General features: G+C 66.9%; 109 protein-coding genes (1 of these 109 only partly in view). 62 read left to right on the top strand and 47 right to left on the bottom strand.

Annotated features, from left to right (window positions below):
* Window positions 1-95 carry the 5' end (the start) of a cystathionine gamma-synthase gene (locus tag MUN73_RS07775; protein WP_250139889.1) on the bottom strand. The gene continues 1,072 nt to the left of window position 1, outside the view, so 95 of the gene's 1,167 nt are visible here — the first part of the coding sequence; its start codon is at window positions 93-95; its stop codon lies off the left edge, out of view.
* 177 nt (window positions 96-272) lie between these two features.
* Here MUN73_RS07775 and MUN73_RS07780 point away from each other — a divergent pair, with 177 nt between their 5' ends.
* From MUN73_RS07780 to MUN73_RS07825, 10 genes are all read left to right on the top strand, one after another.
* Window positions 273-1,664 (top strand): selenium-binding family protein, encoded by a 1,392-nt coding sequence (locus MUN73_RS07780; protein WP_250139890.1) that lies wholly within the window; start codon window positions 273-275, stop codon window positions 1,662-1,664.
* Between the two features lies 1 nt (window position 1,665).
* Entirely contained in the window at window positions 1,666-2,520 is an 855-nt protein-coding gene (locus tag MUN73_RS07785) for a ZIP family metal transporter (RefSeq protein ID WP_250139891.1), read from the top strand.
* Window positions 2,521-2,646: 126 nt separating this feature from the next.
* Window positions 2,647-2,955 (top strand): 50S ribosomal protein L21e, encoded by a 309-nt coding sequence (locus tag MUN73_RS07790; protein WP_250139892.1) that lies wholly within the window; start codon window positions 2,647-2,649, stop codon window positions 2,953-2,955.
* 10 nt (window positions 2,956-2,965) lie between these two features.
* On the top strand, window positions 2,966-3,322 hold the full coding sequence (locus MUN73_RS07795; protein WP_250139893.1) for an RNA polymerase Rpb4 family protein: 357 nt from the start codon (window positions 2,966-2,968) through the stop codon (window positions 3,320-3,322).
* A 124-nt stretch (window positions 3,323-3,446) separates the two neighbouring features.
* Window positions 3,447-4,043 carry a DUF655 domain-containing protein gene (locus tag MUN73_RS07800; RefSeq protein ID WP_250139894.1) on the top strand — a complete coding sequence of 199 codons (597 nt, stop codon included), beginning with the start codon at window positions 3,447-3,449 and terminating at the stop codon, window positions 4,041-4,043.
* 96 nt (window positions 4,044-4,139) lie between these two features.
* Window positions 4,140-4,532 (top strand): VOC family protein, encoded by a 393-nt coding sequence (locus MUN73_RS07805; RefSeq protein ID WP_250139895.1) that lies wholly within the window; start codon window positions 4,140-4,142, stop codon window positions 4,530-4,532.
* Window positions 4,533-4,611: 79 nt separating this feature from the next.
* Window positions 4,612-5,502, top strand: coding sequence for a 16S ribosomal RNA methyltransferase A (locus tag MUN73_RS07810; RefSeq protein WP_250139896.1), 891 nt, complete (start codon window positions 4,612-4,614; stop codon window positions 5,500-5,502).
* 91 nt (window positions 5,503-5,593) lie between these two features.
* A complete protein-coding gene (locus MUN73_RS07815) occupies window positions 5,594-6,805 on the top strand; it encodes a mechanosensitive ion channel family protein (RefSeq protein WP_250139897.1) in 1,212 nt (403 codons plus the stop codon).
* The gene (locus MUN73_RS07820; protein ID WP_250139898.1) at window positions 6,806-7,378 is read left to right on the top strand and encodes a HemK2/MTQ2 family protein methyltransferase; all 573 of its coding nucleotides are present in this window, start codon (window positions 6,806-6,808) and stop codon (window positions 7,376-7,378) included. It begins immediately after the preceding gene.
* A 45-nt stretch (window positions 7,379-7,423) separates the two neighbouring features.
* A complete protein-coding gene (locus MUN73_RS07825) occupies window positions 7,424-8,650 on the top strand; it encodes an outer membrane protein assembly factor BamB family protein (protein ID WP_250139899.1) in 1,227 nt (408 codons plus the stop codon).
* A gap of 52 nt (window positions 8,651-8,702) precedes the next feature.
* Here MUN73_RS07825 and MUN73_RS07830 read toward each other — a convergent pair whose 3' ends face one another.
* Window positions 8,703-9,533 (bottom strand): VOC family protein, encoded by an 831-nt coding sequence (locus MUN73_RS07830; RefSeq protein ID WP_250139900.1) that lies wholly within the window; start codon window positions 9,531-9,533, stop codon window positions 8,703-8,705.
* 198 nt (window positions 9,534-9,731) lie between these two features.
* On the opposite strand from MUN73_RS07830, the gene MUN73_RS07835 reads away from it, so the two are divergent.
* Entirely contained in the window at window positions 9,732-10,736 is a 1,005-nt protein-coding gene (locus MUN73_RS07835; RefSeq protein ID WP_250139901.1) for a 5-methyltetrahydropteroyltriglutamate--homocysteine methyltransferase, read from the top strand.
* The gene (locus MUN73_RS07840) at window positions 10,733-11,809 is read left to right on the top strand and encodes a methionine synthase (RefSeq protein ID WP_250139902.1); all 1,077 of its coding nucleotides are present in this window, start codon (window positions 10,733-10,735) and stop codon (window positions 11,807-11,809) included. The genes MUN73_RS07835 and MUN73_RS07840 overlap by 4 nt, the downstream gene beginning before the upstream one ends.
* Before the next feature lie 39 nt (window positions 11,810-11,848).
* On the opposite strand, the gene MUN73_RS07845 is transcribed toward MUN73_RS07840, so the two are convergent.
* Complete coding sequence (locus MUN73_RS07845) at window positions 11,849-12,445, bottom strand: hypothetical protein (RefSeq protein WP_250139903.1); 597 nt, start codon at window positions 12,443-12,445, stop codon at window positions 11,849-11,851.
* Window positions 12,446-12,619: 174 nt separating this feature from the next.
* Between MUN73_RS07845 and MUN73_RS07850 the strand changes: the two genes are divergently transcribed.
* A complete protein-coding gene (locus MUN73_RS07850; RefSeq protein WP_250139904.1) occupies window positions 12,620-13,585 on the top strand; it encodes a carbohydrate kinase family protein in 966 nt (321 codons plus the stop codon).
* 18 nt (window positions 13,586-13,603) lie between these two features.
* On the opposite strand, the gene MUN73_RS07855 is transcribed toward MUN73_RS07850, so the two are convergent.
* Window positions 13,604-14,443, bottom strand: coding sequence for a DUF8054 domain-containing protein (locus MUN73_RS07855; RefSeq protein ID WP_250139905.1), 840 nt, complete (start codon window positions 14,441-14,443; stop codon window positions 13,604-13,606).
* A gap of 202 nt (window positions 14,444-14,645) precedes the next feature.
* Here MUN73_RS07855 and MUN73_RS07860 point away from each other — a divergent pair, with 202 nt between their 5' ends.
* The 10 genes from MUN73_RS07860 (at window position 14,646) to MUN73_RS07905 (ending at window position 25,637) form a co-directional block, all read left to right on the top strand.
* Window positions 14,646-15,722, top strand: coding sequence for a TrmB family transcriptional regulator (locus tag MUN73_RS07860; protein ID WP_250139906.1), 1,077 nt, complete (start codon window positions 14,646-14,648; stop codon window positions 15,720-15,722).
* 255 nt (window positions 15,723-15,977) lie between these two features.
* Window positions 15,978-17,453: an extracellular solute-binding protein gene (locus MUN73_RS07865; RefSeq protein ID WP_250139907.1), complete on the top strand. Its 1,476-nt coding sequence runs from the start codon at window positions 15,978-15,980 to the stop codon at window positions 17,451-17,453.
* Complete coding sequence (locus MUN73_RS07870) at window positions 17,453-18,472, top strand: carbohydrate ABC transporter permease (protein WP_250139908.1); 1,020 nt, start codon at window positions 17,453-17,455, stop codon at window positions 18,470-18,472. The genes MUN73_RS07865 and MUN73_RS07870 overlap by 1 nt, the downstream gene beginning before the upstream one ends.
* A 1-nt stretch (window position 18,473) precedes the next feature.
* Window positions 18,474-19,472 carry a carbohydrate ABC transporter permease gene (locus MUN73_RS07875; RefSeq protein WP_250139909.1) on the top strand — a complete coding sequence of 333 codons (999 nt, stop codon included), beginning with the start codon at window positions 18,474-18,476 and terminating at the stop codon, window positions 19,470-19,472.
* Window positions 19,473-19,491: 19 nt separating this feature from the next.
* Window positions 19,492-20,703: an ABC transporter ATP-binding protein gene (locus tag MUN73_RS07880; protein WP_250139910.1), complete on the top strand. Its 1,212-nt coding sequence runs from the start codon at window positions 19,492-19,494 to the stop codon at window positions 20,701-20,703.
* The gene (locus MUN73_RS07885; protein ID WP_250139911.1) at window positions 20,696-20,899 is read left to right on the top strand and encodes a DUF8005 family protein; all 204 of its coding nucleotides are present in this window, start codon (window positions 20,696-20,698) and stop codon (window positions 20,897-20,899) included. The genes MUN73_RS07880 and MUN73_RS07885 overlap by 8 nt, the downstream gene beginning before the upstream one ends.
* Window positions 20,900-21,019: 120 nt before the next feature.
* Window positions 21,020-22,102 carry a Gfo/Idh/MocA family protein gene (locus tag MUN73_RS07890; protein ID WP_250139912.1) on the top strand — a complete coding sequence of 361 codons (1,083 nt, stop codon included), beginning with the start codon at window positions 21,020-21,022 and terminating at the stop codon, window positions 22,100-22,102.
* 214 nt (window positions 22,103-22,316) lie between these two features.
* The gene (locus MUN73_RS07895) at window positions 22,317-23,285 is read left to right on the top strand and encodes a sugar phosphate isomerase/epimerase family protein (RefSeq protein ID WP_250139913.1); all 969 of its coding nucleotides are present in this window, start codon (window positions 22,317-22,319) and stop codon (window positions 23,283-23,285) included.
* Between the two features lie 266 nt (window positions 23,286-23,551).
* A complete protein-coding gene (locus MUN73_RS07900; RefSeq protein ID WP_250139914.1) occupies window positions 23,552-24,385 on the top strand; it encodes a hypothetical protein in 834 nt (277 codons plus the stop codon).
* Between the two features lie 133 nt (window positions 24,386-24,518).
* Window positions 24,519-25,637: a Gfo/Idh/MocA family protein gene (locus tag MUN73_RS07905; protein WP_250139915.1), complete on the top strand. Its 1,119-nt coding sequence runs from the start codon at window positions 24,519-24,521 to the stop codon at window positions 25,635-25,637.
* 42 nt (window positions 25,638-25,679) lie between these two features.
* Here the strand turns inward: MUN73_RS07905 and MUN73_RS07910 are convergent, their stop codons facing one another.
* Window positions 25,680-25,928, bottom strand: coding sequence for a hypothetical protein (locus MUN73_RS07910; protein ID WP_250139916.1), 249 nt, complete (start codon window positions 25,926-25,928; stop codon window positions 25,680-25,682).
* Window positions 25,929-26,017: 89 nt separating this feature from the next.
* Between MUN73_RS07910 and MUN73_RS07915 the strand changes: the two genes are divergently transcribed.
* The 3 genes from MUN73_RS07915 to MUN73_RS07925 all read left to right on the top strand — a co-directional run bounded on the left by MUN73_RS07915 (window position 26,018) and on the right by MUN73_RS07925 (window position 28,993).
* On the top strand, window positions 26,018-27,250 hold the full coding sequence (locus tag MUN73_RS07915; protein WP_250139917.1) for an HD domain-containing protein: 1,233 nt from the start codon (window positions 26,018-26,020) through the stop codon (window positions 27,248-27,250).
* A 148-nt stretch (window positions 27,251-27,398) separates the two neighbouring features.
* The gene (locus tag MUN73_RS07920; protein ID WP_250139918.1) at window positions 27,399-28,421 is read left to right on the top strand and encodes an amidohydrolase family protein; all 1,023 of its coding nucleotides are present in this window, start codon (window positions 27,399-27,401) and stop codon (window positions 28,419-28,421) included.
* A 92-nt stretch (window positions 28,422-28,513) separates the two neighbouring features.
* Complete coding sequence (locus MUN73_RS07925; protein WP_250140815.1) at window positions 28,514-28,993, top strand: universal stress protein; 480 nt, start codon at window positions 28,514-28,516, stop codon at window positions 28,991-28,993.
* A 114-nt stretch (window positions 28,994-29,107) separates the two neighbouring features.
* Here MUN73_RS07925 and MUN73_RS07930 read toward each other — a convergent pair whose 3' ends face one another.
* The gene (locus tag MUN73_RS07930; protein ID WP_250139919.1) at window positions 29,108-29,278 is read right to left on the bottom strand and encodes a DUF1059 domain-containing protein; all 171 of its coding nucleotides are present in this window, start codon (window positions 29,276-29,278) and stop codon (window positions 29,108-29,110) included.
* A gap of 106 nt (window positions 29,279-29,384) precedes the next feature.
* Here MUN73_RS07930 and MUN73_RS07935 point away from each other — a divergent pair, with 106 nt between their 5' ends.
* Entirely contained in the window at window positions 29,385-30,158 is a 774-nt protein-coding gene (locus tag MUN73_RS07935; protein ID WP_250139920.1) for a hypothetical protein, read from the top strand.
* Window positions 30,159-30,198: 40 nt separating this feature from the next.
* Here the strand turns inward: MUN73_RS07935 and MUN73_RS07940 are convergent, their stop codons facing one another.
* Window positions 30,199-31,134: a biotin--[acetyl-CoA-carboxylase] ligase gene (locus tag MUN73_RS07940; protein WP_250139921.1), complete on the bottom strand. Its 936-nt coding sequence runs from the start codon at window positions 31,132-31,134 to the stop codon at window positions 30,199-30,201.
* Between the two features lie 213 nt (window positions 31,135-31,347).
* Between MUN73_RS07940 and MUN73_RS07945 the strand changes: the two genes are divergently transcribed.
* Window positions 31,348-32,172, top strand: coding sequence for a DUF7504 family protein (locus MUN73_RS07945; RefSeq protein WP_250139922.1), 825 nt, complete (start codon window positions 31,348-31,350; stop codon window positions 32,170-32,172).
* A 24-nt stretch (window positions 32,173-32,196) separates the two neighbouring features.
* Here MUN73_RS07945 and MUN73_RS07950 read toward each other — a convergent pair whose 3' ends face one another.
* Both MUN73_RS07950 and MUN73_RS07955 read right to left on the bottom strand, forming a co-directional pair.
* Entirely contained in the window at window positions 32,197-33,177 is a 981-nt protein-coding gene (locus MUN73_RS07950; RefSeq protein WP_250139923.1) for a tyrosine--tRNA ligase, read from the bottom strand.
* A 156-nt stretch (window positions 33,178-33,333) separates the two neighbouring features.
* Window positions 33,334-33,618 carry a HalOD1 output domain-containing protein gene (locus MUN73_RS07955; RefSeq protein WP_250139924.1) on the bottom strand — a complete coding sequence of 95 codons (285 nt, stop codon included), beginning with the start codon at window positions 33,616-33,618 and terminating at the stop codon, window positions 33,334-33,336.
* Window positions 33,619-33,742: 124 nt separating this feature from the next.
* On the opposite strand from MUN73_RS07955, the gene MUN73_RS07960 reads away from it, so the two are divergent.
* Entirely contained in the window at window positions 33,743-34,396 is a 654-nt protein-coding gene (locus tag MUN73_RS07960; RefSeq protein WP_250139925.1) for a hypothetical protein, read from the top strand.
* Window positions 34,397-34,522: 126 nt separating this feature from the next.
* The gene (locus tag MUN73_RS07965; protein WP_250139926.1) at window positions 34,523-34,846 is read left to right on the top strand and encodes a hypothetical protein; all 324 of its coding nucleotides are present in this window, start codon (window positions 34,523-34,525) and stop codon (window positions 34,844-34,846) included.
* 21 nt (window positions 34,847-34,867) lie between these two features.
* Here the strand turns inward: MUN73_RS07965 and MUN73_RS07970 are convergent, their stop codons facing one another.
* Window positions 34,868-35,644, bottom strand: a complete 777-nt coding sequence (locus MUN73_RS07970) for a 4-phosphopantoate--beta-alanine ligase (RefSeq protein ID WP_250139927.1) — start codon at window positions 35,642-35,644, stop codon at window positions 34,868-34,870.
* A 131-nt stretch (window positions 35,645-35,775) separates the two neighbouring features.
* Here MUN73_RS07970 and MUN73_RS07975 point away from each other — a divergent pair, with 131 nt between their 5' ends.
* Complete coding sequence (locus tag MUN73_RS07975) at window positions 35,776-36,516, top strand: class I SAM-dependent methyltransferase (protein WP_250139928.1); 741 nt, start codon at window positions 35,776-35,778, stop codon at window positions 36,514-36,516.
* Window positions 36,517-36,528: 12 nt separating this feature from the next.
* Here the strand turns inward: MUN73_RS07975 and MUN73_RS07980 are convergent, their stop codons facing one another.
* The 3 genes from MUN73_RS07980 to MUN73_RS07990 form a co-directional block, all read right to left on the bottom strand.
* Window positions 36,529-37,176: a helix-turn-helix domain-containing protein gene (locus MUN73_RS07980; RefSeq protein ID WP_250139929.1), complete on the bottom strand. Its 648-nt coding sequence runs from the start codon at window positions 37,174-37,176 to the stop codon at window positions 36,529-36,531.
* Window positions 37,177-37,355: 179 nt separating this feature from the next.
* Complete coding sequence (locus MUN73_RS07985) at window positions 37,356-40,250, bottom strand: YegP family protein (protein WP_250139930.1); 2,895 nt, start codon at window positions 40,248-40,250, stop codon at window positions 37,356-37,358.
* Window positions 40,251-40,517: 267 nt separating this feature from the next.
* Entirely contained in the window at window positions 40,518-41,351 is an 834-nt protein-coding gene (locus MUN73_RS07990) for a pantoate kinase (protein WP_250139931.1), read from the bottom strand.
* A 110-nt stretch (window positions 41,352-41,461) separates the two neighbouring features.
* On the opposite strand from MUN73_RS07990, the gene MUN73_RS07995 reads away from it, so the two are divergent.
* Window positions 41,462-42,832, top strand: coding sequence for a WD40/YVTN/BNR-like repeat-containing protein (locus MUN73_RS07995; protein WP_250139932.1), 1,371 nt, complete (start codon window positions 41,462-41,464; stop codon window positions 42,830-42,832).
* A gap of 31 nt (window positions 42,833-42,863) precedes the next feature.
* On the opposite strand, the gene MUN73_RS08000 is transcribed toward MUN73_RS07995, so the two are convergent.
* The 3 genes from MUN73_RS08000 to MUN73_RS08010 all read right to left on the bottom strand — a co-directional run bounded on the left by MUN73_RS08000 (window position 42,864) and on the right by MUN73_RS08010 (window position 46,518).
* Window positions 42,864-43,649, bottom strand: coding sequence for a hypothetical protein (locus MUN73_RS08000; protein WP_250139933.1), 786 nt, complete (start codon window positions 43,647-43,649; stop codon window positions 42,864-42,866).
* Window positions 43,650-43,791: 142 nt separating this feature from the next.
* Window positions 43,792-45,096 (bottom strand): aspartate--tRNA(Asn) ligase, encoded by a 1,305-nt coding sequence (aspS, locus tag MUN73_RS08005; protein WP_250139934.1) that lies wholly within the window; start codon window positions 45,094-45,096, stop codon window positions 43,792-43,794.
* A 75-nt stretch (window positions 45,097-45,171) separates the two neighbouring features.
* Window positions 45,172-46,518 carry a cytochrome P450 gene (locus MUN73_RS08010; RefSeq protein ID WP_250139935.1) on the bottom strand — a complete coding sequence of 449 codons (1,347 nt, stop codon included), beginning with the start codon at window positions 46,516-46,518 and terminating at the stop codon, window positions 45,172-45,174.
* Between the two features lie 150 nt (window positions 46,519-46,668).
* Between MUN73_RS08010 and MUN73_RS08015 the strand changes: the two genes are divergently transcribed.
* Window positions 46,669-47,337: a helix-turn-helix domain-containing protein gene (locus MUN73_RS08015; RefSeq protein WP_250139936.1), complete on the top strand. Its 669-nt coding sequence runs from the start codon at window positions 46,669-46,671 to the stop codon at window positions 47,335-47,337.
* 85 nt (window positions 47,338-47,422) lie between these two features.
* Window positions 47,423-48,214 carry an SIR2 family NAD-dependent protein deacylase gene (locus tag MUN73_RS08020; protein ID WP_250139937.1) on the top strand — a complete coding sequence of 264 codons (792 nt, stop codon included), beginning with the start codon at window positions 47,423-47,425 and terminating at the stop codon, window positions 48,212-48,214.
* A gap of 90 nt (window positions 48,215-48,304) precedes the next feature.
* On the opposite strand, the gene MUN73_RS08025 is transcribed toward MUN73_RS08020, so the two are convergent.
* From MUN73_RS08025 to MUN73_RS08055, 7 genes are all read right to left on the bottom strand, one after another.
* Window positions 48,305-48,511 carry a hypothetical protein gene (locus MUN73_RS08025; RefSeq protein ID WP_250139938.1) on the bottom strand — a complete coding sequence of 69 codons (207 nt, stop codon included), beginning with the start codon at window positions 48,509-48,511 and terminating at the stop codon, window positions 48,305-48,307.
* A gap of 121 nt (window positions 48,512-48,632) precedes the next feature.
* A complete protein-coding gene (locus MUN73_RS08030) occupies window positions 48,633-49,304 on the bottom strand; it encodes a helix-turn-helix domain-containing protein (RefSeq protein WP_250139939.1) in 672 nt (223 codons plus the stop codon).
* Window positions 49,305-49,467: 163 nt separating this feature from the next.
* Window positions 49,468-50,169, bottom strand: coding sequence for a phosphoglycerol geranylgeranyltransferase (locus tag MUN73_RS08035; RefSeq protein WP_250139940.1), 702 nt, complete (start codon window positions 50,167-50,169; stop codon window positions 49,468-49,470).
* 93 nt (window positions 50,170-50,262) lie between these two features.
* On the bottom strand, window positions 50,263-51,009 hold the full coding sequence (locus MUN73_RS08040) for a class I SAM-dependent methyltransferase (protein ID WP_250139941.1): 747 nt from the start codon (window positions 51,007-51,009) through the stop codon (window positions 50,263-50,265).
* 72 nt (window positions 51,010-51,081) lie between these two features.
* Window positions 51,082-52,275: a threonine synthase gene (locus tag MUN73_RS08045; RefSeq protein ID WP_250139942.1), complete on the bottom strand. Its 1,194-nt coding sequence runs from the start codon at window positions 52,273-52,275 to the stop codon at window positions 51,082-51,084.
* 184 nt (window positions 52,276-52,459) lie between these two features.
* Window positions 52,460-52,636, bottom strand: a complete 177-nt coding sequence (locus MUN73_RS08050; protein ID WP_250139943.1) for a 50S ribosomal protein L37e — start codon at window positions 52,634-52,636, stop codon at window positions 52,460-52,462.
* On the bottom strand, window positions 52,633-52,860 hold the full coding sequence (locus MUN73_RS08055) for an LSM domain-containing protein (protein WP_250139944.1): 228 nt from the start codon (window positions 52,858-52,860) through the stop codon (window positions 52,633-52,635). The genes MUN73_RS08050 and MUN73_RS08055 overlap by 4 nt, the downstream gene beginning before the upstream one ends.
* A 108-nt stretch (window positions 52,861-52,968) precedes the next feature.
* On the opposite strand from MUN73_RS08055, the gene MUN73_RS08060 reads away from it, so the two are divergent.
* Both MUN73_RS08060 and MUN73_RS08065 read left to right on the top strand, forming a co-directional pair.
* On the top strand, window positions 52,969-53,271 hold the full coding sequence (locus MUN73_RS08060; protein WP_250139945.1) for a hypothetical protein: 303 nt from the start codon (window positions 52,969-52,971) through the stop codon (window positions 53,269-53,271).
* A 135-nt stretch (window positions 53,272-53,406) separates the two neighbouring features.
* Window positions 53,407-54,363: a zinc-dependent metalloprotease gene (locus MUN73_RS08065; protein ID WP_250139946.1), complete on the top strand. Its 957-nt coding sequence runs from the start codon at window positions 53,407-53,409 to the stop codon at window positions 54,361-54,363.
* A gap of 48 nt (window positions 54,364-54,411) precedes the next feature.
* Here MUN73_RS08065 and MUN73_RS08070 read toward each other — a convergent pair whose 3' ends face one another.
* The 4 genes from MUN73_RS08070 to MUN73_RS08085 form a co-directional block, all read right to left on the bottom strand.
* Window positions 54,412-54,627, bottom strand: coding sequence for a hypothetical protein (locus tag MUN73_RS08070; RefSeq protein ID WP_250139947.1), 216 nt, complete (start codon window positions 54,625-54,627; stop codon window positions 54,412-54,414).
* On the bottom strand, window positions 54,624-55,088 hold the full coding sequence (locus MUN73_RS08075; protein ID WP_250139948.1) for a nuclear transport factor 2 family protein: 465 nt from the start codon (window positions 55,086-55,088) through the stop codon (window positions 54,624-54,626). The genes MUN73_RS08070 and MUN73_RS08075 overlap by 4 nt, the downstream gene beginning before the upstream one ends.
* 63 nt (window positions 55,089-55,151) lie before the next feature.
* Window positions 55,152-55,703, bottom strand: coding sequence for a hypothetical protein (locus tag MUN73_RS08080; RefSeq protein WP_250139949.1), 552 nt, complete (start codon window positions 55,701-55,703; stop codon window positions 55,152-55,154).
* Between the two features lie 126 nt (window positions 55,704-55,829).
* On the bottom strand, window positions 55,830-59,057 hold the full coding sequence (locus MUN73_RS08085; RefSeq protein WP_250139950.1) for a DUF7289 family protein: 3,228 nt from the start codon (window positions 59,055-59,057) through the stop codon (window positions 55,830-55,832).
* Window positions 59,058-59,317: 260 nt separating this feature from the next.
* On the opposite strand from MUN73_RS08085, the gene MUN73_RS08090 reads away from it, so the two are divergent.
* A complete protein-coding gene (locus MUN73_RS08090; protein WP_250139951.1) occupies window positions 59,318-59,569 on the top strand; it encodes a hypothetical protein in 252 nt (83 codons plus the stop codon).
* A 10-nt stretch (window positions 59,570-59,579) separates the two neighbouring features.
* Here the strand turns inward: MUN73_RS08090 and MUN73_RS08095 are convergent, their stop codons facing one another.
* On the bottom strand, window positions 59,580-60,125 hold the full coding sequence (locus MUN73_RS08095; RefSeq protein WP_250139952.1) for an SPW repeat protein: 546 nt from the start codon (window positions 60,123-60,125) through the stop codon (window positions 59,580-59,582).
* A gap of 164 nt (window positions 60,126-60,289) precedes the next feature.
* On the opposite strand from MUN73_RS08095, the gene MUN73_RS08100 reads away from it, so the two are divergent.
* From MUN73_RS08100 to MUN73_RS08110, 3 genes are all read left to right on the top strand, one after another.
* Window positions 60,290-63,010 carry an AAA domain-containing protein gene (locus MUN73_RS08100; protein WP_250139953.1) on the top strand — a complete coding sequence of 907 codons (2,721 nt, stop codon included), beginning with the start codon at window positions 60,290-60,292 and terminating at the stop codon, window positions 63,008-63,010.
* Window positions 63,011-63,097: 87 nt separating this feature from the next.
* Entirely contained in the window at window positions 63,098-63,952 is an 855-nt protein-coding gene (locus MUN73_RS08105; protein WP_250139954.1) for a phosphatase PAP2 family protein, read from the top strand.
* A 44-nt stretch (window positions 63,953-63,996) separates the two neighbouring features.
* Window positions 63,997-65,229 (top strand): lactate racemase domain-containing protein, encoded by a 1,233-nt coding sequence (locus MUN73_RS08110; RefSeq protein WP_250139955.1) that lies wholly within the window; start codon window positions 63,997-63,999, stop codon window positions 65,227-65,229.
* 85 nt (window positions 65,230-65,314) lie between these two features.
* Here MUN73_RS08110 and MUN73_RS08115 read toward each other — a convergent pair whose 3' ends face one another.
* On the bottom strand, window positions 65,315-65,512 hold the full coding sequence (locus tag MUN73_RS08115; protein WP_250139956.1) for a hypothetical protein: 198 nt from the start codon (window positions 65,510-65,512) through the stop codon (window positions 65,315-65,317).
* Window positions 65,513-65,665: 153 nt separating this feature from the next.
* Between MUN73_RS08115 and MUN73_RS08120 the strand changes: the two genes are divergently transcribed.
* Both MUN73_RS08120 and MUN73_RS08125 read left to right on the top strand, forming a co-directional pair.
* On the top strand, window positions 65,666-66,472 hold the full coding sequence (locus MUN73_RS08120; protein WP_250139957.1) for a crotonase/enoyl-CoA hydratase family protein: 807 nt from the start codon (window positions 65,666-65,668) through the stop codon (window positions 66,470-66,472).
* Between the two features lie 51 nt (window positions 66,473-66,523).
* Window positions 66,524-67,660: an NAD-binding protein gene (locus MUN73_RS08125; protein WP_250139958.1), complete on the top strand. Its 1,137-nt coding sequence runs from the start codon at window positions 66,524-66,526 to the stop codon at window positions 67,658-67,660.
* On the opposite strand, the gene MUN73_RS08130 is transcribed toward MUN73_RS08125, so the two are convergent.
* The 3 genes from MUN73_RS08130 to MUN73_RS08140 all read right to left on the bottom strand — a co-directional run bounded on the left by MUN73_RS08130 (window position 67,624) and on the right by MUN73_RS08140 (window position 70,464).
* Entirely contained in the window at window positions 67,624-68,613 is a 990-nt protein-coding gene (locus MUN73_RS08130) for an AIR synthase family protein (RefSeq protein ID WP_250139959.1), read from the bottom strand. The two genes, MUN73_RS08125 and MUN73_RS08130, sit on opposite strands and share 37 nt — an antisense overlap.
* Before the next feature lie 73 nt (window positions 68,614-68,686).
* Complete coding sequence (locus MUN73_RS08135) at window positions 68,687-69,691, bottom strand: TIGR04024 family LLM class F420-dependent oxidoreductase (RefSeq protein WP_250139960.1); 1,005 nt, start codon at window positions 69,689-69,691, stop codon at window positions 68,687-68,689.
* Window positions 69,688-70,464: an SDR family NAD(P)-dependent oxidoreductase gene (locus MUN73_RS08140; RefSeq protein WP_250139961.1), complete on the bottom strand. Its 777-nt coding sequence runs from the start codon at window positions 70,462-70,464 to the stop codon at window positions 69,688-69,690. Before MUN73_RS08140 ends, MUN73_RS08135 begins: the two co-directional genes overlap by 4 nt.
* A 189-nt stretch (window positions 70,465-70,653) precedes the next feature.
* Here MUN73_RS08140 and MUN73_RS08145 point away from each other — a divergent pair, with 189 nt between their 5' ends.
* Window positions 70,654-71,838, top strand: a complete 1,185-nt coding sequence (locus MUN73_RS08145; RefSeq protein WP_250139962.1) for a lactate 2-monooxygenase — start codon at window positions 70,654-70,656, stop codon at window positions 71,836-71,838.
* Window positions 71,838-72,590: an HAD family hydrolase gene (locus MUN73_RS08150; protein WP_250139963.1), complete on the top strand. Its 753-nt coding sequence runs from the start codon at window positions 71,838-71,840 to the stop codon at window positions 72,588-72,590. Before MUN73_RS08145 ends, MUN73_RS08150 begins: the two co-directional genes overlap by 1 nt.
* Window positions 72,591-72,593: 3 nt before the next feature.
* Here the strand turns inward: MUN73_RS08150 and MUN73_RS08155 are convergent, their stop codons facing one another.
* Window positions 72,594-72,758 carry a hypothetical protein gene (locus MUN73_RS08155; RefSeq protein WP_250139964.1) on the bottom strand — a complete coding sequence of 55 codons (165 nt, stop codon included), beginning with the start codon at window positions 72,756-72,758 and terminating at the stop codon, window positions 72,594-72,596.
* Window positions 72,759-73,014: 256 nt separating this feature from the next.
* A complete protein-coding gene (locus MUN73_RS08160) occupies window positions 73,015-74,229 on the bottom strand; it encodes an acyl-CoA dehydrogenase family protein (RefSeq protein WP_250139965.1) in 1,215 nt (404 codons plus the stop codon).
* Window positions 74,230-74,389: 160 nt separating this feature from the next.
* On the opposite strand from MUN73_RS08160, the gene MUN73_RS08165 reads away from it, so the two are divergent.
* The 3 genes from MUN73_RS08165 (at window position 74,390) to MUN73_RS08175 (ending at window position 78,056) form a co-directional block, all read left to right on the top strand.
* On the top strand, window positions 74,390-75,451 hold the full coding sequence (locus MUN73_RS08165) for a phosphotransferase family protein (RefSeq protein ID WP_250139966.1): 1,062 nt from the start codon (window positions 74,390-74,392) through the stop codon (window positions 75,449-75,451).
* A 165-nt stretch (window positions 75,452-75,616) separates the two neighbouring features.
* Window positions 75,617-77,605 (top strand): 3-hydroxyacyl-CoA dehydrogenase/enoyl-CoA hydratase family protein, encoded by a 1,989-nt coding sequence (locus tag MUN73_RS08170; protein ID WP_250139967.1) that lies wholly within the window; start codon window positions 75,617-75,619, stop codon window positions 77,603-77,605.
* A 1-nt stretch (window position 77,606) separates the two neighbouring features.
* The gene (locus MUN73_RS08175; RefSeq protein ID WP_250139968.1) at window positions 77,607-78,056 is read left to right on the top strand and encodes a MaoC/PaaZ C-terminal domain-containing protein; all 450 of its coding nucleotides are present in this window, start codon (window positions 77,607-77,609) and stop codon (window positions 78,054-78,056) included.
* A 44-nt stretch (window positions 78,057-78,100) separates the two neighbouring features.
* Here the strand turns inward: MUN73_RS08175 and MUN73_RS08180 are convergent, their stop codons facing one another.
* The 5 genes from MUN73_RS08180 to MUN73_RS08200 form a co-directional block, all read right to left on the bottom strand.
* Window positions 78,101-78,628 (bottom strand): Lrp/AsnC family transcriptional regulator, encoded by a 528-nt coding sequence (locus tag MUN73_RS08180; RefSeq protein ID WP_250139969.1) that lies wholly within the window; start codon window positions 78,626-78,628, stop codon window positions 78,101-78,103.
* Between the two features lie 27 nt (window positions 78,629-78,655).
* The gene (locus MUN73_RS08185; RefSeq protein ID WP_250139970.1) at window positions 78,656-79,546 is read right to left on the bottom strand and encodes an alpha/beta fold hydrolase; all 891 of its coding nucleotides are present in this window, start codon (window positions 79,544-79,546) and stop codon (window positions 78,656-78,658) included.
* Window positions 79,543-80,682, bottom strand: coding sequence for an acyl-CoA dehydrogenase family protein (locus MUN73_RS08190; protein ID WP_250139971.1), 1,140 nt, complete (start codon window positions 80,680-80,682; stop codon window positions 79,543-79,545). Before MUN73_RS08190 ends, MUN73_RS08185 begins: the two co-directional genes overlap by 4 nt.
* Window positions 80,683-80,818: 136 nt before the next feature.
* Window positions 80,819-83,695, bottom strand: a complete 2,877-nt coding sequence (locus tag MUN73_RS08195) for an ATP-dependent helicase (protein WP_250139972.1) — start codon at window positions 83,693-83,695, stop codon at window positions 80,819-80,821.
* Between the two features lie 59 nt (window positions 83,696-83,754).
* Window positions 83,755-84,816, bottom strand: coding sequence for a zinc-dependent alcohol dehydrogenase family protein (locus MUN73_RS08200; RefSeq protein WP_250139973.1), 1,062 nt, complete (start codon window positions 84,814-84,816; stop codon window positions 83,755-83,757).
* 109 nt (window positions 84,817-84,925) lie between these two features.
* Here MUN73_RS08200 and MUN73_RS08205 point away from each other — a divergent pair, with 109 nt between their 5' ends.
* From MUN73_RS08205 to MUN73_RS08215, 3 genes are all read left to right on the top strand, one after another.
* Entirely contained in the window at window positions 84,926-85,660 is a 735-nt protein-coding gene (locus tag MUN73_RS08205) for an MBL fold metallo-hydrolase (RefSeq protein ID WP_250139974.1), read from the top strand.
* Between the two features lie 167 nt (window positions 85,661-85,827).
* A complete protein-coding gene (locus tag MUN73_RS08210; RefSeq protein WP_250139975.1) occupies window positions 85,828-89,115 on the top strand; it encodes an MMPL family transporter in 3,288 nt (1,095 codons plus the stop codon).
* On the top strand, window positions 89,112-89,873 hold the full coding sequence (locus MUN73_RS08215) for a TrmB family transcriptional regulator (protein ID WP_250139976.1): 762 nt from the start codon (window positions 89,112-89,114) through the stop codon (window positions 89,871-89,873). Before MUN73_RS08210 ends, MUN73_RS08215 begins: the two co-directional genes overlap by 4 nt.
* A 173-nt stretch (window positions 89,874-90,046) precedes the next feature.
* Here the strand turns inward: MUN73_RS08215 and MUN73_RS08220 are convergent, their stop codons facing one another.
* Window positions 90,047-91,114: an mRNA surveillance protein pelota gene (locus MUN73_RS08220; RefSeq protein ID WP_250139977.1), complete on the bottom strand. Its 1,068-nt coding sequence runs from the start codon at window positions 91,112-91,114 to the stop codon at window positions 90,047-90,049.
* A 184-nt stretch (window positions 91,115-91,298) separates the two neighbouring features.
* On the opposite strand from MUN73_RS08220, the gene MUN73_RS08225 reads away from it, so the two are divergent.
* The gene (locus MUN73_RS08225) at window positions 91,299-91,841 is read left to right on the top strand and encodes a hypothetical protein (RefSeq protein WP_250139978.1); all 543 of its coding nucleotides are present in this window, start codon (window positions 91,299-91,301) and stop codon (window positions 91,839-91,841) included.
* A 115-nt stretch (window positions 91,842-91,956) separates the two neighbouring features.
* Here MUN73_RS08225 and rqcH read toward each other — a convergent pair whose 3' ends face one another.
* The gene (gene rqcH, locus MUN73_RS08230; RefSeq protein WP_250139979.1) at window positions 91,957-94,113 is read right to left on the bottom strand and encodes a ribosome rescue protein RqcH; all 2,157 of its coding nucleotides are present in this window, start codon (window positions 94,111-94,113) and stop codon (window positions 91,957-91,959) included.
* Between the two features lie 199 nt (window positions 94,114-94,312).
* Here rqcH and MUN73_RS08235 point away from each other — a divergent pair, with 199 nt between their 5' ends.
* Window positions 94,313-94,969, top strand: a complete 657-nt coding sequence (locus tag MUN73_RS08235; RefSeq protein ID WP_250139980.1) for a hypothetical protein — start codon at window positions 94,313-94,315, stop codon at window positions 94,967-94,969.
* Between the two features lie 30 nt (window positions 94,970-94,999).
* Here MUN73_RS08235 and tenA read toward each other — a convergent pair whose 3' ends face one another.
* Window positions 95,000-95,659, bottom strand: coding sequence for a thiaminase II (gene tenA, locus MUN73_RS08240; protein WP_250139981.1), 660 nt, complete (start codon window positions 95,657-95,659; stop codon window positions 95,000-95,002).
* Window positions 95,660-96,119: 460 nt separating this feature from the next.
* Entirely contained in the window at window positions 96,120-97,829 is a 1,710-nt protein-coding gene (locus MUN73_RS08245) for a tRNA uridine(34) 5-carboxymethylaminomethyl modification radical SAM/GNAT enzyme Elp3 (protein WP_250139982.1), read from the bottom strand.
* Between the two features lie 181 nt (window positions 97,830-98,010).
* On the opposite strand from MUN73_RS08245, the gene mbhE reads away from it, so the two are divergent.
* Genes mbhE through mnhG form a run of 7 tightly spaced genes read left to right on the top strand, consistent with a single transcriptional unit; the run spans window position 98,011 to window position 104,231 of the window.
* A complete protein-coding gene (gene mbhE, locus MUN73_RS08250) occupies window positions 98,011-100,476 on the top strand; it encodes a hydrogen gas-evolving membrane-bound hydrogenase subunit E (protein ID WP_250139983.1) in 2,466 nt (821 codons plus the stop codon).
* Entirely contained in the window at window positions 100,473-100,940 is a 468-nt protein-coding gene (locus MUN73_RS08255) for an MnhB domain-containing protein (protein ID WP_250139984.1), read from the top strand. Before mbhE ends, MUN73_RS08255 begins: the two co-directional genes overlap by 4 nt.
* Window positions 100,937-101,290, top strand: a complete 354-nt coding sequence (locus MUN73_RS08260; protein WP_250139985.1) for a sodium:proton antiporter — start codon at window positions 100,937-100,939, stop codon at window positions 101,288-101,290. The genes MUN73_RS08255 and MUN73_RS08260 overlap by 4 nt, the downstream gene beginning before the upstream one ends.
* Entirely contained in the window at window positions 101,287-102,984 is a 1,698-nt protein-coding gene (locus MUN73_RS08265; protein WP_250139986.1) for a complex I subunit 5 family protein, read from the top strand. The genes MUN73_RS08260 and MUN73_RS08265 overlap by 4 nt, the downstream gene beginning before the upstream one ends.
* The gene (locus MUN73_RS08270) at window positions 102,981-103,580 is read left to right on the top strand and encodes a Na+/H+ antiporter subunit E (RefSeq protein ID WP_250139987.1); all 600 of its coding nucleotides are present in this window, start codon (window positions 102,981-102,983) and stop codon (window positions 103,578-103,580) included. Before MUN73_RS08265 ends, MUN73_RS08270 begins: the two co-directional genes overlap by 4 nt.
* On the top strand, window positions 103,573-103,866 hold the full coding sequence (locus MUN73_RS08275; protein ID WP_250139988.1) for an MrpF/PhaF family protein: 294 nt from the start codon (window positions 103,573-103,575) through the stop codon (window positions 103,864-103,866). Before MUN73_RS08270 ends, MUN73_RS08275 begins: the two co-directional genes overlap by 8 nt.
* Window positions 103,863-104,231, top strand: coding sequence for a monovalent cation/H(+) antiporter subunit G (mnhG, locus tag MUN73_RS08280; protein ID WP_250139989.1), 369 nt, complete (start codon window positions 103,863-103,865; stop codon window positions 104,229-104,231). Before MUN73_RS08275 ends, mnhG begins: the two co-directional genes overlap by 4 nt.
* 9 nt (window positions 104,232-104,240) lie before the next feature.
* On the opposite strand, the gene MUN73_RS08285 is transcribed toward mnhG, so the two are convergent.
* Window positions 104,241-105,572 (bottom strand): MFS transporter, encoded by a 1,332-nt coding sequence (locus tag MUN73_RS08285; RefSeq protein WP_250139990.1) that lies wholly within the window; start codon window positions 105,570-105,572, stop codon window positions 104,241-104,243.
* On the bottom strand, window positions 105,569-106,663 hold the full coding sequence (locus MUN73_RS08290) for an SAM-dependent methyltransferase (RefSeq protein WP_250139991.1): 1,095 nt from the start codon (window positions 106,661-106,663) through the stop codon (window positions 105,569-105,571). The genes MUN73_RS08285 and MUN73_RS08290 overlap by 4 nt, the downstream gene beginning before the upstream one ends.
* Before the next feature lie 141 nt (window positions 106,664-106,804).
* On the opposite strand from MUN73_RS08290, the gene MUN73_RS08295 reads away from it, so the two are divergent.
* Window positions 106,805-107,647 carry a helix-turn-helix transcriptional regulator gene (locus MUN73_RS08295; protein WP_250139992.1) on the top strand — a complete coding sequence of 281 codons (843 nt, stop codon included), beginning with the start codon at window positions 106,805-106,807 and terminating at the stop codon, window positions 107,645-107,647.
* Window positions 107,648-107,752: 105 nt separating this feature from the next.
* Here the strand turns inward: MUN73_RS08295 and MUN73_RS08300 are convergent, their stop codons facing one another.
* Together MUN73_RS08300 and MUN73_RS08305 are read right to left on the bottom strand one after the other, a co-directional pair.
* Window positions 107,753-109,915 carry a DHH family phosphoesterase gene (locus MUN73_RS08300; RefSeq protein WP_250139993.1) on the bottom strand — a complete coding sequence of 721 codons (2,163 nt, stop codon included), beginning with the start codon at window positions 109,913-109,915 and terminating at the stop codon, window positions 107,753-107,755.
* Between the two features lie 92 nt (window positions 109,916-110,007).
* Complete coding sequence (locus tag MUN73_RS08305; RefSeq protein WP_250139994.1) at window positions 110,008-110,271, bottom strand: hypothetical protein; 264 nt, start codon at window positions 110,269-110,271, stop codon at window positions 110,008-110,010.
* A 389-nt stretch (window positions 110,272-110,660) separates the two neighbouring features.
* On the opposite strand from MUN73_RS08305, the gene MUN73_RS08310 reads away from it, so the two are divergent.
* Together MUN73_RS08310 and MUN73_RS08315 are read left to right on the top strand one after the other, a co-directional pair.
* Complete coding sequence (locus MUN73_RS08310; RefSeq protein WP_250139995.1) at window positions 110,661-111,386, top strand: metal-dependent hydrolase; 726 nt, start codon at window positions 110,661-110,663, stop codon at window positions 111,384-111,386.
* Between the two features lie 178 nt (window positions 111,387-111,564).
* A complete protein-coding gene (locus tag MUN73_RS08315) occupies window positions 111,565-111,960 on the top strand; it encodes an OsmC family protein (RefSeq protein WP_250139996.1) in 396 nt (131 codons plus the stop codon).
* The last annotated feature ends 74 nt before the right edge of the window (window positions 111,961-112,034 follow it).

Consider the following 112,034-nt stretch of genomic DNA (forward strand, 5'->3'; position numbering starts at 1 on the left):
GCGAAGATCGGGGTCATCAGCGCCCCCGTCTCCGCGTCGGGTTCCTGGCCGGCGTGGATCGATCGCGTCTCGATCCGGAACTGGTCGTCGTCCATACGCGGGCCGACGCGGCGGAGGTAAGTTATACTGACGACTCCGCCGTCGGGGCCGATCTCCGAGTATCGACCCCGCTCTATGCTCCGGGGGACGGGTCCGTAGAAACACAGGACCGAAGGTTTGCAAATATCTTTCTATAATATTTATTTATGTAGTCTAGACGCGTATCATACTGTATGGGCTCTAGCTCAGAACACCACAGCCACGCCCACGGCGAACACGAGCATCATGCCAGCGACGTGGGCTATGCAACGCCGCAGGCCGCCATCGAGCAGGCGGCCCGCGAGACCATCGGGTACGTACCGGCCCTCTACGTCGGGACGGACGTCGACGCCCCCGACATGCTGACGGTGGTCGACCTCGACCCCGACTCGGAGACGTACTGCGAGATTATCGATCGGATCGAGATGCCGGTCGAGGGCGACGAACTCCACCACTTCGGCTGGAACGCCTGTTCCTCGTCCTGCCACGTCGAGGGCGCACAGCGGCGCTACCTCGTCGTTCCTGGCAACCGATCGTCCCGGATTCACATCGTCGACACCGACGACCGCGAGAACCCCGAACTCGTGAAGGTGATCGAACCCGAGGAGGTGTTCGAACACGACCTCTCGGCGCCGCACACCGTCCACTGCATCCCGGACGAGAAGATCATGATCAGCATGCTCGGGAACGCCGACGGCGACCTCCCGGGCGGCTTCCTCCTCCTCGATTCGGACTTCGAGGTCGAGGGTCGGTGGGACGCGCCCGGCGACATCGAGATGAACTACGACTTCTGGTACCAGCCACGCCGGAACGTGATGGTTTCGAGCGAGTGGGCCGCTCCCGCGACCTACCAGCCCGGGTTCGACCTCGAGGACGTCGAAGCCGGAAAGTACGGCCAGAAACTCCACTTCTGGAACTGGGAGGATCGGACGGTCGAGCAGACGATCGATCTCGGCGAAGAAGGGATGGTCCCGCTCGAGGTGCGATTCCTCCACAGTCCCGACTCCGACCACGCGTACGTCGGCGCCGCGCTCTCGTCGAACATGTTCCACCTGTACGAGGAGAACGGGGACTGGCAGGCGAGCAAGGTCATCGACGTCGAACCCCGCGAGCACGAGGACTGGGACATGCCGGTCCCCGGTCTCATCACCGACCTCGTGATCTCGATGGACGACCAGTACCTGTTCTTCGCGAACTGGCTCCACGGGGAGGTCCGCATGTACGACATCTCCGACCGGTCGAACCCGCGACTGGTCGACACGGTCTCCGTCGGCGGCCTCTTCAGCGATCGCCAGGAGGTGAACGGGCGGACGATCAACGCCGGGCCGCAGATGCTCCAGTTCTCGCTGGACGGCGAGCGCCTCTACTTCACGACGTCGCTGTACTCGACCTGGGACAACCAGTTCTTCCCCGCGGAGGGTGAGGAGGGGTCGGTCATGCTGAAGGTCGACGTCGATCCCCGCAAGGGAACGATGACGCTCGACGAGGACTTCCTCGTCGACTTCGGCGAGTTACCGGACGGGCCCGCTCGCGCCCACGAGATCCGGTGGCCCGAGGGCGACTGCACCAGCGACATCTGGATGTAACGTGCACCGAACAGCCCGTCTCGAACGGATTCGCCCGCCCCGGACGACCGTCGTCGCGATAGCCATCGCACTCGTCGCCCTCTCGATCGGGCCGGCCGTCGCCAGTGCCCACGAGACGGGAGCGAGCGCACAGGGCCACGAAGCGACGGTGCCGTTTCTCGCGGCGATCGGCCTTTCGACCCTGCTCAGCGTCGCGATCGGCCTCGGAGCGGTTCGAGGCTTCCGGTCGAAACTCGCGTCCGATCCCGCGTCCGGATCCGATTCCGACCCCGCCGATCCGGATCGCGACCACGAGCACGGTGACGGCGCGGCGACCCGGATCGTGACGTCGGTCCTGCTGATCCTCCTCGGACTCCTGGCGCTGCTGTCGGTCGTCGGTCAGTACGCGGCCGTCGCGATCGGCGGCGTGCTCCTGGGTGGCGCGGTCGCGTGGGCCGGTCGTGCCCGGGGCGTCTCGCCGCACGACGGCTGTGCTGACGCCGCGTTCGGCGCGATCGCGCTCCACCGATCGGTCGAAGGCGTCCTCGTTGCGGGGGTCTACGTCGCGAGCGCCGCGCTCGGTCTGGTCGGCCTGGCGGTCCTGACGGTGCACGCGATCGGCGAGACCGTCGCGATCGGCGGCCTGTACGCGCCGGTCGGCCGGGGCTGGGCGATCGGGAGCGTCACCGGAGTCAACCTCGGGTTCCTCGCCGGTGCACTCGTCGGACGGTACCTCATCGACGTCGTCTCGCCGCCGATCGCGACGGTCGTTCTCGCCGGCGTCGGCGGGGTGCTTCTCGTGACGGGTATCATCGAACTCCGCGCGTCGACGCATCGGCGTCGTCGACTCAACGGCCCGACGCCGGGGCCAGGGTAACAGGGAGGTCGACCGCCTCGTCTGTCGGCGGGCGGCGATCGGATCCGGGTCGATTCTCGTTCGCGACCGCGACGACGGTGGAACGTGCGTTTTATAACCATCACCAAGTAAGAGGGGCGTACGACTATGCCGAAATCTAATGGCCCTCGTCAGGGAACCCGGAACAAACTTTCCAACGATCCCCGCGATCGCGGGGCGTCGCCGCCACAGCGAGCGATCCAGGAGTACGACGACGGACAGAAAGTCCACCTGAAGATCGACCCGAGCGTCCCGAAGGGCCGCTTCCACCCGCGCTTCGACGGCCACACCGGTGAGGTCGTCGGCAAACAGGGAGACGCGTTCAAGGTCGAGATCGACGACCGCGGCAAGATCAAGACGCTCATCGTGACCGCGGCCCACATGCGCGCACAGGACCAGGACCAGGTCGACGTCTGAGCCAGGACCCATGACGATCTTCAAAGAGATCGTCGACGAGGAGTTCCTGACGGTCTCGGAAACGAAGGAGCTGCTCGCCGACATCGAAGCCGAACGCGCACTGGACGAGGACCGCGAGCTCCGCTACGAACTCGCCCGCGCGATCGAACACGTCAACCGGTTCACCACGCTCGACCCCGAGGAGGCACAGGCGCTGGTCGACGACCTCCAGGAACTCGAGAAGGTCGACGAACCGACGGCGTACAAGATCGCGAACCTCCTGCCACGCGACCGGGACGAACTTCGATCGGTGTACGCACAGCAACGGTATTCGCTGTCCGGCGACGAACTCGACGACATTCTCAACGTCGTCGCGCAGTACCGGTGAGACGATCGGCACCGACGTACCGCCCGATCGCAGTCTTCGATAGGGATCAGCGATGCACTGGTTCGACGCCGACGGCTGAGAGCGGGCCGACTCTTTAAGTACGCCGTGGCCGTATCGACAACTAATGAGCGAAGCCGACAGCGACGAGACGGACGTTCGGCGCGCGGTCGTGTTGGATTACCTCGCACACGGTCTGTCGGACGACGGCCGCCCGCAGTACGAGAAGTCGCCGGCAGGGTACGCGCTCGAGGTCGAGGACTTCCGCCTCTACCAGGTCGCGTTCGACGAGGACGAACGCCTGACGATCGGGAGCGAGGTCGTCGTCGAACCGCCGGCAGAGCGCGAGGTAGTCACCGAAGCCCACCGGGTCGAGTACGAGGACCTCTCGTCGGGCGCCCAGTCCGAACTCGAGTACGTCGTCGACGACCTCGTCGAGGAGAACGAGGAGCGGTTCGTCGACTTCTACAACGACGCCCAACCGATCACGTTGCGACTCCACCAGTTGAACCTCCTGCCGGGGATCGGGAAGAAACTCCGGAACGGCATCCTCGACGAGCGCAAGCGCAAGCCCTTCGAGAGCTTCGACGACCTCTCCGATCGAGTCTCGGGGCTGCACGATCCCGACGAGATCCTCGTCGAGCGTATCCTCGAAGAACTGCGCGACGACGACCTGAAGTACCAGACGTTCGTCGGGCGACGCGAACAGGAACAGAACCAGTAGTCGATCCGCAGTGTCTCCGGGCGGACTGGGCATCGATACCGCCAGTTCGCCACCGGGAACCGCCACCTCTTTTGTCACGTGGCGTGACTGTCGGCCATGGATCCGAACTGGATCGATCACCTGAATCTCCGCATTCCGGCGGACAGCGTCGACGAGTTCGTCTCGCTGTACCGCGATGCGCTCGGCTTCGAGTTCGAGCACCTGCCGGCGTACCGGGACGGCGAGCAGGGCTTTTTCTTCGTCCGCCTCACCGAGGAGACGGTCTGGCACGTCTCGCCGACCGAGTCGTTCTCGCGACCCTCCCGCGAGGCGGTCAACCACGTCGCGGTGTTCGTCGACGAGCCCCGATCGGTCGTCCGGGACCGACTCGAGGACAGCGCCGCGGAAATCGTCGAGGAAGCGACGCGACTCGGTGCAACGGGCCGGTATCCGTCGATTTACTTCGAGGACCCGTTCGGCTACCTCGTCGAGATCAAATCGCCCGCGTAGTCGGTCCGGCACGGCACCCGATCGGATCCCCGACGTCGAAGACGGTGCGTTTACACCCGTTCCGTCCCAACCGTCGCCAATGAGAGATCCAGACGGACTGATCGCTCGGGCGGGCGTGCGGGGCGATCCGGATCGCGACCAGCATTTCCTCGTCGACGATCGTGTCCTCGATCGCCTGCCGACCTACCTCGAGGATGGCGAGGCGCCACGCGCCTCGGATACTGCGAGCGGGGATCCCCCGCGAGCGGAGATCGACGCCGACACGAGCCACGTCCTCGAGATCGGCGGCGGGACGGGCGCGCTGACCGATCGGCTGCTCGCGGTCGCCGACGAGGTCACCGTCGTCGAGCGCGATCGAACCCTCGCGGGGTTCCTGCGCGAGGAGTTCGCCGACGCGATCGACGAGGGGCGACTGACGGTGATCGAGGGCGACGCCCTCGAGGTCGACCTGCCCGAGTTCACCGCGTCCGTGTCGAACCTGCCGTACGGCGTCTCGAGCGAGATTACCTTCCAATTGCTTCCCGAGGAGCGGCCGCTGGTGCTGATGTTCCAGCAGGAGTTCGCCGAGCGGATGGTCGCCGATCCCGGAACCAGCGAGTACGGGCGGCTCTCGGTCTCCACCCAGCACTACGCGGAGCCGGAACTCGTCGAGACGGTGCCGAAGGAGGCGTTCTCCCCGCCGCCGGCGGTCGAGAGCGCGGTGGTCCGACTGGTCCCGCGGGACCCGGACTACGAGATCGACGACGAGGAGTTCTTCCTGCGGTTCGTCAAGGCGCTGTTCACCCAGCGACGGAAGACGGTCCGGAACGGCATCCGGAACACGGCCCACATCACGTCCCTCGAGGACCCCGACGCGGTCGTCGACGCGGCCGACGAAGCACTGCTCCGGAAACGCCCGGACGCGATGACGCCCGCCGAATTCGCGCAACTGGCGACGCTCGCGATCGAGGTCGGTGAACCGACGGCGTGATCGCACCTGTCAACCGATCGACCCCGTCCGGCGCTGACCGACGGATACTCAAAGCTGGACGGCCGAATCGGTCGACAGATCACACAGATCCATGACCGGTGTCGTGTCGGGACTCGACTGGCTGTCGGAAACCGTCGAATCGCAACCCCAGCGGCTCGCGGTGACGTTCGCAGCCTTCGGGTTCCTGCTCGCCGTATTGATCTCCTCCCGGCGACTCCAGGCGTGGCTCAACGAACGGACACGACCGCTGTACAGCGACATCGTCACGATGGTCGTGCTCACCGCGAGTTGCGTCGCGAGCCTCGGCGTCGTCGTCGGCGTCTGGGGTCAGACCGACGTTCTACAGAATGCCTACGATACCTACGGGTTCGGCAGCGACGCGGTCGCCCGGTCGATCGTCACGTTCATCCTCCTCGTCGCGACGTTCATCGTCACGCGGTTCGTCCGCCGGGTCGTCGCGGAGGTCCTCGGCTCCGCCGCGGCGGTGACCGACCACCAGCGAGAGGTGACTCACCGCCTCTCGCAGGTGATCATCTGGTCGGTGTCGCTCGTCGTCATCCTCGGCGTCTGGGTCGACGACCTCGGTGGCCTGCTGGTCGGGGCCGGCTTCCTCGGGATCGTCGTCGGTATGGCGGCACGCCAGACGCTCGGGACGATGCTCGCCGGGTTCGTCCTGATGTTCGCCCGACCGTTCGAGATCGGCGACTGGATCGAGGTCGAGGACGAGGAGGGGATCGTCACCGACATCTCGATCGTCAACACCCGCCTCAAGTCCTTCGACGGCGAGTACATCATGATCCCCAACGACGTCATCGCCTCGAGTACGGTGACGAACCGATCGAAGCGGGGACGGCTCCGCATCGAAGTCGAGGTCGGCGTCGACTACGGGACGGACGTCGATCGGGCGGCAACGCTCGCGGAGGACGCACTCGCGGACGTCGATCTCGCACTCGACGCGCCGTCGCCGATGGTCGTCGGCAAGTCGTTCGGCGACTCGGCGGTGGTGCTCGGCGTCCGGTTCTGGATCGACAGGCCGAGCGCGCGACGCCACTGGCGGGCCCGGACCGCCGCGATCGAGGCGATCAAAACGGCCTTCGAAGAGGAGGGGATCAAGATCCCCTACCCGCAGCGCGAACTGTCCGGCCGGGCCGAAACCGGCGGCTTCCGGATCTCGGACGGCCCGGAAGGGGCGTTCGACGGTGACGGTGGCCGACCGAGAGGCGAACCCGCCGAGGCCGGATCCAACGGGGACGACGATCGATCCGGTTCCGACCACCAGTTGTCACAGCCGGAGGGATCGTAGATGGGCCTCGAGGACCGGCGGGGGCTCGAACGCGACGTGTACCAGCCAGCGGAGGACTCGGCGCTGCTCGCCGAGACCGCCGCCGAACGGATCGACGACGACGCGCTCGTGCTGGAGGTCGGCACTGGGTCGGGCTACGTCGCGTCCCGGATCGCCGAAGAGACCGATGCCCGCGTGATCGCCTCGGACCTGAATCCCCACGCCGTCCGAGAGGCCCGGAGCGAGGGGGTCGAGACGGTCCGGGCCGATCTGGTATCGCCGTTCGCCGACGGCGCGTTCGACGCGGTCGCGTTCAACCCGCCCTACCTGCCGACCGACCCCGACAACGAGTGGGACGACTGGATGGAACGAGCCCTCTCGGGCGGCGAAGACGGCCGGGCCGTCATCGATCCGTTTCTCGCGACCGTCGGCCGCGTGCTGGCCCCCGACGGCGTCGTCTACCTGCTCGTCAGCAGCCTCACCGGCGTCGACGAGGTCGTCGAACGCGCGGGCAAGGAGGGGTTCAGCGCCGTCGCGGTCGCCGACGAGTCGTTCCCGTTCGAGACGCTGACCGTGCTCGAATTGCTGCGCTGACCCGGTACCGAAGGTATTTACCGGATCTCCTGTGACGTAACGAATATGTCTCCGTCACGACGTGCCCTCCTGGCGAGCGTCGGTGCCGCGAGCGCGACGATCGCGGGGTGTTCTGAACTCTCGCGAGAGGTATCGACGCCCGACCCCGACGAGCCGCCGGAGTCGGGCGTCGGCGAACTCCCGGATCCGGGCCGACACGTCAGCGGTGCGAACGGCGAGTGGTCGACGTTCGGGTGCAACGCCGCCAACACGCGTGCGATCGCGGACGGCGAAGCGCCGGTCGACGGGGTGACCGAACGCTGGCGCGTCGAGGTCGCGCAGACCGCCTATCGAGAACCGATCGTCGCGGACGATCGCGTCTATTTCCTCGACGTAGACACCCTCCGGGTCTTCGACGCCGACGACGGGACGGAGCTGTGGACGGTTCCCGACGTCGATACTGTACCGTTGCTCTGGGACGGCGTCGCGTACGTCTCGACCCACGAGTCGGTCCGTGCGATCGATTCGGACAACGGCGGGATCCTGTGGGAGCGCTCGTTCGAGACGCCGGGCCGGGCGACGACGCCGGCCACGTACGACGGATCGTCGCTGGTCTGCGGGGCGGGCGAGGAAGTCGTCTCGCTCGATCCCGAGAACGGCGACGTCCAGTGGCGACGGGACGTCTTCGGGCAGGTCATCGATCACGCAGCGATCGCTCAGGGATACTACTGGATCGTCGCCACGGAGGCCGGGATGGTCTACGCCATCGACGACGGCGGGCGCGGGTGGCGCCAGTGGCGGCTTCCCGCAGGGCCAACGTGTCCGCCCAGCATCGACACCGATGCGGTCTACGTCACCTGCCGGAACGGGACGACCTACGCCCTGACGATGGACGAGCAGGCGGACGCCGCGGACGGGATCCGCTGGTCGGTAGACACCGGGCAGGCGGAACGCGGAATCGCTCTCGCCGAGGGAGTCGTCTACGTCGCCACTCTCTCGGGAACGCTCCACGCCATCGATTCGGCGTCCGGAACCCGGTACTGGAAATACGACATCGGCGACTGGCAGCACACCGCGCCGGTGCTCGGCCGCGACACCCTGTTCGTCGGCGGCGATCGACTCTGGGCAGTCGATCCGACGCCCGGCGACGATCCGGACCGCGGGCCGGCGCTCCGATTCGATCGGTCCTTCGACGGTCGCGTCGGACCGGGGCCAGTTCTCGACGACGGCACGCTCTACGTCGTCGCGGAAGTCGAGCGAGACGAGACGTACGCGCTGCTTGCCCTGGAGTGAGCGGACGGCGACCGCGGCCCGAGACAGCGAGTCGTCGCTTCGACCGATCGACTCACGATCGCTCGACGACGCCGAGTCGACGGCCGAGGGGCTCCGACTCGAAGAACGCGACCCGGCCGTCGGGCCACTCGATCGGGTCGGTCAGCGGATAGGCCGCCCGCGCGGTCGCGAGGTCGTCGGTCGCCAGGAGACACGAACACGGACAGTCGGGGAACCGGTCGAGGCGATCGGCGAGCCAGCCGTCGTCCGTCGGGGTCGCGAAGGCTACCGGCTGGCCGGGGACCGAGGCGACGGTTCCGATCCCGGGGACCTCGTCGCGAACCGGGGTCGGGATCCGATAGCAGTCCCGGAACGTCCGGACGGCCTCGCCGAGATCCGTCACGCCGAGGACGACCTGTCCGATCCCGGTGAGCGGGCCGCCGGCGACGCTCGGGGAGGGTTCGACGCGAGCCGACAGCGGGGTCCGATCCGCGATCGCGAACGGGAACAGGAGTCGATCGTCGTCCGTCCCGAACTCGGCCCGGTCCCACTCGACGAGGGTGCCGTCCTCGCGTTCGCGGGAGCCGTAGAGCGGCCCCCGGACGGGGTATCCCCGCTCGAGGACGCGTTTGCACGCCGCGACGATGTCGGGAACCCGAACGCACCAGGCGGCCGGACCCGCGTCGGCGCGGATGTGGTCGGGCCAGAAGTCGTGCTCGCCGTCCGCCCGTTCCGAGATGAGTTCGAGGTACGACTCGTCCTCGAAGCCGAGGACGGACATGTGCGTGACGCCGTTGCCGTGGACGCCGCCGTACTCGGGATCGAGTCCGAGTCGATCGAACTCCTCGCCGGTCGCCGCGAGGTCCCGGACCGCGAACGGAACGTGGTCGATGGTCAGTTCCATACCGGGGGTCTCTCGGCCGGGGAGATAACTCCCCTGCCGGTCGTCGTCGTGCCGCGGACGCTGTGAGCGCCCAGTTAGCGGCCGATCGCGGCGACGATCGACCGATCGAACCGCCGCCATCGTCCCGTGAGGATTACTGTCGTGTATTAGATGGGATGGAAAATATTAAGCGTCGGTATAGCCTAGCCCGCCTCACGAATGACTGATTACGTCTCGACCACGCCGGGGCTGTATCCGCTCCCGGACTGGGCGAAAGACGACCTCTCGGACCTCAAAGGTCACCAGAAGGGCGACCTCGTCAGCGGCGACGAGGGCGAGGAGATCACCGCGGCCTACGAGCAGGCCCGCGAGGACGTGATCGCCGTCCAGCAGGACGCCGGCCTCGATCGGATCGTCGAAGGGCAACTGCGCTGGGACGACATGCTCGCCCACCCGCTGGCGGTCCACGACGCCGTCGAAACGCGCGGGATCGTCCGCTACTACGACAACAACAACTTCTATCGCGAACCCGTCGTCCAGGACGACCTCGGCTTCTCCGGCGACGTCGCCGGTGAACTCGAGTCCGCGGTAGAACTGGCCGACGGCGACGACCTGCAGGCCGTCCTCCCCGGCCCCTACTCGCTCGCCGATCTCGCGACGGACGAACACTACGGCGACGAGGCCGACTTCCTCGCGGCGATCGCCGACTTCCTCGCGGGCGAGGTCGACGCCTTCCCCGACCACGAGACGCTGTTCCTGCTCGAACCGTCGCTCGTCGAGAACGCCCCCGAGGACGGCGAAGACGAGCGTGCCAGCGAGGCGATCGATCGAGTCGCGGGCGCGACCGACGCCGACGTCGTCGTCCAGCCCTACTGGGGCGCGCTCGAGGAGAAGGTCTACGCCCACCTGCTCGACGCCGATATCGACGCGGTCGGCTTCGACTTCGTGGCCGAACAGGAGGACAACGTGTACAATCTCCAGGAGTACGGCGCGACCGACGGCGTCTCGCTGGGGCTCGCCGACGGGCAGAACACGCTCGTCGAGGATCCCGAGGCGATCCGCGACCGGGTCGACTGGGTGTACGACCAGCTTCCAGTCACGGAGTTCGAGACGGTCTACCTGACGACGAACACGGAGACGTTCTACCTGCCGTACAGCAAGTTCGAGGAGAAACTCGCGGTCCTCGCCGAGGCCGCGGACCTCGCGGAGGTGAAAGCAGCATGAGCACGAACGAGAACAAGGATCAGTTCCGGCCCGAGAACCACGAGCACGACCACTTCCTGCTGACGACCGTCGTCGGCAGCTACCCCAAGCCGAAGTGGCTCAACCGCGCGAAGGAACTCTACGAGGACCCCGACCACGATTTCGACGCGGACGACTGGCGGGAAGCGAAAGACGACGCCGCTCGCCTCATCACGCAGGAACACGAACGGGCGGGTCTCGACGCCGTCGTCGACGGCGAGATGCGGCGCAACGAGATGGTCGAGTTCTTCGCCCACCGCATCGAGGGCTACGAGTTCAACGGCCCCGTCAAGGTCTGGGGACACAACTACTTCGACAAACCGAGCGTCGTCGACGAGGTCGAGTACGACGAGAACTGGCTGGTCGACGAATACGAGTTCACCGCGAGCGCGACCGATCGGCCGGTCAAGGTCCCGATCACGGGTCCGTACACCCTCGCGAGCTGGTCGTTCAACGAGGCCTACGAGGACGACGAGGAACTCGCCTACGACCTCGCCGACCTCGTCAACGAGGAGATCGAGAAACTCGTCGACGCCGGCGCGCGCTACATCCAGATCGACGAACCGGCCCTCGCGACGACGCCGGACGACCACGCGATCGTCGGCGAGGCGCTCGAGCACATCGTCGCCGACATTCCCGACGACGTCCGCATCGGCCTCCACGTCTGCTACGGCGACTACTCCCGGATCTACCCCGAGATCCTGGAGTTCCCGGTCGACGAGTTCGACCTCGAACTCGCCAACGGCGACTACGAGCAACTGGACGTGTTCAAGGATCCCGAGTTCGAGAAGGACCTCGCGCTCGGCGTCTGTGACGTCCACGTCGCCGAGGTCGAGTCCGTCGAACAGATCGAGGAGAACATCGAGAAGGGGCTCGAGGTCGTCCCGCCGGAACAGCTCGTCGTCTCGCCGGACTGCGGCGTGAAACTCCTGCCCCGCGACGTCGCCTACGGCAAGATGGAGAACATGGTGCAGGCGGCCCGCAACGTCGAGGCGAAGCTCGACGAGGGCACTATCGACGTCGACCGCGGCACTGCGGCGCCCGCGGACGACTGAAGCCGGTTCGATTCTGACTGTTCGGGGATCGACTCGGCCTCACGGGAGGTCGATGCTGGCCAGCGGGCCGCCGCTGCCGACGACGATCGATCCGTCGCGACGAACGATGATTCCGTAGCCGAGCAGGTCGAGTTCGAAGATCACGTCGGTTCCAGACCCGCCGTCGCTCCTGACCGATTTCTCGACGGCGAACGTCAGCGACTCGACCGTTGGAGAGTCGCCAGCGATCGTCTCGATCGTCTCCGTCGGGACGTCCCGGATCTCGCCGTGGACGGTAAACGAGAGGACGTCGGGCGGCGAATCGAGCGAGTCGGGTCCCCCGTCGGTCGTCGGGGAGAGCGCGTCGATGCCGGCCGCGACGTCGGCCCCGTCCGGCGTGGCCACGCCGACGTCGACGGCGTCGAGGCGGAGCGACGCCCGGTCCGTCAGATCGATCGGGACGGCGTCCGTGCCGTCGGCGGAGACGGTTACGCGAACGGGATCCAGCGTCGCGCCCTCGAACTGTCCGAGCAACGCGTCGGTGATCGTCAGGCTCCCGGCCACGACGAACTCGATTCGATCCGCCGATCGCGTTTCCACCGTCGCCTCCGTCAGCCGTACGTTCTCGGTGTCGTCGAACTGAAGTGTGACGCTCATGGATCTCTCCAGGGCGTCGTACGCCGCTCCGACAGTGAAAGGATTGCGCGTCACACGCAAGCACCCCCGCGGGACGAACCACGCCGAACGAAGGGGATCGGTGTGGACCACAGTCGCGACGCCGGTCGATCCGGACCCGTAACGTCTTGTGGCCGGCGGGTCGAAGGGGGCGCCATGAACCACGAGGTCCTTGTCGCCGGCGAGGCGTTGATCGACTTCCTTCCCGAGGAACCCGGCCCGATCGCGGCGGTCGAAGGGTTCGAACGACGGCCCGGCGGCGCGCCGGCGAACGTCGCCGTCGCGCTCGCCAGACTCGAGCACGCGCCGCTGTTCTGGACGCGCGTCGGCGACGACCCCTTCGGCCGATACCTTCACGAGACGCTCGTCGCGAACGAGGTGCCCGATCGGTTCCTCGAACTGGACCCCGACGCGAAGACCTCACTGGCGTTCGTCACACACGACGAGCGTGGCGACCGGGAGTTCTCGTTCTACCGGGACGGAACCGCCGACACGCGCCTCGAACCGGGGCGGATCGACGACGCGGTGCTCGCGGACCGGGAGTGGGTCCACGCTGGCGGCGTGACGCTCTCCAGCGGCCGGTCCCGGGAGGCGACGCTCGACCTGCTCGATCGGGCCGCCGACCAGGGGTGTACCGTCTCGTTCGATCCGAACGAGCGCCCGGAACTGTGGCCGGACGCGGATACCTACCGGCGCGTCGTCAGGGGGGCGCTCTCGAACGTGGACGTGCTGAAAGCGACCGCGGGGGAACTCTCGCGACTCGGCTTCGAGGGCGAGACCGCCGAGGCGATCGCCGGGGACGCGATGACGGCCGGACCGGACGTGGTGTTCGTCACCCGCGGCGAATCGGGGGCGATCGCCGTCGGCGCCGACGGGACCGAGTGGGCGGGAACCGCGAGCCACCCCGGCTACGATCCCGACGTCGTCGACACGACCGGGGCGGGAGACGCCTTCGTCGCGGGGGCGATCGCCGGACTGCGCGAGGAGCGGGACCTGACCGCGACGCTCTCGTTCGCCAACGCGGTCGGGGCCGCCGCGACGACGGCCGCCGGCGCGATGGCGGCGCTCCCGGGCCGGGAGACCGTCGGTTCGATCGGGGACGGATCGATCGCGGACGAGTGATCGCGGGGCGGGATCCGCTCAGCGCTCGTCCTCGAAGATGAAGAACCGCTCGTTGCAGTCGGGACAGACCAGTTTCTCCGTGGGCGTCTTTCCGATCGGCGTCACGTCGCCACAGCAGGTCGACTGAGAGACGGTCAACTCGCCGTCACAGAGGGGGCACGTCTCGAGGAGCGATCGCAACGGGCGGCCGGCGGCGCGGCGGATCGCGCCGGAGTCGACGCGGGACTCGAGAGCCCGTGCGGCGGCGAGTTCGGCGACGGCGATCCCCCGTCGGAGCGTGACGGGCGGGGCGTCATCGCTCTCGAGCACCAGGACGGGACGGCCCCAGCCCTCTCTCGTCCGCGGTTCGATCCTTGGCGGCGTCTGCTCGTCGGCGACCTGTGCGAGCGTCTGGAGGTCCCCCTCGCGAAGCGTCCGCATCTCTCGCCGCCAGTCGTCCTGGAAGTCGGACGAGAGGCGGATCTCCTCGCCCTCGGCGACGACCGCGTCCGCCTCGAGGAGTTCTGTAAGGACCTCCTCGCCGGTCGGCGCTGGCTCTCCCTCGTCGTGTCCGGCCGCCTCGCCCGCGCCAGAGAGCGACCCCGTTTCCGTGACCGGGTCGCCGTGGTCGAACGCGTCGATCGGGAGCGCCGCGACGAGACGCGGCGCGAACCGCGGCGTGTACGGGACGACGTAGCCGCGGAGTGCGATCGCGCCGGCCCCGAGGAGGCCGATCCCGGCGGCGAGGAGCCGTCGACCTCGCCACGCGGCCGCGCCGACGAGGACGGTCAGCAGGAGACTGTTGGTGATCGTACACGGCCAGCACCGGTTCTCGCCGGTGTATTCGGGTCGGCGTACCCGTTCGAGCGGATCGGTCATGGCGCGTTCGTTTCCCCCCGATCGTCTTGAGTGTGGCGCCAGCGACAGTCTTTTTTACAACAGGTGTTATATCCTGCCAAGAATGAACGAGAGAGACACGCACAGGAACCGATCGTACTGCGTCCTCGCGAGCGGCCCCGATCGCCCGATCGGCGGTGGACGCGATCGATCGACGCCCGACCTCGCGGGGCGGTGAGTCGCGATGGACGGCGACCAACTCGTCGAGACGCTGGAGGACGCCGGCCTCTCGCCGTACCAGGCCGACGCGTTCGTGACGCTGCTGGAGTTCGGCTCGGCGTCGGCGACCGACGTCGCACAGGCCAGTTCGGTCCCCGACCCACGCATCTACGACGTGTTGCGCGATCTCGAGGACGAAGGGTACATCGAAACCTACGAGCAGGACAGCCTGCACGCCCGCGCCCACGATCCGGCGGACGTGCTCGCCGACCTGCGATCCCGTGCGAATCGCTTCGAGACCGCCGCCGACGAGATCGAGGATCGGTGGAGTCGGCCGGACATCGAGGACCACAAGGTCAGCATCGTCAAACGGCTCGATACGGTCCTGACGCAGACGGACGAGTTGATCCGATCGGCCACGAACCAGGTCCAGATCGGCCTGACGCCCGCCCAGTTCGCGGAGCTCTCGGACGCGCTCGCGGTCGCCGTCGAGAACGACGTCGACGTCAAAGTCTGCCTGTTCCCGCCGCTGGAGGACGAACCGGACCTCCCCTCGACGGAGGACCTGGCGCGTGCGTCCACGGAAGCGCGATACCGCGACATCCCCTCGCCGTTTCTCGCGCTGGTCGATCGATCGTGGACCTGTTTCTCGCCACACGGCGGGTCGACGAACGAGTACGGCGTCATCGTCAACGATCGGACCCACTCGTACGTCTTCCACTGGTACTTCCTGACCTGCCTCTGGGAGGTCCAGGAGACGATCTACTCGGCCCGCCGCGAGGAGCCGCCGCTCACCTACGTCGACCTCCGGCAGTGTCTCCAGGACGTCATGCCGCTGCTCGAGGACGACCGGACCATCGAGGCGACGATCCGCGGCTTCGAGACGGACACGGGCCGCGAGGCGACCCGACACGGGACGATCGTCGACGCCACGTACGCCGGCATCTCCGCGAGCGACGACCGGGCGACGCCCCTCTCGCAGCTGGCAGGCCAGGCCTCGCTGACGGTCGCCGACGGTGACGAGCGCTTCACCATCGGCGGCTGGGGGGCGATGATCGAGGACTACGAGGCGATGCGGATCACGATCGAGTCGATCGAGTAAGCCGGGGGCGGCGCGTCGAGGTGCCGTTTTCGGTGTCCCTGGCTGTTCTGGCGGCGCTGTGTACGGACGGCGGATTGGGTAGCCTGCGCGGCCCGTGAGCCACCGCTCCGTTCGGAAGGGGATCGATCGTCATCGGCGCCTGACCGTCGTGGGTACTCGATCGTCGTCGTCCCCTGACAGAATAGATCTGGTTAACTACACCCGTTGTAGTTGATCCATTAGCTATAAATACGAATAACCCTCATACTCTTTTCTATGAGTGAGAGATACTCACAGGGTTCAGAGAACGAAGACGCGGGCGTTTCACGACGGACCTTCGTCAAGGCGGCAGGGGCCGGCGGGGCCGCGACGAGTCTGGCAGGGTGTATCTACGGCGACGACGCAAGCGCCGAGAACGCCGTGACGATCGCGATGGGGTCGACGACCATCTCGGACGTCAGGGACAACCTCCCGGACCTGCTCCACGAGAACGGCGTCGACGACGAGATCGAGATCCAGTTTAGCGAACAGTCGGACGACACCGGCGACCAGCGCGACCAGTACATCTCCCTCCTCGACGCACAGGAGTCCTCGCCCGACCTGTTCATGATGGACACTGGCTGGACGAACGTCCTGATCGAACGGGGGTACATCGCGAACCTGTCCGAGGAACTGGACGACGACACCCTCTCCCGGATCGACGAGGACTACTTCGACGCGTTCACCAACACGGCCCGCGATCCGGACGGGAACCTCTTCGGGGTCCCGCTGTTCCCCGACTACGCGCTCATGCTGTACAACAAGGGGTACGCCCGCGAGGCCGGCTACTCCGACGAGGACTTCGACCAGTGGGAATCCGAGCCGATGACCTGGCAGGAGTGGGCCGAGATGGCCGAAGAGATCGTCGACGCCTCCGACGCCGAGTTCGGCTTCTCGACCCAGTGGGACGTCTACGAGGGGACCGCCTGCTGTACCTTCAACGAGGTCATGACCTCCTTCGGCGGCGCGTACTTCGGCGGCGAGGAGAACCTGGCCGGCCCCGTCGGCGAGCGGCCGGTGACGATCGACGAACCGGAGGTCATCGAGGCGCTCAGCATGATGTACACGCTGGCCGCAGACGAGGAAGACGAGCACACGCTCGACGACTACCCCACTGGCGTCGCGTCACCGGACATCACCTCGTGGACGGAGAACCCGGCGCTGGCTCCGTTCACCGAGGGACGGGCGGCCTTCCACCGGAACTGGCCGTACGCGATCGTCGAGGCGCTCAGCGGCGAGTACGACTTCGAGGGGCCGGACGACCTCGGCGTAATGCCGCTCCCCTACGCCGTCGAGGAGGGCGAGACCGAGTACTCCGGAACGGGCGGGTCGACCTCCGCCCAGGGCGGCTGGCACATCGGGCTCAACCCCAACTCCGAGCGGAAAGACGAGGCCCTGCAGGTGCTCGCCGCCATGACGGAGGACGACTTCAACCTCGGGATGCTCGAAGCCATCGCGTGGCTCCCGCCGAAACCGTCCCTCTTCGACTCCGACGAGGCGACCGATCCCGACGTCATCGGCGACGTGGCCAACTACATGAGCACGCTTCGCGTCGCCGGCGAGGGCGCGATGCCGCGACCCGTGACGACCAAGTGGCCCAACCAGGCGACGACGATCGCCGAACAGGCCAACCAGGCCGTCGCCGGCGAGAAGAGTCCCGAAGACGCTGCGGCTGACCTCCAGAGCGCGATCGACGACATCGAAAACGAATAATGAGTACAGAACGACAGACGGTCGACAGCGGTCGGGAATCCCGCCAGTCGGGGCCGCTCGTCGCGCTCACGCGGTGGCTGGAGAACCTGGGCGAGACGGCCTTCGCCTACCTGCTGTTGACGCCCGTGTTCGTCCTGTTGACCACGATCGCGCTCTACCCGCTGTTGCGGACGTTCGAGCTGTCGATGTACACGGGCATCCTGGGGAACACCGATCCGGAGTTCGTCGGCGTCCAGCACTACGCCGACCTGTTCACCGGCAACGCGAACTCGAGCTTGCCCGGGTCGGTCACGTTCCTCCCCGACGTTTCGACGAGCGGGAGCTTTCCGTTCGTTCACGTCGAGGGCTGGGCCCGCAGTACGCTCGTCGTGACGATCCTCTTTGCCGTCGTGAGCGTCTTCTTCGAGACCCTGATCGGGTTCGGACAGGCGCTCGTGCTCGACAAGGAGTTCCGCGGTCGGCGCTGGGTTCGTGCGGCGATCATCATCCCGTGGGCGATTCCGCTCGTCATCCAGGGGATGATCTTCTACCTGATGTTCCACCCGAGCACCGGGTTCCTGACCCAGTACCTCTCGTCGTTCGGCCTCGTCGCCCCGACGAACACGCTCAACGATCCGACGAGCGCGTTCCTGATCGTGACCGTCGCCGACATCTGGAAGACGACGGCGTTCATGGCCCTGCTCATCCTCGCGGGGCTCCAGAGCATCGATCGGAGCCTCTACGACGTCGCGAAGGTCGCCGGGGCCTCGAAGTGGCAGCAGTTCAAGCTGATCACGTTCCCGCTGGTCCTGCCGTCGCTCGGCATCGCCGTCCTCTTCCGGACGATCGACGCGATGCGGATCTACGGGCTGATCGACTCCGTCTCGAGCTGTACGACCGTGCCGTCGCTGTCGTGTATGGTCGTCGAGACGTTCTACTCGAGTCGCGGACTGGCCTCCGCGGTCGCGTTCGTGACGGCCGGCATCATCGGCGTGATCGTGACGATCGTCATCTACCAGCAGTACAAGGAGGGGGTCTGACGTGGCGACCGCAACCGACACCCGGAGCGACGAGGCGGACGCCGACGAGGGACCGCTGAACAGGTGGGCCCGGAGCGTCCTCGAGGACGAAGCGAAGCGCCAGCGCCTCTACAGGGCGCTGTTCTGGGTCGCGTGTTCGTTCTTCCTCGTGACGACGCTGTTCCCGTTCTACTGGCTGCTCGTCCTCGCGCTGACGCCGAACAGCCAGATCCTGACGGGCGACTGGTCCCTGCCGGTGATCGGGATCGAGTTCCCGCATCCACAGGGGTTCAACGTCTACGCGTTCGTGGAAGTGTTCCAACAGGTGCCGTTCCACCTCTTCGTCTTCAACAGCTTCGTGCTCGCGACGACGACGACGATCATCGTCCTCGCCGTGGCGACTCTCGCAGGGTACGTGTTCGGGCGCCTCGAGTTCCCCGGCCGCGGCGCGCTGATGCTCGCGGTGCTGGTGATCTCGTACTTCCCGCCGGCGGCGTTTCTCATCCCGCTGTTCGACGCGTTCCTCGGGAACGCGGTCGTCGTCCCGTTCCTCGGCATCGAACTGTTCGAGGCACCGCGGCTGGTGAACACGCCGGGCTCGATGATCATGCCCTTCAGCGCGCTGTTCCTGCCGCTCGCGATCTTCATCCTCACCACGTTCTACGCCCAGATCCCGGACGGACTGGAGGACGCGGCACGGGTGGAGGGGACCACGCGGCTGGGCGCGCTGTTCCGCGTGATCATGCCGCTTTCGGCGCCCGGCGTCGCGACCGCCGCCGTGCTGACGTTCATCGCGGTCTACAACGAGTACTTCTTCAGTTCGATCATGGCGCTGGAGAATCGGCCCGAGAACTGGTCGCCGCTCGTCGGTGGCATCCTGAGCTACCAGACCCAGTACACGACCGACTTCAACCTGATGGCGGCCGCGAGCATCGTCGGGGTCCTCCCCGTGGTGATCCTCGTCATCGTCGCGCAGGAACGAATCGTGAGCGGACTGACCGCAGGCGCACTCAAAGAATGACGATACTCACACACCACCCATGGCACGCGTAACACTCGATAACGTCACGAAACGCTACGAAGACGTCGTCGCGGTCGACGAGATGAATCTCGACATCGAGGACGGCGAGTTCGTCTGTCTCGTCGGCCCGTCGGGCTGTGGCAAGTCGACGACGATGGAGACCATCGCCGGTCTCACGAAACCGACGGAGGGAACGGTCCACATCGGGGACAGGGACGTCACGACCCTCCCGCCGAAGGACCGCGGGGTCTCGATGGTCTTCCAGAACATCGCGCTGTTCCCGCACATGGACGTCTACGAGAACATCTCGTTCGGCCTCCGGCTGCGCAAGTACGACAAGGACGAGATCGATCGTCGGGTCGAACAGGCCTCGGACGTCGTCCAGCTCGAGGGGATGCTCGATCGGGAGCCGAACGAACTCTCGGGCGGCCAGCAACAGCGGGTCGCGATCGCCCGCGCGATCGTCCGCGAACCCGACGTCTTCCTGATGGACGAGCCGCTGGCGAACCTCGACGCGAAACTACGCGTCCACATGCGAACCGAACTCCAGCGGCTCCACAAGCAACTGGACACGACGATCATCTACGTCACGCACGACCAGGCCGAGGCGATGACCATGTCCGATCGGATCGCGGTCATCAACGCCGGCGAACTCCAGCAGATCGACCCGCCGCTGACCTGCTACAACGAGCCGGCGAACCTGTTCGTCGCCGGCTTCATCGGCTCGCCGTCGATGAACTTCGTCGAGGGCGACCTGACCGCCAGCGGACTCGAGACCGAGCACTTCGACCTCGCGTTCGATCCCGGCGATATAGAGCCCGTCGACGACGGAGTCACGATGGGCGTCCGCCCCGAGGACATCTACCTCGAGCGCAACGCCGGCTCCGTCGAGAGCGGTTCGGAGCTGATCGAAGCCCGAACCGACGTCCTCGAGCCGATGGGGGACGAGATCTTCGTCTACCTCACGCTCGACGGCGCGAGCAGCGAGATGATGACCAGCGACGAGGCCTCGGCCGCGTCGAACCAGCTCCTGATGAGCGTCGACCCGGACACCGACATCGCCGAAGACGAATCCGTGTCGGTCGTCCTCGATCGATCGAAGATTCACCTGTTCGAGGCGGCCTCCGGCGAGGCCATCACCCACGGCATCGCGGACCTGTCGGCCCGGCACCTTGCCGGCGGCGACGCGGGAGCCGCGGCGGAAGCCGAATCCGGTGGCCAGCATGAGTAGCCTCGTGCCGCTCGTCTACTACGGCGGGCTGACGGTCCTGTTTTTCTTCTGGATCTACGGGATCGTCTCGTTCACGCTCGACGTGAAGAACAAGATCGTCCCCGGAATCCGGCAGTATCGACGCAACAGACACCGACGCAAGCGACAGCAGGAACACGACAATGAACGACAGGAGACCGAAGAGCAGTTGTACTGATCGCGAAGCCCTCCGCGAAGAGCGAGCGCCGTTCACGATCGACGACGCCGATCGAGTCGGGTCGCACGGTGACGCGGATCGAACCGGACCGGTCGGACGCGACGGTCCGGTGGAGGACCGATGACGGCGGACCTCCCGGCCGTCCGGACCGGCATCGTCGGTCTCGGAAACATCGGCCACCACCACGCCGATCGGCTCGCGGACCTCGGCGTCCCCCTCGTTGGCGGGATGGACGTCTCGGCAGAGGCGCGCGACCGGTTCGCCGATCGCTACGGTGTCGAGACCTACGCGGATCACGCGGCCCTCTTCGACGACGTCGACGCCGTCGTCGTCACGACCCCGAACAAGTTCCACGAGGAGTACGCCCTGGCGGCGTTCGATCGCGACCTGCACGTCCTCCTCGAGAAGCCGCTGGCCCACTCGATCGGGAGCGCCGAGCGGATCGCCGACGCGGCGCGGGAGGCCGACGGCACGTGCATGGTCGGGTTCAACAACCGCTTCCGGAACGCGGTCCAGTTGCTCCGGGAGCGGATCGAGCGCGGCGATCTCGGGGAAGTGACCCACGTCGAGGCGAACTACGTCCGCCGGCGCGGCGTCCCCGGTCGGGGCTCGTGGTTCACCCGGCGCGAGATCTCCGGCGGCGGCGCGCTCATCGACCTCGGCGTCCACGCGATCGACCTCGCGCTGTACCTGCTCGGCGGTCCGGACGTCGAAGAGGTCTCCGGCGTCACCCGATCGGAGTTCGGCTCCCGCGAGGACTACGCCTACCTCGAGATGTGGGGCGACGACGAGGGCCCCGGCGCGTTCGACGTCGACGATTCGGCGAGCGCGTTCGTTCGCTGTGCGGACGACCGGACGGTCTCGCTCGAGGTCGCGTGGGCGACCAACCGGCCGCCGACCCACGAGTTCGTCGTTCGCGGTACGGAGGCCGCCGCGCGGTTCGACCTCATGGAGTCCGACCTCACGATCCACTCGGCGAGTTCCGACGGGGCCGACCACTTCGTGGACGCGACGATCGAACCTCGCGAGAACGACCCGCACGCGGCCGAACAGCGGGCGTTCTTCGAGGCGATCGACGCCGGCCGCGAGGAGGGAAGCGGCGTCGAGGAGGCGCTGACCGTCCAGCGGGTCGTCGACGCCATCTACCGATCGAGCGACGAGGGGCAGACGATCTCGTTGGCGAAGCGACTCCAGGAGGTCTGACCCGGACACGTCCGGGACCGACCCGGGAGTGACAGGAACGGCCCGGAGACGGAGCGCCGATCGGCATCGACGCGCTCGCCGAGACGGGACGTTTCGACCGTCGTTCAGCCCCGATTCAAAAGCACGAAATACGGACAGAGAGCCGCGCTACTCGTCAAATTGTGCGATTTTCCGGCACTGGATTTATGGTCCGGGATGCCGTCGAATCGACCGTATGAATATCGGCGTTCACACCCCGCCGCTGGCGGACGAATCGCTCGAAGGCGCACTGGAGTACCTCTCGGATATCGGCGTCGACGCGATCGAACCCGGCGTCGGCGGCTACCCGGGCGACGACCACCTCGTACGCGACGAGTATCTCGACGACGAGGACGCCCAGAGCGACCTCCACGACCTGCTCGAGGAGTACGGGATGGGGATCAGCGCGCTCGCGACGCACAACAACCCGCTCCACCCGGACGACGAACGGGCCGACGAGGCCGATACCGAACTTCGGGAGGCGATCGAACTCGCCGCGCAACTCGACGTGAACACGGTCACCTGCTTCTCGGGGCTGCCCGCCGGCGGCCCGGACGACGAGGTTCCGAACTGGATCACGGCCCCGTGGCCGCCCGAGCACGCCGACGCCCACGAGTACCAGTGGGAGGTCGCCGTCGACTACTGGGCCGATCTCGCGGCGTTCGCCGACGATCACGGCGTCGACCTGGCGATCGAGATGCACCCGAACATGCTGGTCTACGAACCCCACGGGATGGCCCGTCTGCGCGAGGCGACCAACGAGCGCGTCGGCGCGAACTTCGACCCCTCGCACCTCTACTGGCAGGGGATCTCGATCACCGACGCGATCCGGTTCCTCGGCGAGCGCGACGCCATCCACCACTTCCACGCCAAGGACACCCGGATCTACGAGGAACAGGCCCGCGAGAAGGGCGTCCTCGACACGACCGCCTACGACGACGAACCGAATCGCTCGTGGCTGTTCCGATCGGTCGGCTACGGCCACGACGAGTCCCACTGGAAGGACCTCGTCTCGACCCTGCGGATGGTCGGCTACGACGGCACCCTGAGCATCGAACACGAGGACTCGCTGACCAGTTCCCGCGAGGGCCTCGAGAAAGCCGTCGAACTGCTCGATCGGGCTGTCTTCCGCGAGACGCCCGGCGAGGCCTACTGGGCGGAGTAGCGGCCGTTTGCCGAACGGGCTTCTCGGTCGTCGTCCCGTGCTCGATTCGAGGACCAGAACAGTTCAAACACATTATTTGTTCGGTAGTATTATTATCTTAGCAAACATATTCGCCGGAGGAGATTGAGAGGTGCACTTATCTCGACAACTCCAACTCAACAATGACACGAGAGAAGACCGGAGAGCGGACAGGTGCTGACGATCGATTTCGCGTCGGGAGACGTCGGTTCGTCGGAACCGTAGCTGCTACCGGAGCGGCCATCGGAATGGGCGGACTGGCAAGTGCGGACACGGGCAGTGAGTTCCCACCGGCCGGCATAACCGAATGGGGAGATCCCGTTACGCTCGGCAACGGCGAGGTGAAGACGTTTACGACGAGTACGCCATCGGGATCACCAAAGCAGTACGGCCTCTTTATCGAGCGGGACGCGCTCGAGGGCCTCCCGTCGGCTGAAGCACTCGCGAATTCCGGCGATGACGAGTACACGGACAAATACGGACCGAACGGTCAGTCACTGATCATTCACTACAAGTGGTCCCAAGAATTCTTCCTCCCGTTTCCGAAGACGGACTCGACACCGTTTACGTTCCTCGGACTGCACTGGAACCCGGGTGGTCACCCGCCCGAGGGTGTCTGGACGGTACCCCACTTCGACATTCACTTCCACATGCTGCCAACCGACACCGTCGATGCCATTACCGGTCCGGCCGCGCCGGCCTACGACCTCCCGGCCAGATACATTCCCACGGGGTACGCCCGAGGCCCGGTCGTCGACGAGCGAGTCATCACCGATATGGGCGAACACATGGTCGACCCCACCGTGCCCGAGATGAACGGTGGCACGTTCACGAACACGCTCATCTGGGGTGCCTACGACCCGGACGGCGATGGTACTGCGGAGTTGACGTTCGTCGAGCCGATGATCACTCGTGCGTTCCTTCGGGGCCATTCCGGCACCGATCGGCGAAAGATTGCCCAGCCCGAGACCTACGCAAAATCCGGTCGCTATCCGACGGCGTATGCGGTCCGTGACGTCCCGGAACAGGACGCGATCGCCGTCTCCATCGAGAACTTCAGCGAATTTCAGGGCGACAGCTAACGCCCAGTCTCGATCGATAGCAACGCCTGGTGTCGATTCCGATCGGCAGTTGCGATCGACACCGATCGCTCGACCCGCCGACCGAGTCCTCGCGACGAAAACCTCTAACTACATCTATTGTGAATGAATACTCATGACGATCGAAGTCGGCGTACTCGGCTATCGGTTCATGGGAAAAGCCCACGCGAACGCCCTCTCTCGGCTCCCGATGTTCTTCCCGGACGCCCCGGACGTCGAGCGGAGCGTGCTCGTCGGCCGCGACGAGGAGGCACTGCGCGAGGCGGCGGATCGACTCGGGTTCGACTCGATCGCGACCGACTGGACGGACGTCGTCGACGAGGTCGACGTCTTCTACAACCTCGGGCCGAACCACGTCCACGCCGAGCCCTCGGTCGCGGCGCTTTCGGCCGGCACCCCGGTCTTCTGCGAGAAGCCGCTCGCGCCGACGCTCGAGGACGCAGAACGGATGGCCGACGCCGCTCTCGACGCCGGCGTCACGAACGGGACGGCGTTCAACTACCGGTTCGTCCCCGCGATCCGGTACGCGAAGCGGCTGCTCGACGACGGCGAACTCGGCGAGATTCACCACGTTCGCGGGCGGTACCTCCAGGACTGGCTGGTCGACCCCGACGCACCGTGGTCGTGGCGCAACGACGAGGAGATGGCCGGTTCCGGCGCGCTGGGCGACCTCGGCGCGCACACGGTGGACCTGCTCCGATACCTGGTCGGCGACGACGACCTCGCGGGCGGGATGGAGCGCGTGAGCGGGCACCTGCAAACGTTCGTGGAGGAGCGGCCCGTAGAGGGCAGCGACGAGACGCGCCCCGTCACCGTCGACGACGCCTACTCGGCCCAGGTCGAGTTCGAAAACGGCGCGATGGGAACGCTCGAGGCCTCCCGCTTTGCGAACGGCCACAAAAACGACCACACGATCGAGATCCACGGCTCGAAGGGAAGCCTGCGCTTCTCGCTCGAACGACTGAACGAACTCGAACTGCTCCGGGAGGGCGATCGGGGCTACGAGACGATCCTCGTCACCGACGAGGACGACCCCTACGTCGACCACTGGTGGCCGCCGGGCCACGTCATCGGCTGGGAGCACACCTTCGTCCACGAGAACTACGAGTTCCTGCGCGCGGTCGCCGAAGGGGACGAGTTCGTGCCGGGATTCGAAGAGGGCCTCGCCGCCCAGCGCGTCCTCGCATCGATCGAGGAGAGCGACGAGCGCGGCGAGTGGGTCGCGATCGAGTGACGCGTCGCCCCCCGACGACGGCCGATCACCTGGTGCCGTCGCTCACTCGGTGTCGACGCGAACGACGACGTGAATCTCGTCGTAGCGGACGCTCCCCTCGTCGAGCGGTTGCCCGTCGAGTTCGAGGTAGCCCGGTTCGATCCCCGTCACCGTTCCGGCCCGTTCGGGATCGTCCGCCCCGGTTCTATCGGCCTCCCAGACTTCGACCTCGTCGCCGACCGAGACGTGTTGCTGGACGAGGGTCGCGGCCTCCTGCTGGTCGGCGTCCGGGGGGATAGTGAGATCAGTCATTGGTGATGGAACCGACCACGGCGACGCCATTAGTGGTGGTGCCGGCAATGACACGACCGTTTTTGTGTGAGAGCGCCGAAAGGCGGGGCATGAAAACCATCAAGGATAGCGTCCACGACCACATCCGGATCGACGGCGTGGCACGGGACCTCCTCGATACGCCGGCCGTCCAGCGACTCCGGCGAATCGCCCAGCTGGGGACCGTCTCGCTCGTCTATCCGTCGGCTAACCACACCCGCTTCGAGCACAGTCTCGGCGTCTACCATCTCGCGTGTGCGGCCCTCGAAGAACTCGGCATCGAGGGGAAACGGGCCGATCGCGTCCACGCGGCCGCGCTCCTCCACGACGTGGGCCACGGGCCGTTCAGTCACAACCTCGAGTCGCTGACCTACCGCCGAACGGGCCGGTACCACGACGACGTTCACGACCTCCTGAACGAGGGGCAGGTCGGGACGGTCCTGCGAGATCACGACCTCGACCCCGACGCAGTCGCGGATCTCGTCGCGGGCAACGGCCGCTTCGGGCAGCTCGTCTCGGGCGAACTCGACGTCGATCGGATGGACTATCTCGTCCGGGACGCCCACCACACGGGCGTCCCCTACGGGACGATCGACACCGGCCGGCTGGTCCGGGAGCTGACGTTCGCCGACGGCGAACTCGTCCTCGACGAGGGGAACGTCCAGACGGCCGAGAGCCTGCTGGTCGCCCGGGCGCTGATGAACCCGACCGTCTACAGCCACAGCGTCGCCCGGATCAGCAAGGCGATGCTCCGTCGCGCGGCGGAACGACTGCTCGAGTCGCCCGACGCCGACGTCGACGCCGCCACCCTCCAGCGAATGGACGATCACGAACTGATCGTCGCGCTCCGATCGTGTGCGGACACCGGCGAGTTCTCCCGGCGACTCGACCAGCGGGACCTGTTCAAGCGAGCGGTGTGGGCCGAGATGGACGATGTGCCGGGCGGGGTCATCGAGGCCGAGCACGAGTCGATCCGGGCGTTCGAGCGCGACATCGCGTCCGAGGCCGGCGTCGACCCCGAACGGGTGATCCTCGACGTTCCGAGTCGGCCGTCGATGACCGAGTCGACGTCACGCGTGATGGTCAACGGCGAGATCCGGCCCCTCGAACACCAGTCGCCGCTGGTCGGGGCGCTCCGGGCCGCCCAGTACTCGCAGTGGCGGCTGGGCGTCTACTCGCCGGCCGAGGTGCGCGATCGGGTCGGCCGGGCCGCCGTCTCCGTGCTCGGACTCGACATCGAGGGGGCGCTGGTGAGCGAGGTCAGGAACGGCCTGGACGCGACGCTGGACCAGTTCGCCGAGTGACCGCGGTCGGCAGCCGACCGTACTCAGCCGCTCGAACCCGGGGCGGACGACCGACGCAGGTGTTCTCGAGGCGATCGAACCCGGGTCGATCCCGAGATCGGCGATCCGACGCCGAACCGTTGAAGGGACTCCCCACGAACACTCCTCCATGGAACGAACGGGGACGATACTGCGAGGGCGGGACTTCGACCCCGTCGAAGGACGACTCGTCGTGGACGACGACGGCCGCATCGAGGCTATCGATGAGGAATCGGTCGACAGCACCGACGTCATCGTCCCGGCGTTCGTCAACGCCCACACCCACATCGGCGACTCGATCGCGAAGGAAGCAGGCGGCGGCCTCTCGCTCGAGGAACTGGTCGCGCCGCCGGATGGACTGAAACACCGCCTGCTCCGGGCGGCCTCGCGGGAGGACCTGGTCGCCGGCATGCGCCGATCGCTCCGATTCATGCAGCGGAACGGGACGACGGCCTGCCTCGACTTCCGGGAGGGCGACGTCGCTGGGGTCGAGATGCTCGACGAGGCCACGGCCGATCTCGACGTCGAGGCGCTCTCGTTCGCCCGGGGCTCGATCGACGCCATGCACGCGGGCGACGGCTTCGGCGCGAGCGGGGCCAACGACGACAGCTTCGATCGGGAGCGAGCCGCGACCCGCGAGGCCGGCAAACCGTTCGGGATCCACGCCGGCGAGGTCGATTCGAGCGACGTCGATCCGGCGCTGGACCTCGAACCGGACTTCCTGGTGCACATGGTCCACCCCGAGCCGGATCACCTGGATCGGGTCGCCAAGCAGGACGTACCGATCGTCGTCTGCCCGCGATCGAACCTCGTCACCGACGTCGGCTTCCCGCCCGTCGACGAACTGGCCGAGCGGACGACCCTCGCGCTTGGCACGGACAACGTGATGCTCAACTCGCCGTCGATGTTCCGGGAGATGGAGTTCGTCGCAAAGATCGCCGACCTGCCGGCCGCGGAAATCCTCCGGATGGCGACGATCAACGGGGCCGAACTCGCGGACCTCGAGTATGGCGTGCTCGAACCGGGACGCGAGGCCCGATTCCTGGTTCTCGACGGCGACTCGGACAACCTCGCGGGGACGCGGGATCCGGTCCGGGCCGTCGTCCGGCGCGCTGGCGTCGACGACGTCAGCGAAGTCGTGCTCGACCCCTGACGGGACGGCGCTCCGCTCGCCGAATCGGTCAAGTAACCCACACGTTCACGTAACGTTATGCCCGTGGGTGCGGTATGATATCTACTAGCAAGATGTACGACTGTATCCTCGTCCCGACCGACGGGTCGGAAGAGGGCGAACACGCCCTCGAGTACGCGTTCGACCTCGCGCGGGCCCACGACGCGACGGTTCGCGTGCTGTACGTGGTCAACGTCGCCGGCTACGGTGGTCTCCCCATGGAGACGGCGTGGGAAGGGATCAGCGACGCACTGTACACGGAAGGCGAAGCCGCCGTGGAACGCGCCGAGGAGCTCGCTCCAGACGACGTCGAGGTCGAAACCAGCGTCCGCGAGGGGGCCCCGAGTCGAACGATCATCGATCGGGCCTCGCCCGAGAACTGCGATCTCGTCGTGATGGGAACCCACGGCCGCGGCGGCATCGATCGCCTCCTCCTGGGGAGCGTCGCGGAACGGGTCGTCCGCCGGGCCGACGTCCCGGTGCTTACGGTCCGGGTCGGCGACGACGACGAACGTGGCGAGGCGGCCGAACGATCGCCCGTCGCCGTCGAGTAAGAGCGCGTTCTTCGCAGGAGCGTCGTGTCGTCGACACGCACAGCGACAGCGCTGGCCCGATCGGCGAACGCCCGCGGGTACGTGCGTGCGGTTAGCAGAGCGACGGACGCTGCGTCAGAGTTCTTCGATGTAGGGAGCGACGTCGTCGTCGGTGACCTCGCGTCCGTGGACGTCCTTCAGGTGGGACCGGGCGGCCTCGTATATCGACTCCTCGAACTCGCTGTAGACGACCACGTCGCAGTCCGCGACGTCGCGACATTCGAACCGATACCGTTCCGTGACCATACGCTATCGAGTCGCGCAATCACCAAGTAGGTGCTGCCTCGGGGAGGTACGATCCGTCCCACTGCCGCCGTCGAAGCATTTGTATTCCGCTCTCGATTGCACACGTATGGGAGCAACGGGGACGGTTGTCTCGGTTCTCGCCGGTGCGGTGACCGCACTGTTCGCCGTCTTCCTCACGTTTTACCTTCGCAACCAGTGGCAGGAGATCCAGTCCCTCCGGGCGATGCAGACGGAACTCGACCAGAACGCCGATCGACTCCGGGAACTCGCCGACCTCCTCACCGACGACCTGCAACGCCAGCAGGTCGACCTGCCGATCGAGGTCCCGCCGGGAACGCGGATGGAGATCCGGTACGTCGTCTCGTTTCCCAGTTCCCTCTCGACCACTGCGTTCGAGCAGTTGAAACACACCGGCATGTTCCTCCGGCTATCGCCCGAAATCCGCCGCTCGTTGCTCGAGTTGTACGATACCATCGATCGGATCAACCGGTTGCGCCAGCACAGGGAACGGATCCACTTCGACGACGTCGGGAACGTCCACATCGTGATCGATCCGACCGAACTCGACGTCGACCCGGACGCGACCGTCACCGAGGACGACCTCTCGGCGGAGACCCGACGACGGCTGGCGGATCTCCGACAGATGCGGCGAGCCATGAAGGGCGTGAACCGGTCGATACTGCGCCTCATCGCCTCGATCTCGTCGTCGGAAGTAATCGAAGAACTCGACCTGGAACCGTTCACTGAAACGGATCGGAGTCGCGGGCCACACCGGGACTCGCGGACCGAGTCGCCGGGTACTGAGGAGGTCGATCTCGAGGAGATGCGATCGACTCTGCGCGACGTCGAGCGGGACTCGGTCTGGTCCCGATTCATGTGACGCGACACGAGCGCACGGATCGAATAGCGCGCTGTCAGCTTCAGACCGGCCGGAGGTGTTCGCAGTCGCCCGCGGAGACGGTTTCCCGCCCGTCGTCGGTCTCGACGACGAGCGCACCCGAGTCGGTCACGTCGATCGCCTCCCCGACGAGGTCGCCGGCCGGCCGATCGATCCGCACCCGCTGGCCGAGCGTCAGCGCGTGCTCGCGCCAGGCCGGCACGACGGAGTCGAGGTCCGATCGGTACCGGTCGAACCCCTCCAGGAGTCGCTGGACGAAGACGCGTCGATCGACGTCGCCGGATTCCGCGCGGATGCTGGTAGCCGTCTCGGGCAGGGCGTCGGCGTCGATGTTCGCGTTGACGCCGATCCCGACGGTGAGCCACTCGACGCGTCCCGTCTCGCCCTCCATCTCCGTGAGAATTCCTGCGAGTTTCCGGTAGTCGGTCCCGTCGATCGGGACGACCACGTCGTTTGGCCACTTGATCCGCGCGTCGACGCCCGCTTCGCGGGCCGCCTGCGTGATCGCGACCGAGGCAGCGAGCGTGTACAGCGGTGCCCTCGCCGGCGCGATCGCCGGTCGCGAGACGACGCTTACCCAGACACCACCCGAGGGGGCGGACCACTCGCGTTCGAGTCGGCCGCGCCCGCCGGTCTGCTCGTCCGCCAGGACGGCGACGTCCGCGGCCCCCTCCGACGCCAGGTCGCGCGCCCGATCGTTCGTGCTCCCGACCGAGTCGTGGTACTCGATCGTAAACGGCGCGTCGAGCCCGTACTCGACCGCCGGGCCGTTGTACGCCGTGACCCCGGCGAAGTCGTAGCCGTCGGGACCGCTCTCGATCTCGAAGCCGGCCTCGCGGAGCGCCTCGATGTGCTTCCAGACGGCCGCTCGCGAGACGTCCAGTTCGTCGGCCAGCTCCGGACCCGACAGCGGGCCGTCGTCGATGGCCGCGAGGATCGCTCGTCGCGTCTCGTTCATAGGCTCGCAAGGGGTCCGCTCGTACTTCAATCGGGAGGATCGGTCGCGATCGATCGCTTCGGTCGTCCGATCTGTCGACGTCCCGGCCGATCCGGAGCTATTTTGGGATCGATCACGCACGTGGATTGTATACTGGTACCGATCGACAGGAGTCAGTCGGTGAGTCGTCCAGTTGATATAAGTGGACCGTAACGGAATCCGAAATATAGTCTTATGCCAGCCGATACTCCGTTTTACGTTCTCCTCGAGGACGGGCCGCCACTGGGCGGACAGATCGTCCAGGCCGTCTCGACGGTCGTCGACGAGGGACGAGAGGAACTCGCGCCGCTCCAGGAAACCGTCGATCCGGAGGTCCTGGAAACGATCGTCCGCGAAAGGTCCACGCGGTTCGTTTCCATCGTCTACGAGGGGGTTCAGGTGACCGTCCTGAACGGGACGCGGCTGGTCGTTCGAGATCCGGACTCGATTCACGCGGCACTCACCGGCGTCTCGAACGTGCTCGTGCCGACGACGGAACGATCGGAGGTGTGTACCGAACTGTTGACCCCGTATCCCCCGGCGTGGGAGAACGTTCTCGTTATCTCGTTCGACGATCCGTCCGTTCACCTCGAGGGTCGTCCGGCCGAGACGGGGATCGTCACCGTCGGCGGATTCACGCGATCGGCATCGACGTCCGCGTCCGAACCGGTCCGGACGGACACGGGACCCGATCCGCCGTCGATCGCCGCGGTCGAGGATCCGACCGACCTGGCGACGCTCGAATCGGTAATCACCGACCAGCTCTCCGCGTGGGCGACGAACGACAATCGGACCGTCGTCTGCTTTCATTCGCTCTCCGAGCTATTAGGGCACGTCGACTGGACGACTGGACGGCGGTTTCTCGAGGCGCTCGCCCGGAAAATCAGTGCGGCGGACGCGATCGCTCACTACCACGTCGACGTCGGCGCCTGCCCAGGGGTCGACCTGGACGCGCTCGAATCGATCGTCGACGCGACCGTCGAACGGGACGAGACCGGACTCCGGGTCCGGGACTCGTAGCGTATCTCCCGGCCGGCGTGACGATCAGGCCCGCAGTTCGCGGAGTTTCTCGCGACCCGGTGCGATCAGTTCGTCGAGACACGCCGCCAGGGTGCTCTTCGCGTCGGCGGGGTGGAGTTCGCCGGATTCGAGGTCCGCTGCGAGCGCCTCGTAGGACTCGTAGGTGAGGTCGCCGCCGTACTTCTCGGGTCGCTCGACGGTCACCGTCTCGAACCGCGGGAAGACGTGGTACTCGAACAGTTCGAGTACGGGGTTTTCGAGGTCGCCCTCGGGGTCGCGCGTCGGCGGACAGAACGCCGAGTTGACCTTCTCTTCTACGTCCTCGGTGGAGTCTTCCATCGAAATGGTGACGCCCTCGCTCGAGGACATCTTCCCCTCGCCGGTGGTGAGATCGGCGACGATCGGGGTGTGGAGGGCGGGCCGGACCTCGTAGTCGAGTTCGGGAAGTTTCTCGCGGGCGAGCATGTGGACCTTGCGCTGGTCGAGTCCGCCGACCGCGAGGTCGAGGTCGAGGTACTCGATGTCCAGCGTCTGCATCAGCGGGTAGACCAGGTGGCTCACCTTCGCCGTCTCGTCGCCCTGGATCTCGGCCATCGCGCGCTGGGCGCGGTTCATCGTCGTCGAGAGTTCGAGTTCGTGGAGGTCGAGGGTGTACTCCTCGTCCAGCTGGAACTCCGAGCCGTAGACGAACTCCGTCTCCGCCTCGTCGAGGCCGTAGGCGACGAACTGGGCTTTCATTTGCTCGGCGGTGTCGCGGATCTCCTCGAACGTCCCTTTCCCGTTGAGGTAGGCGTGGACGTCCGCGAGCAGGACGACGACCTCCATGCCGGCCTCCTGGAGGTCGATCAGCTTGTTCGCAGTCAGCAGGTGACCGAGGTGGAGCACGCCGGAGGGCTCGTAGCCGACGTAGACGCGCTTGCCCTCGGGCTCGCTCGCGAGGTCGCGCACCTCCTCGTCGGTGACGACCTCCTCGGCGTTTCGCGTGATCAGGTCGTAGGTGTCCATGTGTGGACTGAAACCGGAGGAGGAATTTATACCTCCTGATACGGCCTCCTGTACCGATTTCCCGGTGCAACCGCACGGCGGTCGCGGTTGCACCGGAACTGACCGACAGGAGCCCGTATGAAAGCCCGCGCGTCGATCGGGTCAAGGGAGAGGAGATCAGGGTGCGTGACAGAACGTGGTGGTGCCGTCCTGCTGGACGTGGATCCGATACCCCTGATACGTGAACGTCAGTTCCGCCTCGGCCGCGGCGGGCGGCGGTGACGAGAAGAGGTCGGCGATCAGCCCGTCGACGCAGTTGTAGATCGGGTCGATCTCGGCCGGATCGGCGTCTTCGAGATCGGCGACGATGTCCACGATCTGGATCGCCGGCGACTCCCGCGAGGTGTCGAGGTCGCGGCACGTAACGATGTCGTCGTCCGTCGAATCGATCGACTCGGTCATCGGTGGTCGGATCGAAGTCTACGATCGGGGTAACGCTTGTACCGGCTGCTGCATGGCGGTCGGTGATCGTCTCGAACGTTGTCTGCCCAAGCCCCTTCCGACTGGTCCCCGTAGCGCCGATCGTATGGGAATGTCAACGGACGCGGTCAACGCCGTTCGGCGGAGTTTCCTCCCGCAGGTGCACTACCTGCTCGCGGGACGCTTCGACGGCTACGCCGTCAGCCACACGACGGCCGAGGAGTACGTCCTGACGGCCCACTGTTCGGAGGAGACCCTCGAATCGATCCTCGACGATCTCGGGTTCTCGCGGAACCCGATCGCGGCCCTCAAGGTCCGCGCGGACGGGAACACCTCCGAGGGATCGTGGGTGTGGCGACCGTCGCCGCTCGCCTCCTACCAGTTGCACGTCGTCCTCCACGAACTCGCAGGCGAAGAGGGCGTCGACGTCTACGCCCACTGGGAGTGTTCGTGGATCCGTCACCCCTACAGGCACTACGTCGCCCGCGGCTACGACGCCGAGAAGGGCGTCGAACTCGCGCGGCGGTGGCTCACTACCTACGAGGGCGCGGCGCTCGAGGGACGTGGCGTCGACTACGAGATCGACGATTCGATCACGCGACGGGCCAGCGAGTACCTCTCGGTGTCGTACTACCGGGTCGAGGAGGTCGTCGCGGCGGTCACATCGCGACTGCCGTACGTCGACGGTGACGAGTCGCTGACGACCGATCGGGACGGCGGGCGGGACACGGTTTCGCCGCGGATCGCCGATCGGTCCTGACCGGCGCACCTGGTGGAGGAGCTAGCGGCGAATCGATCGTCCGGTCGACGAGGACCGACCTCCATTGTGAATCCCGGTGACGAGAAAATGAGTGTATTTTTGGTGACGGAGACGCACCCACGTGGTATGGCTACCCATGCACCGGAGAACGGCGGCGACGCTGGTGCCGAACTCCCAGACGTCGTCCCGTTCTCGCTGCCCTACCTGTCGCGATTGAGCTGGGAGCTGGGATCACGCGTGGTCGACGACGACGAGTCGACGCGACACAGCGAGTGGGAGCGGACCGGATCGTCGTGGACGCTGACGGTATTCCGAGTGACCGACAACACCGTCCTCCTGAAGATCCGCACGCCGGTCGGTCGGGAACGGTTCTACGGCGCTGCGCGATCGGATCTGCAGACGGTCCTCCCCCGTCTGGAGGAGACGCCGTACTGGGATCGACGCGAGTAACGCGATCGACGGCTGGTTCCGTCAGAACCCGTTCCGAATCCGTTCTTCCGCGTTCTCGAGGGCCGCCTCGCGATCGAACGCCTCGACGATCTCCCGCAGTTCCGCCTCGTCGGCGTCCGCCAGATCCCGCGCGTGTGCGGTCATGTTCGGGACGGCGCGAATGATGTTGTCGACGATCGGCACGTCGGCGACCTGCGGCGATCGCGAGAGGGGATTGAGGTCGATCACGATCTCGGTCTTGTCCATCTCGTCTAAGGCCTCCGCTCGATCGCCGTCCTCCAGCGGGACGAGGACGACGTCGGCGGCGTAGATGCCGTCGGCGTCGACCTTCGCCCGCTGGTGATCCAGGTTCGGGATCCGGGCGTCGGCCTCGAGCCCCCTGACGTCCTCGGCACCGTGCTCGCGAAGGTGGTCGGCGATCGCCGCGATCCGGTCCGGCGTCCGGTTGAACAGGTTGACCTCGAGGTCGGCCCCGGTCGCCTCGGCGAGGGCGACCATCTCGCCGGGGACGAGCGCCGCCACGTTGCCGTTGATCGAGAGGACCGGCCGATCGGCGAGAAGCAGGTGGGCAGCGGCCGCGCGTTCGGCCGCGTCGGCGCTCGGGATCGTCTCCTCGCCGAGCAGGTAGTCGAAGGCGCTTCCGCGGCCTTCCGCGTGCATCCCCTGGAGGTGGGTGATCCCCTTCTCGACGCCCTCCTCGATCCGGTGGCGAGTGAGCAGATCCTGGTAGCGGGGATGGTCCTCCGGGATCTCCTCCTCGTCCTCGACCTCCGCAGAGACGGTCTCGTAATCGGTCACGATCGATCACTGGATTCGATCGGTGAAAAAGAGACCGATCCGTCGGATCCCGCTCCCGGGGCGGCCGAGGGTAATAAAGCCCCGATAGGTTTCGCCTGAAGGTACCTACAGGTGTCGAACCAACTGCCGGTATGGCTACCGACCATCGGGACCGAAATCCAGCGAACGGCCGTTCCAGTTCGGACGATGAGCACGCCGCCCACCTCGAGCGCAGTCGGACGGTCTGGGACCGCTGGAGCGATTACTACGGGATGAGCGAGCGGGACTTCGAACCGATGCGCGAGGCGCTGATCGATCGACTGGCTCTCGAGCCGGGCGATCGCGTGCTGGAAATCGGTTGCGGTCCGGGAGTGAACTTCGAGCGGCTCCGGACGGATGTCGGCCCGGACGGCGAGCTCGTCGCCGTCGACTACAGCCCGGGGATGGTCGAAAACGCCCGCGACCGGATCGAAGAGCACGGCTGGGAGAACGTCGAGGTCCGGCGGGCCGACGCCACGACGATCGACTTCGACGAACCGTTCGACGCGGCGATCGCGACGCTGTCGCTGTCCGTGATGCCGGACGCTCGCCGCACGATCGAGACCGTCTATCGGTCGCTCGTCCCGGGCGCCAGGTTCGCCGTGCTCGACGTTCGGATGATTCCGTCGGGTCCAGCCCGCATCCTGAACCCGATCGTGTGGCGATTCTTCCGCTGGTACGCGAACTGGAACCCCGACAACGACGTTGTGGGGTCCCTCGCCGCCGTCTTCGAGGACTGCGATGGGGCGGGGCATCGAAGCGACGGCGAAGCCGCCGGCACTTGCGACGTCGTCGAGACGTCCCTCGCCGGCAGCGCGTACTCCGTCGTCTGTACCAGACCCGGAGCAGAGTGAACGGGCGTCACCTCACGGCCCGTCCTCGAGCACCCGTTCGACCGCGTTGGCCTCCCCGCGCCGGAGGAGTTCCGACGCCGTCGAGACCGCACAGCCGAGTTCGTCTGCGACGGCCTCGATTCCCGCCTTCCGCGGGACCTCGTAGAAGCCGACCTCCCAGGCGGCGCGCAACGCCCTCGACTGCCGGTCGGTGACCGCAGTGTCGCTGACCGTCACGTCGTCGCCCACCCAGCGAACGTCGAACCGAATCCCGTCCGGGGCCTCCTCCATAACCGCCGTGAGATCCGTCGAATGGCCGACGAGCGTCAGTCGGATCGTCCGATCGGACCGAACCTCGATCGGCGGTACGACCACGACGGTATTCTGTGCGAGCGCGTCCAGCAGCGACAGCCCGTCCGGACCGAGTTCGCGCCGAAGGTAGCAGAAGAAGCCGTCGTCGGCTGTGGTGATATCGTACTCGAGTACTGCATCCCGATCGGACAGTAGCGACTCGTAGGGCTCCGGCTCGCCGTAGACGAACGACGTGATCGTCTCGGTGCCGTCGACCGACTGCCCGCCGACGATGAGTTCCCGATCGAGTGCCGGCGACTCGCAGAGCCCCTCGTGGAGCGGCGGAATCGTCTCCTTCGTGTAGCCGATTTCGATCCCTATCGATTTCATGTCCCGGGATTGCCCGTCGAACTACTTAACATTCCGATAGGTATCGTGACTCCGACGATCGTGCTGTCCGTCACTGCTGGCGCGACCGCGCCGGGAACTCGGGACGGCAGACCGTACGAAACCGCACAGAAGAGAACGATCGATCGGGTCGCAGTCGGGTTCGCAGGTCGGACCGGCGCTCAGTCCGTGAAGGTGATCCAGCCCTCGGGCGCGTGGGCCTTGACGTCGTTCATCGCCTCGCGAGCCTCCGTTCTGGTCTCGTAGGTCTGGGTGCTCTCGGCCATCGACGAGCCGTACTCGTCGACCAGACGCCACACCCAGCCGTCCTCGTCCTCGGCGCTGTGGAGTTCGAAGGAGACGCTGTCGATCTCGAGGATGCTCGCTGTCTCGATCAGCGATCGGACGTCCTCGATCGCCGCACGGGCGGCCTCGTTCGAGACGTGGCTCTCGTTGCCGGTCGCGACGGTCCGGCCGTCCTCGTCGATCAGCCGCCAGCGCCACTCGTCGTCCTCGTCGGCGACCAGTTCGAACGAGGCGACGTCGAAGTCGACCCGTCCGGCGATCGGCGCGAGCTGGCGGACCTCCTCCACGTCGGACATGACCGCCGCCTTGTTCGAGGTCGTGCCGACGCCGCTCGCGATGACCTCGCGGTCCCGATCGACCAGGTCCCACGACCAGCCCTCGCTGTCGTCGAGCCTGATCGCGGCGTCTTCGATCGCGAAGATCGGTGCCTCGTCAGCGTACCCCGTAAGTTCGTCCACGGCGGCGAGTGCGGCTTCGCGGTCGGCGTAGGAGCCGACCGAGTCGGCGATCTCCTCGCGGTCCCGATCGAGGAGCCGGAACCGCCACTCGGTGCTGCCGTAGAGCTGGACGGCGACGTCGCCGACCGTGTAGGACTGTGCGGCGGCCGCCGCCTCGCGGATCGAGTCGAGACTGTCGACCAGTTCGTCGCGGGTCGGGTGGTCCTCGCCTTCGACGGCGACGGTCTCGCCCGACGGAAGGACGAACCGCCAGTGCCAGTCGTCGTCCGCGTACGGCTGGAAGATCGCCCGGTCCATCGTGCGAACGTCCGAGTCGAGGTGTTCGAGCAGCCGGTTCATGGCCTGGCGCGCGGCCCCGCGGGTCGGGTGCGTCGAGGGGTCCTCGGCGACGAGTTTGCCGGCCTCGTCGATCAGCCGCCAGCCCCACTCGTCGTCCTCGTTGACGAACAGTTCGAACGCCGCCGTCTCGATCTCGAGCAGTTCGGCGTTCGGTGCCTGCTCTTTCAGCGTCATCATCGCCTCTGCGGCCTCGCCCCGGGAGGTGTGTTCCTCACCGCTGTCGGCGAGCACGTTGCCGTCCTCGTCGATCAGCCGCCAGCGCCACTCGCCGTCGTCGGCCTCGTACACCTGGAACGCCGCGTTCTCGAACTCGATGAGATCCGCCTCGCTGGCCTGCTCGCGAACCCGCTCGATCGCCGCTTCGGCCGCCTCGGTGCTCTCGTGGGGTTCCCTGCTCCCGGCGACGATCTCGCGATCGTCCGTGACGAGTCGCCACTGCCAGTCGGTCGTCTCCTGACCGTCGGCCGCGGCCGCGCCGCCGTCGGTGGCCACCGTCTGGTCCGCCGTCGCCGGCAGGTCGTCGTCCCCGTCGAACGTCAGTTCGTGGCCCGCGGGGAACACCTCGTATTCCGCGTCGTCGATCTCGACGACGTCCGCGTCCCGCGCGTTCGACTGGAGCTCCTCGGCGCGTCGCTCGGAGTCGTCGTGATCGTCGACTCCGTCGGGGCTCCGGGCGACGACGTGTTCGTTCTCGTCGACGAGCCGCCACCGCCACTCCTCGCCGGACTGGTAGTGCTCGTAGGTCGGTTCCCCGGCGACGGTAACCGCCGCCGATTCGAGTTCCGGAAGCAACGCTTCGGCGGCTTCCTCCGCGTCGCGGCGCGATCCGAACGCGTCGGTACAGGTCGCGACCACGTCGTCCGCACTGTCGACGAACCGCCACGTCCAGTCGTCTCCCTGCTCGTGGAGTTCGACGCCGACGTGCTCGATGTCGAGCAGGCGCGCCCGATCGTACCGCTCGGCGAACGTCCGGGCGGCCTCCTCGGCGCGTTCCTGCGTGTGGTAGCCGTCCTCGCCGGCGGCCAGCGGGGTTCGCTCGTCGTCGACGAGCTTCCAGAACCACTGGTCGCGCTCCTCGGTGTAGGTGAACGCGGCGTCCTCGATCTCGATGACGTCGGCCTTCGGACCGCGGTCTTTGAGGAAACTCACCGAGTTCTCCGCCCCGTCGCGTTCGTCGAACTCGCCGGCGCAGGTGCCGACGATGCTGCCGTCGTCGCGGGCCAGCGCCCACTGCCAGGTGCCGTCGCGATCCTCGTAGAGTCGGAACGCGGAGGTCGTCAGCTCCATCAGCCCGGCGGAGCTAATCTGGGACTTGACGCGTTCGATCCCCTCGCGGGCCTCCGGCCGGGTGACGGCGCTGTCCTCGCTCCCCGCGAGCGCCTCGAGGTGCAGGACGTTCCACGTCCAGTCGCCGTTCTCGTCGCGGAAGACGGCGAACTGGGCGCCTTCGAGCGCGTCGCCGGTCATCACCGGCGGATCTTCGGTCGATCCTTCCTCTTCGACCCACATCCCCTTTCGCCCCGTGAGGACGGGCACGAGCGCCGTCACGCCCGCGATGATCGCGATACCGATCGTGTACACCGCGATCACCTCGACGTCCACCTCCATGCCTCGCTGTCGCCAGTTGTCGGGGTAGAGGATACCGTACAACACGACACCGCTCAGCGAAATCAACAATCCGACGATGCTCGCCTGGATCCCGCGCTTGCGCACCGGAAGCATCAGCCCGATACCGAACAAACAGAGGGACAGGCCGGACGCAGCCGCGACGCCTCCCCACCTGATCGGTGTTTCCTTTGCGGAGCCCTCTACGATGGTGTACCCCACGACGAACGTGAAGACGCCGGCGAAACCGACGATATACCCAAGGATGAACAACCAGTAGCCGTAGACGTCCTTTTTCGAGTCAGGTTCACCAACGTAGTGTTCGTACAGCCGGAACAGATTTTGGTGAAGGTCGCTGTTGAAAGACATTGCGAAACTTGACACGATAACTCGAACGGATTATAATAAAGTTTCGGCTACTGTTTCCAAAGCTGTCATATAATGCATCCAGAGATACTGGGTTTCGATCCGTCACGCCGATCGTAACGCCAGCGACCGGACGACGTCGGATCGGTGCGAATGTGACCGATTCAGGGGTCGATACGTATAGTGGCCACCGTTCGTCGGACAGTACGGACCACTGATGAATCAGCGATCGGATACTGTCGGGTGTGGTGTGATACCAAATATCAGTAACTACTTGAGGACTGCCCCGGCAGGGTGTGTCGCACAGACAGCCGGGTCGTAGCCGGCGTCGGACAGCCCCGTCCCGAGCGCGAACACCGTCTCGCCGAGCATGGCCATCGAGGCCTGGCCGCCGACCGCCGTGACGTCCTCGATCGTGCCGACGACGTCCTCGGTCAGGAGCCCCGCCTCGCGGGCGAACGCCCGGGACGCGTACATGAACGACAGGAGCGTCGGCTCCTCGACGACGCGGGAGAGGGCTTCCGTGCCCGCGGCCGTCAACTGGTCCGTGTCGCCGGAGAGCACCTCCGAGGTCGATAGTTGGCCGAACGTGACGTACTCGACGCGTGCGCGGGCGGGAATCGCGTCGAGTTTGTTGTCCTGCGGGCCGCCGGGTTCGAGCCGGATCGGGACGCCGCCGTGGGCCTGCGCGACCACGTCGCCGAGGCCGGTGCCGGCCTGGACCTCCGCGCCGTGTGCGATCGTCACGAGTTCGTTCCGCGAGAGCTTCCGCTCGAAGACGCGGTTGGCCGCGAGCGCCGTTCCGATCGCCATCGCCCCGGAGACGCCGAACCCGGACCCGATCGGGAGGTCCGACTCGGCCTCGACGCGGGCCGGCGCGTCGAGGGTATCGAGCACCGTCGTCACCGGATCGACGTCGATCGGTTCACCGTCCAGTACGACCGTCGGTTCCGGACCCGCGGCGGGTTCGACGGTAACCTCGACCCCGTCCGTGAGCGTCAGTCCCGCGCCGCGGGAACCGGCTTTCGTCGGATCCTCGGCCGGGTGTGCACTGAAAAACCCCGTGATGTGTCCCGGGACGAACGCCGTCGCCTCCTCGCGCATTAGCCCCCGTTTGCGCCTCGCCCGATATAACCGTATAGGTTCGCCGCTCCGGTCGACTCTGGCATACACAGGGCCATGGCTTTTCCCCGCCGATATCCCAGTATCAGCGGATGGCGACCCGGTCCGAGACCGACGGCTTCGCCGCGTTCTTCAGGCAGTACACGAAGACCTGGATGCACGCGGTCGCGACGGCCGGACTCACCGCGTTCGGGACCCTCACCATCGTCCACCGCGGGTTCGTCGTGCTGGCGATCGCCAGTTACGTCGTGCCGCCGATCGTGCTCTATCTCTCGCGGACGCGCGGCCCCGGCGCGTCGACCACGGCGGGGGACGACGACTCCCGATCGCCGACCGAGGCCGCACTGGCCGACCAGTCCGGATCGAGCGCGGACCGGGGCACCGCGATCGACCGATCCGAACCCGCGGCGGCGACGTCCCCGGAGGCACACTCCCCCGACGGACGCGAGCCACAGTCGACAACCGTCGGTGAGGCGACGGATCGGGAGTCCGGGATCGATCGGCAAGAACCCGAAACCGACGACCCGGCCCCCGAAATCGATCGGAAGGCGCCCGTGACCGGCGAGCAAGAGGCCGGAACCGGGACGGAACCTCACTGGGCGACCGTCGACGTGCCGACCGGCGCGACCCTCGCCGACGCCGCAGTCGCAGACGGCGGTGCAGTCGCCGTCGGGGAGGGTGGCACGGTGCTCGTGACCACCGGCGACGACTGGGAACTGGCCCTCGAGGACGGCCCGGGTGCGCAGGGACGGGACCTCCGTGCGGTCGACGCGACTCCCGGCGCCGACGTCGCCTGGATAGCCGGCGATGGCGGAGCGGTCGGCCGACTCGAACTCGGGTCGGGCCGGCACGCGGACTACTCCGCCCCGGCCGATCTGACCGACAACCTGACCGGCCTGGCCGTGGCGGGCGCGACCGACGACGAGACGATCCTCCTGACGAACGGGTCGGGCGAGGTGATCCGGGGCCGGTACCGGGACGGAGAGCTCGCGTGGGACGACCCCGTGACGCCGGGCAGCGGCTCCAGCCTGAGCGGGATCGCGCTGGTCGACGACGCGATCGGCTACTGTTGCGACACGAACGACGGCGTCTTCCGGACCGACGACGGCGGACGGACGTTCGATGCGATCGGGATCGACGGGGCCGACGGCACGCTCACGGACCTCGCGGCCGGTTCGGGGAACGACCTCCACGTCGCCACGGACGCGGGCGTCGTCCACCGGTACGACGGGTCGACGTGGACGCCCGATCGAGTTACCGACGGCGCACTGACGGCGATCGCCCGGCACGACGATCGACTCGTCGCGACCGACGGTTCGCGTGCAGTCCACGACCGCCCCGATCCGACCGCCGACTGGGAGCGGGTCCTCACGGGTGCGAGCGGCTCCCTCCACGGCGTCACGATCGGCCCGGATCGATCGATCGCCGTCGGTGCCGACGGGACCGTGGTCGAACGGCGGTAAGCGGCGGACGAATGCCGGCGCGACCCGCCGACTACCGGTACGACCCACGGCCGGCCTCGAGTTCGCCGCTCGCGCTCGTCCAGTCCGCCTGCGGGCCGACGAGGTCGACGCGCACCTCGTCCGCGTACCAGTTTCCGCTCCAGCCGCCGGCCCACCAGGAGTTCTCGCCGCGGTGAGAGACTCGTATCGACACCTCGGTGGCCGGATCGGCGTCGTACTCGGCGTAGACGAGCCCCGCGTACTCGTAACACCGTTCCGCCCCGTCGAGACACGTCGTCTCGGTCGCGTCGAGCCGCGGCTCGAGAACCGGCTCCGACCCGACCGGATCGCGAGTCTCGATCGACTCGTCGCTCTCGATTCGGAGCGTCAGTTCGTAGGACTGGCGGTCCCGTACGAACGTGTCGGGATCGTCCGGGTCGTACTCCCCGGCCGGGATCCGTTCCGTCCGCCCGACGTCGCCGTCCTCGACGAACCGGTAGTACTCGGGTTCGACGACGAACTCGTCGACGCTGACCTCGAGCATCGGGCCGCGATCGGTCTCGACGATCCGGGTCGAGAACGCCTCCGGCTGCGAGTAGTAGTCCCCGTCGTCGATCGCGCCGCGTACGGTGACGTCGCCGTCCTGGACCGGAACCGGGACGAGGACTGTCGCGTTCGAAAGCGTCCCGTTCGTCGTCAACTGGACGTCGTAGCTGTACTCGCTCGTGTAGCTGTCCTGTGCGAACCGCTCGCCGAGTACGAAGAGGCCCCCGGCCAGCAGTGCGACGACGAGCGTCGCGGTCACGAGTGCGATTCCGAGCGTGCGTCGATGTACCATCTGTGTTTCGAGCCGCGATCGCACCGGGAGTCGACGACGAACCGGGGCCGGTATCGACTACGGCCGGCGATCGTGTATCCACGTCCGATCGTTCCCACGAACGGAGAATCAGCCGTCGAAGAACGATTGGCCGTCGCGAAGCCTACGGGCTCAGTCTCTGGCGATCTCGCGGGAAGAGAACTGCTTCGCGGATGTTCTCCAGGCCGAGGATCGTCATGATGAGCCGTTCGCCGCCGAGGCCGAAGCCGGCGTGGGGCGGCATCCCGTACTTGAACATCTTCGTGTAGTACTCGAACTGGTCGGGGTCGAGGCCCTGCTGTTCGAACCCTTCGATCAGGTGCTCGTGGCGGTGTTCGCGCTGGCCGCCCGAGACCAGTTCCATGCGCGGATGCATCAGGTCGAAGCCGGTCGAGAGCTGCTCGTCGTCGTCGTGGTCCTTGATGTAGAACGGCTTGATCTCGCTGGGCCAGTCGGTGATGAAGTAGTGGCCGCCGACGTCCTGCCCGAGCGCCTTCTCGGCTTCCGTCGAGAGGTCGTCGCCCCAGACGAGTTGCTCGTCGAGTTCGCCCGTCGCGTTGATGCGCTCGATCGCCTCCTCGTAGCTGAGGCGGGGGAACTCGCCCTCGGGAATGTCGAACTCGTCTTCGAGATCCAGCGCCTCGAGTTCCTCGCTGCAGTTCTCGTTCACCGCCTCGTAGGCGGCTGTGACGATCCCTTCGGCGACGTCCATCGCGTCGCTCTCGTCGCAGAACGCCCCCTCGAAGTCGATCGAGGTCGCCTCGTTCAGGTGCCGGGGCGTGTTGTGCTCTTCCGCGCGGAAGATCGGGCCGATCTCGAAGACGCGCTCGACGTTCGAGCCGGCGATGAGCTGCTTGAACAGCTGCGGCGACTGGTTCATAAAGGCCTCCTCGCCGAAGTAGGTGATCGGGAAGAGCTCGGTACCGCCCTCGGTCCCCGTGGCGACGATCTTCGGCGTGGTGATCTCCGTACAGCGGAACTCGCGGAACCGCTCGCGGACCGCACGCAGGATCTCCGATCGGATCTCGAAGACCGCCTGGACCTCCTCCTTGCGGAGGTCGAGGGTGCGGTTGTCGAGTCGCGTCGAGAGGTCGGCGTCGACCTTCCCCGACGGGTCGAGCGGCAGTTCGGGGTCGGCGGGCGCGACGACCTCGACGTCCTCCGGCGTAATCTCGACGCCCGTCGGCGCGCGAGGTTCCTCCTCGACCGCACCGGAGACCCGCACGACGCTCTCGCGGGAAGCGTCCAGTCCGGTCTCGACGAGGTCCTCGTCCATCTCGTCTTTCTCGAACTTGATCTGGATCTTTCCGGCGGTGTCCCGGAGGATCAGGAAAGCGATCCCGCCGAGGTCTCGAATCTCGTGAACCCAGCCAGCGACCGTCACGTCGTCGCCCGGCTCGGCGTCGGCAGTGTAGGTTCTATCCTGCATACCACCTGATTTCCGTCGCCGGAACTTAAGCGCAATCGTTCTGTTTCGGTCCGCCGTCGATCGTGTGAGATCGATTCAGCGCCGGTGGACGGTCATCGGAATCTCGTCTTTCGGCCGAGCGGTGATGGTCGCCATCAGGTCGAGATCCGTTCCGGGGACGAGTTCGAGGTGGTACTGCTGGTAGATCGTCGCGAGGATGAGCCGCGCCTCGAGCATCGCGAAGCGATCGCCGATACACCGGCGCGGTCCCGCCGCGAACGGGAAGTACGCCAGCTTCGGGAGGTCGGACTCCATCTCGTCGGTCCACCGCTCCGGACGGAACGCGAGCGGATCGTCGTACCACCGTGGATCGCGGTGGACGACCCACTGGTGCATCCGGATGGTCGCACCCATCGGGATCTCGTAGCCGCCGATGATATCGGGTTTGACCGGTTCGCGGACGATCCCCGGAACCGGCGGGTAGAGCCGCATCGACTCTTTGACCACCTGCTCCGTGTACGAGAGATCGGAGAGGTCCGCCATCGTCGGCGTCTCGCCCTCGAGTTCCGTCTCGAGTTCGTCGACGAGTTGCCGCTCGACGGCGGGGTTCGTCGCGAGGAGATACGCCGTGAACGTCAGCGAGAGCGCCGTCGTCTCGTGGCCGGCGAGCAACAGCGTCACGACCTCGTCGCGGATCTGCTCGTCCGAAAGACGGTTCCCGTCCTCGTCGGTCACCTCGAGGAGTTTCGAGATGACGTCCCGATCGGTCGGGTTCGCTTTCCGCTCCTCGATCAGCCGGTAGACGACGGCGTCGAGGTCGTTTCGCGCGCGCTGGATCCGCCGTCGGGAGGGGGTGGGAACGTTCGGGGGAAGGACCAGATGCGAGAGGCTCTCGGACGCCAGCATGAACTCCTCGAGGGCCGAGCCGACGGTGTCGACGGAATCGTCGATGTCGACGCCAAACAGCGCCCGGGCGACGATCTTCAGCGTCACCTCCATCATGTCCTCGTGGAACAGCCGGGTCTGGCCGTCCGCCCAGCTCTCGAGGGCTTCCTCGGTGAACTCGGTCATCATCGAGGCGTACTCCTCGATCCGGCCGGGATTGAACGCCGGCTGGATGAGATGGCGGTTGCGCCGCCAGACCGCACCCTCGCTGTTCAGAATGCCGTCGCCGGTGACGGGGCCGAGGACGTTCTGGAACCGGGCCCCCTTGACGTAGTTCTGGTTGTTCTGGACGAGTACCTGCTCGATGTAGTCGGGGTGGTTGAGCTGGAAGACCGGCCCGCTGGGGTCCTCCCAGTGGGCGATGTCGCCGTACTCCTGGGCCGTTCGCGTCATGAAGCCGTACGGGTCACGCAGAAAGGCGAGTTGATTGCCGAAGAACGGCAGTCCGTCGGGACCCGGCGGTCGATCGTCGGCGATAGCGGGGGTATCGCTGCTCATTTTGCACTCGATCCGAGGGGCGCGAGACACCTATGCCTGAAGCCGAGCATGCTCGGGGTTCTTAAGTATCGGTCGACACGGTCTCCGTATGAGCGCGCACAGACCGACTCCGATCGATTCGACCGGCCGCTCGATCCACGGAGACCTGCGATGAGAGCCGCGACGGTCACGCTGACGTGGGACGACGACCGTGGCAATCCGATCGACGACATCTTCGGTGGGAGCGACGCGGTGTCGGTCGACGCGATCCGGTACGTACAGCCCGTCCACGGGGAGCGATACGTCGAACTGCTCGAACTCCGCGGCGATCTCGAGCGCGCGCAAACGCTGCTGGAAGCGTCCCCGGAGGCCATCGAACACGACGTCGCCGGTGCGGACGGTCGGGGCGTCGCCTACGTGCAGTGTCGCACCGTCGGGCTCGTCGGCGATTTCCTGTCGATCCTCTGGCAACGCGAGATCGTCGTCGACTGGCCCCTTACATACGTCGAGGCCGGGATCGACCGCGGCCTCGAACTCACGGTCATCGGTTCGAGTCGAGCGATCCAGCGTGCGGTCGCGGACCTCCCCGCGGGGGTCGATCTCGACCTTCGGCGACTCGGCAGCTACGACCCGGACGTCGATCGGACCACACCCGACCTGACCGAGCGCCAGCGGGAACTCTTCGAGGTTGCCGTCCGCGAGGGGTACTACGAGGTGCCGCGGGAGACGACCCAGCGCGAACTCGCCGCGACGCTCGATCTCGCGACCGGGACCGTCGGCGAACACCTGCGGCGTATCGAAGCGAAACTGGCCGCGGCGTACGCCACGTCCCAGGAGTAATCGTACGGGAGCGACCCGCGGCCGGAGACCCGGGACAGGGCCGGTCGACCGTTTCGTTTTCACCGAGCAGTCACAACCGTCCCACATGGACGATCTCGTGCGACTCGCCGACGCGATCGAGACCGCAGAGACCGCGGTCGCCGTTACGGGTGCTGGCATCTCCGCACCCTCCGGCGTCCCGACGTTCCGCGGCGACGACGGCGTCTGGGACAGGTTCGACGAAGGGCAGTTCAGCTACGGCCGGTTTCGGCGAGATCCGGAGGGGTTCTGGGCGGACCGCGTCGACCTCCAGCGAGAACTGTTCGACGGGGAGTACGCACCGAACGCGGCTCACGAGGCCCTGGCCGAACTGGGGCGGGACGGCCACCTCGACGCGATCCTGACCCAGAACACGGACGGCCTCCACGGGGACGCGGCCGAGTCCGTCCTCGACCGCCCCACGGACGAGTCCGGCGGCGACGAACCGCCGATCGTCGAACTCCACGGCAACGCTCGACGGGTTCGCTGTGCCGACTGCGGGAAACGGATCGCCGCGGAGCCGATTTTCGACCGCGCCGCGGACGGCAACCTCCCGCCGACCTGTGACTGCGGCGGGACCTACAGACCCGACGTCGTCCTCTTCGGCGAGCAACTCCCCGGTGCCGTCATCCAGCGCGCCCGATCGCTCGCCCGGGAGAGCGACGTCTTCCTCGCGATCGGGTCCTCGCTCGTCGTCGAACCCGCCGCGTCGCTCCCGCGACTGGCCGCCTCGTCCGGCGCGACCCTCGGGATCGTCAACCTGGAGCCGACGCCGTGTGACGGCGTCGCCGACGTGATCCGCCGGGACGACGTCGTCGAGGTACTGCCGGAACTTCGATCGCTCGTCGAAGCCCCGTAGCGCACGTCACGGAACGGCGACCGGTCGGCGACGGTTCGTCGATCGAGACGGCGACGCCGGGGACGAGCGCACGGAGCCGGATCGACCGTCTCAGTCCGCTCGGTCGGCCGCCGGGACGAGTTCGTGGACGAGGAGTTCCGTACAGATCGCCGGCGGCATCGGTCTGCCCAGCGAGTCGCTCGTGTCGATCGAGTGGCCCGTCTCGACGAAGTGCTCGAGCGCGAGTTTCGATCGTTCGCGTTCCGTCGCGGCGTCCTCGACGGCCGCGAACCAGTCGCAGTCGTGGCAGAATTTCATCGAACATCCGTCCAACGTCGCCGCACTGAATAAGAATGACGAACCGCCGTCGGGACGCGCCGGCGTCAGCGTCGACGGCAGGGAGTCGGCCCGATCGTCGGAATCCCACCAGGTCCGGGGCTCACGATCGGGTCCGGTCGGGAACGACGTGTTCCTCGATCAGCCGTGCCTGTCCGCGCCGCAGTCGCTCGCTGACGGCCTGCTCCGAAATATCGAGGGCGTCGGCGATGGCCGACAGCCCCGTCCCGCGCGGGACCTCGAAGAACCCGTCCTCGTAGGCGACCCGGAGGGCTTCCCGCTGGGACTCCGTCAGCGTCGCCTGCCCGTCGTCCCCGGGCCGATCGGGCCACGGGCCGTCGGCGAGTCGGCGGAGTTCGAAGGTCACGTCTTCGGACTGCAGGAACTCGTGGTAGGTGTTGAAGGCGTCCCGATTGGGGAACCGCATCTCGATCTCCCACCGACCGTTCGTGGCGCGTCCGGCCAGCAGTTCGCCGCCGACGGTGACCCACTGCCGGTACGCGTCGACGACGCCCGAATCGCTCCGGCGGAGTCGGTACAGGAATCGCTCGGGTCCGCCGTCGACCCGTTCGAACTCGTCGATCGTTCCGTCGTCGGCCAGCACCCGATCGAGTCGGCCGGGGTCGTCACACCGGATGCGACAGACGACGAACGGCCGATCGGGGTCGAGAGCGTACTGGTGCTCGAGGGAGACCTCGAGCGACGGCATCGCCGACAGCGTGGGCCCGAGAACGAGAGCGGGGGAGACCGCCTCGAACTCCGCGAGGAGACTCATGGCACAGTAATTAGCGATGGAGACGCAAAACAGTTTAGGCCGCTGATATTTTTGAGTCAGGGACCGGAGTGAGACGAACCTCATACGGTTTACTGTACGTCAGTTCCGGCGCAACCGCGATCCGGGCGGCGGTTGCGCCGGGAAATCGGTACAGCAATCCGTATCAGGCGTCGTTGGCGGCCTCGACCGTCTGCCGAACGGCCTCGACGCCCTCGTCGTGTGCGAGGTCGCCCACGACGACGACGTCGGCGTGCTGGGCCATCGCGTAGGCCGAGTCGTAATCGTGGATACCGCCGCCGTAGAACAGCGTCGCCTCGTCGACGGCCTCGCCCGCGGCCGCGACGACGTCCACGTCACCGTAGGTTCCGGAGTACTCGACGTAGACGATCTCCTGGCCGAACATCCGCTCGGCGACCGTCGCGTACGCCGCGACGTCGTCCGCCGCGAGGTCGCAGTTGGCCTCCGTCAGTTCCGCGACGTCGGCCTCGGGATTCATGACGATGTACGCCTCGAGCGTCGTCCGCTCCCAGTCGAGGTCCTCGTCGAGTCGGACCCACTCCTTGTGGGCCTCGGTGATCCAGAACGGGGAGCCGGCGTTGAACACCGTCGGAACGAGATAACCCTCCAGAGCGTCGTTGTCGACGACGACGCTCGGGTTCGAGGGCTCCTGGTACAGCGGGACGTCGTGTTCCGCGCAAGCCTCGATGACCGCGGTCATGTTCTCCTCGGTCATGCCCATCGTGCCGCCAACCTCGATCGCGTCGGTCCCGGTCGCACACAGGTCGCCGTAGGTGATCCCGTCCGGAAGTTCCTTGTCGGGATCGAGTTTGAGAACGTGGTTCCAGTCGTCCCAGGGCGCAGTCATACCCCCCCGTTTCCGGACAACCAGCAAAAACGCTACGGAACGGCCATCAGATGGTAGACCAGGGTCGAGTGACTGACACGATTCGTCGTCGCGTTACCGATCGGCGATCCAGACCATCTCCTGGCTCGGGTCCTCGAGCGGGTCGTATTCGAACCCCCCGTAGACCTCCCACGACGAGAACGGCGAACACCGGAAGAGCAGGTCGAACTCGGACTTCGAGAGCAGTTTCAGTCGATGGGCACTCCGAACGACGCGCTCGCCGGCATCGTCGACCACTTCGGTACGGACCCGGGCGAGTTGCTCGACCTCGTCGTCGAGTTCCGTGATCGTCCGATACGTGTACTCGTCGCCGTCAATCTCGATCTCGCGGTCGGTCCACTCGCCGTAGTGCTCACAGATCACCTCGAAACTCGGGACGAAGGCGTTGAGCGCGAGTTGACCGTCGGGGGCGAGCGAATCGTGGAACCGCTCGAGGGCCGACAACTGGTCGTCGACCTCGAGCAGGTAGAGAAACGTTCGGAACGGGACGATGACGAGCGCGTACTCTCGATCGGGCTCGATCGTCGTCATATCCGCCTGCCAGACGGTCGGCTCGAGTCCGTCCTCAGCGGCCGTCTCGCGCAGGACGTCCAGCGGTTCGCTCGCAACGTCGATCCCGTCCGCGTCGACGCCGTCGCGAAGCAATTCGAGGTAGATTCGGCCGGTGCCACAGCCCACCTCGAGAACTGGTCCGTCGGCTTCGCGAGCCAGGTTGCGGTAGAACGCCACGTCGTCGGCCTGCTGGTCGTGAACCGCGTCGTAGAACGCGGCGAGGTCGTCGAAGTAGTCTCCGGGACCCATGCACGACGTGACAGCGCAACGAGTGAAAACCGTTGTCGTGGTGTGGGGAGCAGTACCAGGACCCAGTTGGCGTCAGACGCCCTGACTCATCAGGTGACTGCGCAACACGTCCGCCTCCTTGTTTCCGGTGCCGGTGTTCAGGATGACGATCGTCTCGTCGCCGTCGAACTCGCCGTGATCGGCGAGTTCCAGCGCGCCGCTGACCGCCGCCGCGCAGGTCGGGGCCATCTCGAGGCCCTCCCGCTGGGCGACCTGGACCGCGGCCTCGAGGATGTCCGGGTCGTCGGTCGCGACCGCGCCGCCGTCGGTCTCGCGGATCGCCTCGAGGATCCACGGGCTCGCGCCGGGGTCGGGGATCTCGATCCCGCCGCAGATGGTGTCCGGGTTCTCGACCGGTTCGTGCTCGTCGCGATCGGACTCGAGGGCCTCGACGATCGGCGCACAACCCGACGCCTGGGCCGCGTAGAAGGCAGGGAGGGCGTCGGTTAGCCCGAGATCCTGGAACTCCATCGCGGCCTTGTACATGCCCACGAGGCCGACGCCGCCGCCCGTGGGGTAACAGATCGCGTCGGGGACCTCCCAGTCGAGTTGTTCGACGACTTCGTAGTACATCGTCTTCTTGCCCTCGTGGCGGTAGGGCGTGACGAACGTCTGGAGCGGATACCAGTCGTCGTGTTCGTCGAGGGCTTCCTCGTACGCCGCGGCGGCGTCGCCGATCCGGCCGCCGACGACGTTCATGTCGCCGCCGTGGACGTTGACCATCGCCTTGTTCGTAAAGCCCGATCGGGCGGGGAGGTAGACGTGCGAATCGAGACCGGCGCGCCCGGCGTACGCCGAAGCGGCCTGTCCCGCGTTGCCCGCCGAGGCGAGCGCGACGTCCGACGCGCCGTGCTGGCCGGCCGCGGTCACGGCCACCGTCTGGCCGCGATCCTTGAACGTCCCCGTCGGGTTTCGCCCTTCGTCCTTGATCAGGACCCGTTCGACGCCGAGGTCGTCGGCCAGTCGCGGACAGTCGACCAGCGGCGTCGCCCCCTCGTCCATCGTCACCGCCGACTCGTGGGTGAACGGGAGCAGTTCCTCGTAGCGCCACAGCGAGTCGAACGGCCGCGACGCGAGCGTCTCCCGATCGAGGTCGATCGCGTCGTAGTCGTAGGCCGGGTCGAGGACGCCGTCACAGTCGGGACACCGGTGCGTGGTCTCGTCGGCGTCGAACGCACGCCCGCAGTCACGACACTCGAGGCCGGTGAAGGCGGCTGTCGTCTCCATACGCGAGTGTTCGCGGCGCGGGACTATAGTAGCCACTGGAACGATTTACACACCGATCGCAAAGCCGTCCTGCGATCGGGTGTACATTGACTTCCAGTGGCTACTGTAATGACTGTCCATCGTGAATTCGGGCGGTCGCGCCGCTCGAGCGTCGAGGACAGCGAGAGAAGATAGGGTCGATCGCTCAGTTGTCGCCGGACTTCGACTGCCACTCGTAGTCGCGGCGTTTGGCGGACTTGCCGAAGCCACACGACGAGCAGACCTTCTTCTTGGTGTGGTAGGATTTCTCTCCGCAGCGACGACACTTGGTGTGGGTCGTCTTGTTCTTCTTTCCTTGGCTCGGGGTTCCTGCACCAGTCATGGAGTGATCGAGACGACGTTATCGCCGCGTATAATCGTTGTGTCTTCGACCGGCGCTTCCTCCTCCACGCCGCCGTCGATCGGAATCGCCACGTCTTCCAGGACGAGATTCATGTGCTGATCGTAGCCCGCGAGATCGCCGACGTACTCGTCACCACTCTTGAGTCGTACTGAGACGCGTTCGCCGAGCGACGCCTCGAGGACGTCCAGCGGTCGTCCACTCATACGAAAGACCGCAGTTGATGGACACTTAATCGTACCGGTCCCGTGGTCGGACTGCAGTCGTCTACAGCCAACCAAACGGCTAAGTACACACTCGTTGACGACTCGAACATGGGCGACAGGAAATTCACGTTCATCGAGTTGCATCTTGACGGCGATACCCAGTTCGGCCCCAAGGCGATCGACAGCGCCCTCCCGATCGGCGAGAGCGGGACGGACGAGGAGCTCGAATCGGAGTCCGACGAGGACGCGGCCGCCGTTGCCGACGAGGAGTCCGGTGGCAAGGGTGCGATCGGCGCGGTGATCGCCCTCGTCGTCCTGGTCGGGATCGCCGTCGCCGCGAAGAAGTTCACCGGCGACGACGAGACGGAAGAACAGGAGTTCGAGGAGGAACCGGACGTTATCGTCAGCTGACACGGTCCGCCGTACCGATGTACCGGTGCAACCGCGACAGCCCTGCGGTTGCACCGGAACTGACTTCCAGGAGTCCGTACGACGCCGGTCTAAACGAGCCGAACGCTTTTGCGTCCGCCTCCCGTACCCGTATTCGTGAATCTCTATCGCAGCGCCCGGGCCGTTGCCGGGGCGTCCGGTGACGACGCGATCGACTGGCGGTCGGCCGCCGACGCGGCCAAGGCCGCGACGGAGGCCGGCTCGCTCGACCTCGAACCCGGCGAGCGCGAGGGGTACGCACGCGACGTCCGCGACGCCCGGGCCGCGGTCCGATCGATCTCCGGCGTCGACTTCGACGTGCCGGACACCGTCGAGATCCAGAACCGCCACCACTGGATCGACGCCAACGTCGCGACGTTCGAGCGCGTGATGGGGGCCCTCGAGACCCATACGGAGACGTTCCCCGGCATCGCGCGGACGATCAACACCGGAACGATGACCGTCCTGCTCTCCTTTCTCGGGCGGAACGTCCTCGGGCAGTACGACCCGCTCTTGCTCGCCGACTCGCCGTCCGACGAGCACGCGCTGTACTTCGTCCGGCCGAACATCCGCAAGGTCGCCGACATGCTGGAGGTCGACCCCGATCGGTTCCGGCGCTGGATCGCCTTCCACGAGGTGACCCACGCCGCCGAGTTCGGGGCCGCCCCGTGGCTCTCGACGCACCTCGAGAACCGGATGGAGGACGGCATCGCGGCGCTGTCGGACGGTTCGTTCGACCGGGAGGCGTTCCGGGACCTCGACGCGGCGATGACCGTCGTCGAGGGGTACGCGGAACTGCTGATGGACCACGCCTTCGACGACGAGTACGAGGACCTGCGCCGGAAACTCGACGCGCGCCGGCAGGGCCGCGGACCGCTCCAGAAACTGTTCCGGCGGCTGCTGGGACTGGGCCTCAAACAGCGCCAGTACGAACGCGGGAAGAACTTCTTCGAACACGTCGTCGCCGTCCGCGACCTCGAGACGGCGAGTCTGGTCTGGGACCACCCGGAGAACCTCCCGACCCACGACGAACTCGACACGCCGGGACTGTGGCTCCAGCGCGTCGAGCGCTGACGCTCCGACACGGCCGGCGACACCCGTCATCGATCGGCGCGGCCGGCATCACGAGAGGATCCAGTACAGGTACCACGTCAACGCACTCCCGACGACGAGACTCCCCAGCACGGCAGCCGCGACGACGGCCAGCGACCCACCGCCCTGTATCGCGATCATCCCGCCCGAGAGGCCGATAAGGAGGACGAACCCGATCGCCAGCCGCGTCGACGACGACGTCAACCCGGTCGGCTTCGACGGGTCACGACCCGAACTGCGTCTCATAGATCGTGCGGGGCGCTGACGTGCATCGAGGCGAACAGCCAGTCCGGCCGATCGTCGTCACCGGCCTCCCCGGTCGTTGCGGCCGCTGTCTTCGACTCGCCGGTCGTGACCGGCGTCGATCCATCCGCGTCGTCTCGCCTGACTAGCGTCCCGCTCCATCGCGTCTCGAAGTCGTACTCCTCGTCACTCGTCGTATCGGTCCAGGCCATCCTGACGTCGTCGGCGAACGTGGCGTTCGCACCCCGATCGGCGACGACGAGTCGCGAACTCTCGACGGTCCAGTCGCCGGTCGTCTCGGTCTGTTCGTGCAGGGCCTCGCACACCTCGTCGAACCCGAACAGGGCCTCGCTGATGCCGAACTTGACCGTCGATTCGCTCTCGAGGAAGTACGGTGACAGCGGGTCGCCCCGACGGAGCGCCGCGTAGTAGTCGCGGACGACGGCCTCGGCAGTGTCGCTCATTCGTACCGTGAGTGTCGGAGTCCGCTCCCAAAGGCCCATCGGACGCAAGCGCAGGCCGGGCCGTCACATGAAGCCGCGATCGACCTCGTCGGTCTCGATGAGGTCCTCGAGTTCCGCGTCCAGCAGTTCGTCGGCCTCCTCGAACCGATCGGCAAGGTTGTCGAGTTCGTCCGGTCGATCGTACTGGTCGTACTCCATCGGACCGAACGCGGGGCTCTCGAGGGCTTCCATCACGTCGTCGAAGAGGTCCTGGGGGCGGGTCGGGGCGTCGGAGTGCGTCTCGAGGACAGTCTCGAGTCGCTTCGAGACGGTCTCGGCGTGGTCCTCGTCCTCGGGAGGCGACTGGACGGCGAACCGTCCGCCGGACTCCTCCCGGGGCATGAACGCCCCGATCTCGTCGTCGAGTTTCCGGGCGACTTGCGTGCCGACGCCGCGAACCTCGAAGGGGTTCTTCGCGTAGGTCTTCAGGAAGAAGACCCCGGCGCGGGGATGCGCGAGGTACATGTCTTCGCCGACGCCGCCGGCCCGGTCACCGGCGACGGCCCGCCAGTCCTCGGGGTCTCCGTCCCGCTCGGTGACGTCTTCGAGGATGTCCTGCCACTCGCGAATCCGCATAGGAGGTCGTTGTAACGCGGACGGAAAGAACGTATCGGTTGGAACGAACGGACCGGAACGGTACGAGAGTCCGATCACGCTGGGACCGTTTCGATGCTACCGCCCAGATGGCCGTGAGCCCCGTTCTCAGTCACCTTCGACGGTGATGACGCCACCGTCCATCTGGATCGCGTAGCGGTAGTCCTCGTCCGTCTCCGCGTCCGGCGGTCGGATGGTCGGCGCGTCTCCGTCCCCGTCGCCGTTACCCTCGGACTCCGTGGGTTCGATCTCGAACAGGACGACCACGTCGTTGTACGACGGAACGTCGTCCTCGTGATCGAGCCCACACTGCCAGCCCCACGATTTGGGGTCGTACTGGTTCCGGTTACAGCCCTCGTAGGCATGGCCGGCGAGTTCGAAGACGAACATCCGTTCGGTCGGCTGGAGGTCCAGTTCGTACTCCGTCTCGCCCGTCTCGGAGTTCCGGAGATAGGGCCCGAGCATGTCCTGGAGCGTCCGCTGACCTTCGATCGGCTGAATCGGCGGCACGGGGTCGCCGTCTTCGAGCGCGCGAACGCGGTGGAACTGCTCGTCGTCGTAGGCCTCTTCCTCGAGGAGTTCGATCGCGTTGACGTTCTCCTGGAAGTTCCCGCCGGCTCCCTCCCCGCAGCCGAGTTCGAAGATCGGATCGTTCTCGTAGGGCGTTCCCTCGGGCGTGCGACTCGTCCCGGCGAAGCTACTCCTGGAGCAGGCCTGCTCGCGGTAGGACACCTCGACGGTGAACGTCGTGTTCGCAGGGAGGTCCTCGAACTCGTACGTGTTGGGATAGTCGACGGCGGGGTGGTTCATGTCGTTCTCCCACCGAGGTTGCATGTTGCGATCGCTTTCCGCCTCGAGGTCGGTGTCGGGTGTCATTGGCTCCGTGATCTGCGCCCCGTCCTCCTGCTCGAAGATCATCGTGGCCTCGATCGGCGACTGGCGCATGACGTTCGCACCCTCCTGGATCCGCGTTCGCTTGAGCGTCAGGTCGTACTCGAACGGCTCCGACCCGGAACTGGAAACGCGAATCGTGTGTGTGCCGAGCGCGTTTCCGTCGTAGGTGAGCGTGTTCGTTCCCGTCGCCTCGTCGATCGCGATCACCCGTCCCTGCGGATCGAGGACTTCGACGACGTAATCGGTGTCCGCGGCGCTCGTCTCGAGTACCACGGTGTCGTACTGGGTTCCCTCATACTCGACTTCCTCGTAGGTGTACTCGGAGCGAGAGGTCTCGACCTCGACGTCGTATTCCGTCTCGGAATCGGTCTCGATCTCGAGCGAGTACGATCCCGTTTCGGGAAGTTCCGCGACGATCGGTTCGGTATCCGACCCGGTTTCACTGAGGCCGTGTCCCGACAGTGTGACGTCTGTATCAACGCCTTCGTCGGTTTCGACGTTGACCGTCACCTCGTCACCCGCCAGCCCGTGTAACTCCTGATCATCCGAACACGAAGTGTACCAACCACACCCGAACCAGCCGCCACCGCCGGTGACGCTACTGGCCGCCTGCGTGAAGCCGCCGGCATGATCGTCGGCACCGCTCGAGGCCGTCTGCCAGAACCCGATCGAGTCGAGGTCGTCGTCCGGGTTCTCGACGGTCGTAAGTTCTCGATCGACGGGGAAAGAGCCGACTCGCGCGGGCGGCGTCGCGAAGTCCGAATCGAGGAACGTAACCGTCGCGTCGAAGTCCTGGTGGCTGGTCGCGGTGCCGTCTTCGGTGGTGATGTTCGCGTCTCGTGGGGCGAGATCTTCGTCGAAACTGACGCGGTTGTGCGCACCCGTACCCCGTACTTCGACGTCTCCGACGAGGCCACCGTAGACCTCGATGCCGTTCCCATTGATGTCGATGCTCGTCCCGGGCGTGTACAGAACGCCGGTGAACGTCTCGCCCTCGATCGACGACTCGTCGCTCGCGAGCGTGTGGAACCAGTGCTGGGGTGCCCGATCGCCTGCCACCGTGACGCTTCCCTCGTCGCCGATCGTAATCCGGTCGGTCGTGATCCAGTGGGCCTCGTAGCCGGAGTCGACGCCCTCGACCGTCACGTCGCCGTCGATCGTCAGTTCGTCGTCGACCACGACGACGACGTGACCGTCCGAAACGTCCAGGGTCAGGTCGCCGGAGACCGTTCCCGAATCGAGATAGTAGACGCCGTCGTCGAGTTCGGTCGTCCCGCCGTCGACGTCGGGTTCTTCGATCGCCGGTGACGTATCGTGTGCACTTCGGACGCCGGAAACGATCTCCGAAAGTGTCGCCGTCATGTCGTCGGGTTCGTGGTACCCGTCCCACCCCTCGGTGGGTGGTGGGCCGGTTACCTCCGTATGCCCGCTGCGTATATCGACGGTGCCGCCCGCAAACACGGTCCCGTCAACGGTCGTACCGGCTTGCAGGTCCACGTCACCGGAGGCCATTATCGTCCCGTTCGTTCGCGCAGATTGATCGTACGGGCCCGTGCTGGAATCGTAACTATCGACGTACACCTGCTGGAGTTTCATCGATTCGGCGGAACTGTACACACCGGCCGGCGGATCGATCGTTCCCTCGTCGAGCAGCTGCACGATCCAGTTCGGATCCGTGTGATCGGTCTTCTCGATCGTCCCGAGCGGCACGTTCGTCGCTTTGACTGTCCGATCGTCCGGGTCGTGATCGACGGTACTGGGACCGCCGAGTTCGCTCTGCAGGAACCGATACCACGCGTCGTGGTACGGACTGTCCTCGATCTCGATCGTGAGCGTCTCGACGCGTTCGTCCTCGTCCAGCCCCTCGAGGAGTTCCTGTTTGGTACCCCGGTTCGCGTAGGAAACGGACATATCGCCGGACTCCGTCCCGTCCACGGACTCGATCTCGAACGGCGGCAGTTCGATCGTCCAGATCTCTTCGCCGGTTTCGACCGGCGTCTTCGTGTGCGAGATCTGGGGTTCGCTTACCAGCCGGGACCCGCTGTCGGTTTGACGCCAGATGCCACCGGCCTGGTACGCGTGTGTCGTTCCGCCCTCCGATTTGTGCATCGAACCCATATCCATCGATTTCGTCGATTTCCCGTTGATCGTGAGCGTGATCGTTCCCTCCGTGACGACCTCGACGTCTTCGACCGTCGTCTGCCCGCCTAACTGCGCCGTTTCGATATCGTTCCGGAGCTGTTGCATCTCCTGTTCCAGCTGTTCGTTCGTCGACTGCTGTTCGACGGCGTCGAGCGCGATCGATCCCGTGAGGAACACCAGTGCCGCACCGAGAAAGACCATCCCGAACAGCAGTACCAGCCCGACCTGCGGGCTGGCGGCACGAGCGCCCGGACTCTCGGTGTGGTCTCCCCCGAGACCGGGGATACGGCGACTCGTCATTCGATACTCGACCCCCTCCGGATCCGAAATCGCCGGATACGGATGACTTCGAGCCTACGACTAACGACCCCCCACTAGGCACCCATCATTATGATCCTACTTGGAATATGTGAAATATAAATTGTTTCTTCGGATGTAATTTCACATATACAAACACTAAATGAAACGGTATTGTAATTTATGATGGTATGAGGTTCAGAAAATCGATCCAAAAGGAATATAATATCGGCATCAGGAGATAGTTCAACTGACGATTTCCTATGGATCTCGGTCCAATACCCACTCTCGTCGAACTGTTTCGTGCCGATCCGACGACGAGTTCGCTGCTCCTGTTCGGTCCGCTGTCACTGGCTGCCGGCCAACTGCTCAACAGTTACGTAAACGGCGTCTCGCCGATCGTCGCCATCGCCTTCGCCGTCGCGATGGTGGCGTTCGCCGTCGTCGCTACCGGGCATCACGCTGCCGAGCACCACCGTCGAACGCTCGAGTCCGAGTTCGGGCCCGCGAACTGACCAGTCCGTATCAGGGTGCCCCCGGTTCGGGTTCGGTCGCGACCGTTCGGGCCTCGCGTGCCTCGTAGGCGTTGTAGCCGGCCAGTCCCGCGATCAGCAGCCCGGTAACCAGCGTACTCCAGAACGCGCCAGTACCCATCCCGAGCAGTGCCGGTGCGATGATCAACCAGATTCCAAGCAGCGCGACCAGCGCGGCACCGCCGACGCTCAGCGGCACGTCGTTGGTGAGCCGGTAGTAGTTGTAGCCGGCGGCGATGAAGACGACGGCGCCGACGAGGAGGTTGTTCCAGAGCGTCGCCGCCGCCACGTCGTAGATGAGTACCGACACGGCGACCCACGCGCCGAGGACGGCCACGATCAGGCTGACCAGCGACGTTTTGCGCCGCCGCTCTTCGGACGCGATCCGCGTCGACTCGTCGCGGTGATCGCGTCCCGGGTCGTCGCGATCGCCGACGCCAGTACCGGAGTCGACGTCGGCCCCCGTTTTCGTCGTCCGGTCGTCGGTCGCGTCGGTGGGCGAATCCGTCCGTCGATCGTCGCGATTCGAGTCACTCATGCAGCGGGCGCTACGCCGCGTGCGCTGAAAAGCCGTATCGACCGTTCCATCGGCGGTGGCCGTTCCGGCCGGGGTAATCCGGGATTACGATGGGGTGATCGCACCGGCCCCTGACCCGTCGACGACCGATAGCGTTTTTGACTGCTCGCCCGTGACGAGTAGCCGTGCACGTACGCGGAACCGTCGCGGGCGAGGTCGAGGTTCGATCGGTGTCGACCCAGTACGGCGAGAGCGACCTCGCCGAAGTCCCGCTAGTCGTAGCGGACGACGCTACGGGGACCGGTCGAGCGGCGACACGGGCCCCGCCCGGCGGCGGCCACGATCCCACGACGGTCACCCTCTGGAACAAGTGGACCGAGTCAGCGGAGTTGCTCGAACCGGGAATGGAACTCCTGGTGACCGACGCCAAAGAAGAGGAGTACCGGGGCGAGACCCAGTACGCGACGACGGGGGACTCCTACGTCGTCGTCGAGCCCAGTTTCCTCGTCAACGTGACGGCGATCCGGAACTGGGTCGAGTGTCCCCGCCTCTACTACCTGAACAAGCTGTCGGGAGTGCCGCTGAACTACCCCGTCGTGAAAGGGACGATCGTCCACGAGGTGTTCGGCGACCTGCTCCGCGGTCGGGACCTCGAGGAGTCGATCGACGCCCGCGTCGAGGAACACGGCCTCGATCTGGGCCTGCTGGGCGAACCGGCGGACGCCGTCGCCGAGGAGGTCCGCGAGAACGCCAGAGCGATCGAAGGATGGCTCGAGCAGGGCCGATTGACGGAAGAAGACAGTTGGCGGTCCGAACAGTTGCTTATCAGCGAGACGTTCGGCATACGGGGCCGAGCCGACGCCATCCGGCGCGGCGCACCCGTCGAACTCAAGACGGGGAAGAACCTGAAGAAAGACCCCCGATTCAAGGACAAGGTGCAGGCCGCCTGTTACGCGCTCCTGCTCGAAGAACACGGCGGGGACGTCGACACCGGCACGTTGCTGTACACGAAGAACTCCGTGCTCGATCGCAACGAGGAGACGGGCGACCTCACCCCGGCCAAGGAGTTCTCGATGGGCGACGGCCTCCTGAAGTTCGTCGTCCGCCTGCGAAACGAGATCGCGGCGATGGAGATCGCGGGCGACGTCCCGACCGGCTACGAAGGCGACGCGAAGTGCGAGTACTGTTTCGAACAGGACACCTGCATGGTCGTCTCGGGCCGACTCGACCAGGAGTCGAAGGCCGGGGGGATCGGACAGCCCCTGCCCGCGGAGGAGCGCGACTACTTCGATCGGTTCTACCGGGCGATCGAGGAGGAGCGCCGCGAGGTCCACCACGAGTACGCCAAACTCTGGGAGCAAGACGCCCAGGAGCGGGCCGACGACGATCGCGCGCTGATCGACCTCCGGTTCGAGGCGAAGCGCGAACTCGACGGCGGTCGCTGGGAACTCCGGGCTCGCCGGGAGGGCGGTGCGACCTCGAAGCTTCGCGAGGGCGACCTCGTGCTGGCCAGCGACGGCCACCCGGTCCGGGGCCAGTCGGAACTGGCCCGCATCGAACGGCTGGAGGAGGACGAGGTCGTCCTGACAGCCGACGAAGCCGTCGAAGTCACGCGCCTCGACGTCTACCCCTCCGAACTGACGACCGATCGGCTCCTCGTCGCACTCCACGACTGCCTGCTGAAGGGCGACGATCGGCGCAAGGACATCCTGTTCGGGAGAGCAGATCCCGAGTTCGGACCGATCGAGGAGACGTTCATCGACAACAACGACGCGCAGAACGAGGCCGTGACCAAGGCGGTGGGCGCTCGTGACTGCGCGCTGATCCACGGCCCGCCGGGTACCGGGAAGACCTACACGATCGCTCGCGCCATCCGTGCGATGGTCGAGCGCGGCGAACGCGTCCTGCTGTCGGCGTTTACGAACCGCGCGGTCGACAACGCGCTGGAAGCGCTGCTCGACCAACTCGATAGCGTCGTCGACGAAGAGCGGATCGTCCGCGTCGGCTCCGAGAGCGGCGTTCGCGACGACATGGAACCCTACCGGCTCGAGCAGGCGGGCGATCCGGAAGACCGCGTCGCGAAACTGCAGGACGCGCAGGTCGTCGCCGCGACCACCGCCACCTGCGGCTCGCGGGTGATGAAAGAACAGGCCTTCGACGTCGCGCTGGTCGACGAGGCCGGCCAGTTGACCGAACCGGGGACCTACGCGGCGATCAACCTCGCCGATCGGTTCGTGCTCGTCGGCGACCACGAGCAGTTGCCGCCGGTCGTGCGGGCCGAGAACGACCTCACGGAGTCGCTGTTCGAGCGACTGGTCGACCTGCATCCCGATGCCAGCGTGATGCTCGATCGGCAGTACCGGATGAACCAGCGCATCCAGGCGTTCGCGTCGACGGAGTTCTACGACGGGGAACTCCGGCCGGCCGAACCCGAGGTGGCCGCGCGGACGCTGGACGACCTCGCGTGTGTCTCCCGCGAGGACCTTCCCGCCGAACTGCAAGATCCCGTCACGTTCGTCGAGGTCGGGGGCGACCGCAGCCAGTACACCGACAGCGAGGAGGCGGCCCGCATCGCCGACCTGATCGAGCGATACGAGGCGGCCGGCCTCGATCGATCGTCGATCGGCGTCATCGCGCCCTTCCGGGCGCAGGTATCGGAGATTTCGAGCCACGTGCCCGCGGACGTCGCCGTCGACACCGTCGATCGGTTCCAGGGATCGAGCCAGGAGGTGATCGTCGTCTCCTTCACGGCGACGGGACGGCTCGAAGGTCCGATCTTCGAGGACTACCGGCGGATCAACGTCGCGCTCACCCGACCCAAGCGCGCGCTGGTACTCGTCGGCGACTCGCAGGCGCTCGCGACCGATCCCGTCTACGAGCGGATGCTCGAGTGGGCCAGGCGGTGAGCGACGGCGAGCGCGTCGCGATCGGAGCACCGGCGGACGCCGATCGATCGATACGTTTTCGTTCCGGGCGTTGAACGTTCGGACGGAATGCGACTCGAGGAAGCGAGCGCCGCGATCAGGGAGGCGTTTCCCGAGGCGTGGGTCGACCTGGCCGTCGCCATCACGGAGTTCGGCGGCGCGGCGGTACTGATGATCGTCCTCGCCGTGCTGTACTGGCTCACGCGCCGTCGCGAGGCGGCGCTCGTCGTCAGTTACGCGGTCGCCGGCGTCGGCTTCATCCTCGTTCTCAAGACGCTCATCGGACTCCCGCGACCGCCGGAAGACGTCTACCTGATCGCCTACGACGGCGACCCGTACGGCTTTCCCAGCGGCCACGCGTTCGCGGCATCGCTCGTCTACGGGGGCCTGTTACTCGCCTTCGATCGGTACCGGGACCCCGTCGCAATCGCCGCCACGGGGGTCGTGATCGCACTCGTTTCGCTCTCGCGGGTCGTCCTCGGCCTCCACTATCTGGGCGACGTGATCGTCGGCGCGCTGGTCGGTCTTGGCTTCCTGCTCGCGGTCCACGCGGTCGTCGACGGCGAACCGCGCCGAGGGTTCGCACTCGGTGCCGTCCTCGGGGTTCCGGCCGTTCTCGTCACCGGCGGTGACCCCGACGCCCTGGTCGCGCTCGGCGGGAGTCTGGGCGGCGTACTGGCCTCGACGCGCCTCGGGTCGCTTCCCGACCTTCGATCGCGCCTGGAGGGCGGCGTCCTCGTTGCCGTCGGGGGAACGGCCATCGGCGCCGGCGTCGCCCTCGAATCGATCGTCGGATCGCTCCTTTCGAACCTCCTCGCCCCCGCGGCGATCGTCGCCGTCAACGCCGCCCTCTTCGTCGCCATCCTGTTGGCCCCCGCCGCGGTCGGCCGCCTCGCGATCGGCCCCCTCGACGCCTCGCGCTGATCGGCGAGAGCGGGACTTTTTCCACTGGCCGACGAAGTCCGCCCATGGAACTCCCGCTGGGCGACGGGACGATCGAGCCACGCCTCGATCACTGTGACGTGACGATCGCCGACCCCCCGGGCGGCGAGACCGTCGACGTTCGGACGGCCGCCGAGCGCGCACTCGACGATCCGCTCGGCCCGTCGCTCGCCGATCGCGTCGACCCGGCCGACGAGGTCGCGATCGTCGTCACCGACGTCACCCGTACCGCGCCGGACGACGTGTTGCTGGACGTCTTGCTCGATCGGCTCGCGGACGCCGGAATCGGTCGCGAGCAAGTGACGGTCGTGATCGGACTCGGACTCCATCGTCCGATGACTGACGAGGAGATCGAGGCGATGCTCGGCCCACACGCCGATCTGGCGGTCAATCACGACCCCGAGTCGGTCGTACAGGTAGGAACGGTCGGCGAGGACGACGTTCCGGTCGAGATCGGCGCCCCCGTCGCGAACGCCGACGCGGTGCTCTCGACGGGCGTCGTCGAACCCCACCAGTACGCCGGCTTCAGCGGCGGCGCGAAGACGGTCGCGATCGGTGCAGGGAGCGAGTCGCTGATCAGGTACACGCACGGCCCCGAGATGCTGGCCCGCGACGGCGTTCGACTCGGCCGCGTCGAGGGGAACCCGTTCCGCGAGACGATCGACGCGGCGGGGGACCTGCTGGGTCTCGACTTCTCGCTCAACCTCACCCACGGCCCCGCAGGTGTGCTCGGCGTCCGGGCCGGTGAGGGGCGGCGGATCGTGCGCGAACTCGCATCGATCGCCCGCGAGGCGCTCTCGGTCCCGATCGATCGCGACTTCGACGCCGTCGTCTGCGGCGTCGGCGCGCCGAAGGACGCGAACCTCTACCAGGCGACGCGGGGGGCGACGTACGTCGCGCTGGGCGATCGGAACCCGCTTCGCGAAAGTGGACGACTCGTCGTCCCCGCCGCGCTCCCCGAAGGGGCCGGTGTCGGGATGGGAGAGCAACGGTTCTACCGGCGACTGCGCGAGGCCGACGACGCCGAGTCGCTCTACGAGACGATGCGCGAGGGGTACGAACCCGGCGCCCAGCGCGCGTTCGTCGTGGCTCGCGTGCTCCGCGATCACGACTGCTACGTCACGAACAGCGACGCGCCGGCGGTCGTCGAAGAGTGTCTCATGCACGCTGAAGACGACGTGGCGGACGCGATCGACCCCGGGAGCGAGGTGCTCGTCGTTCCCGACGCGCTGAACACGTTGCTCGTCGACGCGACCTGAGCCCTACGCCGAGGAGTATAGTAGCCACTGAAAGTCAATGCACACCTGATCGCAAGGCGGCTTTGCGATCAGTGTGTGAATCGTTTCAGTGGCTACTATAGTTCACCTTGCCCTCCTCCTCGCTCATCCGCACCCAGTAGATCCGGGTGTACGGGACGTGGATGAAGCTCTCGTCCTCGAGTTTGATCCGGAGGCCCTGGACCTTTCCGGAGTCGGTGATGTTCCCGGCGTCGACCGTCTCCTCGGCCGTTCCGTCCGGCCGCTCGTATGCGATCGTCGCCATACCCCCAGCGATCGCTCCACGTCAATAAGTAGCAGGCACGCGCATTCGGGCACCAGCGACCGGTTTCGTCGCAGGTGAGGTCCGGTGAGTGGCGTCGACGGCTGGCTCGATCGCGGCCGAGGCTATTTCCATCCGGCCGCGGAGACGGGACGTATGGTCACGTACGATCGGACGGGCCCAGTCGCGGTGATCGGCATCGATCGACCCGGGGCGAAACACGCGATCGATCGCGAGACGGCGATCGAACTCGGCGACGCCTGGCGGCGGTTCGACGACGACGAGGACGCGCTCGTCGGCGTGTTGACCGGCGACGAGGAGACGTTCTCCGCCGGGGCCGACCTGAAGGAGATGGACCTGGAGGACGGTGACGACGGCTGGCTCGGGTTCACCCGGATGCAGGTCGCGAAGCCGACGATCGCCGCCGTCGAGGGCCACTGCGTCGCCGGCGGTCTCGAGATGGCGCTGTGGTGTGACCTCCGGGTCGCCGGCGAGGGGGCGACGTTCGGCTGTTTCGAGCGGCGGTTCGGCGTCCCGCTGGTCGACGGCGGGACCCAGCGGCTGCCCCGGATCGTCGGCCGGGGCCGGGCCCTCGAGATGATCCTCACCGGGAGGCCCGTCGACGCGGCCGAAGCGCGGGAATGGGGGCTGGTCAACCGGGTCGTCGACGACGGTGCGGCCCTCGAAACGGCGATCGAACTCGGCGAGCGGATCGCGGCGTTCCCCCAGACGACCGTGCGGACGGACCGGGCGGCGCTGTACGAGGGACTCGGCGAACCGATCGAAAAGGGGCTACAGATCGAGGCCTGGCACGGCCGTCGCGCGCTCGAGACGGCGGTCGAGGGCGCCGATCGCTTCGCGGCCGGCGAGGGCCGTCACGGCGACGGGATCGACGACCCCGTCGAGAGACACCACGAGAGGGGTCGCGACGCCGACGATCGTCAGGACGAGAAGAGCGGGTAGCTCGCGGTGTTGCTGGCGGGGATTTACTGCCGTCGGCGTGGTGGAATCGCTATGCTCGACCGCGTTCGACGACACGGGGCTCCCGTCGCCGTCTGGATCGTCGTCACCATCGCACTCGTCTCGATCGCGACCGGCATCCTCTCGATCCCGACCGAACCGTCCGTCGGCGCGACCGGCACGCTCGGTGTGATCCAGGCCGTTGCCGAGTTCAGCGGGACCGTCCTCGGGTTCACGCTGCTGGTCACCGCCTGGGGAATGCACCGCGGCTTCAGGGTCGCCTACGTCGCGGCGACGGTCCTGGTCGCGCTCGAGGCCGTCCACGGCGTCGCCCAGTTCCGGCCGCTGTCGATCCCGCTCGTCGTCACCGCGACCGGCGGTTTCGTCCTCCTCCTGGTCACGAGCGATCGGTTCACGCGATCGAGCGGGCTGACGCCGACGCAACTCGGGAGCCTGGTGACGATCGTCGGCGTCTTCTGTTACGGCACGGTCGGCGCCTACGCGCTGCGCAGTGAGTTCGACGAACTGCACACCGTCGCCGACGCCGTCTACTTCACCCTCGTGACTGCGACCACGGTCGGCTACGGCGATGTACACGCGGCGAGCGAGGGCGCACGCCTGTTCGCCACCTCGCTGGTCCTGCTCGGGCCGGCGACGGTCGCCGTCGCGGCCGGGAGCCTGTTCGGGCCGATGCTCGATCGCCGCCTCTCGCGGACCGGGCGGGGGGTAGCGACTGTCGCCGATCGGAACGCACCCAGAATCGTCGTCCTCGGCTACGACGAGCGGGCCGCGCCCATCCTCGACGCGCTCGCCGCGCAGTCGACGTCGATCGGCGTCGTGACGAGCGACGACGAGGCCGTCGCGACGCTCGAGGATCGCGACGTCGACGTGACGGTCGGCGATCCGACCGACGGAGCCACGCTCGATCGAGCGGGAATCGACGACGCCGACGTCGTCCTCGCCGCGACGGACGACGCCGCCAGCAATAGCTACGCCGTACTGACCGCACGGGACGCCACGGACGCCCGGATCGTCGCCGTCGCGGACCGCGAGGCGATCGGCGCGCTCGAACGGGCCGGGGCGGACGTCGTCCTCGTGCCCGAACAGGTCCTCGCGAACGCGACGATCGACGCGGCGCTCGGGTCGCCCGCTCGTCAGTCGGCCGCGTCCGCCGCGGCCCAGAGCGGGTAGAGGTCGTCCTCGACCGGGTCGACGATCGACTCCCCGTCGAGGACGAGTTCCGGCTCTCCAGCCCGGACGGTGCCGATCTCCGCGGCCTCGATGCCAGCGTCCGCGAGTTCGTCGATCGCCGCTTCGACCGACTCCGCCGGGACGGTCGCGAGCAGGGCCCCGGAGCCGAAGATGCGAAGCGGATCGACCTCGGCCGCCTCGCAGAGTCGCTCCGTTTCGGGCCGGACCGGGACGGCCTTCCGCTCCACCTCGAGACGAACGTCCGAGGTGCGTGCGAGTTCGACGAGTCCGGCCGCGACGCCGCCCTCCGTGGGATCGTGCATCCCCGTCGCGTACTCGCGGACGACGCGCGCGTCCGGCACGACGCTGATCTCCTCGAGGAAGGCCTCGGCCCGCTCGCGTGTCCCCGGGTCGACGTCGAGGTCACTCCCGAAGTCGGCCGCGAGGATCGCCGTCCCCTCGATGCCGGCGGCCTCGGTCAGCAGGATCCGATCGCCGGGTTCGGCGCCGCCGGTCGGCACGAACGCGTCGGTCGCGCCCATCGCCGTCAGCGAGAGCAGCGGCCGATCGAGTTGATCGACGTACTCCGTGTGCCCGCCGACGATCGAGGCCCCGACGTCGCGGGCGGCCGCGTCCAGGTCGTCGGTGATCGTCTCGAGCGGTGCGTCCGCGTCCGGGAGCAAGATGACGACCGTAAGCCAGCGCGGATCGGCACCCGAGGCGGCCACGTCGTTACAGGCGACGGCGACGCCGAGCGTGCCAACCCCCTCCGCCGCGAGCGAGATCGGGTCGGAACTGACGACGAGCGTGTCGGAGCCGTCGCCGGGCCAGTCGATCGCGGCGGCGTCCTCGCCGTAGGCTGGCCCCAGTCGAACCGTCTCGTCGTCCGCGGCGCTTCCCGTCCGATCGAACACGTGCGCGAGCAAGTCGTCCGGGCCGACCTTCCCAGGCATACGACGAACTGGGACGATCTGCGGTTTGTAGCTGTCGGAGACGTCCGTCGAAGAGTGGGGTGGAAGCCCGGCGTCAGGACGCGTCCGGAGCCAGCGCGTCCATCGTCGCCTCGATCTCGTCCTCGTCGGCACCGCGCGGGAAACTGACCGCGATCGCGTCGATCCCGTCGACGGCCTCGTACCGTTCGAGCGCCTCGCGAGCGGTCTCGGGGTCGCCGACGGCACAGAGGTCGTCGAGCAGGTCGTCGGTCAGCAGGTCGAGCGCGCGCTCGCGATCGCCCTCCTGCCAGGCGTCGTGGATCTCGGCGGCCTCGTCGTACCCCTGCCGGACGAGCGCGTCGCGGTAGAACGTACCCATCCCGCCGACGTAGAAGGCGACGTGCTGGCGCGCGAGGTCCCGAGCGCGATCGGCATCGTCGAGCGCACAGCAGGTGACGCCGGCGGTGACGGTCACGTCGTCGGGATCCCGGTCGCCGAGGTCGGCGCCGCGCTCGATGTCGTCGAGGCGCTCCGCGACGCCGTCGGGGGTGAGCATGATCCCGTGCCAGCCGTCGCCGAACCGGCCGGCGAGTTCGACGGCCTTCGGCCCCATCCCCGTGACCTCGATCGGCGGGACGGGGTCGGGCGGATCACACCGGAGTCGAAAGCCCGACAGTGAGAAGTCGTCGCCGTCGTACTCGACCCGCTCGCCGGAGAGCACCTGGCGGACGATCTCGACCGTCTCGCGGGTTCGCCTGAGCGGGTTGCCGTACTCCATTCCGTGCCAGTTCTCGATCACGACGGGACCGCTCGGGCCGAGGCCGAGACGGAACCGGCCGTCAGCGACCTCCTGGAGCGTCGCGGCCGTCTGGCCCAGGAGGGCCGGCGATCGCGAGTACGTGTTGACGATGCTCGATCCGATCTCGATCGCGTCGGTCCGCTCGGCCATCGCCGTCAGGACGGTGACGGCGTCCCGACCCCACGTCTCGGGGAGCCACGCGCAGTCGTAGCCGCCGTCCTCTGCTCGTCGGGCGTAATCGACCAGGGAGTCGACCGTCGGCTGTGCCGCGACCGGGAGGTGGACGTCTCGATCGGTCATATTTCGGGCGTCTCTTCGATCCGGGGGACGCCCTGGGCGGTGATCGTCTCGCCGACGATGTACGAGGAGGCCGGACTCGCGAGGAACTGCGTCAGGTCCGCGATCTCCTCGACGGTGCCCATCCGGCGCTCGACCTCGGTCCGATCGACCTCGTCCGCAGAGATACCCATCTGGCTCTCGACGCCCTCGGTCGCGACGAACCCGGGCGCGATGCAGTTGACGCGGACGCCGTCGCCGGCCCACTCGTAGGAGAGCGTCGTCGTGAGGTTGACGATGGCCGCCTTGGCCGCGCCGTAGTGGCTCATGTACGGCGAGCCCTGCGTGCCGGCGACGCTCGCGAAGTTGATCACGGTGCCGCCGCCGTCTTTGAGGTGCTCCTCGGCGGCCTGTAGACAGTTGTACGTGCCGTGGAGGTTGATGTCGACGATCGTCTTCCAGCCGTTCTCCGAGATGTCGTCGAAGCCCGCCATGAACGACGCGCCGGCGTTGTTGACCAGCACGTCGAGGCCGCCGAACTCCTCGACGGTCGCCTCGACGAGCGCGTCGACCGCCTCGCGATCGGTCACGTCGCACTCGATCGCCAGCGCCTCACCGGGCCGATCGCTCTCGGTGATCCGATCGGCGACAGGATCGACGTTCTCCTGCTCGCGCGAGCAGATGACGACGTCGACGCCGTTGTCGGCGAACGTCTCCGCGATTCCCTCGCCGATGCCGCTCGAGGCGCCGGTCACGATGGCGACGTCGCCGTCGACGCCGAACTGGTCGGTACTCACGCGCGATCACCCGAAACCGGGACTGTTGTTACCATTGTTAGCACCAACAGCCAGTATGCAGACACTGTTAATAAAGATGGGTCTGGATGGCGTGTTGTTAAGTACGTGGCCGGCTACTGTCAGCAATACGCACACGTAGACCGCGGTCGACCGGCCCGGACCGGGCGGGGACCGTCTACGAGCACACCCATGACAGCAGACAATCCGCAGTACGGACCGAACAGGCAGGAGGAGGTGTATCGTCGCGGGATGCTCGAGGGAGAGCCCCCCGAGTTCCCCGTTTCCTACGAGGACCTCGAGGAGCGCGCCCGCGAGGAACTCGACGAGGAGGCGTTCGCGTACGTCGCGGGCGGCGCGGGCTCGGAGTCGACGGTCGAGGCCAACGATCGGGCTTTCGACGAGTGGCAGATCGTCCCGCGAATGTTGCGGGACGTCTCCGAGCGCGATCTGGGGGTCGAACTCTTCGGACAGGAACTTCCTGCGCCCGTGATGCTGGCACCGATCGGCGTCCAGTCGATCCTCCACGACGACGCGGAACTGGCGGTCGCGCGAGCCGCCAGCGACCTCGACGTGCCGATGATCTGTAGCTCCGTCTCGTCGTACACGATGGAGGAGGTCGCAGACGAACTCGGCGACGGGCCCGACTGGTTCCAGCTCTACTGGAGCGCCGATCGGGACGTCGCGGCGAGCTTCCTCGAACGCGCGGAGGCGGCGGGCTACGACGCGATCGTCGTCACGCTCGACACGCCGAAGATGGGGTGGCGCGAGCGCGACGTCGAACTCGCCTACCTCCCCTTCCTCGCGGGCCAGGGCATCCGGAACTACTTCGAGGACGAGGCCTTTCTCGATCGGCTCGACACCGATAATCCCTGGGCCGATCCCGAAGCCTCGCTGGAATCGTTCATCGACTGCTTCGGCGACGCCTCCCTCACCTGGGACGACCTCGAATTCCTGCGCGAGCACACGGACCTGCCGATCGTCCTCAAGGGCGTGCTCCACCCCGACGACGCCCGGAAGGCCGTCGAGCATGGCATGGACGGCGTCGTCGTCTCGAACCACGGCGGGCGGCAGGTCGACGGCGCGATCCCGGCGCTCGAAGCGTTACCGGAAGTCGTCGACGAAATCGGCGACGACGCGACCGTGCTGTTCGACAGCGGCATCCGCCGCGGGAGCGACGTCGTTCGCGCGGTCGCACTGGGTGCCGACGCGGTCCTGCTCGGGCGGCCCTACGCCTACGGCCTGGGCATCGGCGGCGAGGACGGCGTCCGTGCAGTCCTCGAGAACCTGCTCGCCGATCTCGACCTCACCGTCGGCCTCGCGGGCTGTGCGAGCGTCGACGAGGTCGATCGATCGACGATCCGGAGGGCGGACTGATGGCCGACGGCGGGACCGAAAACCGGGTCCGTCCCCCGGACCCGCCGGCGCACCCCGACGAGTGGGAGGCCGTCTTCTGGGACATCGGCGGCGTGATCCTGGAACTCGAGTCCGTCCAGGCCGCCCACGCCGACTTCGTCGCCGACCTGCTCGAACGCCACGACGTCGATCGCACCATCGAGGAGGCGATCGAAATCTGGCGCACGACCGTCGGTGACTACTTTCGCGAGCGCGACGGCACGGAGTTCCGGGCCGCCCGCGAGGGCTACCACCGGGGAATCGAAGCCATCGTCGGCGAGGAAGTACCGATGGACGAGTGGAAACCGCCCTTCCGGGAGGCCGTCCGGGCGTCGATCGACCCCGTCCCCGGCGCGCCGGAGACGATCGAACGCCTCGCCGGGCGAGACCTCCACGTCGGCGTCATCAGCGACGTCGACGACGCCGAGGGCAAGGGAATGCTCGAGCACTTCGGGCTTCGCCGCCACTTCGACTCGATCACCACCTCCGAGGAAGTCGGCCGCACCAAACCTCACCCCGCGATGTTCGAAACCGCGATCGAGAAAGCCGGGGCCGCGCCCGAGCGATCGCTGATGATCGGCGATCGGTACGCCCACGACGTCCGCGGTGCGGCCGAGATAGCCATGCACGGCGTCGCCTTCGGGGCCGACGACGGCCCGGCCGTCTCCTATCGTATCGAGTCTCCGGAAGAAGTCCTCGGCATCGTCGACGGAGAGGACGATCGCGACGCCTGACGACTACAGCGGAATCGCCGCGACGTCCCCCGACCCGCAGGCCGGACAGGACCCCCGATCGTCCGACAGCGTCGTTCCGCACCGCCGGCACTCGTAGTGGACGCCCGATCGATCGGCGTCGTCGAGGTGCCGTCCGATCGAGTCAGGCAACACGGAACTGATTTTCATTCGTGACCATCAGGCGAAAGCGAACAGTTCTCCGGTAAATGTTTTGTGATCACTCGCGATTGGTGGCATTATTTCTAGACATATGTCTAATATATGCTCGAAACACGTCAATATTTCATTGCATCCGGAGGTACGCCAGATTCGTCTCCGCATGGCCCGTCCGCCGTCAGGATCAACTCGACCAGGGTCGGCTACCGCCGATTTCGTCCGAAAGGCGTTTATTCCACGCACCTCGCGTCCAGTGGATGTCAGGGAATTAGCCGCGGAACCGCGTCACGGGGTCGAGTTCGCTCTCGTCGACGTCCTCGAAGGCGTCGCGGGCGATCACGCGCTTGTGGACCTCGTCGGCCCCGTCGACGATCCGGAACGCGCGGACGTTCTCGTAGAAGTCCGCGAGCGGCAGGTCCTTGCCGATCCCGTTGCCACCGCAACACTGGATCGAGAGGTCGACCGCGTCCTGGACGACGTTCGCGGTGAATACCTTCGCCATCGAGACCGGGACGCGCGCCTCGTTCCCCGACGTGATCTCGCGGGCCGCGTGGCGGACCATCGTCCGGGCGGCGTGAAGCCGGGTTTCGGCCTCGGCGACGTCGTATCGCAGACTCTGCTTCTCCGACAGTTTGCTTCCGAACCCCTCGCGCTCGTTCATGTACGCCTTCGCGACCTCGAGCGATCGCTGTGCCATCCCCGAGAAGCGCATACAGTGGGTCAGTCGCGCCGGACCGAGGCGCTTCTGGGCGATCGCGAAACCGGCGTTTTCGGCACCGAGCAGGTTCTCCTCGGGGACGCGGACGCCGTCGTAGACGATTTCGGCGTGACTCGCGCCGCGGAACGCCCCGCCGACGTGGGGGATGTCGCGTTCGAACTCGACGCCGTCGGCGTCGCTGGGAACGAGGAAGATCGAACACCCCTGGTAGGGGTGGGCGTCCGGGTCGGTGCGGGCCATCACGAGCAACACGTCGGCCTCGCTGCCCTGGGTCGTCCACCACTTGTGACCGTCGATGACCCACTCGTCCCCGTCCTTGCGCGCGGTCGTCTCGATCATCTTCGGGTCGGACCCACCGCCCTGCATCGGTTCGGTCATCGAGAACCCGGAGTGAATCTCCGCCTCGACCAGCGGATCGAGCCACCGGTCTTTCTGCGCCTCCGTGCCGGCCATCTCGAGCGTGTGCATGTTCCCCTCGTCGGGGGCGTCCACCCGCAGAGCCAGCGGGCCGAGCAGACTCCGGCCGGCCTCCTCGAACGCCGGGAGGACATCGCGGAACTCGAGACCGAGACCGTCGTGTTCCTCGGGAATCTGGGGCGCGTAGAGGTCCCGATCGCGGGCCTCCTCGCGCAGGTCGTCGATCACGTCGTCCGGGACGGGTCCGTCGCCGAGCCACTCCCGTTCGACCGGGATCACCACCTCGTCGACGAATTCGCGGACGTCGGCGGCTAGCTCGCGGGCTCGATCGCTATCGTGATACTCCATAGCGTACCCTAGATGAACATTGTAAAATAAAGATTCCGGCGTAACTATTTTCGTTAAGCGGGTGGGGATAGTACCATACACTCATGTCGATCACGAACCGGACGCCGACGGAGATGCCCGTACTGACCGACTGTACCGTCACGAGACGCGGGTGCGCGCCATGAGCGAGGACTACTACGAGCGACTCGTCGACGAGGACGCACTGGCGGCCTACCTCGAAGACCACCTCGGATCGGTCGACGACTACGCGGTCGAACGCCACGAGGAGGGCCACTCGAACGAGACGCTGTACGTGACGTGGGGCGACCAGGATCTGGTCATCCGTCGACCGCCGCCGGGCGAGACCGCCGACACCGCTCACGACGTCCTTCGGGAGTACCGGGTGACGAACGCGCTCGTCGAGACGGACGTCCCCGTCCCCGAGCCGCTGCTGGCCTGCGAGGACCACGACGTCATCGGGAGCGACTTCTACGTGATGGAACAGCTCGAGGGCGACGTCCTCCGGCTCGAAGAACCCGATCGGTTCGCCGACCCCGCGTCCCGCGAGCGGATCGGCGAGGAACTGGTCGACACGCTGGCGTCGATCCACGACGTCGACTACGAGGCCGTCGGTCTCGGGGAGTTCGGCCATCCGGAGGGGTACACCGAGCGTCAGGTCGAACGCTGGGGCCAGCAACTCATGTGGGCGTTCGACGTGACCGTCGAGGAGCGCGAGGTGCCGGCCCTCTACGAGGTCGGCTCGTGGCTCCAGGAGCACTGTCCCGAGGAGCACCCGCACACGCTCGTCCATGGCGATTACAAGCTGGACAACGTGATGTATGGCCCCGACGAGTCGCCGGAGTTAGTCGGCGTCTTCGACTGGGAGATGGCCACCCTCGGCGATCCGCGCGCCGACCTCGGCTGGATGCTGTCCTACTGGCGGGACGCGAAAGACCCCGAGCCGACGGTGCCGGAGCTCACCGCGACGTTCATGGAACGCGAGGGATACCCGACCCGCCGCGAACTGGTCGATCGCTGGGAGGCCGGGACCGGATACGAGTTCGAGCACGAGCGGTTCTACCGCGCGCTCGCGGTCTACAAACTCGCGGCGCTCGGGGAGATGTTCTTCCGGCGCTACCTCGAGGGCAACAGCGACGATCCGATGTATCCGAAGATGGAGGATCGCGTCCCGGCGCTGGCCAATCGGGCGATGCGAATCATCGAGGGCGACGAACCGCTGTAACGAGCCGCCGACCGGCTCCGTCCCGGCCGACTGGTCGGTGCGAAATTACCGACGTTTGGACCAGAACTATCCTAGAATACGCTCTAGACTTTCACTCCACCTATTTCTTAACATTGGTAATGATCGTCCGGTGGTATTAAGACGATACCGGACGACGTGGCGACCATGTCATACGAGACCATCGATCGCGTCGCGGTACTCGGCGCGGGAAACATGGGGCACGGGATCACCGAAGTGGCCGCGATGGCCGGCTACGACGTCACGATGCGGGACATCGAGGACGAGTTGATCGAGGAGGGCTACGAGGGGATCGCCTGGAGCCTCGAGAAACTCGCGGAGAAGGACCGCCTCGACGAACCGGCCGAGGAGATCCTCGATCGGATCGACACCACGACCGATCTCGAGGCGGCCGTCGAAGACGCGGACCTCGTCGTCGAGGCCGCGCCCGAGAACCTGGAGTTGAAACACGACATTTTCTCGGATCTGGAGGAGTACACGGACGGGGACACCCTGCTGGCGACCAACACGTCGAGCCTGCCGATCACGGACATCGCGGAGGCCGTCGACACCCCCGAGCGCGTCCTCGGTCTCCACTTCTTCAACCCGCCGGTGAAGATGGACCTCGTGGAGGTCATCTACGGCGAGGAGACCAGCGACGAGGCCGCTGAGGCCGGCCACGAGTGGGTCGAGTCGATCGACAAGACGCCGATCTACGTCCGCAAGGACGTCCGCGGCTTCGTCGTGAACACGATCGTCGGCCCGTTCGGCGGCGAACCCGCCTGGATGGTCTCCGAGGGCGACGCGACGATCCGGCAGGCCGACGCCGCGATGGTCCACCAGCGCGGCTACCCGATGGGGCCGTTCGAACTCGCCGACATGACGGGCATCGACATCGGCTATCACGTTCGCAAGGAGGCCGGCGACGACGTGCCGCCGATCGTCGAGGAGAAAGTCGAGAACGAGAACCTCGGCCGCAAGACCGGAAGGGGTTACTACGACTACGAAGACGGAGAGACGTCGGAGACGTCTCAGGCAGACGGCGACGGCCCCGACTACGAACCCGGTGACGGGGAGGGCTTCGACACGCTCCAGGTCGAGGCGCGCATGGTCAACCGCGCCGCGTACCTCGTCGGCGAGGGCGTCGCCACCCCCGAAGCCGTCGATACCGGCGTCCAGCTGGGGCTTGGCTTCCCCGAGGGGATCTGTCGCCGGGGCGACAAGCTCGGCCTCGACACCGTCCTCGAGAAACTGGAGACGCGACTCGAGGAGACCGGCCACGATCGGTTCGAACCGCACCCGTATCTCGAGGAACTCGTCGCCGAGGGCACGACCGGCGAGGACGCGGGCGCGGGCTTCTACGAGTACGACGACGGCGACGGCGCGCTTGAGGGGTATCACTACCTGAACGCGACGATCGAGGACCGCGTCCTCGAGGTCGAACTCGATCGGCCCTCCCGGATGAACGCGCTCTCGGCGGATCTCCTCGGAGAGATCGACGACCTGTTCTCCGCGGTCGACACTGAGGAGATCCGCTGTGCGACGATCGAGGGGGCCGGCGATCGCGCGTTCAGCGCCGGTGCGGACATCACGGGCTTTGGCTCGCTCGAACCGACGGACGCGATGGACGTCACGCCCGCCTTCGAGACGGTCAACGACTTCCCGCGGCCGGTCGTCGCGAAGATCGACGGCTACTGCCTCGGGGCCGGCCTCGAACTCGCGCTGGCCTGCGACCTGCGGCTCGCGACCGATCGGTCCGCCTTCGGCGCGCCCGAGATCGGCCTCGGACTGATCCCCAGCGGCGGCGGCACCCAGCGCCTGATGCGCGTCCTCGGGGAGACCCGGGCGAAGGAGCTGGTCTTCCGCGGGAACCACATCGACGCCGATCGGGCCGAGAACTGGGGTCTCGTCAACCGGGCGGTCGATCGCGACGACTTCGACGACGTCGTCGCGGAGTTCGTCGACGACCTGCGCAACGGGCCGCCGATCGGCCTCGAGGTCGCCAAGAAGGTGATGAACGAGGGCGAGGACGCCAGCCTCGAGGCGGCGCTCGCGATGGAGAGCCAGGGCTTCGGTCTCCTGATCGGCACCGACGACGTGATGGAAGGGACGATGGCGTTCGCCGAGGACCGCGAACCGGAGTTCGAGGGACAGTGAGATGGCCGACGAGACGCTGTCGTTCGACGATCTGGAGGTCGGCCACGAGGTCGTCACCCACTCGCGGACGATCACGGAGGCCGACGTGCGCAACTACGCGGGCGTCAGCGGGGACTTCAACCCGCTCCACCTGAGCGATCGGTTCACCGCCGAGGAGACCCCCTTCGGGGAGCCGATCGCACACGGGGCCCTGCTGTTCGGCATCGCGAGCGGCCTGCTGTGGCAACACCGTCACGAGCGACCGGACACGATCGCGTTCTACGGCGTGGACAGCATGCGCTTTACGACCCCCGTCACGATGGGGACGACGGTACACGCGGAATCGGAACTGATCGAGAAGGAGCCGCGGGACCATCCCGTCGCGAACGGCGTCGCCCGGTACGAGACGCGCCTGGTAACCGACGAGGACGAAACCGCGCTCTCGTGTGAGATGCTGACGCTCGTGCGCTAGCACGGCGACGAGAGCGACGATCGATCGCCGGCCGACGCGGCCGGTTACCGCTCGCCGTGTGCTTCCCCGAGGTCCTCGTAGATCCGGGGGTCGGTCCGGAACTTGAGCACGTTGTGGACGGCCGAGTTCCGGATGTTCGCGATGACGTCGCCGTACTCCTTGTAGCAGTCGTGGATCCACTTCGAGACCTGCTGGCGATCGCGGAACATCATCACCGTCTTCCACTGGTACTCGCCGTCCGAGAGGAAGAAAAAGAGGGTGTGCTTGTCCTGGCGGATGTGTTCCATCGCGTCGTACCAGCTCTCGGCGAAGTGTTCCGTGTTGAACTTGAACTCGAACAGCGCGAAGATGTAGTACTCCTCGTTGGGGATGATCGCCTCGCGGAAGACGCCCTCGTCGCGCATCCGGCGGATCGACTCGCTGACCGTTACGTGCGAGACGTCGATGTCGTAGTCCTCTTTCAGCACGCTCGTCAACTCGCGAGACGAGAGTTGCGGATCCTCCGCGAGTTCACAGAGGATCGCGATGTCCCGATCCTTGAAGTCCCAGTCCGGCGCTTCGTCCCTGGTCATCGTCTGTGAATTCGTTGGTTCCATCGTTTATGTGTTCGGATCGGACAGAAACGCCGCGAGCCGATCGGCGTAGGCGGCCGATCGATCCTCGGGCACCCAGTGGTAGGCGTCCGACAGCGGTTCGATTTCGGTGTCCGGAATATCCCCTGCCAGTCGCTCGGCGTACGCGAACGGCTGCATCACGTCGTCCTCGCCCCACAGCAACAGCGTCTCGGCCGTGATCGCCCCGTAGTCGATTTCGGTCGTGTGGTTCGTGTTCGTCGCGACGGCGTTCCGGACGAGCGATCGGTGGCCCTCCTCGGTCAGCCACGGCGCTTTCATCCCCTCGACGAACTCGGGGTCGGCTTCGCCGTAGGCACCGTCGACGAACGCCGAGTCGAGGCGCGCCTCGAGTTCAGATCGATCCAGGCCGGCCGTCTCGGGCAACCCCAGGTTCGAGACGAACTCGACGGGCCAGGAGTCGTAACAGACGGCGTTCGAGAGCACCAGCCGATCGACTCTGTCGGGGTTGTGTGCCGCGAAGCGGAGCGCGACCCCGCCGCCGATGTCGTGGGCGACCAGCGACACCGTCTCGACGTCGAGCGTCGCGAGCAGGTCCTCGAGCATCCGCTCCTGGGCGCGGATCGATCGATCGAAGCCGTCGTGCATCGCGGAGTTGCCGTAGCCGATCATGTCGGGAGCGATCGTCCGCCGCTCCTCGGCGATCGCCGGGACGATATCGCGCCAGAGGAACGACCAGGTCGGGATCCCGTGGAGGAAGACGACGGGAGGTTCGTCGCCAGCGTCCGCCTCGGTCTCGCCGGCCGATTTGCTCGCGACTCCCGGCCCGTCCTCGTGGTAGGCGACCGACAGATCGTGTCCGTCGACCGTTACGGCCGCCGTCTCCTGCCCGTCGCTCCAGGTTTCGTGGTCGGTCATAGCAACTGGTCGGCGACGATGTTCTTCTGGATCTCGCTGGTGCCCTCGTAGATCTTCGTGATACGGGCGTCCCGGTAGTAGCGCTCGACGGGGTGGTCGGAGACGTAGCCCGCGCCGCCGTGGACCTGGATCGCCTCGTCCGCGACGTCGACCGCGTGCTCGCTGGCGAACAGTTTGGCCATCGAGGCGAACTTCGCGGCCAGCTGGTCGTCGCCGTCCATCGCGTAGGTCGCGGCGCGGTAGGTGAGCGATCGCGCCGCCTCGACGGTCGTCGCCATCTCGGCGAGTTTGTGCTGGATCGCCTGGAACTCGGCGATCGGCTGGTCGAACTGCTCGCGCTCCCCGGCGTACTCGAGGGCCGCGTCGAGCGCGGCCTGGGCGGTCCCGACCGCCTGTGCGGCCACGCTGACCCGGCCGGCGGCGAAGAAGTCCATCAGCTGGTAGAAGCCCGCGTTCTCGGTGCCGACGACGTTCTCCGCGGGGACGCGGACGTCGTCGAGGATCAGTTCCGCGAGGTCGGACGCTCGGATGCCGAGCTTGTTGTCGATCTTCTCTGCGCTGAAGCCGTCAAGATCCGTCGGGACGAGGAAGGCGGTGATCCCCTCGTGGCCCGCGCCTGGGTCCGTCTTGGCCATCACTACGGCGACGTCGGCGATCGTTCCGTTCGTGATCCACATCTTGTTCCCGTTGAGGACGTACTCGTCACCATCCTGCTCTGCGCGCGTTTCCATCCCGGCGACGTTCGACCCGTGGGCTGGCTCGCTGATCGCGCTCGCACACGCCGCGTCACCGCTCGCGATCTTCGGGAGCCACTCGTCTTTCATCCACTCGTCGCCGAACCGCTCGATCATCGTCGAGCCGAAGCCGCGACTGCTGATCGCGCTCCCGATGCCGGGGTCAGCGCGCCACAGTTCCTCGGTGACGACGACGCTCGAGAGCAGGTCCATCCCCGCGCCGCCGTACTCGATCGGAATGCCGGTCGCGACGAGGTCCATCTCGGCCGCCTGCTGGACGAGGTCGTGCGGATACTCGCGGTTCTCGTCGTGCTCGCGTGCGACCGGTTCGATCTCCGCTTCGCCGAATTCCCTGACAGTTCGACGGATCGCCCGCTGTTCCTCCGATAGCTGGAACGACATACCCCCACTGCAATTTCCAAGATGAAGTAATTTTGGGTGAGAACTACAACTGTTAACCAGATTGCGTTAGAGCGGAATCGATGGAAGGGGTTGCGGACTGTCCCGTGTTGTCGTCTTGCACGGACCGACTCCCCCGTCAATCGTCGTCTTCCGACGACAACCTCGCCAACGACTCCTCGCCGATCTCTTCGAGGACGCGCTCGTGGAACGCCTGCAGGGCCGCGCTCTCGTCCTCGGCGAGGACGACGTCGCTGGCAGAGAGCGTCGCCAGGCCGAACGCCCGCGGCGTCGGCGAGTCCAGCAGGTGGCGCTCGATCGCGATCTCGCCCGCGTCGATCGCCGCGACGACGTCTTCGATCGCGTCGACGTTGAGTTTGTCCTCCAAGATCTCGCGGTAGGTCTCCTCGATCACGGCGAACTCCTCGAGATCCTCGGCGAAACCCAGCAGCATCTCGCTCGAGACCTGCTGTTCGCTAGCGGACTTCTCGTACCCCTTGTACCGTTTGAGGATCATCAGCGATCGCGTCGCGTTGATCCGGAAGTACCGCTGGAGCAGGTCGGTGTCGGCGATGGCCGCACGGAGGTCCGAACGCACCTGCTCGGGGTCGAGGTCGTCGACGATGCCCTCGAGGTCGACCTTGCGGTTCAGCGGCATCGAGAGGACGAAGCCGTTGTCCGCGACCGCCACCCGGACGTTCGCGGTCGCCTCCTGGGCGCAGCGATACGCGAGCAGGCGGGAGAGGCCGTCGTTGAACTTGCGGCCGTACGCCGAGTGGACGTAGTAGTGACGCTCGTACTCCTCGCGATCGCGCTCGACCTCGATCGCGAGCCGATCGGGTGTGCTCACGCTCTCGGCCCCGGCGAAACGAACCTGGTGGTCGAACAGCCGGGCGATCGCGCGCACGCTATCGTCGTCGAGCGGGAACTCCCGCAGCCACGCGCGGACCCGTGGCGGGCCGCCCGCGTCGTAGCGCTCGAGCAACTCGGCCTGAAACTCGAGGATCTCCCGGCCCAGATCGTACGAGAGCGGAAGCCGCTCGGAGTACCACGAGGGAACCGTCGGGCGGGCGCTGGTTCGATCGACGTACACCTTCGATCCGCGCCGGTACCGGTACTCGAAGTGATCGCCGCCGAGGACGAAGACGTCGCCCTTCTCGAGAGTGTCGAGGTAGTTCTCGTCGAGTTGGCCGACCCACTCGTCGCTCGCGCGGGTGTGGACGTCGCAGGTGAACGAGTCGGGGATCGTCCCGATGTTGGTCATGTAGATGACCCGCGCCAGGCGGCCGCGCTTGCCGATCAGCGGTTCGCCCACGGGGAACTCCTCGTGGTGGTGCTGGCCGTCGGGCGGGTCGTTCTCGTCGCGCCAGACCTTCGCGTAGACGTTTCGATCCTCGAGCCCCGCGTACTCGGCCGTGAGGTACCGCATCAGCTGTTCGTACTCCTCGTCGGAGAAGTCCCGATAGGGGTAGGCCCGCCGGAGGATCGACTTCACCTCGGACTCGGGCCTGATCTCGGCGATCGCCATCCCGTAGACGTGCTGGGCGGCGACGTCCTGGGCGTTCTCGGGGATCGAGACCGAGTCGACGAACCCCTCCTCGGCCTTCTGCAGCATGACCGCACACTCGAGCAGTTCGTCCCGATCGAGCGCGATCACGCGACCGGTGACGGTCTGTCCGACGCGGTGGCCCGCCCGGCCGATCCGCTGGAGCAGGGCCGCGACGGACTTCGGAGAGCCGACCTGCACGACGAGGTCGACGTGGGGCATGTCGATCCCCAGTTCGAGCGAGGTCGATGAGGTCACGACGTCCAGATCCCCTTCCTTCAGTCGGCCCTCGACGTCCTGGCGGACGTCCTTCGAGAGGCTGCCGTGGTGACAGGCGGAGTTGCCCTCGTCGTAGGCGTCGAACCGCTCGCGGAGGTTGTGCAGAACCCGTTCCGCACCCGATCGGGTGTTGGTAAAGACGAGCGTGTTCGTGTGGTCCTGCACGTGCTCGTGGAGGCTCCGGTAGAACCGCTCCTGGACGACCTCGCGGGACGTGTTGATCAGGTCGTCGGTCGGACACTCGAGTTCGATGTCGAACTCGCGGGCGAAGCGGGCGTCGACGATCTCGTAGGGTCGCGGTTCGCGGGCCTCCGCCCCGCTCGAACCGTCCCCGTCGCGTAGCCCCTCGCTCGGCTCCCCGCCGGGTTCCTCACAGCCGACCAGAAATTCGGCAACCTGTGACAGCGGCTCGATCGTCGCCGAACAGCCGATCCGCGTGATCTCGTTCTCGGCCATCGCCTCGAGTCGCTCGAGACTCACCGACAGGTGGGTGCCCCGCTTGCCGTCGGCCAGCGAGTGGATCTCGTCGACGATGACGTACTCCACGGTGCGGAGTTTCTCGCGGAACTTCGGCGAGTTGAGCAAGATCGCGAGGGTTTCGGGCGTCGTATTGAGAATGTGGGGCGTCTCCTCGAGCATCTTCTGGCGATCGCTCGAGTCCGTGTCGCCGTGGCGGATGGCGTGGCGGATCTCGCCCATCTCCCGATCGCCGTCTCGCGGGCCCTGCCCGCTCGCTTCTTCCGCGGCGCGTGGCGCCGCGCCTTTCTCGACGATCGACTCGATCCCCTCCAGGGGCACCTCGAGGTTTCGGTGGATGTCGTTGGCGAGGGACTTGAGCGGCGAGACGTACAGACAGTAGACCGAATTCTCGAGGCCGTCTTCCGAGTCGCGATCGCGTTTGTAGAGTTCGTTGATGATCGAGAGAAACGACGACATCGTCTTCCCGCTTCCCGTCGGCGCACAGACCAGCGTGTTCGTTCCGTCGTGGATCTTCGGGATCGCGCCCTGCTGTGGCGGCGTGAAGAATCCGTCGTTCTCGGGGACGAACTCGCCGAACTCCTCGAGCCACCACTGCTGGACCGCGGGCTCTAGCAGGTCGAAGACGTCCCGGTCCTCGATCGTGACCGCCGCGGGATCGAACGGGAGGGCGTCGTCGGCGATCGGCAAGTCGAGGGACTCGGGCCCGGCCATCATCGTCGTCTGCGGGAGCGGTATGTAAGAGGGTTTGGCTACCGGAGCGGAAGTGAATTTTAGAACTCGGTGACGACTTCCACGCCCCGCGTCTCGTAGTCGGTCATCGCCGCGAGTCGATCCGAGACGTCCGCGAGTCCGACGCGCCGCGTAACCAGTTTCTCGGGCGCGAGTCGGCCCGCATCGATCATTCGCAGGAGTTCGTCGTACCGGGAAGGCGGCATCCCGCGCGAGCCGACGACCGTGACGTCCCACCGGGTGATCTCGTCGATCGGGAGCGGGACCTCGCCGCGCTCGGCGTCGGTCGTCAGTCCGAGCTGGACGTGGGTCCCCCGGATCCCGAGACAGTCGAGGCTGTTCCGGCACGTCTCGGCGCGACCGAGCGCGTCGACGGAGACGTGTGCCCCGCCGTCCGTGATCGCCTCGATTTCTGCAGGGACGTCCGCGCAGTCGGACGCGTCGATCGTCGCTTCGGCACCCAGATCGATCGCCATCGCGAGCGGCTCTTCGCGCACGTCGACGGCGACGACGGTCCCGCCGAGGGCCGTCGCGATCTGGACCGCGGCCAGTCCGAGGCCGCCACAGCCGTGGACGGCGACCCAGTCGCCGCCGGCGAGGTCGACGCGGTGTGCGAGCGCGTGGAACGCGGTCACGTACCGACAGCCGAGTGCGGCCGCCTCCGTCGGCGAGACGTCGGCCGGAAGTCGAGTCAGGTTGAACGCCGCGTGTGGGACGTGGACCTGCTCGGCGAACGCGCCTGGGACGCTGGATTCGAACCCGAGCGCGTAGCCGTCCTCGCAGACGTTTCCGTGGCCGGTCCGACACTGGGGACAGCCACCCTCGCCGAGGTTGAACGGAATCACCACCCGATCGCCGACCGAGAGTCGATCCACCCGGTCACCGACGCGGGCCACCCGACCCGCGGGTTCGTGACCGAGGATCTGTCCGATCGGCACCTGATCGTCGGCCCACTCGCCGTGGCCCTGCCAGGCGTGCCAGTCGCTCCGACAGATGCCACACGCCTCGACGTCGACGACGGCCCCGTGCGGAGCGGGGTCGGGCGGATCGACGTCCTCGATCGAGAGCGGTTCGCCGTACTCCTCGAGCACTGCAGCGCGCATATCGTCGGTATCGTTCGCCGCCGAGTTAACAGATCCGACACCAATTTCGCGCGCGACACCGCGTTTCCGAGAGGTCACCCTTATCGGACCGGCCGTCAGAGAGGTCCGTATGCGCGTCACCTTTCTCGGAACTGGCAGCGCGATGCCGACCGGCGAACGATTTCAGACCGGGATCCTGGTTCAGGAGGACGGCCGATCGCTCCTTGTCGACTGCGGCTCGGGCGTGCTCCACCGCCTCCAGCAGTCCGGCGTCGGCTACGAGAACGTCTCGACCGTCCTGCTCACGCACCACCACCTCGATCACGTCGCGGACCTGCTCCCGCTGATGAAAGCCCGGTGGCTGGCCGGCGAGGAACACCTCGAAGTCGTCGGCCCGCAGGGGACCAAGGCGCTGGTCGACGACCTCCTCTCGGTCCACGAGTACATGCAGGACAAACTCGACCTGCAGGTTCGCGAGGTCGTCCCCGGCGAGTTCTCGGTGGCGGGGTTCGACGTCTCGGCCTACGAGACGCGCCACTCGCTTCCCTGTCTCGCCTACCGGTTCGACGATCGGTTCACGTTCAGCGGCGACAGCGAGGCGTTCGCCGGCCTGGCCAACTTCGCCGAGGGCTCCGCGATCCTCGCCCACGACTGCTCGTTCCCCGACGACGTCGACGTCTCGAACCACCCGACGCCCGCCGCGCTCGGCCGGGAACTGGCCGGCCGGGAGATCGGCCGGGTCTACCTGACCCACCTCTACCCCCACACCGACGATCGCCACGAGGAGATGCTCGAGTCGATCGGAGCCCACTACGACGGCGACGTCCGGTTCGCGGAGGACCTCACGACTGTCTCGATCGAGTGACCGTCGCCAGATCCGGTCGGCGGAAACACGTGTGTGGTGCGCGCCGAACGACCCGTCATGTCCTGTTAGTAGTCGGGTAACAACAGATATATCCCTGCCCGTTTCGGAAGGGACCACCAAGGAATGAATTCGACGATCGGTCCGACGAGTCGACACGGTGATCGACGGTGAGCCTCCCCGATCGCATCGCGAACCTGATCACGACGCACTCGGCGATCGTCCTCGCCGCGCTCGTGCTGACCACCGCGCTGGTCGGCGCGGGTGCGCCGATGGTCGACGACCAGTCGTCGCTCGACCAGTACGAGAGCGACTCGCCCGAGGGTGAGGCCCTCGAGTACGCGGACGAGAACTTCTCGACCGACGATCAGGAGAACACGACGACGGTACAGGTGATCGTCAGGGGCAACGACGTCCTCACGAAGGACTCACTGCTCTCGTCGCTCGAATTCCAGCAGGAACTCCGGGACAACGAGTCGATCAATTCGACGCTGGTCGACGACGAGGCGATCGTCGGCGTCGAGAACCTCGTGGCGACGACCGCGATCCGCGAGGAGCAGGCCGAGAACCTCTCCGAACGCGGGGAGGAACTCGAAAATCGCAGCGCGGAACTCAACGAGACTGCCGCAGAACTCAACGAGACCGCCGAGGAACTCGAGCAGCGATCGGCCGAACTCAACGAGACCGCCGACGACCTCGAGGCGGCGCTGAACCGGACCGTCGGAATCGAGACGGAGTACGCCGAACTGAACGCCTCCTACGAGGCCGGCGAAATCACCCAGCAGGAGTACGAACAGCGAGCGGCCGACTTCGAAGACCAGCTCGACGCCGTCTACGAGAACGCGACCGCCGACCTCGACGACGAGCAGGCGGCCCAGTTCGCCGCCGCCATGTCGAACGCGCGGGAGATCCAGTCGTCGCTCGTCGAGGTCGAACGGGCGTACGAGACCGGCGAGATGAACGAGACGGAGTACGATGAACGCTCGGCCGAACTCGAGGATCAGCTCGAAGACGTCTACCTCCAGGGCACGCAGGGCGTCCTCGAGGACGAGTACGCGCAACTCGAGGAAGACAGCGAACAGCTCGAGGAAGACTTCGAGCAACTCGAAGCGGACAGCGAACAGCTCGAGGAGGACTTCGAGGAACTCGCGGACGACCGCGAGGAACTCGAGGAAGCCGGCCAGCCGCCGCTTTCCGACCAGATCGATCGGCTCGAGGGGATGAACGAGTCGGAGTACGAGGAGACGCTCACGAGCGTCCTCTCGGAGGACGGCGACCAGGGCGGCGACCTGGCCCTGCGCCTGATGCCGACGTCCTACGAACCGGGATCGACTGACGCGGACGCCCGGATGCTGTTCGTGACGCAGTCGACCGAGAGCGGCGAGTTCCAGGGCCCGGGATCGGTCGACGAACGGACCACCGAGAGCCAGCTCGAACTTCGTGAACTCGCGGACGAGCGCGACCAGGAGATGCTCGTCTTCGGCTCGGGAATCATCACGGACGAGATCGATCGATCGATGGGCGACAGCCTGGCGATCGTCTCGCCGCTCGCCCTGCTGTTCGTCGTCGTCGCGCTGCTGATCGCCTACCGCGATCCGCTCGACATCGTCCTCGGGGTCGCGGGTATCGGGGCGGTGCTGATCTGGACGTTCGGCTTCATGGGCTGGACCGATATCGCGTTCAACCAGATGTTCGTCGCCATTCCCGTGCTCCTGATCGGGCTCTCGATCGACTACGCGATCCACGTCTTCATGCGCCATCGGGAGCAACGCGAGACGCCACGCGTCTCGGATAGGCGAACGGAGACCGGAGGGAACCGTGAGCAACGCGAGATGCCACGCATCTCGGGCGAGCAAACGGGGAGCGAAGCGACCGACGTGCGCGGCTCGATGTCCGTCGCCCTCGCCGGCGTCGGCGTCGCGCTCGTCTGGGTGACGGCGACGACCGTCATCGGCTTCCTCTCGAACCTCGTCAGTCCGATCGGACCGATCCGCGAGTTCGGCGTCGTGAGCGCGTTCGGCATCCTCGCCGCGATGATCGTCTTCGGCGCGATGATCCCCGCGGCGAAAGTCGAGATCGACTCCCGACTCGAGGCGCGCGGGATCGATCGGCGCAAGCGGGCGTTCGGCACCGGCGGCGGTCGACTCGCCGACGTGCTCTCCGTGGGTGCGGTCGTCGCCCGGAAGGCCCCGCTCGTGGTCCTCGTCGTTACCCTGGTGGTGACCGCGGGTGGCGTCTACGGCGCGACCCAGGTGGACACCAGCTTCGACCAGGAGGACTTCCTTGCGGACAGTCCGCCCGCCTGGACCCAGGACCTGCCGGAACCGTTCAAGCCCGGCGAGTACAGCGCGAAGTCCGACCTCGAGTACGTCAACGATAACTTCCAGCGCCAGGACTCCCAGGCACAACTGCTCGTCAGGGGTGCGGTCACCGACGCCGAGACGCTCGAACGGGTGGCGGCGGCCGAGGACGACGCCGCCGACAGCGACGTGGCGTACGAACTGGCGAGCGGCGAGGCCGACGTCCGCAGCCCGCTGTCGGTGATGGAGGACGTCGCGGCAGAGAACGAATCGTTCAACGAATCGTTCCACGCGGCGGATACGGACGGCGACGACGTCCCCGACGAGAACCTCGAGGCGCTGTACGACGAACTCTACGAGATCGACGACGAGGCCGCGAGCGACGTGCTCTACCGCTCCGACGGCGAGTACGAGGCCGCCCGGCTGGTCGTCTCGATCCAGGGCGACGCCTCGAGCGCGGAAACGACCGAGGGAATGCGCGCCATCGCGGCGGACTTCGACGACGGCGACGAGCGCTGGTCCGTGGTGGCGACCGGCGATCCGATCGTGAACTACGTCGTCGAACAGGACCTCCTCGATACGGTGCTCGAGAGCCTGTTGATCACGCTCGTGGCCGTGTTCGTCTTCCTCACGGCCGCGTACTGGCTGACCGGTAACAGTGCGATGCTGGGCGCCGTGACCCTGCTCCCGGTCGCGCTCGCGGTCAGCTGGATCCTCGGGACGATGTACCTGATCGGGATGCCGTTCAACGTCCTGACGGGGATGATCACCAGCCTGACGATCGGGCTCGGCGTCGCCTACAGCATCCACGTCAGCGCCCGGTACACGCTCGAACTCGAGCGCCAGAACTCGGTCTGGGACGCCATGCACACCACGGTGACGGGCACCGGCGGCGCGCTCCTCGGGAGCGCGGCGACCACCGTCGGCGGGTTCGGCGTCCTCGCGTTCGCCATCCTCCCCGTGCTCGAGCAGTTCGGAATCATCACGGCGCTGACGATTATTTACGCCTTCGTCGCGAGCGTGCTCGTCCTGCCGACCCTGCTCGTCCTCTGGACACGGTACTTCGGCCCCGACGTCCCGTTCGAGGCGCCCTCGCCCGCGAGTACGCGGGCTGCAAGCGACGGCGGCCGCCCCGACGATGGAGGTGACGAGCAGTGAGCGGCGACGAGTCAGACGCTCTCGAAGCCTTCGAGCGCCTCGGCCTCACGAGCTACGAGGCCAAGGTCTTCATCGGCCTGCACCGAATCGGCTCGGGGACGGCCCGCGACGTCGCCCGGGTCGTCGACGTCCCGCGATCGCAGGTGTACGGCGTCGCCGAAACCCTCGAAGAGCGGGGATTGCTCGAGGTCCAGCAATCGAACCCCATCCGCTACCGGCCGGTGAGCGTCGACGAGGCCCGCGAGATCCTGCGCGATCGGTTCGAGACCGAACAGGAGCGAGCCTTCGAGTACGTCGAGAACGTCCGCGAGGAGCCAAACGGCGAGGAAGAACAGGAGGACATCTGGACGGTCCGGGGGAGCGACCGGGTCGACGACCGCGTCGTCGACCTCCTCTCCAGTGCGGATCGGCGGATCGTCTTCGGCACGCGCCTGCCGGAACTGCTCACCGACGACATCGCGGCGACGCTCGAAGAGCGCGCCGCGGCGGGCGTCGACGTCGTCGGTGTCAGCGGGACCGAGGGGGTCCGCGATCGGCTCGGTCGACTCGAGGGCGTCGACGCATTCGCGCCGCCCACCCATCGCCAGGACGACGATCGATCGGGCCGGATCGCCATCGTCGACGACGACGCGGTCCTGCTCTCGGTCGTCGACGACGACGGGTGCGAGACCGCGATCTGGAGTTCCGGATCGCTGTTCGCGTCGGTGTTGGTCCAGCTCATCCAGGTGGACGAGAAGACGCTGCTGGAGTCGCGTTGACCGGATTCGGTGCTTGCCGATCGAGTCAGGTTCGACATCGATCAGGAACCCTCCTTCTCATACGGTTTACTGTACGTCAGTTCCGGCGCAACCGCCGCCCGGATCGCGGTTGCGCCGGTACATCGGTACAGCAATCCGTATCAGTCGAGTCGATCGACCCGGAATCCCGCCTCTCAATCGAGGCGGTATCGCAACAGTGCCGCGATTCCCCCCAGGTTCGACAGCTGCTGGCCGGGCGGGAACTCGCTCGAGAAGACCGTCACCTCGCCGCCTTTCTGCTCAGTCGTGCGGACGACGTCGTCGACGTCGATCTCCCACTCGCCGTCCGGGCCGCGTTCCTTCCGGAGCCGATCGTCGAGGATCAACAGTCGCTCGATCGCGCCGAACTCCGCGGCCTGCTCGACCTCCTCCGGGCCGTAGGCCGCCTTCGCGCCCTGGGCGATGCGCTCCGTGAGTTCGTCGATGTACTCGGCCTCGCGCTCGATGCGGGTCTCCTGCTGGACGTCCGCGACCGCGCCGCGCTTGAGGACCTCGTGGACGCCCCGATCGCCGACGGCCGCCGTGTCGACCATCGTGACGTTCTCGGCGACCTCCGGTTCGTTGTCCTCGAGGTACTTGTACGCGTCCTGTTTCGTAAAGCCCGGACCGGCGAGGATGATCGCGTCCGCGTCCTGGCGCTTCAGGACGTCGCCGAGTTCGGAGAACAGTTCCGATCGATCGCGGGCGTACTCGCCCTTGCCCGTGGGACCGGTGATGGTCGCCCGCTCCTCGGTGCCGTACTGGGCGACCGTGTGGACGTGGGCCTGCCCCTCCTCGACGGTCGCGATCGCGACGTCCGGGTTCTCCGTCGCCTCCTCGGCCTCCTCCAGGCGAGCCTCCTGATCCGGTTTGAAGTACTTCTCGATCGAGAGTTCGTCACGCTCCTCGACGTTCAGCGTGTGGTGGAAGCCGAGTTGATCCTCGCGGGAACAGGCGACGATCTCGCCGCCGACCCGCAGGCGGTTGGCGAACTTGTGGAACTCGACGTCCTCGACCGCGATCGCGACCCACATGTGTTCGCGCTCCCCGCCGGTGTCGCGCATCTGGTCGTCGTTGCGCTGGATGCGTCGGGTCGTATCGCCCGCGACGCGATCGCCGGGCTCGAGGACGTACTGGAGGTGCCAGAGGTCGTCGACGCTCTCGGGGACGACGGTGACCCGCTCGCGCCCGCCCTCGACCTGTTCCCGGTCTTTGATCTGCATGCCCGTGCGTTCTCGGGGTGCGGGTAAGTGGTCTGCGATCCCCTCGCGATCGGTCCGGCGACCCCGTTTCCGGAGCCACCGTCCTGCCGGTGATCGGTTCGCATCGGCCTGCCTGCCGGCATGGGTGGGAATATCCACCATAGTAAGGGTCCAGTGGTATCCCCGTGGCGGCCCTACTTCTTGTATGAAGCTCGCACACGTGACGCTCCTCGAAGACTTCGGAAACCGATCGCTCGCCGTTCACGGCGTCATGGTCCTCGCGTTCGCCAACGCGATCCTGGCGGGACTGTTCGTTTCGGGTCAGGTGGGACTCGTCTCGTTCGTCGCCCTGCTCAACTTCACTGCGGGGCTGTGGGTCGCACACTCGATCCACTCGCTCGGGAACGGCGTCAGCGGCGACGACGAGTACGCCGGCGTCCTGAACGAACTGTTCGACACCGAGACTGGCGACCCGGACGACGGACTCGACACCGGCCGCTTCGGTCGCCTGCTCGGGTTGATCGCGGCCGTGACCGCGGTGGCGCTGTTGACCTCGGCGCAGGTCCTCTCGGGGCCGATCCTCTCGATCGCCGTCGTCGCCGTCGGGGCGATCGCCGTCGTGACCGCGATCGTCGGCTTCCTGATCGCGCTCGGCGCGTCCTACGACGAGAGTCAACAGCGGTGGGCCGACAGGCAAGAGGCGAACGCGGACGCCGACGTGGACGTAGACGTGGAGACGGTCGACTGATACGGATTGCTGTACAGATGTACCGGCGCAACCGCCGCCCGGATCGCGGTTGCGCCGGAACTGACTTACAGTAGTATGAGACCGCGCGGGAACGAAAATACGGTCCCTCGCCCGCTCACTCCTCGGCGATCCGGCTCCCGCCCGGCGGCATGAAGTGCTGGATCCGGTCCGGGCTGGCGATCTTGCGGACGAACGACTCGTCCTCGAACCGCTCGCGGAAGCGCCGGTAAATTCGTTTTGCGGCGTCCCCCTGCGCGTACCGGCCCGGTTCGATCTCGATCGTCGTCTCGGCCTGTCCCTCGATCGCCGACGGCGGGCCGCCGATCACGCGCGTCCACGGCTCACACTGGATGCCGACCGCGACGCCGACCGGCGTGTCGTCGTAGTAGGTCCGATCGCCGCGCACCGCGAAGCCGCCCTTCTCGAGGTACTCACCGCTCTCGGGCGTCTTCGAGACCTGATCCGAGTCGACGGCGTAGACGTCGCCCGCGTAGCGGCCGTCCTTCCAGACCGACGAGTAGGAGACGGCGAACTGGGCGGCCTCCTCGATGCTCGACTCGGGAATCTCGATGTCGCCCGAGGAGGCCTCGCTCGGGTCCGTCGCCTTGACGACCGTGACGGGACCGCCGTGGGCCTGCGTGTGAAGCACTCTGTCGCCGCGTTCGAGGTACTTCTTCACCAGTTCCTCGTTCTGGTCGGCGTTTCGTCCGCCGATGACGAGGAAGTCGTCGCTCGTGTGGAACCACCGGAACCGATCGTACCAGGGCTCGTTCTCCCGAATCGGGACGGACGACAGGGCGAGCCAGTCCCGGTCCTCGTCCTCGCCGTCGTCCTCGCCCTCGTCGGGCGCGCCGTCCTCGGCTTCCCACCGTTCCTTCCGGCGCTCGACCGCCTTTAGGTCCTCCCGGGTGTCCTCGATCGCCGCCAGCGCACCCTCTTTTTTCTCCTCGATCCGTTTGGCCTCGGTGTAGAGCCGATCGGCGTTCTGCTCGACGCCGTCGTGGGCGAACAGGTCGATCCGCTCGCCGTCGATTTCGACCGTCACCGTCCCCTCGCTCCCGTCGACGTCGACGACCGCCTCGGCGGCCTCGATGCCCCGTTCGGCCCCCTCCGCGAACCGCTCCTCGATCTCGTCCCACGATCGATCCTGGGCGCGGGCCTCCTGGATCGTCGAGAGGATGTCGTCGACGAGGCCGTAGTTGGCGTAGAGCAACTCGGCGTTCTCCCGCTGGGCCTCGGCCTGCTGTTCGAACCCCTCGATCGCACCCTCCTGTTGCTCGATGATTCGCTTGTGTTTGGCGATCTCGGCCTCGAAGTCGGGTTTCTGGTCGGTCGGATCGACCTCCTCCTCGTCCTCGAGCGCGAGTTCGAAGAAGTAGTCGTCCAGCGCCGCGAGGAAGCTGTCGGTCGGCTCGGCGAGCAGGTCCTGGCGCTCGTGCTCTTCGAGCGGGAACGGCGTGACGTCGACGACCGGGCCGTCGGCCGCGTCGCCGGCCCCCTCGTTCCCGTCGTCTTCGTCGCCCTCTTCGCGGTAAATCCGGGGCTCGAAGTTCCCGTTGCGGATGTCGAGCGCGAGCCGTTCGATCGCCTCGTACACCCGCCGGTAGTCGTCCTCGGTCGCGTCGGCGATGTCGAGCCCTTTCTCGACGCCGGCGCGGGTACAGAGTTCCTCCGCGTAGAGGCCGCCGAAGTTCAACTGGGTCGCGAGCGTCCGGACGACGTCCGTGTCGGAGTCGTCCATCTCGCGATCGAACGCCTCGCGAGAGACCGTCAGCGGGTTCGTCCGCGTGTCGGGGAACTCGTAGCGAGAGCCGGGGACCACGGTGCGAGACTTGAGCCGGACGGTCTCGAGGCAGTCGATCACCTCGTACTCGCCGTCGGTGACGGCGACGTTGCCCTGGCCGAACAGTTCCACGATGATGCGGGTCGTCCCGTCCTCGCGCTCGAAGACGAACTCGAGGATGCGATCGAACTCGTACTGTTCGACCCCCGCGAAGTCCGCCCCGGAGAGGCGATTGCGGAGCATCATCGCGAACTGCGGCGGTCTACCGGGGGCATCCGGCACGCGTTCGGGCGAGACGGTGTGAGCGCGTTTGACCTCGCCCACCTCGAGCAACAGTTCCAGCCGGCCCCGATCGAAGTCCCGCATCTTGAGCCGGACCAGGTCGTCGCCGTAGAGATAGGCCTTGTCGACCTTCGCGCCCTCGTAGGTGCCCAGCTCCTGGACGAGGGCGGCGAGGTCGACGCTCGTGAGTTCCCGCTTGGGATCCATACCGCACACTCCCCGGCGCGGTCAAAAAGACGTGTCGCTCCGCTTCGCACGCGCCGCTCGTCGATCGTTCCGACAGTATAATCCGAATCCACCCGCTTTGAACGCGTATGAACGACGGCAGTGGCGCTCGATCGCTCGATCGGGGTCGGCCGACGCGGTGTGAGCGGACCCGACCGCACCTCGGCGGAGGGCGAGACGCATGAGCCAGGCACCCGATCGCCGCTGGGAGGACGTCTTCCAGCTCCCCTCGTTCTTCGATCGGCTCGAAGACGAGGGCGGCATCTCCGTGCTGGACCTGGTCGAGGAACTGACCGCGAGCGGACAGGTCGACATCGACGTCTACGGTATCGTCTACCACGATCGAGGGATCCGGGCACCGGGGTACGACGCGACGTTCGTCCACGAACCGACCGGGTCCCGGGGCCGACCCGCGTTCAGCGTCGAAGTTGACACCGTGGGTCCGCGAAACACCTGGGAGAAGTTCGACGACACGCTCTCGTGGGACGTCTACCTCGTCCGGACGGACGATCTGGCCGCGATCGCGTGGCTCAGCGACGAGGAGTACAAGGTCGAGGACGCGGATCACTTCCAGTCCAAACAGGAGGCGGTCGCCGCCGGGCGGTTCTCGTTCGGCGTCTTCCTCTACGACGAGGCGGCGTGGACCCAGCGGGTCGAACGCCTCCGGGCGACGAACGCGCCCGCGTTCCTCCTGCAGGACGACGGCCAGCCGATCTTCCCGGAGACGCAGGCGGAGTTCTACGACGTCGTCGACTCGACGGTCACCGAGTTCCGGACGACCGGCGGGAACGCACCCTCGTACCTCGGCGTGCTCGAACTGGAGGTTACGATCGACTAAAGTAGTAACCGCGGCGCGGACCCGCCCCGGTCAGACGTCCCAGTCCTCCTCGGTGTAGGCCATCTCCCAGAACCGGTACTCCAGCCTGGCGCTCGTGAGAAACGCCGCCCGCATCGCGTCGTGCTCGCCGGGGTAGCGCTCGCCGCAGCGATCGACGAACGCGCGACACCAGTCGGTCGCCTCGCGGAACTCCGCGCTCGTGTACATCTCGATGAACGGGGTGTACCGGTGGTCCTCGTCGGCAAGGTCGGCCATGTGCTCGGCGACGTCGAGGTAGCCCTGCATACACGGGTACAGCGCAGCCGCAATCTCTGCGACTGATCCCTCGTAGGCGGTCCGCAGGAGGAAGTTCGTGTACGCGACGCACGTCGGAGCCTTCTCGACGGTTTCCAGTTGCTCGCGCGAGATACCGTAGTCGGCGGCGAACTCGCGGTGGAGGTCCATCTCGTGATCGAGCACCTGGTGAGCGACGCCGAGCAGGTGCGTCATCGTCTCCTCGTCGCGCGCTTTCACGCCCGCGATCGCGAACAGACGCGCGTAATCCAGCAGATACCGGTAGTCCTGTTTCACCCAGTGTTCGAACGCGGCCTCGTCGAGCGCTCCGGCGGCGAGTTCCCGGACGAACGGGTGCTCAAGCTGTGCCTCCCAGATGTCCGCCCCGGCCTCGAGGAGCGTGTCGCTGAACGCCATCAGGACACTGTGACGCACTCTGTCGCATTATAACTAGGTCGTAAAAATCGATGGTACCTCGTCGTGTGCGTCCGGCAGACGGCACTCCGATCGGTACCGGGAATCGCGGACGGACGATCGAAGAGGACCGACGGCCGACCGGCGAACCGAGACACGCTCCGTCGGGGGTCGCTCCGTGGGGGGAGCGAGGAGTGTACCGGCGGCGCGGTCGGACGAAATACAGTTCGGTGTGTCGTTGTCGATCTGGGGGGAGTCGACAACGGTGCCGACAACAGTCGGCAGAAGATAGTTTTCCCGCCACCAGTATAAAATTTCTCCACGTCCTCGGACGTTTTCAATCAACGATGAATACGGAGACAAGATGGTGAGCGGAGTCGGTGTCGCTGACCGATCGCGTCGCGAGCCATCGTAGCCGGACCGGTCTCGGAGCTCGACGCGATCGTGATGCGACGCCCGGCGGTCAGAGTCGCTTGCTCACGTACGGTCCGTCCTGGTGGTAGCCGAGTTTGGTCCGGTAGTACTCCCGGGCACCGATTCCCGAGATGACGCTCACCTTGTCGTAGCCGGCGTCGGCGGCGAGTTCCTCGGCACGGGCCATCAGTCGCTGTCCGTATCCCTGGTGCTGGTGCTGATCGGTCTGGCCCTCGTCCGCTCGCGGGCCCTGCCCGCTCGCGTTTTCCGAGCCGCGCGGCTCGCTCCCCACCGTGACTTCGCTCCCGTACACGTGCAGTTCGCGAACCAGCGCCGCGTTCTCGAGTTCCGATCGGACCGGATCTCCCGGGAACCGAAGCCGGCAGAACCCGATCAGGAGGTCCTTCTCGAAGTCCTCGAACGAGATGAAGTGTTCCGTCCCGCCGCAGGCCTCGTAGGTCGTGACGTCGAGTTCGACGTTCTCGGGCGTTTCGTCGTTCATCCCGACCTCGCGACAGCGGATGCACTCGCACTCCCAGCCGTGCTCGTCCATGCGCTGGCGCGCGAGTTGTCGGAGGTTCGACTTCCAGACGCCCGCGTCGATGAAGTCGGCCGGGATGTCCCGCTGGACGCGCTGGAGTCGCGTATAGCGGGGGATCATGTCCTTGATCTCGGCGACGAGGTCGGCGGCCTCCTCGTTGCCGAGCGGTTCGTACTCGTCCCGGTGCCACCAGTCGTAGGTGGCCGTCCCGCGGACGACGAGCGTCGGGTAGATCTTGAGGTAGTCGGGTTTCCACTGCTCCTGTTCGAAAAGTCGGCGGAAGTCCTCGAGACACATCTCCGTCGACATCCCGGGCTGGCCGGGCATCATGTGGAACCCGACCTTGAACGCCGCGTCGCGAAGGCGCTGGTTGGCGTCGATCGACTCGGCGACGCCGTGGCCGCGGTGCATCTCCCGGTTGATCCGCTCGTAGGTGGTCTGGACGCCCACCTCGACTTTCGTGCCGCCGAGATCGAGCATCCGATCGATCTGTTCGGGATCGCACCAGTCGGGTTTGGTCTCGAACGTGGTGCCGATGTTGCGCACGTCCGCGGTCTCGTTCTCGGCGATGACGTCCTCGAGGTACTTCCACTCGTACTCCTCGGGATCCTGCGCGAAGCTCTCGCCTTCGGCCGGTTCGGGCTCCGTCTCGACGTCGTAGTCGTTCATCGCCTCGAGGGCACGCTTGACGAACCACTCCTGGTAATCGTGACTCCGGGCGGTCATCGTCCCGCCCATCAGGATGAGTTCGACCTTGTCGACGGGGTGACCGATCTCCCGGAGTTGCTCGAGTCGCAGTCGAACCTGGCCGTACGGATCGTAGTCGTTCTGGACGCCGCGAGCCGCGGCGGGTTCCTCGCCCGTGTAGCTCTGGGAACTCGAGAACTCCGAGTCCGGCCCGCCGGGACAGTAGAGGCACTTCCCGTGGGGACAGCGCTCGGGCGAGGTCATGATCGCGACCGGCGAGACGCCGGAGGCCGTCCGGACCGGCTTGCGCTGGAGCACCGACTGGAGTTCCTCGCGGTGCTCGTCCGGCGCGTAGTCCACCAGTTCGGAGTTCTTGGGGACCTTCGGTGCCGAGTACTCCGAACAGGCCTCGAGTTTGGCTTTCTCGACCTCGTCGCGATCGATCTCGCCCGCGAGGATCCGCTCGACGAGCGTCTCACAGACCTGCTCGAACGCGTCGGTTTCGGTCGGATCGGGCGTCTCGGTACTCACTACTGGACGGTCGTCGCCGTTCGTGAATAAGCGTGTCGGACTCCGGAACCGCGGGTTCCGTCTCGAACGCCGCGTCGTCGGTCGGCGGTCAGCAAATCGATCGTCCGTTGGTTTCCGTCACGAATCCCACGTCGGAAAGGTAATCGTTTAAGAGTGGGGTCGCCCTATCCCGGCGTACTGAATGTCACCCGACCTGGCGATGGTCGTCGCCGCGGTCGCGTTACCGTTCGTCGCTGCCGGACTCACACCCCTGCTTTTCCGGCTGCTCGACGAGCGAACCGGCTACGCGGGCGCTCTCGTCGCGATGACGTCGTTCGCGTTGCTCGCGTCGCAATACAGCGTGGCGACGACGAGTCCTGGGACCGTCGCCCTCGCCTGGATCCCGTCGATCGACGTCGCGCTGCGGTTCTACGTCGACGGCTGGGGGCTGCTGTTCGCCCTGCTCGCCTCCGGTATCGGGACGCTCATCTTCCTGTACTCCCCCGCGTACATGCACGGCGAGTCTCACCTCGCCAGGTTCTACGCCGCGTTGCTCGCGTTCATGGGGTCGATCATCGGCGTCGCGCTGGCGGCCGACCTGATCGCGATCTTCCTCTTCTGGGAACTCACCAGCCTCGCGTCGTTCGTCCTGATCGGCCACTACACCGACGACGACTCCTCGCAGTACGCCGCCCGGATGGCCATGCTCGTCACCGTCGGCGGCGGCCTCTTCCTGCTGGTCGGCTTCATCCTGCTCTCGATCGTCGCGGTCGACGTCCCCGCGGTCGAATCCGCCTACAACCTCGCCGCGATGCTCGAGAACCCCGACGCGATGCAGTCTGCCCTCCGCGATCGGGGGCTGTTCGTACCGGTGCTCGGACTGCTCGCGATCGGCGCGGGGTCGAAGTCCGCCCAGGTCCCGCTTCACTTCTGGCTCCCGAACGCGATGGCAGCCCCCACGCCAGTCTCTGCTTTCCTCCACTCCGCGACGATGGTGAAGGTCGGCGTCTACTTCGTCGGCCGCGTGCGCCCGATTCTCGTCGGGGAGGAGTGGCTCATCCTGTTCGCGACGCTCGGGTTGACGACGATGACCGTCTGTGCGATCCTGGCGGTCGCCGCCACGGACATCAAGGAACTGTTGGCGTACTCGACGGCGAGCCACCTCGGACTGATGATCGCCGGCTTCGGCTTCACGTCGATCTACGGGGCCGAAACCGGCGTCTTCCACCTGCTCAACCACGCCCTGTTCAAGGCCGCGCTCTTCCTCGTCGCCGGGATCGTCGCCCACGAGGCCGGCACCCGGCGGATCGACGCCCTCGGCGGACTCCGCCACGACCTTCCGGTTACGGCGGCGATCACCACGATCGTCGCGCTCAGCATGGCCGGCATCCCCCCGTTCAACGGCTTCTACTCGAAGGAACTGCTGTTCGAGGCGGCCGTCGAGGCGAGCCACTACCACGACATCGGCGCGCTCGGCTGGCTCTACCCCGCGGTGGCCGTCTTCGGGAGCATCTTCACCGTCCTCTACTCGCTCCGGTTCCTGGGCCTGTTCTTCGGCAGCCGTCCCGACGGCCTCGGCGACGTGCACGAACCCTCGATCATGCTCATCCTTCCGCCCGCCGTCCTGGCCGCGCTCGCCGCCGTCGTCAGCGTCGACCCCCAACTCGCGGTCCGGGTCATCGTCCAGTCCGGCGTCGACGCGACCGCGACCGACCCCGAGGCGATGCACGTCGGCCTCCCCACCTCGTACTCGACCCCCGTCGGGATGAGCGCGATCGCGATCGGGGTCGGCTTCGCCGCCTACCCGTTCTACGATCGGATTCACGACGCGATCCGATCGGTCCCGGCCGCGTCACCTCCGGTGAGCGCGAACTGGTGGTACGACGCCGTCGTCGGGAACCTCACGGGTGTGGGCTCGTGGCTCGGTTCGCGGGTCCACAACGGGCTGCTCCGGACGTACGCGACGTGGACGCTGGCTGCCACCTCCGCGTTCGCGCTCGTCGGCTTCGCCGCCACGGTGGCCGTCGCCCCCGCCGACCTCGTGGGCGTCGACGCCACGCCGGCGATCGCGCTCGTGCTGGCGGTGGCGGTGGTGGCCGCCCTCGCAGTCGTCACGTCCGACTCGCACGTCGCCGGCATCCTCACGCTCTCGATCCTCGGGTTCATGATCGCCATCTTCTACATCCTCGCCAGCGCGCCGGACCTCGCGCTGACGCAACTGGTCGTCGAGACGCTCCTGCTCGTGATCTTCCTGCTCGTGATCGAGGAGATTCCCGAGTACTACGAGGTCGACCTCGGCAGGGTCGCCCGCGACGCCGTCCTCTCGGTGGCCGTCGGCGCGACAGTGTTCGTCACGGTCCTGCTCACGACCGACGCCAGCCCCGAGGGGAGCACGGACGTCGCCCGCTACTACGCCGAGAACGCGGTTCCCGAGGGCGGCGGTACGAACATCGTCAACGTGATCCTGGTCGACTTCCGCGGCTTCGACACGCTCGGCGAACTCGTGGTGGTCGCGCTGGCCGCCATCTCGATCCTGACGCTGATCGTCATGCGATCCGGCGGCGGCGACGAGACGGGGACCGACGACACGAGGGCTGACGACGTGACGGCCGACGACACGAGGGCTGACGAGACGGGGATCGACGACACAGGAGGTGCGGACCGATGACGACGACGGTCATCATGCGGACGACCGCCCGGGTGATCGTCCCGATCATCCTGGTCGTCTCCATCTCCCTGTTCGTCGAGGGACACAACCTCCCCGGCGGCGGCTTCATCGGCGGCGTGCTCACGACGACGGCGTTCGCGATCGTCTACCTCGCGTTCGGCCTGGACTTCTTAGAGCGCGGGGTGCTCGGTCGCGACGTCGACCCCGGAAAAGAGCCCTCGCGCGATCGGGTCGTCGTGGCCTACCGGCGCGTCTTCGAGTACGGGCTGGCGATCGCCGTCGTCAGCGGACTGGTCCCGCTGCTGTTCGGCCGGGCCTTCCTCACGCAGACGTTCTGGGAGTTCGAGGGCGTGCCGATCTACCACCACGTCGAGGTGGCGAGCGCGCTCGCGTTCGACTTCGGGGTCTACTGCGTGGTCGTCGGCGGCCTGCTGACGATCCTCTCGGTGGTGGGGGCAGAATGACGGCGATCGTCCTCGCGGCCGTGATCGGCGCGCTGTTCGCGCTGGGCACGTTCCTGATCCTCCGGCGGGACCTGATCCGGGTCGTCTGGGGGCTGGCGATCATCGGCCAGGCGGCGAACGTCTACCTGCTCGCGATGGGCGGCATCGCGCCGGGGACCGCCGACACGGTGCCAGTGCTGGCCGGCCACGGCGAGCACGTGCCGGAGACGGCCGATCCGCTGGTCCAGGCGCTGGTCCTGACCGCGATCGTCATCGGCTTCGGCATGACCGCGTTCGCGCTCGTGCTCTCCTACCGGGTCTACGAGGAACACGACACGCTGGACGTCTCCGAACTGGGTGATCGAGAATGACGACGACACTGACGACGGCGACGGATCTGTCGACGATCGCGACGACGCCGCTGACCGCGATGCCGATCGGGTCCGAGTCCCAGCTCGTGATCGCGCCGATGCTGATCGTCCTCCTGGCGGCCGTCGGGAGCCTGTTGCTCGGCCGGCGGCCGTGGGGGCGGATCGGCGTGAGCGTCGCCGGCGGGGTGGCCTACGCGATCGCCGTCGCGGCGATCGACTGGTACATCATCCTCGCGCCGGACGCACCCGGGATCGCGACCTACCAGGTCGGCGACTGGCCGGCCCCGTTCGGCATCACGCTCGTCGTCGACGGCCTCTCGGCGTTCATGCTGACCATGGTTGCGATCCTGGGGATCGCGTCGCTTGTCTTCTCGACCCGCGTACTGCCCGAGATCGATCGGCGGAGCTACTACTTCCCGCTGTTTCACTTCCTCGCGCTGGGCGTCACCGGGGCCTTCCTCACCGGCGACCTGTTCAACCTCTTCGTCTGGTTCGAGGTCATGCTGATGGCCAGTTACATCTTCGTGGCCTACTACGGCGGCCCACAGCACACCCGCGCCGCGTTCTGGTACGTCGCCCTGAACCTGCTCGCGAGCGCCATTTTCCTGCTTGGCGTCGGCGGCATCTACGCCACGACCGGGACGCTCAACATGGCCGAACTCGCCCGACGAGTCGCCGACCCCGCGGCCTACGGGATCGATCCCGGTCCGATCGTCGGCCTGCTGGCCATGCTCCTGTCGGTGTTCGCGATCAAGGCCGGTCTCGTCCCCTTCCAGTTCTGGATCCCGACGGCCTACCGGTCCGCACCGCCACAGATCGCCGCCCTGCTCGCCGGGGCGACGAAGAAGGTCGGGATCTACGCGATCATCCGCCTCTCCTTTACCGTCTTCGCCGACGCGCAGGTCGCGGTCAGTCTCGACGTGCCGGGAACCGGGATCGCCGTCGCGGGCGACTCGCCGCTCGCGTTCGTCGGCGCCGCCCTGTTCGTCATGGCCGCCGCCAGCATCCTCGTCGGCGGGATCGGGGCCGTCGGCCGGTCCTCCATGGAGGGCGTGCTCGCGTACTCGAGCATCGGCCAGGTCGGGTTCATCGCGATCCCCGTCGCGATCGCGGCGACGACGGCGAACCCGACGCTTCGCCACGTCGGGATCGTCGCCGCGCTGGTGTACGCGCTCAACCACACGCTGGCGAAGGGACTGCTCTTTCTCGCCGTCGGTACCGTCAGGTCGGCGACGGGAACGAGTCGACTGGCCGATCTCGGCGGGCTTGCGGGCCGATCGCCGCCGCTGGCGATCGCGTTCTTCGTCGGATCGCTCGCGCTCGTCGGTATCCCGCCGCTGTCGGGCTTTTTCGGCAAGTTCCTCGTCTTCGACGCGGCGGCCCGGGCGGAGTCGACGACCGTGCTCGTCCTCCTGCTCGTCGGGTCGTTGCTGACGATCGCGTACGTGACGCGGACGTGGAACCGGAGCTTCTGGGGCGTGCGGACGGGCCCGGTCGAGACCGCGAGCGTCGACGCGGTCCAGGTCGGCGTCCTCGTCGTCCTCGCGGCGGCGATCGTCGCGGTCGGGGCCGGGTTCGAACCAGTCTACGAGTTCGCCGACGCCGCCGCGACGGCCGCGCTGGACAGCGAGGGATACCAGGAGGCCGTCGGCGAGTTCGTCCACGAGGACGAGGCTGGAGGTGGGCACGAATGAGGGTCCGGACCTGGCCCGTCGCGGGCGTCGTCTTCGCCCTGCTGTGGATCCTCGTCCGCGGCGTCGAACTCACCCCGTCGGCGGTGGTCGGACAGTTCCTCATCGGGCTCGCCGTCGGCCTCCCGGTCGCGTTCGGCTTCCGCCGACTGTTCGTCAAGCGGATCGATCTCGACCGCGGTACACGTGCGCTCCCGGCCGCCGTTCGCTACTTCGTGGCCTTCTCGTGGGAGATCGTTCGAGCGAACTTGGACGTCGCCTACCGGGTGCTCTCGCCCGAGATGCCGATCGAGCCAGAGGTGATCCTGGTTCCGCTCCGGGTCGAGACCGACCTCGCGGTCACGACCATCGCCAACAGCATCACGCTCACCCCGGGGACCGTCACGCTGGACCACGACGAGGAGACGAACGCGCTCTACGTTCACGCGGTCGACGGCCGCCACCCGGAGGCAGTGGTCGAACCGATCCGGGAGTGGGAGGACGCCGCCCTCGTGATGTTCGACGAGGAGGCCTCGCCCGACGATCGGCCGCCGGAGATCGTCGTCTCGGGCGGGGAAAGAGACAGGGGCCGCGAACGCCGAGGTGTCGACGATGAGTGAGGTGTTCGATCCAGCCGTGCTCGATGCGGCGGTGGGGGCGGCGTTGATACTCGTTAGCGGACTGTGCGTGCTCTGTAGCTACCGCGTGATCCGGGGGCCGACCAACCCCGATCGGGTGGTCGCGCTGGACGCGATCGCGACGAACGTCGTCGCCATCGCCGTCCTCTTCGCCATTCAAACCGATCGCGGCCTGTTCGTGACCGTGGGACTCGTGCTCGCGATCATCGGCTTCATCGCGACGGTCGCCGTCGCCAAGTTCGTCACCGAAGGGGAGGTGATCGAATGATCCGGACCGGCCTCGTGATCGCGCTGATCGCGATCGGCGTGTTCTTCCTGTCGGTCGGGACGATCGGGATGCTCCGCCTGCCGAACGTCTACAACCGGATGCACGCGACGAGCAAGCCCACGACCCTCGGGACCGCGGCCATCTTCGTGGCCGGCTTCGTCCACTTCGGGCCCGGCAACGAGGGGCTAACGGCGCTCGTGGGGATCCTCTTCCTGTTCCTGACCGTGCCGACCGGCGCGCACATGATCGCCCGCGCCGCCGAACGGATTGGGATCCCGTTCGAGGGGAGCGTCACCTGGCCCGACGCCTCCGTCGTGGCGAAAGAGCGGCGTGAACGCGCCGAGAAGGAACCCGAGGAGGAGTGACCCGGACGATCACGCGCTCCGCGTCGTGAACACCCCGCCGTCGTCGATCGATCGCCCGCCCGCGACGACGAACCCGGCGACGGCGACCGCGCCGATCGCGCCGACGAGCAACAACGGCGCGTAGCCGGTCGTCGCGGCGACGCCGGCGAACGCGACGGGACCGGCCGTTCGACCGAGGAACGTCGTGCTGTTGCGCAGACTCAGTGCCCCGGCCCGGTAGCGGCCCGCGACCCGATCGCTCACCTCCGCGTCGACCGACGGCAACACGAGGCCGACGCCCGCGCCGATGATCGCCGTGGCCGCGGCGATCGCGAGGACCGAGTCCGCGAGGCCGGCGACGGCGAGCCCGATCGCCAGACAGACGAACCCACCGGCGACGAGCGTCGCGTTCGTCACTCGCTTTGCGAACCGGCCGTTCGCGGCCGAGACGACGACCGAGACGCCCTCCGAGAGCATCAGGACGCCGCCGACGATAGCGGGCGTGAGGCCGTACGAGCCGGTCAACAGGAACGGCACCGCCGTCAGGACGGAGCCGAACAGCAGGAGTTCGGCCGCGAACGTGGCGAGGAACATCGACAGCACGCTCGCCGTGCCGACCGCGGCGAGCACGCCGCGAACGTAGTTCGCGTCGAGCGTCACGCCCCTCGCGGCCGTGCCGCCGTCGGTGGCCGGTTCTCGTTCGGCACTCCCGTGAGCGGTCCCGCCGTCGCGACCAGACTCCCCGTCCCGATCGGGTTCTTCGAGCACGTACCAGGCGAGCGCACCGAGCGGCACCGCGAGCAGGTACAGCAGGTACGGGGCGTCCCACGAGACGGCGACGAGCACGCCGCCGACGACCGGGAAGATCGCCGCCCCGGCCGAGAGGACGGCCGTATTGACCCCGAGCACCGCGTTGCGCTGTGCGTCCTCGAAGGTGTCGCCGATGATGGTGACCGTCGCGACGAAGATGCCCGCGGACGCCGTTCCCTGGACGACCCGCACCAGCAGGACCGTCGTGAACGACGGGGCGACGACGATCACGCCGCCCGCGAGCCCGAAGACCACGAGGCTCGCGGCGAGCACGAACCGCCGGCCGAGCCGATCGGCCAGCGCCCCGATGAACGGCGAGAGGACGATCCCGGCGACGAAGTACGCGCTGATCACCAGGCTGGCCGTCGCCTCGCTGACCCCGAACGTGTCGCGAACGATCGGCAGGGTCGGACTGACCAGCGGCACTCCCAGCGGCGCCAGTAGCGTACTCAGGAGGACGATGCGGACCGTCGGCGAGTCCCAGGGGATGCGCGCGTCGGCGGACGCCGCGCCCGAGGAGGCCGGATCGGTGGTGGGGGCAGTCGCGGTCATTGGCGGAGCCTGTAGAACCGGAAGAAGAAATTCTCGATCGGCAGCACGTCGACGGTCGAGAACCCGGCGCTGGTCGCGTACTCGGCGAGCGTGTCCGGGCGCATCACGGTCCCGGTGCCCGTCGCCGGCTCGTCGACCATGCCGACGGGCAGGCAGTGCAGGACGCTGAACCCGTACAGCAGCGGCTCGATCTCGTTGCCCTCCGGGGAGAACGACTCGCCGGCGCGTTCGTCCACGACCAGGACGGCGCCGTCGTCGCCCGCCAGCCGTCGCATCGTCTCGAGGACGGCGATCGGGTCCGAGAGGTCGTGAACGCACTCGAACGCCATCACGAGGTCGTAGTCGCCGTCGATGCCAGGATCGCCCGCGTCGCGGTTGTGAACCGTGACCCGGTCGTCGACCCCGCGTTCGGCGACGTTTTCCGTCGCCCGCTCGACCGAGGCCGCGTCGAGGTCGTAGCCGTCGACGATCGCCTCGGGGTAGTGTTCGGCGACGCCGATGCTGGACCAGCCGTGGCCACAGCCGAGGTCCGCGACGCGACCGCCGTCCCGGAGCGCCGCGTCGACGTCGGAAATCGACGCGAGCCACTCGGGGCCGAGCTGGCTGACGAACGCGGGTCGGTTCATCGCCGCGATCCCCTCGTGGCAGGCGTCGCCGTAGGCCGCGAACGGGACGCCACCGCCGGTCCGGAACGCCTCGATGACGTCCTCCAGCGGGGCACCCAGCCCTGCGACGAGCCCCGCGAGCGGCGCGAGGTAGTTCAGGCTATCGGGCTCACAGAGGACCTCGACGTAACTCCCGGGGAGTGCGTACCGCCGGTCGGTCGGGTCGTCGCCGGGGTTCTCGACGGTCAGGACGCCGGTGACGGTCTGGTGTTCGAGCCACTCGCGGGCGTACCGCTCGTGGGTGTCCGTCGCCGCGGCGAGCGCCGGCGCGGTGAGCGGCCCCGCCGACGCCAGTGCGTCGTAGTATCCCAGTCGATCGCCGACGTAGATGCCGAACAGCGACATCGTGTTCGCGGCTCGCTCGAGGAGGCTCTCGAGGAAGGCGTCGGTCCGTTCGGGGTCGATCTGCGCTGTCGTCGTTCCCATGATTCTCTCGAGGCGCCTGGACGACCCATACTTAATTTCCGAGATTGGATTCTGACAATGAAATCCGTCTCACGCCGTGAGACAGGGTTAAGCAGGCGAACGGTGTACTAGCAGTATCGACCCCGTGAGAGTGAGTACCTCGTGACGCACGATCTCCTCGACGAACTCATCAGCTACGATCGAAACCTCCAGCGAGACACACGGCGGCGCGACGGTGACCGCTACCCCGAGACCGAGACGCTGGTCGACGTCGTCCGCCACGGCGACCTATTACGGCTCCTGCTCGCAGAGCCCCTCGATCGGCCCGAGATCCAGGCGGCGCTGGGCGTCTCGCGGGCGACGAGCCACCGGTTCGTTCGCTGGCTCGAGGACGAAGGGTACGGCGAACGCGTCGACGGCCGGTACCGGCTGACCGGGTACGGCGAAACTGTCGCGTACGGCGTCTGTAAGTTTGAAACGTACCTGCGGACGGCACGTCGACTCGAGCCGCTGTTCGAGTACATCTGCGAGGACCACGAGGAGTTCGTCGTCGAACCGTTCACCGACGCGACGGTCACAGTCGCTACGCCGTCGGACCCGTACGCGCCGATCGAGCGCTTCCTGTCGCTCCTGCGCGAGAGCGAGACGTTCCGCGGGTTCAACACGACGCACATGATCCCGCCCGGGATCGACGACGGCGGCGATCGGCTCTTCGAGGAGCGGACCGTCGAACTCGTCTACGTCCCCGACGCCGTCGAGACGCTTCGAGACGAATCGGACGCCGCGCTCGGGACGGCCATCGACGAGGGACACGTCACGGTCCACACGCGGGACGCCCTCCCCTACGGCCTCGCGCTGTTCGACGATCGGGTAGGCGTCGGCGGCTACGACGAGGACACCGGCGCGATGCGCGTGTTCGTCGACACCGACGCGAGGATCGCACGCGAGTGGGCCGCCAGCGTGTTCGAGTCGATCCGCGCCGACGCCAGACCGGTCTCATCCTGAGACGGTTCTCGAGACCGCCCGGCGGTCGCCGGAGCCGTCACTTCTACCCCGATAGCCGCGGCTAGCGCTGCTCGGAACGTCGCGGACAGCGGAGAAGGGCGCGTGTTACGCGAGCGTCTCGGCGAGTGCGTCGATCGCAGCCTCACGGACCGCATCGCGTTCGCCCGGCAGGAACTCGACGTGACCGTCCGCACCGCCCACGACGCTGACGCCCGCGTCGGATGCCTGCTCGGCGATCGCGTCGCCGAGGTCGCGGACGTTCAGCGACTCCGTCGCGCGGACGTGGAGTTCGTCCGACCCGACGCCGAGCGTCACGAACGGAGCGTCGGCCCGATCGCGTTCGCGGCGGTGGAGTTCGTCCAGCAACAGGACGGTGGTCGGGAAGTCGTACCGGTGGGTGAACGCGTCCGTATCCAGGAGCGTGACGGTGACGCCGTCGACCCCGCGAACCGTACAGTTCTCCTGGGCCGTCTCGAGTTCGGACTCGAGTTTGGCGCGGAACTGTTCGGAGACGTGGGCGGCGAGGCCGTCGTTTCGCGGCGTCGAGGCGTCGCTGTCCTCGAACAGCAGGTCGATGATGAGTTCGCGCTTGTCCTTGTACGACTGGTAGTACGCCTCGAGCGCGACGGCTTCGCGCCGGTTCGCGATGTCCGTCTCGTCGTAGCCGGCCTCGGCCGCGAGATCGACGTAGTCGGCGGGTGCGTCCTCCCAGTAGCTGACGGCGGGGAGGTGTTCGAGGTCCGATCGCACGTCGTCGCTGACGTGAGCGGCGACGTTGGCCGCGAGCGCCGTCGACGTCACGTCCGACACGTCGACGCCCTCGAGCGAGGGCGTCACGGCGACGGAGACGGCGTCGACGATCGCCTCGTCGGCGCGACTGTCGTCGATCACGAGCGCGTTGGCGTCGTACATCGAGAGGAGGTCGTAGCCGTCGACCGACTCGACGGTCGACCCGGCGTCGACCAGCACGACGAGCGGAAGTTGCTCGCCGTGACGATCGCGGGCCTCGAGCATCGACGTGACGTCGTTGGTCGCGGCGTCCATGTCGTAGACGCGGCCGTCGAGGGGCCGGCGCTCGAAGTAGTGGTACTCCGCGTCCTCGCGGGTGTGTTTCTCGCGAATCAGCGGGAGGACGGCGCGTTCGATGGCCGCCCCGGCGACGTAGCCGTCGGCGGTCGCGCCGTGGCGGACGACGATCGGTCGGGCCTCCATGACGGCCCGGCGGATCGCGGTCGCGGCGTCGACGAGGCCGTCTTCGACGGCCGTGACGGCGTCGTGGTCGGCCAGCAGGTCGACGGCGGCCGGTCGGGCCTCGCTCTCGATCGCGTCCTCGAGTCGGTCGTGAACGGTCTCGCGTTCTTCGCCCGCGAGAATCTCGAGGGATTCGGTCTCGATCTGTAACTCGCCGTGGTGGCGTTCGACCTCGCCCTCGAGGGCGACGACGTCGTCGATCTCGACGTCGGGGTAGGCGCGAACGCCGGCCTCCTCGAACGCCGCACACTCGACGGTCGCGGTCTCGTCACGGAGTTCGAAGACCGTCGGCCCGCTGGTCTGGCGGACGCCGGTGATCTCGCCCTCGAGGCGAACGACGCTGCCGACCTGGGCGTCGATCGAATCGATCGTCGTGCGGTTGAGTGCGGGTTCGGTCTCCGGCTCGGCGTCGGCCGCGTCGTCGGTCGCTGGCGTCGACGCGGCGGCGCTCTCGGTCGCGACGGAACCGCTCCCGCCCGTGACGGTTTCGCTCGCGTCCGGGGCGGGCGTCTCCGTCTCGGTCGGACCGCCGTCGTCGGCGGCCGCCTGGAGGTCGCCGGCCGCGACGTCGTCCGCGTCCACCGCGTCGTCGGTCGCGCCGGCGTGAGTCGCCGTCTCGTCCGTGTCGTCCTCGAACTCCTCGGGGCGTACTTCGTCGGACCCAGTGTCGATCAACTTCCCTCGGAACTCGCGTTCGCGCTGGCGGATCGACCAGCCGAGGTCGACGTTCCCGTTGTCCCGGACGTCGAGCACCTGGACGAAGACGTCGTCCCCGGGCTCCCAGTCGAGGCTCTCGAGTCGTTTGTCGAGTTCGCTTCTGTGCAACAGGCCAGTGACGTGGTCTCCGATATCGACGAAGACCCCGAAATCGGCGTAACCGTCGACGGTCCCCCGGTAGTAGCGACCGGGAGTCAGCTGCGAGGGAGAATTGCCGTCGAATTCGAAGACGGCATCCTCTTCGTGGCTCTCGCAGATCTCGCCGTCGACGGGTGTGCCGCAGATGATACAGTTACCCATCTACCCGGACCAAGCAGTTTCGCCCTAAAACGGTTGTCGGAATGCGTTCGGGACGAACGCGCCGATCGTTCACGAACGTTCGTGTAGAACCCTCACTCGAATACCGGGGAGTCGTCCTCGAGCGCCTCGATGTCGTCGGCGATTTTGCGAACGTCGTCGGGAAACAGCGACACCTGGATCTCGTTGTCGTCCTCGTCCTCGAAGACGAGTTTGACGCGCTTGTCGCCGAACTCCCGCGCCTCGGCGGACTCGACGTCGAACAGTTTGACCGTCGCAGACTTGTTCTTCGGGCCGACGTTCTTGATCGATCCGTCGTTCAACTCCACCATGAACTCCTCGAGCGTCAGTGCGAGCATGGTCCCCGTAGGAACCCCGTACAAAAAACGGTACGGCATCGACGGCGGGTACCGATCGATCGCGGGACCGGCACCCGCCGTCGCCGTCCTCGTCGAGCATCGATGCGGATCGCTCCCGTCGTGAACTCGCCCGGATCGCTTGGCTCGACGCGTTGGTAGCACGATCGCAGGGTGCGCGACCGGACCGCATGCGTGGTGTGTCAGTTCGCGTGCGGCATGCTATCGTAGCAAAGGCACCCGTATAAACATTGGTGATCGTACACGACCCATCTCAGGGGCCGATTTCCGGTCGATCCCGCCCGTGTCGACGACGGACGGCGGTCGGCCGACTGGGTTCCGGACCAGGCCCGCTCAATTTTAAGTTTACGTCGGACCAACGGTCGAATGCTATGCAAGTCACCTGGCATGGCCACTCGACGTGGCACGTCACCGTTGGCGACACCGAGTTGTTGATCGATCCGTTCTTCGACAATCCGAAGACCGACCTGGACCCGTCGGACGTCGAGGCGCCCGATTACGTGTTGTTGACCCACGGCCACGCCGACCACATCGCCCATGCCGGCGAGTTTTCCGATGCGACACTGGTGGCGACGCCCGAACTCGTCTCCTACTGCGAGGCGGAGTTCGGCTTCGAAGACGCCGTCGGCGGGATGGGGATGAACCTCGGTGGCACCGTCGAGTGCGGGGACGCCTTCGTGACCATGGTCCGTGCGGACCACACGAACGGGATCATGACCGAAAACGACGCGAGCGGGGGGATGCCCGCCGGTTTCGTCGTCTCCGATACGAAGCCCACGCAGGTGGCCGACGAGGACTCGACGACGTTCTACCACGCCGGCGACACGAGCCTCATGACCGAGATGCGCGAGGTCGTCGGCCCGTACCTCGAACCCGACGCGGCGGCCGTCCCGATCGGCGACCACTTCACCATGGGCCCGTGGCAGGCCGCGGTCGCCGTCGACTGGCTCGACGTCGACTACGCCTTCCCGCAGCACTACGACACCTTCCCGCCGATCGAGCAGGATCCCGACGACTTCGCTCGCGAGCTCCGCGCGACCGGCAGCGACGCCGAAGTCGTCGCACTCGAGGGCGACGAATCGTTCGACCTCGGGTGAGACGGTCCGCTGTACCTGTGTTCCGGAGCGACCGCGAGCGGTCCTGCGGTCGCTCCGGTACCGACTACAGCAGTCCGTATGAGCGGCTGCGATCGGACCGCTTCGCTCTCACCCGGGGCGAACCGTCCCGCAATCGAGAACAACGTTTACACCGTCGGCTGTAGTCGTCTCGACTGCCATGGCGAAACAGGTAACTACTGTCTCCGAAGAGGGGTTCAGCGCGACGAACGAGATTCGTGACTTCGAGACGACGATCGACGCGACCGGCGAGGACGCGCCGGACACGCTCGAAGCACTGCTGGCCGCCTACGCGTCCTGTTACGTCCCCGCACTCCGGGTGGGCGGCGAACAGCGCGGCGTCGACGACCTCGGCCGCGTGGCGATCGAGTCGACGGGCGAACTCAACGACGACGACAAACTCGAGTCGATCGCGTTCGACATCCAGGTCGAGGCCGAGGTCGACGACGAGACCGCCGAGAAGATCCTCGATCGAGCCAACGACCTCTGCAAGGTCCACGACGCGGTCAAGCCCGACCTGCACGCGGAGATGACGCTCGAAGGCGACGCGTTCTAGCGCCGTCGCGACGACGTTCCACAGACGCGAGGGATCGGTTCCCGTCTGCAGTCGCGACGGGGGACGATCCGTGC

The sequence above is a fragment of the Halosolutus amylolyticus genome, assembly GCF_023566055.1.
In the GTDB taxonomy this organism is placed as follows: domain Archaea; phylum Halobacteriota; class Halobacteria; order Halobacteriales; family Natrialbaceae; genus Halosolutus; species Halosolutus amylolyticus.

Coding starts and splice junctions, on each gene's coding strand:
- MUN73_RS07780 (WP_250139890.1), top strand. CDS start 273: ATGGGCTCTAGCTCAGAACACCACAGCCACGCCCACGGCGAACACGAG.
- MUN73_RS07790 (WP_250139892.1), top strand. CDS start 2,647: ATGCCGAAATCTAATGGCCCTCGTCAGGGAACCCGGAACAAACTTTCC.
- MUN73_RS07795 (WP_250139893.1), top strand. CDS start 2,966: ATGACGATCTTCAAAGAGATCGTCGACGAGGAGTTCCTGACGGTCTCG.
- MUN73_RS07800 (WP_250139894.1), top strand. CDS start 3,447: ATGAGCGAAGCCGACAGCGACGAGACGGACGTTCGGCGCGCGGTCGTG.
- MUN73_RS07805 (WP_250139895.1), top strand. CDS start 4,140: ATGGATCCGAACTGGATCGATCACCTGAATCTCCGCATTCCGGCGGAC.
- MUN73_RS07810 (WP_250139896.1), top strand. CDS start 4,612: ATGAGAGATCCAGACGGACTGATCGCTCGGGCGGGCGTGCGGGGCGAT.
- MUN73_RS07815 (WP_250139897.1), top strand. CDS start 5,594: ATGACCGGTGTCGTGTCGGGACTCGACTGGCTGTCGGAAACCGTCGAA.
- MUN73_RS07820 (WP_250139898.1), top strand. CDS start 6,806: ATGGGCCTCGAGGACCGGCGGGGGCTCGAACGCGACGTGTACCAGCCA.
- MUN73_RS07825 (WP_250139899.1), top strand. CDS start 7,424: ATGTCTCCGTCACGACGTGCCCTCCTGGCGAGCGTCGGTGCCGCGAGC.
- MUN73_RS07830 (WP_250139900.1), bottom strand. CDS start 9,533: ATGGAACTGACCATCGACCACGTTCCGTTCGCGGTCCGGGACCTCGCG.
- MUN73_RS07835 (WP_250139901.1), top strand. CDS start 9,732: ATGACTGATTACGTCTCGACCACGCCGGGGCTGTATCCGCTCCCGGAC.
- MUN73_RS07840 (WP_250139902.1), top strand. CDS start 10,733: ATGAGCACGAACGAGAACAAGGATCAGTTCCGGCCCGAGAACCACGAG.
- MUN73_RS07845 (WP_250139903.1), bottom strand. CDS start 12,445: ATGAGCGTCACACTTCAGTTCGACGACACCGAGAACGTACGGCTGACG.
- MUN73_RS07850 (WP_250139904.1), top strand. CDS start 12,620: ATGAACCACGAGGTCCTTGTCGCCGGCGAGGCGTTGATCGACTTCCTT.
- MUN73_RS07855 (WP_250139905.1), bottom strand. CDS start 14,443: ATGACCGATCCGCTCGAACGGGTACGCCGACCCGAATACACCGGCGAG.
- MUN73_RS07860 (WP_250139906.1), top strand. CDS start 14,646: ATGGACGGCGACCAACTCGTCGAGACGCTGGAGGACGCCGGCCTCTCG.
- MUN73_RS07865 (WP_250139907.1), top strand. CDS start 15,978: ATGAGTGAGAGATACTCACAGGGTTCAGAGAACGAAGACGCGGGCGTT.
- MUN73_RS07870 (WP_250139908.1), top strand. CDS start 17,453: ATGAGTACAGAACGACAGACGGTCGACAGCGGTCGGGAATCCCGCCAG.
- MUN73_RS07880 (WP_250139910.1), top strand. CDS start 19,492: ATGGCACGCGTAACACTCGATAACGTCACGAAACGCTACGAAGACGTC.
- MUN73_RS07885 (WP_250139911.1), top strand. CDS start 20,696: ATGAGTAGCCTCGTGCCGCTCGTCTACTACGGCGGGCTGACGGTCCTG.
- MUN73_RS07890 (WP_250139912.1), top strand. CDS start 21,020: ATGACGGCGGACCTCCCGGCCGTCCGGACCGGCATCGTCGGTCTCGGA.
- MUN73_RS07895 (WP_250139913.1), top strand. CDS start 22,317: ATGAATATCGGCGTTCACACCCCGCCGCTGGCGGACGAATCGCTCGAA.
- MUN73_RS07900 (WP_250139914.1), top strand. CDS start 23,552: ATGGGCGGACTGGCAAGTGCGGACACGGGCAGTGAGTTCCCACCGGCC.
- MUN73_RS07905 (WP_250139915.1), top strand. CDS start 24,519: ATGACGATCGAAGTCGGCGTACTCGGCTATCGGTTCATGGGAAAAGCC.
- MUN73_RS07910 (WP_250139916.1), bottom strand. CDS start 25,928: ATGACTGATCTCACTATCCCCCCGGACGCCGACCAGCAGGAGGCCGCG.
- MUN73_RS07915 (WP_250139917.1), top strand. CDS start 26,018: ATGAAAACCATCAAGGATAGCGTCCACGACCACATCCGGATCGACGGC.
- MUN73_RS07920 (WP_250139918.1), top strand. CDS start 27,399: ATGGAACGAACGGGGACGATACTGCGAGGGCGGGACTTCGACCCCGTC.
- MUN73_RS07925 (WP_250140815.1), top strand. CDS start 28,514: ATGTACGACTGTATCCTCGTCCCGACCGACGGGTCGGAAGAGGGCGAA.
- MUN73_RS07930 (WP_250139919.1), bottom strand. CDS start 29,278: ATGGTCACGGAACGGTATCGGTTCGAATGTCGCGACGTCGCGGACTGC.
- MUN73_RS07935 (WP_250139920.1), top strand. CDS start 29,385: ATGGGAGCAACGGGGACGGTTGTCTCGGTTCTCGCCGGTGCGGTGACC.
- MUN73_RS07940 (WP_250139921.1), bottom strand. CDS start 31,134: ATGAACGAGACGCGACGAGCGATCCTCGCGGCCATCGACGACGGCCCG.
- MUN73_RS07945 (WP_250139922.1), top strand. CDS start 31,348: ATGCCAGCCGATACTCCGTTTTACGTTCTCCTCGAGGACGGGCCGCCA.
- MUN73_RS07950 (WP_250139923.1), bottom strand. CDS start 33,177: ATGGACACCTACGACCTGATCACGCGAAACGCCGAGGAGGTCGTCACC.
- MUN73_RS07955 (WP_250139924.1), bottom strand. CDS start 33,618: ATGACCGAGTCGATCGATTCGACGGACGACGACATCGTTACGTGCCGC.
- MUN73_RS07960 (WP_250139925.1), top strand. CDS start 33,743: ATGGGAATGTCAACGGACGCGGTCAACGCCGTTCGGCGGAGTTTCCTC.
- MUN73_RS07965 (WP_250139926.1), top strand. CDS start 34,523: ATGGCTACCCATGCACCGGAGAACGGCGGCGACGCTGGTGCCGAACTC.
- MUN73_RS07975 (WP_250139928.1), top strand. CDS start 35,776: ATGGCTACCGACCATCGGGACCGAAATCCAGCGAACGGCCGTTCCAGT.
- MUN73_RS07980 (WP_250139929.1), bottom strand. CDS start 37,176: ATGAAATCGATAGGGATCGAAATCGGCTACACGAAGGAGACGATTCCG.
- MUN73_RS07985 (WP_250139930.1), bottom strand. CDS start 40,250: ATGTCTTTCAACAGCGACCTTCACCAAAATCTGTTCCGGCTGTACGAA.
- MUN73_RS07990 (WP_250139931.1), bottom strand. CDS start 41,351: ATGCGCGAGGAGGCGACGGCGTTCGTCCCGGGACACATCACGGGGTTT.
- MUN73_RS07995 (WP_250139932.1), top strand. CDS start 41,462: ATGGCGACCCGGTCCGAGACCGACGGCTTCGCCGCGTTCTTCAGGCAG.
- MUN73_RS08000 (WP_250139933.1), bottom strand. CDS start 43,649: ATGGTACATCGACGCACGCTCGGAATCGCACTCGTGACCGCGACGCTC.
- aspS (WP_250139934.1), bottom strand. CDS start 45,096: ATGCAGGATAGAACCTACACTGCCGACGCCGAGCCGGGCGACGACGTG.
- MUN73_RS08010 (WP_250139935.1), bottom strand. CDS start 46,518: ATGAGCAGCGATACCCCCGCTATCGCCGACGATCGACCGCCGGGTCCC.
- MUN73_RS08015 (WP_250139936.1), top strand. CDS start 46,669: ATGAGAGCCGCGACGGTCACGCTGACGTGGGACGACGACCGTGGCAAT.
- MUN73_RS08020 (WP_250139937.1), top strand. CDS start 47,423: ATGGACGATCTCGTGCGACTCGCCGACGCGATCGAGACCGCAGAGACC.
- MUN73_RS08025 (WP_250139938.1), bottom strand. CDS start 48,511: ATGAAATTCTGCCACGACTGCGACTGGTTCGCGGCCGTCGAGGACGCC.
- MUN73_RS08030 (WP_250139939.1), bottom strand. CDS start 49,304: ATGAGTCTCCTCGCGGAGTTCGAGGCGGTCTCCCCCGCTCTCGTTCTC.
- MUN73_RS08035 (WP_250139940.1), bottom strand. CDS start 50,169: ATGACTGCGCCCTGGGACGACTGGAACCACGTTCTCAAACTCGATCCC.
- MUN73_RS08040 (WP_250139941.1), bottom strand. CDS start 51,009: ATGGGTCCCGGAGACTACTTCGACGACCTCGCCGCGTTCTACGACGCG.
- MUN73_RS08045 (WP_250139942.1), bottom strand. CDS start 52,275: ATGGAGACGACAGCCGCCTTCACCGGCCTCGAGTGTCGTGACTGCGGG.
- MUN73_RS08050 (WP_250139943.1), bottom strand. CDS start 52,636: ATGACTGGTGCAGGAACCCCGAGCCAAGGAAAGAAGAACAAGACGACC.
- MUN73_RS08055 (WP_250139944.1), bottom strand. CDS start 52,860: ATGAGTGGACGACCGCTGGACGTCCTCGAGGCGTCGCTCGGCGAACGC.
- MUN73_RS08060 (WP_250139945.1), top strand. CDS start 52,969: ATGGGCGACAGGAAATTCACGTTCATCGAGTTGCATCTTGACGGCGAT.
- MUN73_RS08070 (WP_250139947.1), bottom strand. CDS start 54,627: ATGAGACGCAGTTCGGGTCGTGACCCGTCGAAGCCGACCGGGTTGACG.
- MUN73_RS08075 (WP_250139948.1), bottom strand. CDS start 55,088: ATGAGCGACACTGCCGAGGCCGTCGTCCGCGACTACTACGCGGCGCTC.
- MUN73_RS08080 (WP_250139949.1), bottom strand. CDS start 55,703: ATGCGGATTCGCGAGTGGCAGGACATCCTCGAAGACGTCACCGAGCGG.
- MUN73_RS08085 (WP_250139950.1), bottom strand. CDS start 59,057: ATGACGAGTCGCCGTATCCCCGGTCTCGGGGGAGACCACACCGAGAGT.
- MUN73_RS08090 (WP_250139951.1), top strand. CDS start 59,318: ATGGATCTCGGTCCAATACCCACTCTCGTCGAACTGTTTCGTGCCGAT.
- MUN73_RS08095 (WP_250139952.1), bottom strand. CDS start 60,125: ATGAGTGACTCGAATCGCGACGATCGACGGACGGATTCGCCCACCGAC.
- MUN73_RS08105 (WP_250139954.1), top strand. CDS start 63,098: ATGCGACTCGAGGAAGCGAGCGCCGCGATCAGGGAGGCGTTTCCCGAG.
- MUN73_RS08110 (WP_250139955.1), top strand. CDS start 63,997: ATGGAACTCCCGCTGGGCGACGGGACGATCGAGCCACGCCTCGATCAC.
- MUN73_RS08115 (WP_250139956.1), bottom strand. CDS start 65,512: ATGGCGACGATCGCATACGAGCGGCCGGACGGAACGGCCGAGGAGACG.
- MUN73_RS08120 (WP_250139957.1), top strand. CDS start 65,666: ATGGTCACGTACGATCGGACGGGCCCAGTCGCGGTGATCGGCATCGAT.
- MUN73_RS08125 (WP_250139958.1), top strand. CDS start 66,524: ATGCTCGACCGCGTTCGACGACACGGGGCTCCCGTCGCCGTCTGGATC.
- MUN73_RS08130 (WP_250139959.1), bottom strand. CDS start 68,613: ATGCCTGGGAAGGTCGGCCCGGACGACTTGCTCGCGCACGTGTTCGAT.
- MUN73_RS08135 (WP_250139960.1), bottom strand. CDS start 69,691: ATGACCGATCGAGACGTCCACCTCCCGGTCGCGGCACAGCCGACGGTC.
- MUN73_RS08145 (WP_250139962.1), top strand. CDS start 70,654: ATGACAGCAGACAATCCGCAGTACGGACCGAACAGGCAGGAGGAGGTG.
- MUN73_RS08150 (WP_250139963.1), top strand. CDS start 71,838: ATGGCCGACGGCGGGACCGAAAACCGGGTCCGTCCCCCGGACCCGCCG.
- MUN73_RS08155 (WP_250139964.1), bottom strand. CDS start 72,758: ATGAAAATCAGTTCCGTGTTGCCTGACTCGATCGGACGGCACCTCGAC.
- MUN73_RS08160 (WP_250139965.1), bottom strand. CDS start 74,229: ATGGAGTATCACGATAGCGATCGAGCCCGCGAGCTAGCCGCCGACGTC.
- MUN73_RS08165 (WP_250139966.1), top strand. CDS start 74,390: ATGAGCGAGGACTACTACGAGCGACTCGTCGACGAGGACGCACTGGCG.
- MUN73_RS08170 (WP_250139967.1), top strand. CDS start 75,617: ATGTCATACGAGACCATCGATCGCGTCGCGGTACTCGGCGCGGGAAAC.
- MUN73_RS08175 (WP_250139968.1), top strand. CDS start 77,607: ATGGCCGACGAGACGCTGTCGTTCGACGATCTGGAGGTCGGCCACGAG.
- MUN73_RS08180 (WP_250139969.1), bottom strand. CDS start 78,628: ATGACCAGGGACGAAGCGCCGGACTGGGACTTCAAGGATCGGGACATC.
- MUN73_RS08185 (WP_250139970.1), bottom strand. CDS start 79,546: ATGACCGACCACGAAACCTGGAGCGACGGGCAGGAGACGGCGGCCGTA.
- MUN73_RS08190 (WP_250139971.1), bottom strand. CDS start 80,682: ATGTCGTTCCAGCTATCGGAGGAACAGCGGGCGATCCGTCGAACTGTC.
- MUN73_RS08195 (WP_250139972.1), bottom strand. CDS start 83,695: ATGGCCGGGCCCGAGTCCCTCGACTTGCCGATCGCCGACGACGCCCTC.
- MUN73_RS08200 (WP_250139973.1), bottom strand. CDS start 84,816: ATGCGCGCTGCAGTGCTCGAGGAGTACGGCGAACCGCTCTCGATCGAG.
- MUN73_RS08205 (WP_250139974.1), top strand. CDS start 84,926: ATGCGCGTCACCTTTCTCGGAACTGGCAGCGCGATGCCGACCGGCGAA.
- MUN73_RS08220 (WP_250139977.1), bottom strand. CDS start 91,114: ATGCAGATCAAAGACCGGGAACAGGTCGAGGGCGGGCGCGAGCGGGTC.
- MUN73_RS08225 (WP_250139978.1), top strand. CDS start 91,299: ATGAAGCTCGCACACGTGACGCTCCTCGAAGACTTCGGAAACCGATCG.
- rqcH (WP_250139979.1), bottom strand. CDS start 94,113: ATGGATCCCAAGCGGGAACTCACGAGCGTCGACCTCGCCGCCCTCGTC.
- MUN73_RS08235 (WP_250139980.1), top strand. CDS start 94,313: ATGAGCCAGGCACCCGATCGCCGCTGGGAGGACGTCTTCCAGCTCCCC.
- tenA (WP_250139981.1), bottom strand. CDS start 95,659: ATGGCGTTCAGCGACACGCTCCTCGAGGCCGGGGCGGACATCTGGGAG.
- mbhE (WP_250139983.1), top strand. CDS start 98,011: ATGTCACCCGACCTGGCGATGGTCGTCGCCGCGGTCGCGTTACCGTTC.
- MUN73_RS08255 (WP_250139984.1), top strand. CDS start 100,473: ATGACGACGACGGTCATCATGCGGACGACCGCCCGGGTGATCGTCCCG.
- MUN73_RS08260 (WP_250139985.1), top strand. CDS start 100,937: ATGACGGCGATCGTCCTCGCGGCCGTGATCGGCGCGCTGTTCGCGCTG.
- MUN73_RS08265 (WP_250139986.1), top strand. CDS start 101,287: ATGACGACGACACTGACGACGGCGACGGATCTGTCGACGATCGCGACG.
- MUN73_RS08270 (WP_250139987.1), top strand. CDS start 102,981: ATGAGGGTCCGGACCTGGCCCGTCGCGGGCGTCGTCTTCGCCCTGCTG.
- MUN73_RS08275 (WP_250139988.1), top strand. CDS start 103,573: ATGAGTGAGGTGTTCGATCCAGCCGTGCTCGATGCGGCGGTGGGGGCG.
- mnhG (WP_250139989.1), top strand. CDS start 103,863: ATGATCCGGACCGGCCTCGTGATCGCGCTGATCGCGATCGGCGTGTTC.
- MUN73_RS08285 (WP_250139990.1), bottom strand. CDS start 105,572: ATGACCGCGACTGCCCCCACCACCGATCCGGCCTCCTCGGGCGCGGCG.
- MUN73_RS08290 (WP_250139991.1), bottom strand. CDS start 106,663: ATGGGAACGACGACAGCGCAGATCGACCCCGAACGGACCGACGCCTTC.
- MUN73_RS08300 (WP_250139993.1), bottom strand. CDS start 109,915: ATGGGTAACTGTATCATCTGCGGCACACCCGTCGACGGCGAGATCTGC.
- MUN73_RS08305 (WP_250139994.1), bottom strand. CDS start 110,271: ATGCTCGCACTGACGCTCGAGGAGTTCATGGTGGAGTTGAACGACGGA.
- MUN73_RS08310 (WP_250139995.1), top strand. CDS start 110,661: ATGCAAGTCACCTGGCATGGCCACTCGACGTGGCACGTCACCGTTGGC.
- MUN73_RS08315 (WP_250139996.1), top strand. CDS start 111,565: ATGGCGAAACAGGTAACTACTGTCTCCGAAGAGGGGTTCAGCGCGACG.